We start from the raw sequence: 115,343 nt of genomic DNA, 5'->3' as shown, positions 1-115,343 counted from the left end.
GGCCGTCGAAACCGTTGTTGTTGGAGGCGAAGGGCACGTTGTGCCAGGCGGAGAAGCTTTCAAGCTGCACCCAGGACTGCCAGCCGCTGGTCATGCCGTACTTGCACGCGCCGGATTCCTTGATCTTGCGGGCGAGGTCGGCCACTTCAGGCCAGGTACGGGGGAAGTTTTCCGGGTCGCCGCCGGCCTTCTTCACGGCGTCCTTGTTGTAGTAGAGAACGGTGGTGGAGGCGTTGAAGGGCATGGCGATGAGCTTGCCGTCGCTCGTGGAGTAGTAGCTCGTCACGGAAGGCAGGAACTTGGACATGTCGAGCGGGGTGCCCGCGTTTTCCATGATTTCCCAGATGGGACGGATGGCACCCTTGGCGGCCATCATGCTGGCGGTGCCCACTTCGAAGATCTGGATGATGTTGGGGTGCTGTTTGGCGCGGAAGGCGGCGATGGCGGCCGTCATGGCTTCGTCGTAGTTGCCCTTGTACACGCCTTTGACTTCATACTTGTCCTGGGAGGCGTTGAAGTCGTTGATGATGTTGTCGGTGATTTCACCGAGTTCACCACCCATGCCATGCCAGAAGGTGATGGTGGTCTTGGCCTGCACGGGGGCGGCCAGAAGCATGAGACTGATGGCCATCAGGGCCACGGAACGGAACGAACGCATACGTTCTCCTGCCTTGCGGACGGGTATCGTCCGGTTGGGGTTCCCGGGGGAATCCCGGATGGGAAGGCCCGGAGTTCTGAAAAGAGCTCCGGGCAGGCTCCGGCCCGCTAGCCTCTTCCGAGTGCGGAGCGGCAGGCGGCCGGAAAATCGGTAATGATGCCGCTTGCGCCGTGGGCGACAAGTTCCCTGGCCTCGTCCATGTCGTTGACGGTCCAGACGTTGACGGCGAAGCCCGCATCGCGCAGCGCTTCAAGGTCTCCGGGGGCGAGGATGAGCCTGTCGGGATGATAGGCGTTCACGCCGAGGCGGCGGCAGAGCGCCACGGGATCATCCGGGCGCGTCGTCTCCACAAGCGCGCCCGTGGCCATTTCGGGACACAGGGTGCGACATTCTTCCAGATAACGGTGCTGGAAGGAGGAAATGATGATTTGATCCACCATGTCGAGGCGGCGGATCATCTCTAACACATCTTTTGTGACGGTATTATGACCGATGAGGTGTTCGTGGTTTTTTATTTCCACATTCACATACCAGTCGAGGCGCTTGGTGAGAAGAAGCGCTTCTTCCAGCGTGGGAATACGCAGTCCTTTAAAGGAAGCGAGCGTATCTGCGCCTATTTCTCCGGCGGCCACGCGGCCGAACTGGTCGCGTCCTTCATACCAGGAACCGGCATCCAGCCGGGAAAGTTCCTCCAGCGTGAAGTCGCATACGCGGTAGGAACTTCTGCCGGGGTACACTTCCTCGACGTTGGTGGTACGCACGAGCGTATCGTCGTGCACCACCACAAGTTTGTAGTCCCTGGTGTAGTTGACGTCGAGCTCCCAGAGATCTGCCCCGACGCTGTGGCCGAGTTCGGCAGAGGTGAGGGTGTTTTCCGGGGCGTGGCCTCTTGCGCCGCGGTGGGCGATGACAAGGGGCTGGGGAGCGCGGACATGCAGTTCAACGGTGCTTTTCATGGCAGATATCCCATTCCATGATGGTTTTCCCGCAGGCGGACTGTCTGAGGGAGCGCGGGCGTAATGCCCGCAAAACATGAGAGACGTAACCCGGAAATCCGAGGTGTTTTTTATGGCCGGATATGGGAAAAGGAATGTATTGTGCCGCAGAACTTATGTTTTCCTGTAATTATCTTAAAATATATCCTTTATCAAGCGCATTTTTTTTCTTGTGCGCGCACTTTTTCTTTTTTTATGGTCGGGCGCGTATATTGTGAAAAATCTCCATAATGTCGGCCGTGCAGTATCCTGGGAGGAGAGATGTGCCGCATGAATGCCGTAATGTGCATGTTGTGTGTTGTTCGTAAAATGGGAACAAGCAGCATCTTCTCGTGCCGCACAGGCGTGCCGCATTTTTATGCGGGGACGGGAATGTCCCGAAAAACGTTTTTTTCTGTGGGAAGAAGGCGACTCGGAACCTGTACGCGCGTGTCACGGTCCGGGAGCCGTGCCGCGTATTCGTGCAGTCTGTCGAAGGGCGGGAACTTCCGTGACGGCACGCGTTCGACGGAATGCGGGTACGACAGGGAAAGCGCCTCTGTCGGGAGTGAAGAGAAGGGAGAATGAGGGGGAACGCCGTTCCAGACCTGGGCCCGGCTTGCAGGCGCAGGCATACGGGAATTTCGCGTGTTGCTGAAGAAGTGCCCGGCACGGCGTATGCCGCGCCGGGCGGGGAGAGCCAGCGTTTTCTGCCCGATCTTCGGCGGGAAGGGCCGTCGATGAGGAAGCGTCTTCACGCCGCCTGCTTTTTGCCGGGGAACAGGTTTCAGGCTCCGGCCGCGACCTGCCTGGTCTGGGCCTGGCGGCGTTTCTGCATGCGGCGGACGATGCAGGAGAGGGTGAAGTTGATGATGAAGTAGATGAGCGCGGCAAAGCCGAAGATAACGGCCACCTGCGCGATGCCCACGGTCTGGCCCGTGTAGCGGGGCAGAAGCGCCAGGGCGTTTCGGGAACGGAACATGAGTTCCGCCACGGCCACCATGGAAAGGAAGGACGTATCCTTCACCACGGTGATGACCTGACTGAGCAGCGTGGGGACGATGTTCTGGAAGCACTGGGGCAGGATGATGTAGATGAGCGTCTGCACGAAGTCGAAGCCCTGGGAGGACGCGGCCTCGAACTGCCCCTTGGGAATGGAGTTCAGTCCGCCGCGGATGATTTCCGCAATGGTGGCGGAGGTGAAGAGCACGAAGGCGAAGGAGCAGCGCAGAAAGGCCGTGGGCAGGGGCGCGTACACATAGCAGATGAGCACCCACATGAGATTGGGCGTATTGCGGAAGATTTCGATATACACGCCCGCGAGTCTGCCGAGGATGAATTTGTCGTAGCTTCGCAGCAGCGCCAGAATAAGACCGAAGAAGATGCTGCATATCACGATGACGACGGAAAGCTCGATGACAAGCCCTGCGCCGCCCAGCAGATAGGAGAGTATCTCAGGCGTAAAGGTACGGGTAATGACCTCGATCACGACAGTTCTTCCTCTATTTTTCTGAGCTCTTCACCGGCATGGCTGTCCTTTTTCTTGAGTCTTTCCTCATAGCGCCGTCCCCAGGTGGAAAGGGGGAAGCACAGGAGAAAATACAGCACGCCGCATACCAGAAACGGCGGCCCGTAGATGCTGGCTCCGCTGGTGGCCCAGTCGTTGGTGCGGTTCATGAGGTCCGTGCCGCCGATGAGGGCGATGACGGAGGTGTTCTTGATGAGGTTCACCATCTGGTTGACCAGCGGAGGGAGTATGATTTTCACCGTCTGGGGGAGTATGACCCAGCGCATGGTCTGTACATAGGTGAATCCCTGGGAGGCTGCGGCTTCCGACTGGCCGCGCGGGATGGACTGTATGCCTGCGCGCACCACTTCGGCGATGTACGCGCCGTGATAGATGCCCACGGCGAAGATGCCCACGCTTACCTGTCCCATCATCACCCCGATATAGGGCAGGGCGAGGTAGAACACATAGGCCTGCAGCACCAGCGGCGTGTTCTGGATGGCTTCCACATAGGCCCGGGCCACGTTCCTCGGCAGAAGAAACTGCGAGGTGGACATGACGCCGAACACGACGCCCAGAGCCAGGGCCAGCGCCAGCGCTGCGATGGATACCATCACGGTCACGCCGAAGGCCTGAAGGAAAAGCTGCCAGTCGGCCAGAAAGACGAGCCAGCAGGAGGGAGACAGTATTTGCTCGATCACGGTTCAAACCTGTATTTGCGGCGCGGCTTACGCCGCGCCCTGAAGATGCCTATTTTTTAAAGGAGGGAGCGACGTTGTGCGCTGCGATGATTTTGTCGATGGTACCGTCGGAAAGCCACTTGGTGATGTTTTCTTCCACAAAGGCGGCAAGGCCCTTGTTGGAAAGCCTGGTGGCCACGCCGTATTCCTGCGGGGCGAAGCGGACGGTGGTGAGAATTTCCGTGCTCGGATCGAGGTAGCCGGAAAGGATGGAGCCGTCCACGCAGAAGGCCTGGACCTGACCGGCGTCGAGGGCGGCCTTGATGGAGGGATAGTCGGGGAAGGTCTGGATGTTGTCGGTGTCGGTCAGGGTGACGCCGTTTTCCCTGGCCGCGGCGATGAGCGCATCCTTGGAAGTGGAGCCTTCCGCCACGCCCACGAGCTTGCTTGCAAGGTCGGCATACCCCTTGATGCCGCCGTTTTTCTTCACCAGCAGGGAAACGGCGTCGGTGTAGTAGGCGGAGGAGAAGTTCCAGATGTTCTTGCGCTCGGGAGTGATGGTGAAGGTGGCGAGCACCATGTCGATGTCGCCGGTATCAAGAAGCTGTCCGCGTGTTTTGGCCGTCACGGCGGTGAAGGATACCTTGTCGGGCCTGATGCCCATGGCTTCGGCGAGTTTTCTGGCCAGATCCACTTCCAGGCCTGCATATTCGCCGGAAAGATCCTGCATACTGAATCCCGGCACGTCGGACTTCACGCCCACGCGAAGTTCCCCGCGTTTCACGATGGCCTGAACGTCGTCCGGCAGGGGGGCTGCGAAAGCTCCGGCGGACAGGCCCAGAACGGCGACGGCGGAAAGCAGGAACATGCCTATGCGGTGCAGTTTCTTCATTTCTTTCTTCTCCTTGATGCTTATGCCGAAAGGCGTTTTCAGAATATCTAGTGCAGAATCTTGCCGAGGAACTGTTTCGTTCTCTCGTGGGTGGGGCTGAGGAAGAAGTGTTCGGGCGTGCCTTCCTCGAGAATGGTACCGTCGTCCATGAAGATCACTCTGTCCGCCACCTCACGGGCAAAACCCATTTCATGGGTCACGATGACCATGGTGATGTTCTTTTCTCCGGCGAGCCTGACCATGACGTTCAGCACTTCCTGCACCGTCTCCGGGTCCAGTGCGGAGGTGGGTTCATCGAAAAGAATGATTTTCGTCTGGCTGCACAGCGCGCGGGCGATGGCTACGCGCTGCTGCTGACCGCCGGAAAGCGTGGCCGGGTAGGCGTGAGCCTTTTCCTCAAGGCCGACCACCTCGAGGTAGTGACGGGCGATGTCCTGTGCTTCGCTCTTCGACTTGCCGAAAAGTTTCACGGGCGCGAGGGTGAGGTTTCCCATTACCGTGAGGTGCGGGTAGAGATTGAACTGCTGAAACACCATGGACGAAGTGTTGCGCACAAGTTCAATGCGGTTTTTCCGGGTCAGTTCCACGTCGTCGATGAACACATGACCCGACGTGGGGATTTCAAGGCCGTTCATGCAGCGTACCGTGGTGGATTTGCCCGAACCGGAAGGGCCGATGATGACGAGTTTTTCCCCTTCCTTCACTTCCAGATTCACGCCTTTGAGTACTTCATGGGAGCCGAAGGATTTATGCACGTTGGAAAGCCTGATCACGTTTTTCTCCCTGGGAGCGGACAGGTAAACGTCGCGCAGCCCCTTGTTTTTCTTTGGCTTTTTTGAAAAGAAAAAAAGTTGTTCTTAACAATAATGTAAAAATATATCCACATGTCATTTTTTTGTCAATTATGTCTATTTCTTTTGTTATTCTCCTTAAATAAAGATATTATGAATGGTAAATTCTCTTTACTGCTATGTAATTCTTTGTTATTTTTGTAAAAAATGATGATATGCTACATAATATTATATCGTTGCGCATTATGATGAAAAGAGAGGTATTTTGGGGATATGGGTAGTATGGTTATTTTTTCAATAATTCAGTTTTGTTGAATAAAATGGAATGTGAGCGGCACTTTGACGGATCGGAAAACGAAGTTTTCCGCTGAGGAAAAAGCAATTAATAAAAAAAGAGAATTTTTTATCCGCTTGTGCCGGGATTTGTTTCCTCTCTCATATTGCAGAAAGTTGCTTTTTCCCCTCCGACGGCAGTTCCGGGGTATGCCGCCGACGAGGAAAACGAAGATAAACGGGCTTCTTCGGCATGGCCGTTTTCCGCATCAGGGAAAGAGGCTCTCAGAGTTGCCCGGCGGCGGGAGCGGTACCGGCAGCACGGGGCGTCGAAGGGCCGGAGAGATAGTTTTGGGGAAAATGCGTGCGGAAGGGGAGGCCGGCGGAGTATGAAAACGCCGGGGAGAGCAGACTCTCCCCGGCGTTCAGAGGAATAGGGCCGTATGGACGGCGAAGGGATGGAGATTTGCCGTGCCGGGATCAGAGGCCCAGCAGGCGTGCGGCGTTTTCACCGAGCAGCTTGTTTCTTACTTCCGGGCGGAAGCTCTCTCTGAACTCATGCACGCAGGAAAGGGGAATGAAGGGATAGGCGGACCCGAACAGCATACGGTCCTGCATATAGTAGTTGCCCGCACGGATGTAGTCGTCCTGACCGGGCAGATGAAAGAAATAGAGATCCGGGCAGAGGTAGATGTTTTTCTGATAGAAGCAGACGCCCAGGATTTCCTGTACGAAGGGCCAGCATCCATGTGCCGCGATGAAGTTCACTTCCGGGAAGTCTGCGGCCACCTTGCTGAGTCGCTGGGGATGGGAATAGGTTCTGTCCGGCCCCGCCCTGCCGCCTATCATGAGCACTACGGGGAGCCCGCAGGCCTCGCATTCGGCATACAGGGGATAGAGGCGGGCATCATCCACATAGCGCGGCTGCGCCATGGCTCCCGGTTCCAGCACCACGCCCTTGAGCGGCCCGTCCAGGCAGACGCGGCGGATTTCCGCAATACCCTGTTTCGGGTCCGAGGCGTCTATGCCGGCCAGGCCTGCGAATTTTCCCGGCCAGGTCTGCGTCAGACGGATGATGTCGTCGTTGGAGACATTGCCCTTTTTGTGGCCTATGCGTCCTGTGGCAACGCCCATGTCTATGCCGTTTTCCTCCATTTCCCGGAGCAGCAGTTCCATGGACTGCTGTCTGGACGATTCGGAGCGGCGCAGGCCGATATTGTCGGCATAGAAGTCCGCGGCGGCCTTGTCCGCATACATGCCGGTATGGAGGAAGCCCCCGAACGGAGGTCTCAGGCGGAAGTCGATGACCATGTCTGCTCCTTTTCGGCTGTGCCGTAGAGGATAGGAGGCGTTTAACCGGGGAAGCGTGTCCGGCTGCCGCAGGAAGGCGTCAGATGCCGCCGGGCTTGTGCCTTACGGAAAAGACGCATTCCGTGCGGACCCGTGCGCCGGATGATCCGGTATTTCCCGGCCGGAGTGTGTTATCTTCATGCTTCTGCGGTTCAGGCCTCGAGTCCGAGCAGCGCCGCCGCGTTGTGGTACATGAGGTCGGGCAGAACTTCCGGCTTGAACAGCGTACGGAAATTGTGCACGCATTCCAGCGGAAGGAAGGGATAGGCGGAGGCATAGAGAATACGCTTGCGCATATAGGTATGGGCCGCCGTCACATAGTCCTGCCAGCCTGGATGGTTGAAGATGTAGAGGTCCGGGCTCAGGTAGATGTTCTGCTGCACGAAGCATACGCCGAGCACGGCCTGTACCCAGGGCCAGCCTCCGTGGGAGACGATGAACTTCACCGTGGGGAAATCGGAAGCTATCTTATGAATGATGCGGGGGAAGCTGTAGTCCACGTTGGGCCCGGCGTTTCCCCCGAGCATGACCATGACGGGGATGTCGTATTTTTCGCACTCGGCATACAGGGGATAGAGCAGGGCGTCGTCGCCGTACATGGGCGGGCGCACCGCTCCCGGCTCCAGCACCACGCCTTTGAGCGGTCCGTCCACCACGGTTCTGTGGATTTCCCGCAGCGACCAGCGCCAGTCCAGAGGATTGAGACCGGCAAAGCCGAAAAAACGGCCGGGGTATGTTTCCGTGAGACGGATGACGTTGTCGTTGCTCATGCCTCCGGCAAAGTGCTCCACGCGGCCGGTGGCTACGCCGATGTCGATGCCGTTGTCGTCCATATCCTTAAGGAGCAGCTCCATGCTTTCTTCCGCGATGGAGGGGGCAAGCTCCCTGCCTATGTTGGAGGCGTAGCTTCTGCAGCGCTCCTTGTTGGTGTACATGCCGAGCTTGACGTAATCCCCGAAGGGGGGACGAAGGCGAAAATCAATGACCATGGGAAGCTGCCCTCCTGTATGGGGCGGCAAGGAAAAAGAAGGAAAAACGGCATGATGCCCCCGGCGGGCGTTCCTCATGGGGGAATCGTCGTGCCGCAGCCCTGCCCTGTCTGCCTAGCGGCAGAAATTGGCGCGGACACGCTTGTCATAGACGGGGGCGGGGAATTTTTCCCGTCCTGCCTCCATGACCTTGAGCAGCCACGCCATGTTGCGGCCGAGTACCTGCATGGTCTGTACGCCTTCCGTATCCTGAGAGAGGAATTCCTCGGGCTTCCAGCCGAAAACGATGTTCCAGTACTGGCTGTTCACGGTGATGAGATTGGAACAGTTGAGGTAGTTGCCGAGCTGCTGGGCCGTGTTGACGGCCCCGGCACGGCGACAAACGGCAATGGCTGTGGCGGGCTTGGGCCCCCAGCCTTCGAGATGTTCCGTGGCGTAGAGCAGACGGTCGAGGCAGGCCTTGAACGTGCCGGGAATGCCCATGTAGTGTACCGGGCAGCCGAGAATGAGTCCGTCGTATTCGGGCAGTTTGTCGATGATGTCGTTGACGATGTCGTTATGGATGCAGTGGTGGCCGTTGGTGCGGCATTTGCGGCAGTCGACGCAGCCGGCAACGGCTTTTGCGCCGATATGGATGATGTCCAGCCCGATGTTTTCCCTGGCGAGTTCCTCACCTACGAGGTTGATGGCGTGCCAGGTGACTCCCCTGGGATTCTGACTGCCGTTGAGAGCGAGAACCTTCATGATGAAATCCTTTGCAAAAAGGTGACACAAGAAGAAGCACAAGAGATGTAAAAGAATGTATAGAGTATATCTGCAGGTTATAACAAAGACTTTTTTTGTTGGTGTTGTATATGGAAAATAAATATGTATTATTCGATGCAATATTCCTTGATGAGCTCCATGACGGCGTTTGCCTGAGGGCTGAGGTAGGAATCGCTGAGGTAGGCCAGCACGGGCTGGAAGATGACATAGTGGTCGATGTCGCGTACGGGGAAAACGTCCTCCGCATAGCTGGGAATTTCGGTATTGGGAATGAGCGCCACGGCGGGCGTGGTGTAGAGAAGATTGATGAGCAGGGAAGGCAGCTGTGCGTCCAGCACCATCTGCGGTTTGAGGTGTTTTGCCTGAAAGGCGGCGACAATGGGGCGGAAGCCGTCGGCATTGGCCCAGCGCCGGGAAAAGAGCAGAGGATACTGCACGAGTTCCTCAAAGGTGACCTGTCCCTCGTGGGCAGGGGGAGGGAGCAGATTGGAGTACACGGCCACCATATGCTGCGGAGGCAGGTTGAAGGTGGTGTAGCAGTTGTAGGAAAGGTTGAGCCGGAGCACGGCGAGCTCTATGGAACGTTCCTGCAGATAGCGTTCTATGGTGGGGGAATCGGCCACCACCGTACGACAGGAAATGCGGGGATATTTTCGGATGAGATCCGGCACGATGCGCTGGAAATAGGACATGCAGTGCGCGCCTATGCCTATGCGTACTTCTCCGCTGAATTCCGAACCTATGTTGCGTATGCTTTCCGCCAGCCCCTCGATATGGCTGAGTATCTGCTGACTCTTATGGTAGAGCAGCTGTCCTTCCTTGGTAACCTTCCATTTTCCGTTGGCGCGGGAAATAAGCGAGCAGCCTACTTCCTCCTCCAGTTCCTTCAGTCGGAGGCTCAGCGGCGGCTGGCTTATGTTCAGGCGCTTTGCCGCCTTGCTTATCTGCCCTTCTTCCACAATGGTGCAGAAGTACAGCATGTCTTTGAGGTCCATGTTTTCTCCGGGGGCATGGTCATGAAATTTTCAGGAAGAGGCAGTTTCTTTTTCCGCGCAGACGGACGACTTCCACAGCTGTGCGGCCGGACCTTCCAGATTCATGAGTTGCCAGGTGTCTACGTGTCGTTCTTCTATGTGGGCGTCCCGTACCGGAGCCCACGCCCTGTTTTCCGGTGCGGCGCGATGCAGGCGAAGATGTTCTTCGGAATCGTAGAGTTCATAGAAGATGAACTCCCGGGCATCGTTCACGTTTCGCTGTATGCTGTGATAGAGAAGGCCGGCATGATGCGCGCAGGCCTTCTCGTATTCGACGAGCAGCACGGCGAAAGCGTCTTCCTGTCCCTGTTTTGCGCGCATGCGCGAGGTGATGGCGAAAGCCGGCATACGGGCCTCAGTTCATGTACTGGCCGCCGCACACGTCGAGGGTGCAGCCGGTGGTATAGGTGGCGTTATCCAGCATGAAGGCAATGGCTTCGGCGCATTCTTCGGCGGTACCCGTGCGTCCCATGGGGACTCTTTTCGCCGTGGCTTCCTTGTTGGGCAGCATGCGGGTGTCGATGGGGCCGGGAGCCACGCAGTTGACGCGTATGCCTTCTTCCGCAACTTCCCGGGCAAGTCCCTTGGTGAAAGCTATGATGCCCGCCTTGCTGGTGGCATAGGCGGTTTTCGCATGACCGGGCTGGCCGCCTGCAAGGGAAAAGCCGTTGCGTCCCGCAGTGGAACTGACGAGCACGATGGAACCGCCGCCCTGAAGGCGCAGTTCGGGCAGCACGGCTCTGCACAGCAGAAAAGTGCCGGTCAGGTTGTTGGTGAGTATGCGGTTCCAGAACTCCAGACTCATATCGGCCACGGAGGGCGCGGGAGTGGGGTTGACGGCGGCCGCGTGGACGAGTCCGCGCAGAGAGCCGAGGCTGCGCGCTTCTTCCACGAGACGGGCGCAGTCTTCCTCCCGGGAAACGTCGCACTGAATGAAGGTTCCGTTTATGAAGGCACGGTCTTCTTCGGAAGGTGCCGTACGGTTCCAGGTTCCGACTATGTGATAACGGGAAGAAAGCAGGCGTGCGGCGGCAAGTCCTATGCCGGTGGCGGAACCTGTGACGATGAGAACAGGCTTGTCCATGGAAGATGACTCCGTATGACTCAAAAAATGCTTCGGAACATGCCGTTCCGCCGGGGCCTTCCGAGGAAGGACCACCGACGGAACAGGGGATGACGAGGAAGAAGGCCTCACCGTTTCTTCGGACGGATATCCGACGTTCCGGCTACTTCAGGACTCCGATTTCTCTGTAGTATTTGGCTGCACCGGGATGCAGGGGCACCGTGGTCCGGCAGGCGACTTCGGGAGTCATGGTACCCCACAGGGGCACTGCCGTGGCGATATCCTGCCGGTGTTCCACAATGGCCTTGGTGATGCGGTAGGCCAGGTCTTCCGACATGTCCGCGTTGGCGATGATTTCGGTATGCGAAGTGAGGCCTCTCACGCCCTTCGCCTTGCCGTCATAGGCTTCGGGGGAAAATTCCGTAACGGTCATGCCGTATTCGTCGGCAATGTTTTTCACCACTTCGGGGTCCACGTCGAGGAAGCGGATGTTCACGGTGGACATGATATCCGTGTATTTGTAGGCGGGTTCTTCGCCGTGATACACGTCCACGTCGATGCGGCCGTCCTTCATCATGTCGATGGAGTCGGGAATGGAAAGGGGGAAGAGCTTCGCGCCGTTTTCCCTGAGCTTGTTCCAGCCTATGCCGTAGGCTTCAAATACCAGACGGGGCATCATTTCATTGTTGCCGCCGCTGGGATTGATGTTGATGCGTATGGGCAGCTTCTTGTCCCGGATATCCTCCATGGAGGTGATGCCCGAGGCCTCGGTGACGACGATGTGGGTATGCGCGCGGGTGTTCATGTTGACGAGCCCGGTGATGTTTTTCTGCGGGCTTTTGAACGGAGCCAGGCCTTTCAGAGCCATGACTCCGTTGTTGGACTGGATGACGCCGATCTGGCTCTGGTTGTTCTGCACACGGATGATGTTGGTGAGGCCGGCCGAGGGGAACATGGAATAATCGATGTCGGGGTTGTCCTGCATGATGGCGTTGCCCACGGCCCCCATGCCCACATAGAAGACGCCTCCCTGATTTCCCGCGGCGGCGTTGAGTTCAATCCTGTCTGCGGCGAACGCCGTTCCCGAGGCTAGGAAGGTAAGGGCTGCGCTTACGGCAAGGGCTTTGAACATGGTATGCATGGCGTACTCCTGGGATGAAGGTGAAAAGGAGAAACTGCGCGTTCAGGCGACCTGTGCGGCGGCCCTGCGCTTTTTCATGAACTGGAAGAAGATCACGGCCGCAGCCAGGGCGAGACCGATGACGTCGGTAAGCGTGCCGGGCATGACCATGCACAGACCGCCGCCGATGAGCATGAGTCTTTCCGGCAGACTGGCGGGAACGAGCAGGTATCCCTGCACTCCGCCTGCGAGAAGAACGACGCCGATGATGCTGGTGATGACGGCGACAACGATGGCCGGGGCCGAGCCCTGCGCCGCAAGTTCCGGCGCATAGATGAACATGAAGGGCACGATGAAGGCGATGGTGCCGAGCTTTGCGGCGGTGAATCCCGTCTTCATGGCCGGGGCCTCGGCGATGGCCGCACCGGCGAAGGCGGCCTGGCATACCGGGGGCGTGATGACGGAAAGAATGGCGAAGTAGAAGCAGAACATGTGCGCCACGATGGGCAGACATCCGGCCTTGATGAGGGCGGGAGCGCCGAGGGTGGCCACGATGATGTAGGCCGGAGCCGTAGGAACGCCCATGCCGAGCACGAGGCAGGTGAGCATGAGGCATACGCAGAGCAGAAAGAGGTTGTTGCCCGCAAAGGAGGTGATCACCGCCATGAGCTTGTAGCCCACGCCCGTGAGGGAAATGACTCCTATGATGATGCCTGCGCAGGCGCAGCAGCTGCCTATCATGAGCACGTTTTTTGCCGAAAGCTCCAGCGCCTCGCAGAAGCTGCGGAAGGAGAAGCGCGTTTCGGCGCTGAACAGCGCGATGAAGGGAACGGAGAGCGTGGCAGCGTTGGCGCAGAGGCTGACGCTTTTTCCCATGCACATGATGGTCACGAGAATGACGATGGGCAGAAGATAGTACAGCCTTCCGATCACGCGGGAGACGGGCGGCACAAGTTCCGCGTCGATATAGCCGAGGTTGGTGCGCACGGCTTCGAAGTGGATCATGCTCCACAGGGAAAGGTAGTACAAAATGGCGGGCAGCAGCGCGGCCTTGGCCACTTCGAGGTAGGGCACGCCTGCAAGGTCGGCCATGAGGAAGGCAGCCGCGCCCATGATGGGGGGCATGATCTGGCCGCCCGTAGATGCCACGGCTTCCACCGCGCCTGCAAAGTGAGGCTGATAGCCTACCTTTTTCATGAGCGGAATGGTGAAGATGCCCGTGCCGTACACGTTGGCCACGGCGGAACCGGAGAAGGTGCCGAACATGCCGGAGGCGAATATGGCCACCTTGGCGGGGCCGCCCTGGGATTTTTTCGTCAGCAGGCAGGCGATGTCCATGAAGATGTTGGTCATGCCGGAGCGTTCAAGAAAAGCCCCGAACATGATGAATCCGAAAATGGTACCCGTGGCTACGGAAGTGGGAATGCCGTACAGGCCTTCGTTGGAAAGATACATGCATTCCAGAATCATGTCGGACGTGATGGGCATGCGCTTGAGCGCCGAGGGGAGCATGTCGCCCCAGAATGCGTAGGCGAGAAACACGAGCGCGATGATGACCAGAGGCCAGCCCGTGGTTCTTCTCGTGACTTCCAGCGTCAGGACTATGGCGCAGACGCCGAGGAAAAAGGCCATCGGCGGCACTTCTTCGGCATAACGCATACGCATCATGATTTCCTCGCTGTGCAGGGTGATATACGCCGATATGGCGATGGCCAGCACGCAGAGGCAAAGATCCATCATGACGAAGAAGGCGGGTTCCTTTCTGCCCTCCGGGTACTTGAACGGGGGATAGAGGAGGAAGATGAGTACCATGACGAAGCCGAGGAAGTCGGCGCGCATGGTGGTGCCTTCCAGAACGCCGAAGGCGGTGAAGTAGATCTGGAACAGAGTAAACAGGATCGCTATGGCTGTTGCCAGAGGTTTGAGAGATGCTCTTGTCGGCATGAGTCCTCCCCATGAGTATCGATGGTCAGAAAATCCGCCTCATTTCAGAGGGTAAGGCAAACATACAATACAAGGGAAAAAATACGCTAATACCTTTATACTTTTTGTCATATATATTTTTAATATATGGACGGAAAAATAAGTCATCTCAACGCCATGAGGTGCCTGAAGCCTTGCGGCGCAACATGAGCGGGGCAGAGCCTTCCCGTGGAGAAGAAGCGTATTCCGGCGGGATGACGGCATATTTCAGGGGCGTTCCGCCCCGCGTATGTATATGCGCGCTATGGGGGTATATTAAAAAGAAAAAGTCCCGTGCGGGGCGGCCGGCAGAAGGTATGCGGCCATGGAAAGCAGCCCCGGACTTCCAGGAGGCATCTTTTCCCTGTCCTTCCCTGGTCGATGAGCGTATTCTTTGCGGCACAGGAAAATCGCGTTTCTGCCAGGAAAACGTGGAGAGCCTGCTTCCCGGTTCGAAGAATGCCTTTGCAGCGCGGACAAAACGGGTGACCTGCATGGGGGAGAATCATGCCTCTGACATTCAGTAACGATGCATTCCATGACCGTTTCGACTGGTACGCCTGGTCCGCGCCCGTGTACGAGGGGGCGGAAGCAGTGCTGAAGGAGCTGGCCGTCAGGAAGTTCAGGAATAAGCGGTTGAAGGGCGTCCGCGTGGTGGGGGCGGCACGGAATATGACGGGTGAAGAGCTCCGCCGTTATGAGGAAAAGCTCCGGTGCACCGCAGGTCTTTCCGCCCCATCTTCCGCGGACGTTTTTTTCCGTTCCCTGCGTATTCCCCACAGTGTAACCTTGTGCGAGCCTTTCATTCTGGATTTCGACGACGGCACGGCTCTGGAGTATCTCCCCGGAGAAGGGCTTTCCGCCCGCATAGGCTGGAACCGTATTCCTCCCACCTGCACGGAAGGGCTGAACCGCCCCAATTTTCGTCCCGAACGGCTTTTTACTCCATACCTTGCGGGGCAGAGTCTGCAACGGGTCCTCCTTGAGGAGAAATCTTCCATGACGCGGCGGTATGAATATTCCGGCGGAGGGCTGGAAAGCTCTCTGACAGAGGGCAACCTTGTACGCTGCGTGTTTCGTTTTTCCCGCCATGCGACGCTGACGGTGACATCGGAGGGGGGCGGCTGGTATGAGCTTGCGCTCTGCCGGGAGAACGGCGCGGATTCTTTGCCGTACCTGCAGTTCAGGGCGGCATCCCTTGGCGTGGAGCAGCCTCTTTTCTGCCACGGCGGAAGCGGGGATGAGCCGTGTTTTCTGGTATGCGCGGAAGACCCGGACGGTAGGTCGCCGGTTCCGGCTTTTTCCATGGATGAAGACGTGCTGGAGATGTACCTTCTGCCGTTTCTGGAACGTCGCTTCGAGTCAGCGCGGAACGCACGCGAAGCGTGGGAACCGAAGGGCTTTGATGTCTACGGCTGCAATGATTACAGCACAAGCGCCGTGCGGGCCATGCTTTCGGACATGCGCGTTGCCGTTTTTGCTCTGCGGGAGGGGAAAGACACGCCTCTTCGGAGCTGCCTGCTTGAGGCGGAGCGCCGGCGGGCCTCTCTTCACGGGGGCGGACATGAATCGGATGCGTTTTCGAAAGAGGACGTCCTTGCCGGAGCCGTGAATGTTTACGAGCGCTTCCTCACGCGCATGGAAGGTATGCTGAACGCTCTGCCCGACGATTGCCGCATCCGTATCATGGGATTGTGAAGAGGAAAATTTCAGCGGGAGAATATTGCCTGCAGCATGAAGAAGCTGGAAAAGAAAAGGGGTTATAAGTTCATCACTTATAACCCCTTGAAATATTGGAGCGGGCAACGGGATTTGAACCCGCAACCTTCAGCTTGGGAAGCTGACACTCTACCGTTGAGTTATGCCCGCAATATGAAAAAAGGCTTACTGGTGGTAAGCCTTCATTCTTTCGTGGAGCGGGAGACGGGATTTGAACCCGCGACTTCAACCTTGGCAAGGTTGCACTCTACCACTGAGTTACTCCCGCGTGGAGGCGACATCCAGATTCGAACTGGAGATCAAGGTTTTGCAGACCTATGCCTTACCACTTGGCTATGTCGCCACGAAATTTGTGCTGGAGCGGGAGACGGGATTTGAACCCGCGACTTCAACCTTGGCAAGGTTGCACTCTACCACTGAGTTACTCCCGCGTGGCGTGAAAGGATTTATAGGCGATTCGGCAGGCACTGTCAACAGGAAAAAAGGGAAGAATATGATTTTTTCCGTCATTCCCCGGGAAAGTCGTAGGTTCCAGGCTCGGAACGAGAGAACAGGGCCTCCCGAATCCGTCAGGGTAAGATCGGGATGCCGGTATGAATCTTGAGTATCTCTTTCGGAATGTCCGGGGTGGAAGGTCTGCTGTCTGTGGCCTGAGGCTCTCCCCGTGTACGATAGGGCCAAAGGCCGTCCGTCTCCCCCTGTGCCGGACCGCCGTTTTTCTCCTCCGCAGGGCTCTCCGGGGGAGAAGCGGGGAACTCCTCTGGGAACGTTCTTGTCTGCTTCCGGTGTGAAGCCGGGACGGTCGGCAGAAAGAGACTCGGCGCGTCGATCATCTCTGTTCTGCGCGGCGTGGAGACCTGTTTCGTGCGCCTTGCGTGGCGAGTCCGGCGTTTTTGCTGAAAAGGCGTTTCTCCCGCAGCAGATGGCGGTTCCGGGCCGCTCCGGGAAGGAAGAGGACTTTTCCGTCTCCCTTTGAAATACCTTGCCGGTCGGGAATCGCCTTTCTGCACATCTGGGGAAGGGCGCACATGCTGTCTGTACAGCCTGCCATGCGGACAAGGGGAACGGGAAGCCCCACTGAGGAGAACACCGGTCTGTTATGCCGGAGGTGCGGACAGGGCCAGCCGTCGGCTTTCGGCAAGGAAAGGGAGGCATGGGCTGTCTGCCCGAGTTTTTTTCCTGCCCGGAGAACAGTCCCACAAGCCCTCCGCCTGTTCCGCCCATACGGACGGCGCAGATGAACCGTGTCCGACCTTCCGGCCGAAGCGCGGAAGAAAAAAAGGGCTCCGGCACAGCGCACGGAGCCCGGAAAAGCCTTACGACCTTTGTCGGTTAATCCTTTTTGGCTTCTTCTTCCTCGCGCTGCTTCTTTTCCTCTTCCTCGCGCAGGGCGCGGCGCAGCACCTTGCCCACCAGAGACTTGGGCAGTTCCTCACGGAATTCGAACATGCGGGGAACCTTGTAGGAAGCGAGCTTGGAGCGGCAGAAGGCTGCCAGTTCCGACACGGTGATTTTTTCGCCTTCCTTGGGCACGATGTATGCCTTGAGGGTTTCACCGCGGGATTTGTGGGGCACGCACAGGGAAACGGCTTCCTTGATTTTGGGATATTCGTGCAGCACTTCGTCGATTTCGCGGGGGAAGACGTTGTAGCCGCCCACGATGGCCATGTCCTTCTTGCGATCGACGATGAAGTAGTAGCCGTCGTTGTCGCGATAGGCGATGTCGCCGGTATGCAGCCAGCCGCCCGCGAGGGTGGAGGCCGTTTCCTCGGGCTGGTTCCAGTAGCCCTTCATGACCTGCGGGCCGCGCACCACGAGTTCGCCGCATTCGTTGTCGCCGAGTTCCTTTTCTCCGGTTTCCAGATCGACGATGCGTACTTCCGTTTCCGGGATGGGCAGGCCGATGGAACCGATTTTCTGGAGCCCGTACACAGGGTTGGCGATGACCACGGGGGAGGCTTCCGTAAGGCCGAGGCCTTCGGTGATGTTGGCGTGGGTGATGTCCTGGAACTGTTTCAGGCTGGCCTGCGGGAAGGGGGAAGAGCCGGAAATGCACAGTTGTATGCAGGTGAGGTCATACTGGGCGATGTCCTTCTGCTGCATGAGGGAGATGTAGACGGAGGGCGCGCCCACGAAGAAGGTGGGGCGATGCTTTTTGATGAGTTCCAGCACGTCGTGGGGGGCGTAGCGCGGCACCGGCATGGTGGAGGCGGCAAGCACGGTGGGAAGCACGATGTTGCCCATGAGCCCGAAGACGTGGAAGAAGGGCATGATGCTGAGGAAGCTGTGGGAGGAGGTGGAGGCATCGCAGTGCAGCAGGGCCAGAAGCTGCTGTATCTGGGCGGAAAGGTTGCCGTGGGTGAGCATGGCGCCCTTGGCGAAGCCGGTGGTGCCGCCGGTGTACTGGAGCAGGGCCAGAGCGTCGGCGGGATTCTTGGGTTCCTCGCTGTAGCGGCGGCCCGTTTTGAACATGGATTTCCACGAAACCACGGCATGGCCGTCGAAGCGGACCTCGGGCAGATTGCCCTGCCGTTTGGCCTGCAGAGGCTGGAGCAGGTTCAGGGGGAAGGCCAGCGCGTCCGCAATGCGGGTGACCACGCAGGTCTGTACGCCGAGACGCGCGCGCAGAGGCTCTATTTTGGACCAGAACAGATCGAGGGTGACGAGTATCTTGGGTTTGGAGTCGCTGAAGTGATGGGTCAGTTCCTTTTCCATGTACAGGGGATTGGTCATGACCACGGTGGCGCCGGCCTTGAGCGCGCCCCAGAAGGCGATGATGGTCTGGGGGAGGTTGGGCAGCATGATGGCCACACGGTCGCCGCTGTTGAGTCCGTGCCCGCGCAGGGCGGCGGCGAAGGTTTCGGCCTTGTCCTTCAGTTCTTTGTAGGAAAGGGTGAGATTCTGGAAGATGACGGCCTTGCGGTCGCCGAAGTTGGCGGCGGCATCGTCGAGATAGGACTGGAGGGAACGGGGAGTGATGTCGATGTGGGCGTCGGCGCCCTCGGGGAGATGGGGCAGCCATGCGGGGATAGGATCAGCCATGAAACGTGTCCGTGTTTTTATAGAGGTATGTACCGGGCTCCTGTCTGGGGGGATGCCCGTAAGGCCGCGACGCGCGCCGCAGGGCGGTGAGCGCGTGGAAACAAGTACTCCAAACGGGAGTCATTCTATCGGCAGAGGCGTGTTCTGTCACGCACAAAGTGACGGGAAAGGCGCGTAAAAAAAGGGTTCCCGTTCAGGGAACCCTTGTGAAGAAAAAGCTTGTCCGCCTTCAGAACGTATTTCAGGCGTTCAGCGCGCGGGCCACGGCGGGCATGTGCCAGTCCACTCCCAGCGTGCAGGAGGTGAGCTTGAGCGTGGGCGCGCTCTGATGGCGCTTGAATTCCGCCATGGCCACCTTGTGCACCACGCTGCGCACCACATCGTCGGCCACTCCGGGAACCACCAGCGTTTCCGGGTTGCCGCCGTTTTCCAGAAGTTCGCGCAGAACCGCGTCCAGCACTTCATAGGGCGGGAGATTGTCCTCGTCCACCTGACCGGCGTGCAGTTCGGCCGAAGGAGCCTTGGTGAACACGTTTGCCGGGATGATTTCCGCACCGCGCATGTCGTTGTAGAAGCGGGCCACCTTGTACACGTCGGTCTTGTAGATGTCGCCTATGGGTTCCAGCGCGCCCACGGTGTCGCCGTACAGGGTGCAGTAGCCCACCGCGTTTTCCGACTTGTTGCCCGTGCCGAGCACGGCGCGGCCCAGACGGTTGGCAAAGGCCATGAGAAGCGCTCCGCGTATGCGGGGCTGGACGTTGTCGGCCGTAAGGTCGTTTTCCACGGCGGGGAGACCGGCGAAAATGGGGGAAAGCACGGAGTCGAAGGCGTCCATCATGGGCGTGATGGGGGCCGTCACGGCCTGAATGCCGAGGTTCTTCGCCAGCGTTTCGGCATCGCTTTCACTGTGGTCGGAGCTCCAGCGCGAAGGCATGAGCACGCCGAGCACGCGTTCCGGCCCCAGGGCTTCCGTGGCGATGCAGGCCACGAGAGCGGAATCCATGCCGCCGGAAAGGCCGATGACCACGCCCGAGAGTCCGCACTTCTGCACATAGTCGCGCACGCCGACCACGCAGGCGCCGAACAGGGCTTCCGGTCCTTCGGGGGCTTCCTGCACGGTTTCGGGAGCGGCTCCGCCCAGAATGGGCAGGGCGGAGGCGGAAACGGCCCGGGATTCCAGCTCCACGGCGACGGCCGCTTCCTCAAAGGCGGAGGCGCGGGCCACGGCTTCGCCCGAAGCGTCGAGCACGAAGCTGCGGCCGGAGTAGATGAGGCTGTCCGTGGCTCCGCACTGATGCACGGCCAGTACGGGCAGCTTCCAGAGTCCGGCAAGGGCGGCGCAGTGCATTTCGTTCTTTTCCTGATTTTCCGGCAGGAAAAGTTCGGAAGAAGTGAAGAGCACCGCGTCCACGGAAGCGGCTCCGCGGGAACTCTTCAGAAGACCGAGGGCCTCCTGATGCGCCCAGGCGGGTTCGCTTTCGGGAAGATACAGAGAAGGTCCGTCCGGGATGCGGATGATGCCGTTGGCCTGACGGGAAAGGGCGATGAGCCGCCCTTCGGAGAGCAGAACATACAGGGGCACTTCCGCCCCGGTGAGGGAAATGAGCATGTCCGGCCCGTGTTCCAGCATGGCGGCCAGTTCATGGGCGGCGTCGCGGCAGCGGCGGTAGAAGCCGCCGATATGCTTCAGCGATTCCCACGGAACGCCCGCCAGGGCATAGGCCGGGGGAATGCAGAGCGTGCGCTTTCCTGCCGGAGCGGGAGAAAGCTCCGCCGCCTTCATGGCCATGTCGGCCAGTTTGCGTGCGTTGCCGTGAACGTCGCCGGGAATGGGGTTGTGCTGAAGAAGAATGATGTGCATGGGTCAACCTCGGTAGCGGCTCGTAACGGCTAGTTGTGCAGAACGTCCTGCATGGTGTACAGGCGGCCGGGCTTCTGGGAAACGATCCAGCGGGCCGCGCGCAGGGCACCGTTGGCGAAGTTCTCCCGGGAATGGGCCTGATGGGTGATTTCGATGCGTTCTCCCGGGCCCATGTAGTACACGGTGTGCACGCCCACAACATCGCCGCCGCGCAGAGACTGTATGCCTATTTCCGCATGTTTGCGCGGTTCGCGCACGTCGAAGCGGTTGGTGTTGATGTCCGCACGGGTCAGCCCCTTTGCCTTGAGCAGCGGGTCGGCCAGAAGCAGGGCGGTACCGCTCGGCGCGTCCTTTTTCTTGTTGTGGTGGATTTCCATCATTTCCACGTCGTAGGCTTCGCCGAGCAGTTCGGTGAGGCGGGGCAGGATGTCCATGATGACGTTGATGCCCACGCTCATGTTGGCGGAACGGAAGAGGAGGCTCTTTTCCGCCAGCGCATCCAGTTCGGCGAGCTGTTCATCGGAAAAGCCCGTGGTGCCGATGATGACGGGGTTGCCGTGCGCTGCGCAGGCGCGGGCCGTGACCATGCTGGATTCGGGGGAGGTGAAGTCGATGACGACGGCCCCGGGACAAGCGGGCAGTACCGTGGAGATATCGCCGGAAACCGGCGTGCCGGAAGCCTTGAAGCCTTGAAGCCTGTCTTCGGCTTCGGGGCGTTCCAGCACGGCGGCCAGGGTAAGATCGTCCGCCTCCGACACGAGGCGCGCGATGGTGGAACCCATGCGGCCCGCCGCACCCATGACAATGATGGAAAGTGCCATATGACTTCTCCAGGTCTTGAAGGATGATGCTCTGCAAATAATCATAAAAAAATCTGCACGGGAGCGCAACGTATGCGGGTTAATTCACATCAAAGCGGATACGGCGGGAATACGGCAATGAAGGGAAGGCAAAAAACGCCGGAAAAGGCGCGTAAGACAAGGACTCTCTTGCAACGATGCGGCGCCGCGGGGCGGGCGCTTACCTTGCGGCGGACGTTTCTTTTCTCCTTCGGGGCAGCCTGTTATGCCCGTGCCGGCACGCATGAGGCAGGCTGTACGTTGTTATGGGAAACGGTCCGGTGAAAAGAAGGCATTCTCAGCCGGTTGTTCTGGAAACGCCCGCCCCAAAGGTCAGCTTGCTCCTTTATGGTGGGGCTCGGGCGTGGTGCTGTTTCTTCTGCGGGCCGGGCGATGAGCGTTCCCGGCAGGTCGGAGCGCGTTTTTTGAGAAGAGGAACCGGTACGGAGCGGAGTGGTGCAGGGAGAAAGGAAGGCTCCGGGCAGGCTGCGGTACGAAAAAGCCCCGCCGCATCCTTGAAGGAAACGGCGGGGCGTGATGCCTGTATCAGGCACGCGTGTTACGCGTTGCCTTCCACGATGTTCACGGCGATGCGGGAGATTTCCAGCTCTTCATCGGTGGGAATGACGGCCACCTTCACGCGGGAACCTTCCTTGCTGATGAAGTGGGGTTCGCCGCTGCGGATCTTGTTCACTTCCGCATCGAGTTCGATGCCGAATTCTTCGAGGTTTTCCAGAATCTTGGCACGCACGGGAGCGGCGTTTTCGCCGATGCCGCCGGCAAAGGCGATGAGGTCCACATGACCGAGGGCGGCCATGTAGGCGCCGATGTACTTCTTCACGGAGTAGCACTGCGTGTTGAAGGTGAGGATGCAGTCGGCATCGCCCGCAGCCACGCCGGCTTCGATGTCGCGGCTGTCGCTCTTGCCGCACATGCCGAGGAAGCCGGACTTCTTGTTCATGAGGGTGTCGATTTCATCGCAGCTCAGGCCTTCGTTCTTCATGAGGAAGGGCACGATGGCGGGGTCGATGTCACCGCAGCGGGTACCCATGACGAGACCCTGCAGCGGGGTGAGGCCCATGCTGGTATCCACGCACTTGCCCGCACGCACGGCGGAAACGGAACTGCCGTTGCCGAGATGGCAGACGATGACATTCACCTCGGAAGGCTTCTTGCCGAGCAGGGCGGCGCCGGCCTTGGACACATAGCGGTGGGACGTACCGTGGAAGCCGTAGCGGCGGATGCGGTACTTGGCGGCAAGTTCCTTGGGCAGGGCGTAGGTGTAGGCGTAATCGGGCATGGTGGCATGGAAGCCGGTGTCGAACACGGCCACGTTGGGCACGCCGGGGAACAGCTTTTCCATGGCTTCAATGCCGGTGAGGTTGGCCGGGTTGTGCAGCGGGCCGAGGGGGATGTAGTCGCGGATGACCTGCTTCACTTCTTCGGTGACCAGGGCTTCCTGATAGTCGGGGCCGCCCATGAGCACGCGATGGCCGATGACCACGATTTCCTTCGGGTCGTCGATGACGCCGCCGAGTTCGCGTTTCATGAGCACTTCCGCCACCTTGGCCATACCGGCGGCATGGGTGTCGTAGTTGCCGGGATATTCGAACTTTTCCGTCTCGCCGTTTTCATGGAAGCGCTTGTGGGTGAGCATGCTGTCGGCGGAGCCGATGCGTTCCACAAGGCCCTGGCAGAGGCGGCGTTCGGTTTCCTTTTCCAGAACCTGGTACTTGAAGGAAGAGCTGCCGCCGTTGATGACGAGAATTTTCTTGACCATTAGTTGAGCCCCTTTTCGGCCTGAGCCTGGATTGCGGTGATGGCGACGGTGTTCACGATGTCGGGAACGGAGCAACCGCGCGAAAGGTCGTTGACGGGCTTGCGCAGGCCCTGAAGCACGGGGCCGATGGCCACGGCGTTGGCCGAGCGCTGCACGGCTTTGTAAAGGTTGTTGCCGGTGTTGATGTCGGGCACGATGAAGACGCTGGCGCGTCCGGCCACGGGATCGCCGGGAAGCTTGGTTTTGGCGGTGGCGGCATCCACGGCGGCGTCGTACTGGATGGGACCGGTGATGAGCATTTCAGGAGCCTTTTCCCTGGCGAGGCGGGTGGCTTCCTTCACCTTGTCCACGGTGGGACCCTTGCCGGAATTGCCGGTGGAGTAGGAGAGCATGGCCACACGGGGTTCCAGGCCGAAGGCGGCGGCGGTTTCCGCGGTGGTCACGGCGATGGTGGCGAGCTGTTCGGGATCGGGATCGAGGTTGATGGCGCAGTCGCCGTAGGTGTTCACGCGGTCCTTGAGGCAGACGAAGAAGGCGCTGGACACGATGGAGGCCGTGGGCTTGGTCTTGATGAATTCAAGGGCGGGGCGCACGGTGTGGGCGGTGGTGTTCACCGCGCCGGAAACCATGCCGTCGGCCTTTTCCTTGTAGATCATCATGGTGCCGTAGTAAGTGTTGTCGGCCATCTTTTCGCGGGCCTGCTCGATGGTCACGCCCTTCTTGGCGCGGAGCTGTGCATAGGTTTCCGCAAAGTCTTCGAAGTCGGGGGAGTTCACCGGATCGATGATTTCCGCGCCTTCCACGCTCACGCCGAGTTCCGCAGCGCGGGCATGAATCTTTTCGGGGTTGCCCAGAAGAATGATGGAAGCCACCTTGCGTTCGATGAGGATGGCGGCGGCGTTGATGAGTCTGTCTTCCTCGCCTTCGGGCAGCACGATGCGCATGAGGTGCTTCTGCGCCTTTTCGATGAGACCGAATTCAAACAGGCGGGGAGTGATGTGGCCTTCGCACTTGTCGAGAATGGAGGCAAAGGCGGCGGCCTTGCTGCTCACGGGGAAGGAGAAGGCGGCGGCAACGGCCTTTTCGTCTTCTTCGCTCATGCCGGAAAGGAACACGCCGAGCACATCCACGCACTTTTCCTTCATGCCGCACTGGAAGGCGAGGATGGTGGCCGTCACTTCAGCGACGGAGGCGCCTTCGCCGGAGAGGGCAAGCACCACGGGAGCGCCCATGTTGGCGGCCACGCAGGCGTTCAGGGAAGCTTCCAGCGCGGGGCTGTTGCCGGCAAAGTCCGTACCTTCGCAGAGCACGAAGTCGGCATCGGCGGAAGCCTTTTTCCATGCGGCGAGAATGTCGTCGATGAGGGCGTTGCCCTTGCCGCCGTTGATGTGTTCAAGCGCGGTGGCGAGGCAGGGAACGGGGCGGAACAGAACAGGGGCCTTGGCGGAACCTTTGATAAGATCCATCAGCCCGGCGACGGCTTCAGCCTTGCCGGACTTCGCCGCGAGGGCGGTGACGAAAAGCGTGCGTGCCATGGGGCAACTCCTTAAAAATAGAGAATCTTCAGCCGGGAAAGAAAACCTTTAAGGGAAGAGAACGTCTGCTAAGTGTAATATGCTGGGGAATGGAGTCAAGAGCCGTACCCCGCCCCGGAGGCGGAGCGCCGGGAAAAGAATTGCTGCAACATGGTATGATGTAAGGAGAAATGCTGTTCCGAGAAAAATTGATTGAGCGCTCAACTTGGTTTTTTCGGGAGAGAAAAGAACGCTCTTTTCCGGCGGCGGAACGGCAAAGCCGTCGTCAACGGCGTTTTTTCCGCTGCTTTTTCCTCAGGCAACACGTCTTTTCCGGGACTGCTGCCGGGGAAGGTTCCCGAAAAAGCCGGGAAAGGGGGCAGGGAATCACGGCCGGACATGCTCCGGCGGCGGCCGAAGCGGTGCACGGCGGAATCCTCCCTGTTTTCTTCGGCGCGGCGAAGCAGAAGAGGGGAAAAGGGGGAAGACATCGGGAAGGAACCGGGAGGGGACGGCTCAGGGCGGGAATGGCCTCATCGTTTTTCGGGCATTTTCGGCGTACGGAGGCAGCGTATGTTCCGCATGTTGCGGAAGAAAGAAGAAAAGCCCCGCAAAGCTGAACCTGCGGGGCCTTGAATGGCGAAGCGGATGGGACTTGAACCCACGACCTCCGGCGTGACAGGCCGGCGTTCTAACCAACTGAACTACCGCTCCAGATATGGAGTGGGGGAAAAACCCTTTTAAATAAAAATGGCGAAGCGGATGGGACTTGAACCCACGACCTCCGGCGTGACAGGCCGGCGTTCTAACCAACTGAACTACCGCTCCGTTTTCGCATGGTGGGCAGTACAGGACTTGAACCTGTGACCCCCGCCGTGTGAAGGCGATGCTCTACCAACTGAGCTAACTGCCCATGCGCAGGTATGTGTTTAGGGAAAATGTTCCCTTCTGTCAACAGAGATTCCTCAGGTTTTCCGGGGCGGAGGGAAGACTTTTTCTCAACGGAGCAGAAACGCCGCTTTTTTTTCGGGAAAGAACGAAGAACGCCGTCTTTTCCGTCCTGCGGAGAGTAAAAGAAAAGCCCCGCAAACTGAGCTTGCGGGGCCTTGAATGGCGAAGCGGATGGGACTTGAACCCACGACCTCCGGCGTGACAGGCCGGCGTTCTAACCAACTGAACTACCGCTCCAAATATGGAGTGGGGGAAAACCCTTTTAAACAAAAGTGGCGAAGCGGATGGGACTTGAACCCACGACCTCCGGCGTGACAGGCCGGCGTTCTAACCAACTGAACTACCGCTCCACTTTTCGCATGGTGGGCAGTACAGGACTTGAACCTGTGACCCCCGCCGTGTGAAGGCGATGCTCTACCAACTGAGCTAACTGCCCATGCGCAGGTATGTGTTTAGGGAAAATGCCCCCTTCTGTCAACAGAAAAAACGGGATTTGCGCGATTTTTTTTTGAAAGGTGTATGTAACCTGTTTATTTTGTTCGTTTTACCGGAAATCAGGATTTTTCCTGATACAGACCGCGTTTTTTCAGTTCTATTTCCACGCAGGCCAGCGCCGCCGGGGTGACGCCGGAAATGCGCCCTGCCTGCCCCAGCGTGAGGGGGCGTATGGCGTTCAGCTTTTCCTGTATTTCGCGGGAAAGCCCCGCAATGCCGGTGTAGTCCATGTCGGCAGGCAGACGTACGGACTCCTGCCTTGCGGCGCGGCGCACCAGTTCATCCTGAAGTTCCAGATAACCGGAGTAGCGGAGTATGGTTTCCGCCTCCTGCACTATGCCCTCGGGCGCGTCGGCCAGTTCCGGCAGGAAGACGGAAAGGCGGCGCAGGGGAAGCTGCGGACGGCGGCCGAGATCGGCCAGCGTGACGGCCTGGCTGGGGCAGGGTTCGCCGAGCCCGGCAAAGGCGGCCTGCGTGGCGGAGTCGGGCGTGAGGCGCACGGAGGAAAGCCGGCCGAGAAGACCGTGCAGCGCCTCCTGCCTTTCGCGGAACACCTGCCACTGATGGTCGCCCACGAGGCCGATGTCGCGGCCGCGGGGGGTGAGGCGTTCATCGGCGTTGTCTTCGCGCAGGAGCAGGCGGTATTCCGCGCGGGAAGTGAACATGCGGAAGGGTTCGTTGGTGCCCTTGGTGACCAGCTCGTCGGCCAGCACGGCCATGTAGGCTTCGCTGCGGGCGGGCAGGAAGGGGGCCTTGCCCGTGATTTTGGCGTCGATGTTGAGCGCGGCCCAGAGGCCCTGGGCGGCGGCTTCCTCGTAACCGGAGGTACCGTTGATCTGCCCGGCCAGCCACAGGCCGTCCACCTTGCGGGTTTCAAAGGTGGGGCGGAGCTGCACGGGGTTCACATAGTCGTATTCGATGGCGTAGCCGGGTCGCACGATTTTCGCCTCTTCCAGCCCGCGTATGGAATTCACCATCTTTTCCTGAATATCCAGGGGCAGGCTGGTGGAAATGCCGTTGGCATAGTATTCCTGCCTGTCGAGCCCTTCCGGCTCGATGAAGACGTGATGGCGGTCGCGTTCGGGGAAGCGCGCCACCTTGTCTTCCACGGAGGGGCAGTAACGTGCGCCCACGCCGGTGATGACGCCGGTGAACAGGGGCGAGCGGTCCATGCCGGAACGGATGATGTCGTGGGTGCGTTCGTTGGTCCAGCTGATGTAGCAGGGCACCTGCGGCAGCACGGGGCCGGGGCCGCTGAAACTGAAGCCCTGGGGCGGAGTATCGCCGTACTGGGCTTCCAGCACGTCGAAGTTGATGGAACTTGCCAGAAGGCGCGGCGTGGTGCCGGTTTTCAGGCGGCCCAGGGTGAGCCCCAGCGCACGCAGGGAATCGGAAAGCTGCATGGCCGCAGAATCGCCGAATCTTCCCGCGCTGTAGTGTACGAGGCCCACATGCACCAGGCCCTGAAGGAAGGTGCCCGTGGTGAGAAGAACGTGGTCGGCGGAAAATTCCTTGCCGAGCTGCGTACGCACGCCGCGCACGGTACCGTTTTCCGCCACGATTTCCGTTACCATGTCCTGCCAGATGGTGAGCCCTTCCTGAGCGAAAAGGTCGCGTTTTGCCGCCGCAAGGTAGGTTTCGCGGTCGATCTGCGCGCGTCGGGCGCGCACGGCCGGACCCTTGCTTGCATTCAGAATGCGGAACTGTATGCCCGCCTCATCGGCCCATTTGCCCATGCAGCCGCCGAGGGCGTCGATTTCGCGCACCAGGTGCCCCTTGGCCAGCCCGCCGATGGCGGGATTGCAGGAAAGGTGACCTATGCGGTCCACATTGCTGGTGATGACCAGAACGTCATGGCCCAGACGGGCGAGGGCCATGGCTGCTTCACAGCCGGCATGACCGGCCCCGACGACGATGCAGGAATAATGTGTCATTGGCTTACGGACTTGGTTGAAGGCTGGAACAAAGAAAGGTTGAGGAGGCCGCCCCGGCGGCAGGGCGGAAAAGCGGGGTTCTTCCGTACCGTCCCTGAAGGCGCGGAAGGCGGAACATCTCCGGCGTGCCGTGGGGAAAAAGGCCTTTCTGCCCCGGGGAAGGGGGATGTTGCCGGGATGCTCCGCACCGAAAAGAGGCGGCATTCCGGCCGGAGTGAGGGAGCGCGGCTCCCCCTGCGCTCCGCACGTTTCCGCCCTTCGGTACGCCATGAGGCCGCGCGACCGGAAAATCCGGGGGCGGCGGCCTCATGGAACGCGGATATGCCCGCGATGCTCAGTTTTCGTAGAAGGAACGCAGGGTCTGGCTTCTCACCGGATGGCGGAGCTTGCGCAGCGCCTTGGCTTCGATCTGACGGATACGTTCACGGGTGACGTTGAAGAGCTTGCCCACTTCCTCGAGGGTGTGGTCGGACTTTTCGCCGATGCCGAAGCGCTTGCGCAGCACCTGTTCCTCGCGGGGGGTGAGGTCGGCCAGCACGGAGGCGATCTGTTCGGAAAGCTTGGTGTTCACCACCTCTTCGGCGGGGGCCACGGCCTTCTTGTCCTCGATGAAATCGCCGAGGCTCGAATCTTCCTCGTCGCCGATGGGCGTTTCCAGGGAAATGGGTTCCTTGGCGATTTTGAGCACCTTCTTCACCTTGTCCACAGGGTAGTCCATGCGGTCGGCGATCTCCTCGGGGGTGGGGTCGCGGCCGAGCTCCTGCACCAGATAGCGCGAGGTGCGGATGAGCTTGTTGATGGTCTCTATCATGTGCACGGGGATGCGGATGGTGCGGGCCTGATCGGCGATGGCGCGGGTAATGGCCTGCCTGATCCACCAGGTGGCGTAGGTGGAGAACTTGTAGCCGCGCTGGTACTCGAACTTGTCCACAGCCTTCATGAGGCCGATGTTGCCTTCCTGAATGAGGTCGAGGAACTGCAGGCCCCTGTTGGTGTACTTCTTGGCGATGGAGACCACAAGGCGCAGATTGGAACGGATGAGTTCCTGCTTGGCGCGCATGGAAGCCACCATGCCGCGGCGGATGCGCCAGAGCACTTCCTCAAGGTCGTCCACATCGTGGCAGCACTTTTCGCGCAGACGCTGGAGGCTTTCGATCTTGCCCACGATGAGTTCCTTGTAGGAAAACATCTTGTCCACGCTCATGTCCAGTTCCGCGGCCACGTCCTGCATGGAGCGGGTGCGGTTGTCCAGAGCCTCGAACAGGGCCTGAAGTTCTTCCTGCGTCTTGCCCGTGGTGGCCACATAGGCGTCGAGTTCGCGCTGGTAGTTCTTCATCTGACGGACGTAGTCCTCCACGGTTTCCACGATGCGGTCGATGAGCGTCTTTTCCAGCTTGATTTCGCGCAGACGGTCCACCACTTCCTCCTTGTACTGGAGGATTTCCTTCTGCGTGGCGGTCACGCGGCGTTCCAGGGTGCAGCAGGCGTCGAGCTTCTGATAGATCTTGTGCTTTTTCTTGTAGATGGCCTTGATCTCGTCGAGGAGCAGAATGACGCGCTGGCGCTGGTTCATTTCATCTTCGGTGGGGTCGTCTTCCTCAATGGTCTTGACCACATCCTTGAGCTTGATGCGGTTCTGCTTGAGGTCTTCGCCCACGTTGATGAGTTCCTCCACGGCCACGGGCACTTCCACCAGGGCGTAGAGCACGTCCTGTTCGCCGGTTTCTATCTTCTTGGCGATGACGACCTCGCCGTCGCGGTCGAGCAGCGGCACCGCGCCCATTTCGCGCAGGTACATGCGCACGGGGTCGGTGTTCCGGGCCGCGAAGTCGCCGGAATCGTCGGAGCTGAGGTCGAGGGGAAATTCCAGGGAACCGTCGTCCGTTTCATCGAACACGATGTCCACGGGATCGTTTTCCGCGTCGGCATGGTTGACGACGATGGACTTGCCTTCCTTTTCCGTATCCACGATGGCGATGTCCATCTGATCGAACATCGCTATGATTTCTTCGAAATTCTCGGGCGTGCTCATCTCCGCGGGGACAGATTTGCTGACTTCCTCGAAGGTGAGGTAGCCGGCAGATTTGCCCTTGGCGATAAGAGCCTTGACCTGCTGGATTTCTTTAAGATTATTGGTCACTACGCCTCCCTCGCGCTTCAAGAAGCGCGCGCATGTATTCCCGTTGTGCTTCCCGGCTGGCCGTGCCCTGGCGAAGGGCCGCCACGACGGAAGCCATATGCGATGTCTTCTGCAAATTATTCAGCATCCGCTGAATGGCGATAAGCTCGCCTTCCTCATTGTCGAGCGGCGGGGCTTCTTCGCCCCGGCATCGGATCCAGAAATTCTTTTCCTTCGGGTCGAGTTCGTCGAAGGCCTGTTCGGAACCGTAACGGGCCAGCTTTTCCCAGAGCCTGAGCGCCCAGGGAGCCTCCAGCGCAAGGTCGGCCCCGGCGGCCTGAAGGTCGGGCAGGCGGTGCGGGTAGCGCACCGCAAAGGTCATGATTTCCCTGTCGCGGGAAATGGCGTGCGGCGTCGCGGACTTCTGCATCTGAAACGAGGCGGCCTTTTTCTTTTCCAGCACGCCCCCGCGCAGCTCCGCCTCCGAAAGGCCGAGCCCTGTGGCGAGTTCCTGGGCGAAGCGGTGGAAAAGCTCGGGCATTTCCACCTGGGAAAGAAAGCGTCTCACCCATTCCACGGCCTCGCGGGGGGCCATGCTCCGCAGTACCGACAGGCAGAAGGAAAGCCCGTCCTGCGCGTGGGCGCGCAGCTCTTCCACGGCTTCGGCCCCGTAGGAACGGAGCATACTGTCGATGTCGTTGTCGCCGGGGAAGAGGATGACCCTGCAGGAAAGCCCGCGCGAAAGCAGCATCTCGCAGGAACGGAAGGCGGCCTTGCGGCCTGCGCCGTCGCCGTCGAACATGAGTTCAAGATGCGAGCTGAAGCCCGAGAGCCTCTTGATCTGTTCCGGCGTGAGCGCCGTGCCGAGCACGCCCACGGCCTGCGTGTAGCCGTACTGATGCAGGGTGATGACGTCCATGTACCCTTCGGTGAGGATGATGTTCTTCTTCACCGCAATGGAGGGCCGTGCCTGAAACAGGCCGAAGAGGTGCTCCCCTTTCTTATAGATGGGCGAATCGCTGCTGTTGATGTATTTGGCGTCGTCCTCTCTGGCGAGCGAGGGGATGATGCGCCCGCCGAAGGCGATGGCCTGACCGGAAAGGCTGCGTATGGGGAACATGAGCCGGCTGCGGAAGCGGTCGAAGGTGCGCCCGCCCTGACTTCTGGAAAGCAGCCCGCATTCCACGGCCGCCTCCGGGGAAAAGCCCGCGCGGCGCAGCGTGTCGGTAAGATCCTGCCAGGAATCCGTGCTCCAGCCCAGCCCGAATTTTTCCTGAAGCTCCGGCGAAATGCCTCTTTCCGCCACATAGTCGCGGCATACGGCCGCACCGGCGGAAGAAAGGTTGCTGTGAAAGTGCGCGGCGGCAAGCTCGTGCATCTTCAGCATGTCGCGCTTCTGGGAACGCTCCTGCCTTGCGCCGGGATTCGGGCGGTAGGATTCGAGCCTGACGCCCGCCTCTTCGGCAAGGGCGGCCAGAGTTTCCTTGAAGTCCAGACCGTTCAGACGGCCGTAGAAGTCGAAGATGTCGCCGGAGGCCTGGCAGCCGAAGCAGTAGAACGTGCCCTGTTCCTCGTTGATGGAGAAGGAGGGCTTGGTTTCCTGATGGAACGGGCAGGGCGCGACGAGACGGGAGCCTACGGAACGCAGCTCCACATAACGCCTCGCCATGTCGGCAAGGCTCACGCGCGATTTTATCGCCTGTATCACATCGCTGTTTTTCATGTTCTATGCCAGCATCCTAACGGAACAGTACCTGCGTCATGCCGTCGCCGCCCTGATCTTCCGGGGCGGTGTGGTAGGATTCCACGCCGGGGAAGGTCCGCAGAAGTTCGTGCACGGCCTTGCGCAGCGCGCCCGTGCCCCGGCCGTGAACGATTTCCACGCCTTCCACGCCGGAAAGCAGGGAACGGTCGAGGAACTGCTCAAGTTCCGCCAAAGCTAAATCAGCACGCTTGCCCCTCAAGTCAAGGCGCAGGAACGAAACAGGGCGGGAAACTTTCGTCGTCACGGAAGCCTTCGGCCCCGCGGCCGCTCCTGAAACGGGCTGAAGATCGGAAAGCGGGGCCCACATGGTCACGCCGTTCAGGTCTATCTTGCCCTTGCCGTTCTTTTCGTCGACTTCGCGCAGTACGGCCTTCTTGTTCCACATGCGGTGCAGCACCTCGCCGCCCACGCGGAAAAGGGAAGGATCGGCCGCAGGCTTTTCCTCCTCCATATCTCTGGCGGAACGGGCGAGATCCGCGCGCAGGCGGGACATTTCCTTCTGCGCCTGTTTGGCCGTGGCCTTGCCGCTCTTGTAGTCGCGCATGAGCTCCTGCGACATGCGGCGCACTTCCTCGTCGAGTCTCTGGCGCTCCTTCTCCAGCTTCTGCTGCAGAGATTCGCGTCTGTCGCGCAGGCGGCGTTCCTCGTCCTTCAGGCGGGAGAGCTCTTCCTCCCTCTGCCGGGCGAGTTCGTTGAGTCGTTCCATTACCGCGCTTGCGTCGTCGCCGTCCATGAGCAGGTAATGTTCCGCACGGCGGAGCACCGACTCCGGCAGGCCGTGTTCGCGCGCCACATCCAGCGCCTGGCTTGCGCCCACCTGATCGTAGGCGAGGTGGAAGAGCGGCTTCTTGGTGGAAGGATCGAAGATGACCGAGGCCGCGCGCACGCCGTCGTGGGTGAGCGCGTAGCTCTTGAGCGCGGGAAAGTGCGTGGCCGTCACCGTGTAGGCGCCCTTTTCCAGAATGCCGTCCAGCACGGCCTGGGCCAGAGCCGCGCCCTGCGAAGGGTCGGTGCCGGAACCGAATTCGTCGAGCAGCACCAGCGCGCGCCCGTCCAGATGCTCCCAGATGGAGGAAAGGTGCCGGATCTGCCCGGTGAAGGTGGAAACATGGTCGTCCAGGCTCTGTTCGTCGCCGATGAAGGCGTACACGTTTTTCCAGAAGGGCAGGGTGGAACCTCCCTCCACGGGAACGGGCAGCCCGGCGAGCGTCATGAGCGTGATGAGCCCGAGCGTCTTCAGCGCCACCGTCTTGCCGCCGGCGTTGCCGCCGCTGATGACGAGCACGCGGTCGCCTTCACGGAGAATGAGGTCGGCAGGTTCGATGCGGCGCGGGCCGGTGTAGTTTCTGTCGGCGGCATGGCGGGCGGCTTCCAGCACGAGAAGCGGATGACGCGCGCCGGAAAGACGCAGCAGCGCTCCTTCCTCCAGCGGCACGCAGGTGCCGGAAAGCGCGGCGCCGAGAGCGCACTTGGCCTGGCACAGGTCCACCTGCACGAGCAGATTCCACGCGGATTCCACCATGGGCATTTCCTGCGTGATGAGGTCGGCGATCATGCGCAGCACCTTGCGCTCTTCCTCGCGTTCCTCCTGCTTGAGCTGCTGCAGGCGGTTGTTCTGCTCCACCAGGAACATGGGTTCGAAATACAGCGTTTCGCCCGTGTTGGAATAATCGTGGATGATGCCCTGCACCCGGCCCTTGAAGTTCGCCTTGAGAGGCAGAACGTAGCGGTCGGAGGAGAGCGTCATGTAATCGTCCTGCAGGTAGCGGCCGATATTGTATTTTTCCGCGAATTCCTTCACACGGCGCAGGCAGTTCTGATGAATGCCCCGCAGCTCGCTCCGCACCAGAAGAAGCCCGGGAGAGCTTTCATCCTTAAGGTAGCCGTCGTCCCCCACGCAGCGCGTGAGTGCGGAAAGGGTGAGTTCGGGCAGGGGGAAGCCGCAGGCGAGAACGTCCAGAAGCGGACGGCGTTCGGCCCCGGCATGGATGCTCTGGGCCGCGCGGCGGGCGAGGGTGAGGGTTTCCTTCAGCGCCCACAGGCCGTCCATGTCGAAGAGAGCCTCGGCATGGGAACGCACATGGGCGAGCAGGCCGGAAATATCGGGGAAGGCAACGGGAGAAAACTCGCCCTCGGCCAGCCAGGAGCGCGTTTCATCATAAAGGTGCTGACTTTCGCGCACCTTTTCCTCGTTGTCCATGGGGCGCAAGGCAAGAGCGGCTTCCTTTCCCGCCTCGGAAAGGCAGAAGTCGGAAAGCCGTTCAAGCACGCGGGGAAATTCCAGAGCGTGAAGTGTTCTTCCGTCCATAGATCAGCCGGCCTGCTGCAGGCGCGCCTTCACCGCGGCGCTCACGGCCTTGCCGTCCACACGGCCTTTGTATTCCGCCATGATGGCGCTGATGGCGCGGCCCATGTTCTTCATGCCGCCGTCAAGCAGGGGGGCCACCGTTTTTTCCACCACTTCGGCAAGTTCCTCTTCCGAAAGCTGGGCGGGCAGGTAGGCCTGAAGCACGGCGACTTCCGCGGCTTCCTTTTCGGCAAGGTCGGCGCGTCCGGCGGCATTGTACTGCTCGATGGAGTCCTGCCGCTGCTTGACCTCGCGCAGAAGCACGTTCATGTAGTCGTCATCTTCCAGGGGGCGCATGAGCTCCACCTGGCGGTTCTTGGCCGCCGTCTTCAAAAGGCGCAGCGTGCCGAGCTTCACCTGATCCTTGGCCTTGTAGGCCTGGATGTAATCCTTGTCTATCTGTTCAGCGATACTCATAGCGTCTTCTTCATCCGCCGCCGGGGAAGCGGCGTCCTTTTCTGGGGGAGGGCTTCCTCCCTGAAATGGCAAAAGAGCCGGAAATCAGCCTGATGAAAGGTCCAATTTCCGGCTCCTGAAACCGGTCTGCATACGGTTCAGAACCCATGCGAACCGTTGTCGTCGAAGATTACCCCATGTTGACCTTGCGCATCTTCTTCATGAGGCGCTTACGGGCAGCGGCCTTCTTCTTCTTGCGCATGACGCTGGGCTTTTCGTAGTGCTGGCGCTTCTTCATTTCAGAAAGAACGCCGGCCTTTTCCACCTGCTTCTTGAAGCGACGCAGAGCGATGTCGAAATTGTAATCGTCTTCGTTGAGAAAAACTCCGGGCACAGAAATCACCCCCTTTCAGCGAATCTCTTGTTCCGTCCGATCCGCCAGTTCTCAGGGAGTGAACCGAAGGGAAAAACGGAAAATGTGGACCCTGCTCACGCCGTGAGCGCGAAAACGACACCGGCTCTCGGGGCAGGGAGAGAGAAAAACTAAAACAGATTGCAACAAAAAGCAAGCCCCCGGGGTGCCGTACTCCGGGGAAACCTGCAAAAAAAAGGAAAAATGTTGCGGACGCGGCCGCCGGGAACCATGTACGGCGCCTTCAAGCGCTGTTCAGGCCGCCCCGCCCGAAGGCTTGCACGGCCTGAAACGTGCCCGAACGGCGCTCCCGCAGGAAGTGAGTTCCGAAGAGAACAGGCTTCTGCGGGCGCGCGGACTTTTGCACAGGCGCGTTGTCGCGCGTTTTCTCAGTGTTCCTTGTGCCCGCCGTTCTTCGCGTCCCTGATGGCGCGGGCGAACACCAGCGTCAGCCCGATGCCGAGGATGAGAAGCACCGAATAGAGCACGCCGAAGAAGATGGCGTAGTCGGGCTGCCACAGGGGCAGATCCCAGGGGAAGGGGCCATGTCCATTTTCACCATGAATAAGCATGAAGACTCCTTGAACGGCTGGCGGCCTGACTCCCGAGGGCCGGGGCATGGCCGTTCGACTACTGTATCTGCTTTTTCAGATTAATGCCAGCCCTGAATTTCACGACCTTGCCGGCGGGAATGGTGATGGCTTCGCCCGTGCGGGGGTTGTGGCCCTTGCGTTCCTTGCGTTCTTCCACCACCAGGGAACCGAAGCCCGGCAGGGAAAGCTTGCCGTCGGCGGCGAGGGCTTCCTGAATGGCTTCGAGCAGAGCGTTCAGAGACTGCTCGGCGCTGCTTTTGCTGATGGCGGCCTGTTCGGCGATTTTGGCGATAAGTTCGGCCTTGGTCATAAACTGCTCCTTTCTGCCTGTGGCAGAGGTGAAAGGGAAGAGGGGGGCGCGGTTTTCTCTTTGGTACACATTTCCCGCCCATCGTCAAGAGAGGCGGGGCGCTCTCCCGTGATTTTTTTTAATGAAAAAGTGCTTCCGCAAGCTGCTGGAACTGCTCCACGGCAAGGCTTTCCGGCCTCCGGGCCGGGTCGATGCCGAGCTTTTCCAGCGCTTCCATGGAGAACCTGTCCGGCAGGGCGCGGCGCAGTATGCCCTGCAACTGCTTTCTTCTCTGCTGGAAGCATATCTTGATGAGTCGCGAGAGTTCTTCCGGGTGGGCGGGCCTTTTTTCCGGGGGCAGGGGGTCGAACACCACCACGGCGGAATCCACCTTTGGGGGAGGGGAAAAGGCCGCAGGGCCGATGACGAAGCCCTTTCTTGTCACGGCAAAGCTCTGCACCCATACGCTGAGCGCGCCGTAATCCCTGCTTCCGGGCCGGGCAAGCAGCCTGTCGCCCACTTCCTTCTGTATCATGAACACGGCCCGGGCCATGTCGGGCACGCGGCTTACGATGTCCCACATGAGGGGGGAAGCCACGTTGTAGGGAAGGTTGCCCGCAATTTTCCACGGTCCTTCCAGACTTTCCCACGGGTAGGCGAGGGCGTCGCCCGCCACCACTTCCAGCCCCGGCAGGGGCCGGGCGGCGTGTTCGGCGGCGTAGTGATCGTCCTTTTCCAGAAGAAGAAGCCTCCGCCAGGGCAGGGGGCGCAGAAGCGCCGTCAGCGCGCCGGGGCCGGGGCCGATTTCCATGACGTTGTCGCCTTCCTCCACGCGCAGAAGGTCCACGATGCGCTGCACCACGCGTTCGTCGCGCAGAAAGTGCTGCCCCAGGCTCTTTTTTGCCCGGGCGGCGGTGAAAAGGTTGATATCGCTCATAGCTGTTTCTTTTTTAAGTCGAGGTCTCTTGTTTGCGGCAGTCCGGTCAAGGTCGCTCCGGGAAAGCGGCGCGCATGAGGGCGGGCGTTTTTCTTCCCCGGGCCTGCCCTCTCCTGTTCTTCCGGTCTGAGCGCAGAAGATGCGGCCGGAGGCGCTTTCCGCCCCGGGCTTCCCTTTTTTCGCTACATGGAATCGTAATGCTTGAAGCGCATGGTGAAACCGGCTCTGCCCTGCGTGGCGGAACGCAGCGCCGTGGAGAAGCCGAACAGGCGGCGCATGGGGGCCATGCCCGAAAGGTAGCGCATACCGCCTCTCTCGCCAAGTTCCTCTATCTTGCCGCCGCAGTTCTGGAACAGGCTTATGGATGCGCCGAGGGCCTCTTCCGGGGCGATGATTTCCACGTTCATGATGGGTTCGAGCACCGTGGCGCGGGCCTTTTCCATGGCGTCGCGCACGGCCATGGAAGCGGCCATGCGGCAGCCTGCGGCGGTTGCCCCGTCCTTGCGTATGGCCGTGACGGTAATATTCACGTCCTGCACGGGGTAGCCCGTCTGCGGGCCGGAAAGCAGGCTGTCGGAAATGCCCTGCAGCACTTCGTCCACCAGGGCTTTGGGCAGGGCCTCCTTCGCGTCGGCGGGATGGGCCAGCGCGGGCGCAAGTTCCACCCTGTTGCCTGCGTCGCGCCCGGCCGGGGCCATGGTGAGCACCACTTCGCCGAAGTGATGCACCGTGCCGAGTTCGCGGTCGAACATGCCGTGCCCTTCGCCGGAAACGCGCACCGTTTCGCGGGCCACCACCTGCGGCTGCCCGGCGCGCGGGCTGATGCCGTATTCGCGGCGCATACGTTCGAGAACGACATCAAGGTGCAGCTCGCCCATGCCGGAAATGATGCGGTCGCCGGAATCCTCGTCCTGCGTCACGCCGAGGGTGGGGTCTTCCGCGCTGTAGCGGGCCAGAGCCTCGTCCAGCGTCTTGCCTTCGTCCGCATTGCGCGGCTCAAGAGCCATGGAGATCACCGGACGCACGCTTTCGAGGTTCTCCAGCAGCATGTCGAGTCCCGGCGCGGCGATGGTGTCGCCCGTGCGGGCGGCGCGCAGGCCGAGCACGGCCACGATGTCGCCGGAAGAGGCTTCGGCAATCTGCTCCTGCTGGTCCGCGTCCATGCGGAACATGCGGGAAACGCGTTCCTCCTTGTTCTGCGCGGTGTTGCGCACCACGTCGCCTTCTTTGAGCGTGCCGGAATAGAGCCTCACGAGGGAGGTCTTGCGTCCGCCTTCCATGAGTACCTTGAACACCAGGGCGCAGAAGGGGGCCTTCGGGCCTATGTCGAGTACCTTTTCCTCCGTGCCGTCCACGGAAGTGCCGTGCGGAGCGGGGACGTCCAGCGGGGAGGGCAGGTAGCGGCCCACGGCGTCGAGCAGGGGCTGCACGCCCGCATTCTTCAGCGCGGAACCGGCGAGAACCGGGGTTACTCTGCGCGCAAGCGTCGCGCGCTTCAGGGCCGCGTGTATGTCTTCTTCCGAGAAGTTTTCCTCAAGGTAGAGCTCCATGAAGGCATCGTCGTTCTCCCCCAGCGTTTCCAGCGTCTTTTCCCGCCAGAGCAGGGCGAAGTCCCTTTCCTCTCCCTCCAGGGGCAGCTCTTCCATGGTCCTGCCCTGGCTGTCTTCATCGAAGACGAGCTTTTTCAGCGCAATGACGTCGGCCACGGCATGAAATTCCGGCCCTTCGCCCAGCGGAACGGTCACGGCCGCGGGAGTGGCTCCCAGCCTTTCGTGCAGGGCGTCCACCACGGCGGAGAAATTCGCGCCCACTCTGTCCATCTTGTTCACAAAGGCGATCTTGGGCACGCCGAAGGATTCCGACTGCCGCCATACCGTTTCCGACTGAGGTTCCACGCCGCCCACGGCGCAGAACACGCCCACCGCGCCGTCGAGCACGCGCAGGGAGCGTTCCACCTCGATGGTGAAGTCCACATGCCCGGGGGTGTCGATGAGGTTGAGCGTCCAGTCCTTCCAGCGGCAGGTGGAGGCCGCGGCCGCGATGGTGATGCCGCGTTCCTGTTCTTCAGGCATGAAGTCCATGGTGGCCGTGCCGTCGTGTACTTCGCCCATGCGGTGTATTTTCCGCGTGTAGAAGAGAATGCGTTCGCTGAGCGTGGTCTTGCCCGCGTCGATATGGGCGATGATGCCGATGTTGCGAAGTTGTTTCATAGTGTCCTGACTCATGACAGGTTCTCCTGGACCAGACGGGCGCAAAGGGTGACGGTGCGGAAAAATTCGGGTTCGGGGCCGGGCCAGCAGGCCTCCATGCCCGGCCCCGCCGTCAGCGGGGCGGCAGGGGAAACGTCGAAGGGCTCAGGCGCGAATACGGCGCGTATGCCCGGGGCGGGCGCATCGAGAATGTCGGCGTCGGGGTGCAGCCAGCGGAGGCGTTTTTCCGTTTCTGCGGCGGAAGGCGTGTCTCCTTTTTTATATAAGGAAAGGATTCTCGGCGCCGCCTTGTCGCGGTACGCGGCCGTGCCGTCTGCGGCGGCCTTGTGCATGAGGTCCTTCATGGCCTCATCCGGTCCTTCCGGCCCGGGGAAGAACAGGATTCTTCCGTCGGGGGAAACGGCGCGCAGATCCTCGTACAGGGAGGCGAGACCCTCGGCATCCAGCACGAAGGAATCCTCAAGTCCGGCCAGTTCCAGCGCCGTGATCACGGCAGGGGCGAAGGGCGCGGAAGAAACGGTGAGGATGCGCGGCACGCCCGCCATGATCGCGGGGACCGCGGCGGCAAGAAAGCGTGCGGGCGAGGCGAAGCCCGGCCCCGTCACGGCAAGCGTCCATGCGGCGGGGCGCACGTCTTCCCGGCGGGAAAAGCCTGCGCGCGGGCAGTCGACGCGGTATGCGCCGTCGCCGTCCTTCATGCCCCGGCGGTGGAAGGCGAAGGCCATGGAGGTTTTCAGAAGCGCCCGCAGGGGGGCGGGGGTATTTTCATAGGCCTGTGCGTAAAGATCATCGTCCGGGCGGAAGGCTTCCAGCCAGGCGGGAATATCGAAAATGGGACTCATGCAGTTCTCCCTTTCCTTCTTGGGTACGTTTCTCCCGCCCGCGCGTCAAATGAAATGTTGCATACCGTACATGGCTTCCCGCAGAAGGAGCGGGCGGAGAGCTCTTTTTAAGGAAGGCGCGGCGTTTTCCGGCGGGAAGAGACGGATACCTGCCCCCCGGCGGCGGATCTTTCCCTCCGGTCGGAGAAAGGCGCGGGCTTTTCCTCCGGGCCCTCCCCGGAGAGGGGAAATTTCCGACGGCGGCAAGGGGCTTTTCCCCCTGCGGCTGGGGCGGCGGATGCAAGGAAATACGTTGCGTTTTGGCCGGAACGGCTCTATCTTGTGTCGGATGTTCCATGCCAATCGGAGGCTCACATGCAAAAAATTCGTGTCCTGACCACGGCGGCGCTCGCCCTTGTCACTTTTTTGGCCGGCGGGGGCGTGATGAAGGCCGTCAGCGCGGAAAACGACTACGAGTCCCTGCGCCGCTTCAGTCAGATACTGGACATGGTGGAGCAGTACTACGTCAACGACGTTTCCCAGAAGGAACTTCTGGAAGGCGCGCTCAAGGGGATGCTCCAGAACCTTGATCCGCACTCCACGTTGATGACGGAAAAGGAATTTCAGGAAATGCAGGAAAACACCAGCGGCGAATTCTTCGGCGTCGGTGTGGAAATAACCATGGAAAACGGTCAGGTCATGGTGGTGAGCCCCATCGAGGACACCCCCGGCTACAAGGCCGGTCTGCGCGCGGGCGACTCCATCATCGCGGTGGACGGCCAGTACACCATGGAAATGTCGCTGACCGAAGTGGTTTCCAAAATGCGCGGCAAGCGCGGCACCACGGTGGAACTTCAGGTACTGCACAAGAATGCCTCCCGTCCCGTGACCATGAAGATCAGGCGCGACGCCATTCCCCTCATCAGCGTGAAGTCGCGCGAGCTTGAGCCGGGCTACTGGTGGATACGCCTCACGCGTTTCAGCGGACATACCGCGCAGGAACTTGGCGACGCGCTCTCCGCAGCCAGGAAGAAGGGCGAGATGAAGGGCATTGTGCTCGATCTGCGCAACAACCCCGGCGGTCTTCTGGATCAGAGCGTGGAAGTGGCCGACCTCTTCCTTAAAGACGGCGTCATCGTGTCCATGCGCGGGCGCGACGCATCTTCCGAACGCACCTTCAAGGCGCATCCTCAGGCGGAGGACGTGACCTGCCCCATGGTGGTGCTGGTCAATTCCGGTTCCGCTTCGGCTTCGGAAATCGTGGCCGGCGCGCTGCGCGACCAGAAGCGGGCGCTCATTCTGGGCGAACGTACCTTCGGCAAGGGGTCGGTGCAGAACCTCATTCCCCTGGCGGACGGCACGGGGCTCAAACTTACCGTGGCCCGCTACTATACGCCTTCCGGCAAGTCCATACAGGCCGAAGGCATTTCTCCCGACTTTGAAGTGGCATGGGAAGCTCCGCGCGAGGACACCGGTCCTTCCTTCTCCCTGCGCGAAAAGGATCTGCGCGGCCATCTTGAGCAGAAGGACGGAGAAAAGGAAGAAAAGCAGGAAGAAAAGGTGGGCGATGCGGAAGACGTGGGCGCCATGCTCGACCGCGACAATCAGCTCCGGCTCGCCCTGCAGTTCGTCAGAACCCTGCCCGTGGTGAAGGCCCTGCAGAACTGATTTCCGGTAAAGGCGGCTCCGCCCTCCGGCAGGGGCCGCAACGCGCTTCCCCCGCGCCGGGCAGATATTTCATAACCAGAGGGAGCTTTTTGGCGCCCCGCAACGCAGGACGGAGGAATCCCATGATTCAGCAAACCCTTTCCATCATCAAGCCCGACGCCGTGGCCCGCAACCTTCAGGGCGAAATTCTCGCCATGATTCAGAAAAGCGGCCTGCGTATCATTGCCATGAAGATGATCCGCCTCACCCGCGCCCAGGCGGAAGCCTTCTATGAGGTGCATAAGGAGCGCCCCTTCTACGGCGAGCTCGTGGAATACATGATTTCCGGCCCCGTGGTCTGCTCCGTGCTGGAAGGGGAGGACGCCATCGCCTCCTACCGTGCGCTCATGGGGGCCACCAATCCCGCGAACGCTGCGGAAGGCACCATCCGCAGGCTCTATGCCCAGAGCGTGCAGGCCAACGCCGTGCACGGCTCCGACGCTCCCGAAACCGCCGCCCGGGAAGTCGCCTTCTTCTTCAGCCGGACGGAAATCGTGGGCTGAACCATGAAAAGCATCGGTTGCATAGGCTGCGGCAACATGGGCGGCGGCGTGCTGAAAGGCCTGGTCGCGCATGAGCAGTTCGAGCTTTTCGGGCACGACCACACCCGCGCCAAGGTGGAATCCATAGGCCCGGAAGGCCGCGTCGCCTGGATGGAAAGCCCGCTTGAGCTTGCGCGCCGCTGCGACGTGATCATTCTTGCCGTCAAGCCCTATCAGATGGAAGCCATGCTGGAAGAGATACGCCCCGCGCTCGATTCCTCCAAGGTGGTGGTTTCCCTTGCGGCCGCCTTTTCTCAGGCAAGGCTGAAGAAGGGCGTGGAAGGCCGCTGCCCCGTGGTGCGCTGTATGCCCAACCTGCCCGTCATCGTGGGCAGAGGCGTGTTCGCCCTGTGCTTCGACGATGAAGCGCTGGATGATCCGCGCAGAAAAGAGCTGCTTGCGCTCTTTCAGCTCATGGGCATGGCGCTTGCCCTGCCCGAGGCGCAGTTCCCGGCCTTTTCCTCTCTGGTGGGCTGCGGCCCGGCCTTCGTGCTGCTCTTCATGGAAGGGCTGCTCAATGCGGGCATCACCATGGGCCTGAAGGCTCCCGTGTCCCGCGAGCTCATCGCGGCCATGGTGGAAGGTACGGCACGCCTCGCGCTGGAAAGCGGGGAAAGTTTTGCGGATCTTCGCGTCCGCGTATGCTCTCCTTCCGGCACCACCATACGCGGCGTGAACCACATGGAACGCTGCGCCGTGCCCGGCCATGTGACCGACGCCGTGCTGGAAGCTTTGAAGCGCGACAGGGAAATGGCCGCTTCAGACTAGCACGGTCTTCTTTCAGACTGTCTTTGCGCGCACGGCGTTCTTTCGCCGTGCGCGTTTTCCGCTCCGGGGCCGGAAATTCTTTCTCCGGCAGCGCCGGAAAGCTGCCCGGCACTCCCCTCCAGCAAGGATGCCGCGGCAAAACAGGCAGGCTTTCAACACTTCCTTCCTGCCGGAAGGTATTCCCGTTCCGGGAAGTTTTCGGAGGTACCCCATGCAGATGCCCGACAGAAGAATGTTCTTCCAGATCAACTGGGGCCTCGTTTTTCTCACCATGCTGCTTTTTGCCGTGGGCATGGTGAACCTTTATTCCGCAAGCGGCTCCCGCATCGAGGGGGGCTTCGTGCTTTCTCCCTTCTACCAGCGTCAGCTCGTGTGGGGGCTCATCGGCCTTTTCGTCATGGTGACGTGCATGCTCATCGACTACCGGCGTATCGAGAGGCTGGCCGTGCCGTGCTACGTCGTCGTGCTTTTTCTGCTGCTGCTCGTACCCATCGTGGGCAAAACGGTGTACGGCGCCAAGCGCTGGATCGACCTCGGCGTCATGAATCTCCAGCCCAGCGAGCTGGCCAAGTTCGCCGTGCTCATGATGGGCGCGAAGGCTCTCTGCCGCGACGGGGAATCTCTGGGCTGGAAAAGGCTCGCCCAGGTGCTTTCCATAGGCCTTGTGCCCTTTCTCTTCATCGCCAAGCAGCCGGACCTCGGTTCCGGGCTTACCGTGCTCGTGCTGCTCGGCGGCATGGTGCTCTTTCACGGGGTGAAGTGGCGCGTTCTGCGCGTGTGCCTGCTGGTCATTCCTCTGGTCATGCCCCTCGGCTGGTTCGTGCTGCACGATTACCAGCAGGAGCGCATCCTCACCTTCCTTGATCCCACGCGCGACCCGCGCGGCGCAGGCTACCACATCATACAGTCGCAGATCGCCATAGGCTCGGGGGAAATGTTCGGCAAGGGCTTTCTGGCGGGCACGCAGAGCCAGCTGCGCTTTCTGCCGGAAAAGCATACCGACTTCGCCATCGCCGTGCTCGGCGAGGAATGGGGCTTTGCGGGCTGCATGGCCCTCGTCACGCTGTTCTGCCTTTTCCTCATGGCCATGTACAGCACCGTGCGCGATGCCAAGGACCGCTTCGGTTCCACGCTGGCGGCAGGCATATTCTTCTATTTCTTCTGGCAGATCATCGTGAACATAGGCATGGTGGTGGGGCTCATGCCCGTGGTGGGCATGCCGCTGCCCTTCATCAGCTACGGCGGCACGGCCCTTGTGGTCAACTGCGCGCTCGTGGGCATAGTGCTCAGCATTTCCATGCGCAGATTCGTGTTCAAGAGCTGAACGCTCTTTGCGCGGAATACTTCGGCGGCCTTTCCTGCGGGAGAGGCCGTTTTTTTTGGTTAAAAGAAAAACAGCCAGGCTGGGGGGGCCGAAAACGTATCGTTATGCGTATGTTATAAACACTCCTTTTGATTTGCTGAGAAGGAGGTGCGGTCTGGCAACTGCGCCCACAAGCAAATCAAAAGGAGGTCACAATGGGTGACACAAAGAAGTTAGCGCATACGCAATGGAACTGCAAATATCACATAGTCTTTGCACCAAAATATCGCCGACAGGTTTTCTATGGAGAGAAGAAAAGGGCCATAGGAGAAATATTGCGGAAATTATGTGAGTGGAAGGGCGTGAGCATGGTAGAAGCAGAATGTTGTCCCGACCATATCCATATGTTGCTAGAGATACCGCCCAAGATGAGTGTATCGGCGTTTGCCGGATATTTGAAGGGGAAGGGCTGCCGGATGATATATGAGAGTTCCGGGAACTGAAGTTCAAACATCACAATCGGGAATTGGGGTGCCGTGATAACTATGTCGACACGGTGGGTAGGAATAGGGCAAAGATAGCCGGGTATATCAGGAGTCAACTGAATGAGGACAGGCTCGGCGGGCAGTTGAACATCCCGTATGCCCGTTTACGGGCCTCCGGCAACAGAAATGCAGATGTCAGACCGTACATGCGCCTCTGCCGCGAGGGATCGGCGAGGGAATGTGCCCTTTGGCATGCAGGGCCCGAGCAGGGCAGAGAGCTTTCCGAACGTAATGCGGGCAGTCTTCTCCTGCGGAATGTCGGTTTTTTCCGGCATCTCCGGCAGACTTGCTGCACAAAAAGGCCAAAGGCAGGCGCAGCGCCCTTTAATTAAAAGGGGAATTTTTGCATGCACAGACGCGGCGGAGCAGGGCTCGGCCCGGAGAGCAGCAGGGAAGAATGCGGAAAACGGGCGGCGATCTGCCCGAAAAAGGGGAGATGCAACGCTGCAGATTCTTTGTATTTCAAAACTACGAGCGCCTCACGCTCCTCTTTACGCGCCGGTCTGCATTGCACGGGGCGGCACGGAACAGGGCGTTTTCGAAGAAGCAGAGCGCGGAAAAGACGTTTTTTTGAGTGTGAAAAAAAGTCCGAGCAGATTTTTATTTATTTTTTCCCGGAAGGAGCGGCGGGGAAAAGAGAAAGGAAAAGCCGCTTTCCGGCGTTTTTTGGGCGCCCGAACGCGCGGCCGGAAACAAAAGAAAGAGCCTTTCCAGTATGATATGCCATAGTGGGCACCGTTGTCATTTTTTGTGCAAAGTGGCCCCGGAACCGCTTTATTTGTTGGAGAAAAAGTCTTCCGGCTTTGACAAAGAATGAAAAACGGAGTACCTAAAAACATGATTCTACTCCCAATAATTCAGGAGCGCAGAACTTTGGGGGCTTAGAATGTACATCGGCAAGTGGCCCCTTTTTACAGCTTCGGTTGGAGGTTCTCGGAATGATCAATATCGACATCACCCTCCTGATTCAGGTGGTGAATTTTCTGGTCGCGCTTGCGATCATCAATTACCTGATCATTCGCCCGGTGCGTGGGGCCATGGCCCGCCGCCGCGCGCAGAATGACGTGCTGAGAGGCGACGCCGATACCCTTGAGGGCGAGGCCGGCCTTAAACTGGACGGGTACAACGCCCGCATCGCGAAGGCCCGCGCGGACGTGTCCGCCCTTCGCAAGAGCATGAAGGCCGCCGCGGACGAGGCGGCCCAGGCCAGGCTGAACGAAGCCGGCGACAAGGCCCGCTCTCTCCATCTCGCCGCCGCCGACCGCATCCGCGAAGAAAGCGCGGAAGCCCGGCGCGAGCTTGACGGAAGAGTGGGCGATTTCGTTCAGGTGGCCCTGAAGTCCATGCTTGGATAGTCATCGCAGCAAGGAGAACGGCGTGCAAAAAATCTATGGTATGACGGCGGCCTGCGCTCTGGTTCTGGTATCGTGCCAGATCGCGTCCGCAAGCGAGGGGCATTCCCTTCCCTGGGGCGATTTTCTTCTCCGCGTGATCAACGGCGCCATATTTGTGGGCATCATCTGGTACGCGGCGGGCAAGCTCATCAAAAAGTTCTTCACGGACCGCCGTGAAGGGATCGTCCGTGAAATGGACGATCTGGCAAAGCGCAAGGCCGAGGCGGAAGCGAATCTGGCGGAAGTGGAACGCCGTATCGCCGATGTGGAAGCCGAATGCGCGAAGCTTCTCGAAGAAGGCCGCGCCCAGGCGGAACGCATCAAGGCTTCCATTCTTGCCGAAGCCGAGAAGCAGGCGGCCCACATCGTGGAGCAGGCCGCTCTCGGAGCGGAGCAGGAAGGCAAGGCCGAGCTTGAAGCCATTCGCGCCCGCATGGCGGAAACCATCGTGGCGGAAGTGAAAAAGAGCCTTCTCGACCGGCTGGATGCCAAGACGCATCAGAAACTGATCGACAAATCGTTGACCAAGGTGGTGCTGCAGTGATCGGCAATGTCGTGTCCCGTCGTTATGCCGCGGCGCTCTTTTCCCTGGGGAAAGAGGCGGGCATGGCGGAATTGGAACGCTATGGAGCGTCTCTGAGTGCATTGGGCGAGGCGGTGGAAAAGACTCCCCGGCTGGCGGAAGCCTTCCGCAACCCCGTCCTCTCCACGGAAGAGAAGAAGAAAGTGGCGCTGTCCCTGCTGGATGTGGCGGGCGGCGGCGCTGTGGAACAGCGTTTTTGCGCGCTTCTGGCCGATAAGGGCCGGTTGCCGCTGCTCCCCGCCATTGCGGCGGATTTTTCGGCCATGCTGGATGAGGCCCGCGGCATTTCACGCGGCGTCGTCACCACGGCCGTGGAGCTGGATGAAGAGCGCAGAAACAGCATCAGAACGAAGTTGGAATCGCAGACAGAGCGCAAGCTTGAGCTTGACTACGTCGTGGATCCGTCCATCATCGGGGGCGTCGTCTTCCGCGTGGGGGACAAGGTGTACGACGCAAGCCTGCGCGCGCAGCTCGACAACCTCAGGGAATCCATCAAGAGGGGTGAGTAGGCCATGCACATCAAGGCTGAAGAGATCGGAAAGATCATCGAGGAGCAGATCCGCAACTACGACCAGCACGTGGAAATGAGCGAGACTGGCACCGTCATGTACGTGGGCGACGGCATCGCCCGCGTGTACGGCGTGCGGAATGCCATGTCCATGGAACTGCTGGAGTTTCCCGGCGGGCTCATGGGCATGGTGCTCAACCTCGAAGAAGACAACGTCGGCGTCGCGCTTCTCGGTGACGACACCGACATCAAGGAAGGCGACCCCGTCAGGCGCACCGGCCGGATTTTCTCCGTGCCCGTCGGCCCTGCCGTGGCAGGTCGCGTGCTGAACCCCCTGGGCCAGCCTCTGGACGGCCTGGGACCGGTGGAAAGCACGGAAATCCGTCCCGTGGAGCTCAAGGCTCCCGGCATCATGCAGCGCAAGAGCGTTCACGAACCCATGGTCACGGGCATCAAGGCCATCGACGCCATCACGCCCATCGGCCGCGGCCAGCGTGAACTCATCATCGGCGACCGCCAGGTGGGCAAGACCGCCATCTGCGTGGACGCCATCCTCGCCCAGAAGGGCACGGGCGTGCACTGCTTCTACGTGGCCATCGGCCAGAAGAAGTCCACCGTGGCTCTGGTGGCGGAAACCCTGCGTCAGCACGGCGCCATGGAATACACCACCATCGTGTCCGCCTCCGCCTCGGAATCCGCGCCTCTGCAGTACATCGCCGCGTATTCCGGCTGCACCATGGCCGAATACTACCGCGACAACGGCGAGCACGCCCTCATCATCTACGACGACCTTTCCAAGCAGGCCGTGGCCTATCGCCAGATGTCCCTGCTGCTCCGTCGTCCTCCGGGACGTGAAGCCTTCCCCGGCGACGTGTTCTACCTGCATTCCCGTCTGCTGGAACGCGCTGCGAAGCTCAGCGACGAACTCGGCGCGGGTTCTCTGACGGCTCTGCCCGTCATCGAAACGCAGGCCGGCGACGTGTCCGCCTACATTCCCACCAACGTGATTTCCATCACCGACGGTCAGGTCTTCCTGGAAACGAACCTGTTCAACGCCGGTATCCGCCCGGCCATCAACGTGGGCATCTCCGTTTCCCGCGTGGGTGGCGCCGCGCAGATCAAGGCCATGAAGCAGGTGGCCGGTTCTCTGCGTCTGGACCTTGCCCATTACCGCGAAATGGCGGCCTTCGCCCAGTTCGGCTCCGACCTGGACAAGGACACCAAGGCCATTCTCGATCGCGGCGCCCGCATGACGGAGCTGCTCAAGCAGCCTCAGTATCATCCCATGCCCACGGAAGAGCAGGTGGCCTCCATCTTCGCCGCTTCCCGCGGTTTCCTGGATGACATCGAGGTGAAGGACGTGCTTCCCTTCGAAGCCGGCCTTCTGGAAATGCTTCGCACCGAGAAGCCCGATATCCTCGCCGATATCCGCGATCGCAAGAAGCTGGATGATGATCTCGAAGCCCGTCTTTCCGCGGCCATCAAAGAGTTCAAGGTATCCTTCAAGGCGCGGGGGTAACTCATGCCTTCGTTGAAAGATGTAAAACTCCAGATAGCTGGCGTCGGCAAGACCAAGCAGATCACGAGGGCCATGGGAATGGTCGCCTCGGCGAAGCTGCGCGGCGCCCAGAACCGCATCGAACGGTTCCGCCCCTACGCGGAAAAGTTCGGCGAGATGCTGGGTGATCTTGCCGCCAGAACGGAAGATGCGGCCCATCCGCTGCTTCAGGTTCACAAGAAGATCTCTTCGGCGGTGATCGTTCTGCTCACCTCCGACAGAGGGCTTTGCGGGGGCTTCAACGTCAATCTGATATCGACGGCGCTCGAACTGGCCCGCACCCGGGCCGAGGCGGGGCTTGCCGTCAGGTTCATCTGCGTGGGCCGCAAGGGCCGCGACGCGATACGCAAGACCGGGTACGAAACCATCGAATCGTACGGCGACGCCATGGGTTCCTTCGACTTCCGTCTGGCGGCCCGTCTCGGCGCGAAGGTGTCGCAGCTTTATGAAAGCGGCGAGGCCGATGAAGTGTACCTTGTGTACAGCGAGTTCGCGGGCATGACCCGCCAGATCCCCACGACCATGGAGCTGCTGCCCGTGACCTCCTCCGCGGGCAAGGACAGCGGGGATGAGGTCGGCGCGGCTGCGGAATGCCTGTATGAACCCGAAGTGGGGACTCTGCTTGCGGAACTGCTGCCCCGCTATGTGAATGTTCAGATCTATCGCGGACTTCTCGACAACTCCGCCAGCGAGAACGCAGCGCGCATGGCCTCCATGGACAACGCCACGCGCAACTGCGACGAACTGACCAATTCTCTGACGCTTCTTTACAACAAGACCCGTCAGGCTGCCATCACCAACGAACTCATCGATATCGTTGGCGGCGCAAATGCGCAGCAAAGCCAGTAGGAGCACTAGGGCATGACAGCAAACAAAGGCCATATTGTACAGGTCATCGGCGCTGTTGTGGACGTGGCTTTCCCCGAGGGAAAGCTGCCGAACATCCTCAACGCGCTTGAGATCAATAATGTCAACAACCCCAACGCCACGGACCTCGTCTGCGAAGTCGCCCAGCATCTGGGCAACAACGTGGTGCGTACCATCGCCATGGACAGCACCGACGGTCTGGTCCGCGGCATGGAAGTGGTCGATACCGGCAAGCCCATCATGACGCCTGTGGGCAAGGCCGCCATCGGCCGCATCCTGAACGTGGTGGGCAAGCCCGTGGACGGTCTCGGACCCATCGAGACGGACAAGTACTTCCCCATCCACCGTCCCGCTCCCGCCTTCACCGACCTGAACACCAAGGTGGAGCTGCTGGAAACCGGCATCAAGGTCGTGGACCTGCTCATTCCCTTCCCCAAGGGCGGCAAGATCGGCCTCTTCGGCGGCGCCGGCGTGGGCAAGACGGTTATCCTCATGGAGATGATCAACAACATCGCCAAGCAGCACGGCGGCAACTCCGTGTTCGCCGGCGTGGGTGAACGTACCCGTGAAGGTAACGACCTCTACGGCGAACTCAAGGAAGCCGGGGTTCTGGAGCGTGCCGTGCTTGTCTACGGCCAGATGAACGAGCCCCCGGGAGCCCGTGCCCGCGTGGCCCTCACCGCCCTTGCCTGCGCCGAGTACTTCCGTGATGAAGAACATCAGGACGTGCTGCTCTTCATCGACAACATCTTCCGCTTCACGCAGGCGGGTTCCGAAGTGTCCGCCCTTCTGGGCCGTATGCCTTCGGCCGTGGGTTATCAGCCCACCCTGGGCACCGACCTCGGCGGTCTGCAGGAACGCATCACCTCCACCTCCGCAGGTTCCATCACCTCCGTGCAGGCCGTGTACGTTCCCGCCGACGACCTTACCGACCCGGCTCCCGCCACCACCTTCGCCCACCTGGACGGCACGCTGGTGCTCAACCGTTCCATCGCCGAACTGGGTATCTACCCGGCCGTGGACCCGCTTGACTCCACCTCCCGCATCCTCGACCCGAACGTGGTCGGCACGGAACACTATTCCGTGGCCCGCCGTGTTCAGCAGGTGCTGCAGAAGTACAAGGACCTTCAGGACATCATCGCCATCCTCGGTATGGACGAACTGTCCGACGAGGACAAGATGACCGTGGCCCGCGCCCGCCGCATCCAGCGCTTCCTTTCCCAGCCCTTCCATGTGGCGGAAGTGTTCTCCGGCATTCCCGGCGTGTATGTGAAACTGGAAGATACCATCAAGGGCTTCAAGGGGCTGCTTGAAGGCGAATACGACTATCTCTCCGAGACGGACGTGTTCAACGTGGGCAGCATCGACATGGCCATTGAAAAGTACAACAAGCGTCAGCAGGCATAAGAGGAGACCGTCATGGAAGGTCTTCGTCTTGATATCGTCACTCCCGACAAGGTCGTGCTTCAGGAAGAAGTGGACTATGTGGGCGCAAGCGGCGTAGACGGCGAATTCGGCGTCATGCCCGATCATGCGGCCATGCTTTCCGCCCTGAAGATCGGTGATCTCTACTACCGTAAGGGAGGCGTCACCGGCTGGGTTTTCGTATCCGGCGGCTTTGCTCAGATCGCGGACAACAAGGTGACCATTCTCGCGGAAGCCGCGGAACTGGCCTCCGACATCGACGTGGACCGGGCGGAGCAGGCCAGGGCCCGCGCGGAAGCGCGCCTTGCCGATCCGAAGCCCGACACGGACGTGCACCGCGCCGAGCTGGCCCTCACGAGGGCCATCGAACGCCTCCGCGTCGCCAGACGCTAGGCGGGCCGCTTCGGCGTCCTGTTGCCGAAACGCTGATGCTTTACGCATGATGGGGGGCATCCCGAAAGGGGTGCCCCTTTTGCGTGGGCGGCTTTTGCGCTCCTTCCTTTGTCCGGCTGACGGACGGAAAGCCTTTCGGAAGAAAGCCTCTTTTCATACCGGGGCAACACGCATTCTTCGTTCCTTGCTCTCCCGTCAGCGCGTGCCGGGCACAACTTCGTGGGCTTCTGCGCCTGTCGTGCCGCGGAGGCTGCCTTCTTTTCCTCATGTTTTTTCTGTGCCGTGCTGGCGTATTGCCGCGCAGGCAGAGCTTTTTTCTTCCCTGCGCGCCAGGGCGGTTCCGGTTCTGCCGGGCCGGGGGGAGGGGGCCCGCCCCGTCATGGCAACGCTTTTTTCCGCGTCGGGGATTTTTGCATGTTTCCTCCGGCGGCGTGCGGGGCCGCGGGGAGGAGCGGCGTCAGTCCGGCCGGGAAGGAGAAAAGATTCTCTGCCGCACCGCGGTGCGGAAGGGAAAAGAGCGGCGGAAGAAGTCATGCTCCTCTGTCCTGCGGGAGGAGAGATGCGCTGCGATGTTTTTTGATTCTTTTTCCGCATCTTGCTTGCGAAGGGACACATGCTCGTGTACAGCTAAGGAAAGCTGCCGCATTTGTGAAAAATGCGTCTTGCGCGCGCCGTGCATTGCCGGGCGGCCCGTGTATCTGGAAAACGGCGAAGACAACCTCGGGGAGCTTCATGCGCAGAGTTTTCTTGTTGCTGGCGGCGATGGCCGTAACCATGTTTTCCTTTTCCGTTGCCGAAGCGGCCCGGGTACCGGACGTGGTTTCGGTGGACATGCAGTACCTTATTTCGGAATCCCAGCCCGGCAAGCAGGCCGAAGCGCATCTCAAGAAGGTGCGCGAGGTGCTTCAGAAGGGCTTCGACAAGCTGCGCGACGCCCATAAAAAGGATTCCGAGGAGGAACGGAACAAGGTCTATGCCCAGGGGCTTGCCGTGCTGAACCGTCAGATGGAAGTGGAACGCCAGGCCGCCATGCGCGTGGTGCACGAGGTCGTGGTGGAGGAAGTGGAAAAGTGGCGCAAGAAGAACGGCGTGTCCCTGGTCATTGCGCGGAGCATGGTGGTTGCCGGAGACTGGAGCAAGGCCGACTACACCAAAACCATTCTTACCCAGGTGAACAGGCGCAAGGTGAAATTCGCCGACCTGCCCACCGTGACCATTAAAGAAGAAGGCAAGTCCGAAGGCCGGAAGGGCAGGCGCTAGACGCTTTTCCCTTTCCCCGTTCCGGGCATTCGCGTTTTTGCCGGGCGGCCGTGCAGGTCGCAGCGGCACGCAACAGAGCATTGTCAACCAGTGAGGAACATCATGTCTGAAGAGCAGAAAATCGGTCTTCATGTGGAATCGGCCGCCATCCGTACTTCCTACGCCAATTCCTTCCAGGCACGCTATGCGGAAGGGGAAATTTTTCTGAACTGCGGGGTGAGCCGCATGGAGCCTTCTACCGATGCCTCTCTGGCCGGAAATCTGGTGGTGGAAATGCAGGACCGCATCGCCATGACGCCGCACAGCGCCAAGCGCCTTGTGGCCACGCTCATCCGTACCCTTCAGGAATATGAAGGCCGTTTCGGTCCCATTGATGCCCCGGCCCCCGCAGAGCCGAAGAACGAAGCCTGATCTGCGGCGCGGGCGTTTGCGTCTTTCTTTTCCGCCTCCTTCCCGGGCGTCGTTTTGCCTTGCCGGGAAGGGGGCTTTTTTATGCCGGATACGCCTGCCGGAAAAGAATCCTCTGGGGTGAGAACATCGGGAGGATAAAGCGGTGCAGGGAGCAGAGAAGCCCGTCGCCGCCTGCGTGGAGGCGGCAGAGCGGGGAAGGGCCGTGCGCCCTGTCTGAAACGACGCAGGGCGCACGGGCCGGGAAACGCCGGGCGGAAACGGCGCAGGCAGCCCGTACTCTGCCCGAAGCCCGGCGGGGCGGCATCAGGGGCGCTGCGGCGGCATTTGCTGCATTCCGCCTGGAGGAGCCTTCCCGCCGTTTTTTTTCTGCGGAGGTTCCGTATCGGGTTTTCTCCGTACCTCTGCCGTACCGCATTCTTCTGCTGCAAGCAGGGGAACTGCTTTTTGTTACACTGGCGTCTTCTTTCTTCATAAAGAAATCATCACACCTTCACAGGATCGAAACAGGTCTCGGCCATAGTGGCCGCAATGGAAAACAACCTGTGGAGGATGTTATGAAAATCACCTCGATCATGCCGCTGTTCCTCGGCATGGCGCTTTTCTCGGCCACGGCGCAGGCTGCGCCCGCCATCTATCCCGTCGATACCGCCCGTTTCCTGGGCGGCGCGAAGTTCGACTTCAAGGTGGAGTTCGACAGGGAACTGAAAGAGGCCGACGCCAGCGTGCTCATCAACGGCAAAAGCGTGGCCGACGTGTTCGGCACGAAGCCGGAATTCATTAAAAACGAGGAAGGCAAGGGTTCGGCCATCCTGCTGCGCAACGTGACCCTGAAGCCCGGCAAGTACACCGTCACCGCGAAGGACGGCAAGGAAGAAGCCCGGGCGAAGTGGGACGTGTACGGCACGCCGGAAAAGGCCGAGGCGAAAAACGTCATTCTGCTCATTGCCGACGGTTTGAGCATGGGCCACAGAACCGGCGCGCGTCTGCTCTCCAAGGGCGTGACCAACGGCATGTACAACGGTTATCTTTCCATGGATACGCTGCCCTACACCGGTATGCTCGGCACCTGCAGCGTGGATTCCATTGCGGCGGACTCCGCCAACACCGCTTCCGCCTACATGACGGGCCACAAGTCCAGCGTGAACGCCATCGGCGTGTATGCCGACCGTACCAAGGACCCCTTCGACGATCCCCGTCAGGAAACCATCGCTGAAATTCTGCGCCGTAAGACCAACAAGTCCATCGGTATCGTTTCCGACGCCGAAATAGAAGACGCCACCCCCGCCGCCGTGGTTTCCCACACGCGCAAGCGTTCCGAAAAGGCGGCCATCGTGGGCATGTTCGCCGACATCCGCCCCGAAGTGCTCATCGGCGGCGGTTCCGCCTACTTCCTGCCCCGCACGGTTCCCGGTTCCAAGCGCAAGGATGAAAAGGACTATGTGGAAGATTTCCGCAAGGCGGGCTACAGCCTTGCCACCACGCGCACGGAACTTCTGAAGGTCATGGAAAAAACGCCCGACCGTCTGCTCGGCCTCTTCCATACCGGCAACCTCGACGGCGCTCTGGACAGAAAGCAGCTCAAGAAGGGCACCGTGTCCAAGTTCCCCGATCAGCCCGACCTCACGGATTCCATGGACGCCGCCCTCAAGGTGCTTTCCAAGAATCCCAACGGGTTCTTCCTCATGCTGGAAGCCGGCCTCGTGGACAAGTACACCCATCCGCTCGACTGGGAACGCGCCATTTACGATACCATCATGTTCGATAAGGTGGTGGCCAAGGCTCAGGCCTTCTGCGATGCCAACCCCGATACGCTCCTCATCGTTACCGGCGACCACACCCATGCCCTCAGCATCATCGGTACCGTGGACGACAACCTTCCCGGCGAACTCATGCGCGACAAGGTGGGCATCTACGCGGCCGCGGGCTATCCCAACTACAAGGATGCCGACGGCGACGGCTACCCCGACGATGTGAACGTGTCCAAGCGCCTTGCCGCCTTCATCGGCAACTACCCCGACCATTACGAAACCTACCGCCCCAAGATCGACGGTCCCTTCGTGCCCGCGGTCAAGGATGAGAACGGCCACTACATCGCGAACGCCGCCTACAAGGACATTCCCGGAGCGCAGTTCGTGCCCGGCAACCTGCCCCGCACGGAATCCACCGGCGTACATGCCATCGACGACCTCGTGGTGGGGGCGAGAGGCCCGAACGCCGACCAGATTCACGGCTTCATGAACAGCACGGAAATCTTCCGCATCATGGCCGAAGCCATGGCTCTCGGCAAGTGATGACGGCGGGAAAGGGGGAATGCGCCCCCTTTCCATGAACAGCAAGGCGCCCTGAATATTCGGGGCGCCTTTTGCCGGAAGGGCGTCCGCTGACTGACGCCCGCACCCCTTCCTGAACTTTTTTCCTGTGAGAAGCGACATGAAAACCTGGCTGATTCTTCTGCTCTGCCTTGTGCTCGGAGCGCAGAGCGCGTGGGCGGAGACGGAAAAACGCCTGAATTTCGACGAACTCTACAGCGGGGGCGGGGCGCTCGGCCTGCGCTTTTCCGACAAGGTGCTTTCCTTTGAAGGCAGCCGCGTCACCATACGCGGCTTCATGGCTCCGCCTCTGAAGGCGGATGCGGATTTCTTCGTGCTCACCCGCGAACCCGTGGCTCTCTGCCCGTTCTGCTCCTCCGATTCGGACTGGCCGGACAATATTCTGGTGGTCTACCTCTCCGAAAAGCAGCGTTTTGTGCAGAACAACGCCGTCATCGAGGTGGAAGGCGAGCTGGAAGTCGGTTCCTGGACGGATGAACATACCGGCTTCGTGAGCCAGATGCGCCTGAGAAACGCCACCTTCCATACGTTGTGAGGAAGTTATGGACAACGCCCTTTACCTCAAGAACATCCGCTACAGCGTGCAGGACGGCGCGGGTATGCGCCGCGTGCTGGACATACCGGAGCTTTCCCTTCCCGGCGGCACGCTGGCGGGCATTTACGGCGACTCCGGTTCGGGCAAGACCTCGCTGCTCAACATTCTCTGCGGTCTCATCCTGCCCGACGAGTGCACGGGCAGGGAAATCCGCTGGGGAAAGGATGAGCTCTGCGCCATGCCCGAGGGCGCGCGCGATGCCTGGCGCGGGCGGCACGTAGGCATGATTTTTCAGGACTTTCAGCTTTTTCCCCAGCTCTCCGCCATGGAAAACGTGCTTCTGCCCGCCACGTTCCGCCGTTTTTCTCTTTCCGATGAGCTGCGCGGGCGGGCGCGGGACCTGCTCCGTCGGCTCGGCATACGCAATCTCGATGCGGAAGCGGGCGTTTTTTCCCGGGGGGAACAGCAGCGTGTGGCCATGGCGCGCGCCGTGCTGTTTCGTCCCTCGGTGCTTCTTGCGGACGAACCTACGGCCAGCCTGGACCGCAGCAACGCGCAGCTCGTCACCGACGAACTGGTGGATCTGGCCCGTTCGGAAGGCTGCACCCTCCTTGTGGTCACCCACGAGCAGATTCTGCACGGCAGAATGGACGTGCGTTTCCGCCTGGAACGGGGGCGTCTTCTCTCCGGGCTGGATGACGATCTGAAGGTAAAATAGTTCTGTCGGAGTGTGGTCGGAGCAAGACCTGCATCCGGCCGTCGGCCGGGGCAGCCTCGCCGGAGAATGCGTTTTCCGTCATCGTTTCAGGAGTTTTCATGAATCCTTTTCTTTTCCTGCGCGGCGAGTTCCGCCGTTCCTGGGGCGGCGCGCTGGCGCTTGCCCTGGTGCTGGCCTTTGCCGGAAGTCTCAGCCCCGCCGTTTCCATGATGGAGCGGGCCATACGCTCCGGCATGGCCGAATCCGCCGATGCCTTCGATCTGCTGGTGGGGGCCAAAGGCAGCGCCGTGGATCTGGTGCTCGGCGCGGTGTACCTCAGGCCGGAAGCGCTTTCCCTTCTGCCGGAAGGCACGCTGGAGGAGGTAAAGGCCCGCGGCGGCGTGCGCTGGGCCGCGCCGCTTGCCTTCGGGGACCGCTGGCGCGACTGCCCCATTGCGGGAACCTCTTCCGAGCTGGTCAATCTGGGCGGCAAACGGCCCCTTGCCTCCGGCCGCATGTTTCTTACCCCCGAAGAGGCCGTGGTGGGGGCGGGCGTTCCCCTGAAGGAAGGCGACACCTTCGCTCCGAGTCACGGCAGCGTGGCCGAAGCCGCGCTGGACGGGGAGGGGGCATCCTCCCATGCCCACGACCATCTGTTCCGTGTGGTGGGCAGAATGCCCGCCACCGGCACCCCGTGGGACAGGGCCATCGTCGTTCCCATAGAGGCGCTCTGGAACATGCACGGCGCAGGAGCGGGCCGCTCTTCCGTGGTGGTGGTCAAGCCCGTCACCGTGGCGGATGCCTACCGTCTGCGCGCCTCCCTGAACGGGCGCGACACGCAGGCCGTGTTTTCCGGCGAGGTGCTCACCCGGCTTTTCAGCACGCTGGAAGACATGCACAACGTCATGCTCATGCTCACCTTTGCCGCGCAGGCCGCCGCCCTTGCCGCGGCGCTGGTCTCGGGCTTCTTTGCCGTGGCCATGCGCGTGAAGTCTCTGGCGCTTCTGCGCGCGCTGGGGGCCTCCCACGCGTTTCTCGCCCTGAGCGTGTGGCTCATGGTGGCCGGTATTCTGTTTGCGGGCTGCCTGCTCGGTCTCGGTCTCGGCTGCGCCATGGCTTCCGCCGCCGCCATGTGGATACAGGCGGAAACCGGGGTGGCGCTTACCGTGGCGCTTTCCGCAAAGGAATGCCTTGCCGCGCTTGCGGCCTTCGGCTGCGGCTGCGTGGCCGCAGCGCTTCCCGCATATTTCGCCTGCCGCCGTACCGCCGGCGAACTGCTGCGTTCGGCGTAAAGGGGAAAAGGGGCGCGCCGTGCCGCCGTCCTGCGAAGGCACGGTAAAAGAAAAGGGGGCGCGGGCCCCCTTTTCCGTTGCAGGATGACGGCGTTTTTTGCCTAATAGAGTTCTATTTCCTCAAGGTCGTCCGGCACGTAGATGCCGCCGCGGAACACGGAGGCGGCCTCCTCGGTGTAGCGTTCCCTGCGCGTGCCGAGGGTGGCGCTGTCTTCCGTATGCCAGAGCACGAGGTTCTTCACCCTCTGTCTGCGGGCCAGGAGCGCGGCCTCGCGCACGGTGCCGTGCCCTATGGCGTGGGGGCGGAATCGCTTTGCATCGCTCTCAAGGCAGAAGGCTTCGTGGAAAAGCCAGTCCGCGCCTTCCAGATAGTGGGCGCAGGCCATGCTGCAGGGTTCGTCGCCGGTGCAGACGATGCGCTGGCCGTCCGGGTTCTGCATGTGGAAGCCGTACTGTTCCGCCTTGCGGGAATGGGTGTTGAAAAAGGTCACCGTATGTCCGGCAATGGTGCGCTGTTCCCCGTCCTTCACGGGCATGAAGCGTATGCTGGTGCCCACGGGGGAGAACTGCTTTTCGCTCAGGGTGAACTGGCAGATGGAACGCAGCTTCTCCGCAAGGCGCGCATGGCAGTGTATGCGGAAGATGTCGTTTCGTTTTTCCCGGAGAAAAAGGGAGGAGACCATACGAACGAGCCAGATGACGCCGAGAGAATGGTCGATGTGCTCGTGGGTGACGAAAACGTCGGTCAGTTCCGTGAGGGGAATGCCCGCCCTGTCGAGCTGGACGAGAATGCCGTTGCCGCCCCCGCCGTCCACCAGAAGGCCGCCCTGCGGCCCCTGAAGCAGAAAACAGGTATTGTAGTAATGCAGGGTGTTGGCCGCGCCCGTACCAAGAACGATGAGCTTTTTCATGTTCTCCTCCTCGTCTTGCCTGTATCACACCATACGGAGCGGGGGCTTCTGCGTCAAGCGGAGGCAAAAGGGCTTTTTTCGTCTTTTCCGTACGTTGCGCGCCGCGGACGGAATATCTCCGTTCCCTTCCGGCCGCAGAGGGAAGCGCGGGGAAATTGGGCTTGACATTTACGCCCGACGCGGGAAAACATACCATTTTCTGTCTGCTTTCGGCGGGAGGCGTGCGGCCTGCCGCCCTGCAAGAATATCATGGCGCATCGTCGCGCCCGGAGGAAGCCTCATGGCTGAATATAAGAAAACGCTGAATCTGCCCGTCACCGGGTTCCCCATGAAGGCGAATCTGGTCCAGAAGGAACCGGAAACGCTGAAGTTCTGGGAAGAAAACCATGTGTTCCAGCTCATGCAGGACGCTTCCGGCTCGCGCGGCGAGTTCGTGCTGCACGACGGCCCGCCCTATGCCAACGGCCACATCCATCTGGGCACGGCCCTGAACAAGATCCTCAAGGACATGATCATCAAGTCCCGCAACCTCATGGGCTGGAAGACCGGCTACATCCCCGGCTGGGACTGCCACGGTCTGCCCATCGAGCACAACGTGGAGCTTGAGCTCGGCGAGAAGAAGAAGGATCTGCCTCCGCACGTCATCCGCAAGCGCTGCCGCCAGTACGCGCAGAAGTTCCTCGACATTCAGCGCAAGGAATTCAAGCGCCTCGGCGTGCTGGGCGACTGGGAACATCCCTACATGTCCATGGACCCGGCCTATGAAGCCGTGACCGCCGCCGAACTTGCCACCTTCGTGGAACGCGGGGGCGTGGTGCGCAGCAAGAAGCCCATCTACTGGTGCTGCCACTGCAAGACGGCCCTTGCCGAAGCGGAAGTGGAATACCGCGATCTTTCCTCGCCTTCCATCTATGTGCGCTTCCCCCTGCCGGACCCGAAGCTTGCGGAAGTCATCCCCGGGGCCGACGTTTCCCGCGCCTACATCGTCATCTGGACGACCACGCCCTGGACGCTGCCGAGCAACCTCGCCGTGTGCGTGCACCCCGAGCTGCGCTACGCCCTCGTGGAAGTGGAAGGCAGCCAGTACATTCTGGCTTCCGAACTGGTGGAAAGCTGCGCCAAAACCTTCGGCTGGAGCGATTACCGCCTTGTAGGCGAAACCACGGGCGACAGGCTGGAGAAGCTTGAGGCCCGTCATCCCTTCCTCGACCGTCCTTCTCTCGTCATCAACGGCACCCACGTCACGCTGGACGCGGGCACGGGCTGCGTGCACACCGCTCCCGGCCACGGCCGCGAGGACTACGAAGTGGGCATGAAGTACGGGCTCGACGTGTATTCCCCGCTGGACGACGAAGGGCGCTTCCTGCCCACCGTGGAATTCTTCGCGGGGATGCAGGTGTTCGAAGCCAACCCCGCCGTCATCGCCAAGGTGGAGGAACTCGGTCATCTGCTGGCCAGAAAGGATATTTCCCACTCCTATCCCTGCTGCTGGCGCTGCAAGGAACCCGTCATTTTCCGTGCCACCACCCAGTGGTTCATCGGCATGGAACCCAACAACCTGCGCGGCAAGGCGCTGGACGCCATTCAGAACAAGGTGCGCTGGATTCCTTCCTGGGGTCAGGGCCGCATCTACAACATGGTGGAATCGCGTCCCGACTGGTGCATTTCCCGTCAGCGCATGTGGGGCGTGCCCATTCTCGCCCTCATCTGCAAGGACTGCGGCGAAGTGTGGAACGACCCGGCCTGGATGCGTGAGATAGCCTCCCGCTTCGCCTCCCATCCCACCGGCTGCGACTACTGGTACGAACACGGCGTGGAAGACATCGTTCCCGAAGGTCTGGTCTGCCCCCATTGCGGCGGAAAGCACTGGGAGAAGGAAGACGACATCCTCGACGTGTGGTTCGACTCCGGCACCAGCTTTGCCGCCGTCATGGAACAGCGCCCCGAAGGCAAAGTTCCCGCCGATCTGTACCTTGAAGGTTCGGATCAGCACCGCGGCTGGTTCCACAGCTCCCTGCTCGTTTCCGTGGGCACGCGCGACATCGCTCCCTACAAGGCCGTGCTCACCCACGGTTATGTGGTGGACGGTACGGGCCGCAAGATGTCCAAGTCCATCGGCAACGTGGTGGCCCCGCAGGAAGTCATCGACAAGTACGGTGCGGAACTTCTGCGTCTGTGGGTGGCTTCCGTGGATTACCGCGAGGATATCCGCTATTCCGAAGAAATCATGAAGCGCCTTGTGGATGCCTACCGCCGCATCCGCAACACCTGCCGCTACCTGCTGGGCAGCATTCACGATCTCACCCCCGCCGACCTCGTGCCCTTCGCGAGCATGAAGCCGCTGGACCGCTATGCCCTGAGCCTGGTGGCCGCCTTCCACGAAAGCGCGGAAACCGCCTATCAGGAATACGAATTCCACAAGGTGTTCCAGGGCCTGCACGGCCTTTGCGCCACCGACCTTTCGGCCTTCTATCTCGACGTGCTGAAGGATCGCCTCTATTCCTCTCTGCCGGACAGCGCGGAGCGCCGTTCCGCCCAGAGCGCGCTGTATCAGATGCTGCTCATCATGCTGCGCGACATGGCTCCCATCATGAGCTTCACCGCGGAAGAGGTGTTCCGTCACATTCCCGAGGCGCTGAAGCCCGTGGACGGCGAAGGCCAGCCCGTGATCTCGGTGTTCGCTCTGCCGCAGAAGGACGTTTCCATGTACCGCCTCTCCGACGACGAGCGCGGCGCGTGGGAAATGGTCATGGACATCCGTGCGGGCGTCACCCGCGCCATCGAGCCTCTGCGCAAGGACGGCGTCATCGGTCATGCGCTGGATACCCATGTGACGCTGTATGTGGACGACAAGCTCCGTTCCGCCATTGCCGACAGCGGCGCCGACATGCGTTCCGTGTGCATCGTCTCCCAGCTCGACATCGCATCCTTCAAGGATGCCCCCGTGGACGCGCTTTCCACCGCTCAGCTCGACGAATGCCCCGGCCTTGCCGTGCGCGTGAAGAAGGCGGGCGGAGAAAAGTGCGAACGCTGCTGGATGTACTCCGAGGAACTGGGTACCGATCCTGCCCATCCCACCCTGTGCCCCCGCTGCGCTGCCGTGATGCGGGAGCTTGAAGCGAAGCAGGGCGGGGAAGCGTAGTGAAGGCAGCGAAGCGTTACGGCCTAGTCGCCCTGGTGGCGCTCATCTGGCTTGTGCTGGATCAGCTCGCCAAGGCGGCCGTCACGGCCGGCATACCGCCGGGCCGGGGCTTTCCCGTCATCGACGGGTGCTTCAACATCGTGCATGTGCTGAACCGGGGCGCGGCCTTCGGCTTTCTGAACAATGAGGATACGAGCTGGCAGTTCTGGCTCTTCCTCGGGGCCGCCGTCGTGGTGGGGGGCGTCATCGTCCATATCGTGCGTACCACGCCCCCCAGCCGAATGCTTTTCTTCGGCCTGGGCAGCATACTCGGCGGCGCGGCGGGCAACCTGGTGGACAGGGTGCGCTTCCGCGCGGTGACGGACTTTCTGGACGTGTACTGGGGCGCATGGCACTGGCCGGCCTTCAACGTGGCCGACATCGCCATCTGCCTCGGGGTGGTTGCCGCAGGCTTCGTGCTTCTGCGGCAGAGCCCTGAAGAGGGGAAACACTAGCCATGCTCATTACCGACCTCAGCAGCGAACAGCTTCTCATGCTCATCGTGCCCGCCCTGCCGAACATGTGGGCGCTGAAGCACGCCATGTATCACGATTTTCCCACGCCTCAGGAAAAGTACCGCTGGATGATGGCCTGCGTGTTCATTCCCTGCCTCGGCGGCATTGCCTACTATTTCGTGGGCAGAAAGCACGCCAGCAGGGAAAAGGTGGACATACGCGCCAGAATCGAGGCGGAGCGCGCCCGCGCGGCGGAGGAAAAGGCAAAGGCCGAGGAAGCGCCTTCCGCGCCGTCTGCATCCTCCCCCGTGGAGAAAGCGCCCGAGGCGGCCGAAAGCGCTCCCGTGAGGGAGGCTCCCCGTCCTTCCGGCGGAGACTGGTCGTTCGGCTGTCCCGACGAGGAAAAAAAGCCGCAGGCGTGAAAAATTCCCGCTTCCGGGCCGTTTTTTCGGGAGAAGTTCTTCCCCCGGCGGCACGGAGCGTTCGTGCAACGGGATCGGGCACGGCCCGCATCCTCACCATTCAGGAGAAAAGGTTATGGATCTTATGAAATGGGGCCGCAACCTTGCCCTATTGTCCCTGCCTCTCATGCTTACGGCCTGCGTCACCAGCAGCGAACACAACGCGCTTCAGGCTCAGGTCAACCAGATGAACCGTCAGATGAGCAGCAGCCAGACCAATCAGGCCGACAGCTGGTCCCAGCTCATGGAACTGCGCCAGGAAGTGGCGGAACTGCGCGGTCAGCTCGATACCATCAATTACGCTCTGCAGAGAGCGGGCGGCGCGCAGAAGCTGGCCGATACCGTGGCCCTGCACGACCGCGCCCTGCGCCTTGCGGAAAGCCAGATGGCCCTCGACCTTCAGCTTACCCCCGATCCTTCCGCTCAGGGTATGCCCGGAGTCGCTGCCGGCATGATGCCCGGGGTCGCTGCCGGCGTCGGCATGGGCGATGCCTCCGCGCAGAACGCCATGCAGCCTGCTCCTGCGGCTCCCGTCGCCCCCGCCGCGCAGCCTCAGAACAACGTGGATATGGCGCAGGCTCTGTACGACAACGGTATGCAGGCCTTCAACAACCGCCAGTACGAGGCCGCTCTGCGCTCCTTCAGCGATTTCACCAAAACCTATTCCAAGAACAAGCTGGTTTCCAACGCCTGGTTCTGGCAGGGGGAATGCCAGTATCAGATGAAGAACTACGCCGAAGCCGCGCTGGCCTACGAAAACGTGATTTCCGGCTACCCCAACAGCGTCAAGGCTCCCGCTTCCTACCTGAAGCAGGGCATGTCCTTCCTCCAGCTCAATAAGAAGTCCGCCGCCAAGCAGCGCCTTACCGAACTGACGCGCAAATACCCCAAGGCCCCCGAAACCGCGCGCGCCAAGCAGGTCATCAAGCAGAACAAGCTGTAAGATTCCGGCTCGGCCTTTGTCCGGCCCGCCCGCCGTTCCCCGGCAGGCGGGCTTTTCGTATCCTGCGGCAGGAAAGGCAGGCGCCGCCCCGTACCCCGCCGGGGGGGATCATCTCCCTCCCCATGACCGGCAGGGCGCAAGGCAAAGGTTCTCCTCCGGCTTGCGGTTGTTCCGCGGCGCTTTGGAGGGGATTGCGCAGATGTTTTGCAGGCCTTCCGCCGCTTCTGCGGCATGGCCGTGGAGCGGAAGGCCTGCCCCCTCCGCCGTCTGCCGGCCGGGAAGGACAGGGCGCGCAAAGGCCTGCCTGGCCCCGTTCCGGCTGCCATTCCGGCGTGAGCGTGTCCTGCCGGACCCGCCGACGCTGGCCGACCGTTTCCCGGCACGGCCGGGAAACGGTCGGCCAGAGGAAGAGATTTCAAGAGGGAAGGGGGATGCGCTATGCCATTGCCTTATCCTGCCCCGCCTGTGCATGACTTTTTTCAACGCGTGCCCATCGTTCGATGGTGAAGGCACAGAACACCGGCAACGCCTCATGCCGCTTTCGCCTGCGAAGGTCAGACCTTCCTCCACGCAATGCTCGTTTCTTGGTGGCGAAGGAGAGCGTGTTTTCCGCGCAGGATGCGGCCCTTCCTTGCGCAGGGCGCACCTTTTCTCAATGCGTTTTGCCCCCGCCCGCTGAGGGCGGCCCTGTTTCACGCGAGATCTTCCGGTGTGAGGAGGAACGCTTTGTTGCAACGCTCCGGGCGGGCCGCAAGGGCCGCGCAGGCGGAATGCACTTCCGCCGTAAGAGTGACCGAAGCGTACATGTCCCGCCCTCTGTACAGCGTGTCCCGGGAGACGCACCTTTGCGCCGCACGGCGCTGGCATGGCTATGTCTTTGCGTTGCACAGGTTCCAGAACGGTCGTGCCTTCGCGCCGCACGGGCGAAGGCGGCGGCGCTTGGCAAGCGTGAAAGAATCAGCTATGATATCCTGTTTTTCAAGGTATGTCATTTTTTTCTTCATTACTATCAGGATTCGATATGCCGGATACCATAAAAAACGAAGAGGAGCTGCACGTCACGGCTCCTGAAGATTCCCTTCCTCCCTGCTCGCTGGAAGAACTTCCCGACATCATGCGCGAGGCCTGCGCCCGCGCAGGCTGGACGCGCCTCATGCCCGTGCAGGCGCATACGCTTCCCTATCTCATGGCCGGGCGCGACATCATGGTGCAGTCGCGCACGGGCAGCGGCAAGACCGGCGCGTACCTTCTGCCGCTTCTTTCCCTGCTGAACCCGGAGGAAAAAAAGCCCCAGGCGCTCATCCTTGCCCCCACGCGCGAGCTGGCGAGTCAGGTGGAACATGAGGCCGCCGTGCTTCTGGAAGGCACGGGGCTTTCCGCAGCCGCCCTTTACGGCGGCGTGGGGTACGGCCGTCAGCTTGAGGCGCTCCGTTCCGGCGTGCAGCTCATTGTGGGTACTCCCGGTCGCGTGCTCGACCATCTTCTGCGCCGCACCCTGTCGCTGGATGCTTTGCGCGCCCTTGTTTTCGACGAGGCCGACCGGATGCTCTCCATCGGCTTCTACCCCGACATGAAGGAAATCCAGCGCTATCTGCCGAAAAGGCCGCTGCTTTCCACGCTCTTTTCCGCCACCTATCCCCAGCACGTTCTGAATCTCGCCGGGGAATTTCTGCGCGATCCGCAGATGCTCAGCCTCTCCCAGGGGCAGGTGCATGTGGCCACCATTCAGCACCTGTATGTGGAATGCGGCCGCATGGACAAGGACCGCACCCTGGTGCGCCTCATGGAAACGGAAAACCCCACCTCGGCCATCATTTTCTGCAACACCAAGTCCAACGTGCATTACGTCACCGCCGTGCTCAAGGGCTTCGGCTACAATGCCGACGAGCTTTCAGCCGACCTTTCGCAGAACAGGCGCGAGGAAGTGCTTTCCCGCCTGCGCGAGGGCAGGGTGCGCCTTCTCGTGGCTACGGACGTGGCGGCCCGGGGCATAGACATTCCGGCGCTTTCCCATGTGTTTCTCTATGAACCGCCGGAAGACAGGGAATCCTACATCCACCGTGCGGGCCGTACCGGCCGCGCGGGGGCTGCGGGTACGGTGATTTCCCTGGTGGACATCATGGAGAAGATGGAGCTTCAGCGCATCGCCTCCTTCTACCGCATCGACATCACGCCCCTGCCCAATCCCACCGATGAGGATGTGGCCCTTGCCGCCGGACGCAGGGAAACCGCGCTTCTGGATGCGCGCCGCCGCGCCTGCACCGGCCTTCAGCTGGAAAGGGCGCGCCGCTACCTCCCTCTGGTGAAGGAAATGGCCCGCGGCGAGGATGAGGATCAGCTTCTTCTGCTGGCGCTTTTGCTCGATGCGGACTATCAGCGCAGCCTCGGCATGGAACAGTCTCTGCCGAAGGCCCGTGCGGAAAAGGATGCCGAGTCTCCCCGCCGCAGACGCAGGGAAAAGAGCGAAGCTTCCTCCGGGGAAGAGGGCGGAGAGAAGTCCCGTTCCTCCCGCCGCCGTTCCCGCCGCAGGGACAAGGCGGAAGAGGGCGCTCCCGCTCAGGAGCAGATGCCGGAAGAATCCGTGAACGAAGCCACCCCCGAGGCGCAGCCTGCGCCGGAAGGCGAGGGCCGTCGCCGCAGACCGCGCCGTCGTTCCCGCCGCCGTTCTTCTCAGGAAGGGGAGAGCGCCGCAGGCGAAGCCCCCGCGCAGGCGGAAGCCGAGTAGCGTCGTGCGTGTTCCCGGCATGGTGGTGGACCCGCAGGCCGGCAATGCCGACCCGCAGGCTCTGGCGGCTACCTTTGAGGCGCTGCTTGCGGATGCGGACTTTTCCACCTTTCTCAAACTTCTCGGCACAGGGCGTCTGGCCTTTTCCGCCAGGCGCGCTCTGCGCCCCGTGTTTTCGGCGCTCTGCGTCGGCCTGTGGCGGCTGGCTCTGAAAAGGGCCGTGCCGGACAATGAGGAGGCGGCCTACACGCTCTACCTCGATTCGCTCTGGCCCAGGCTGAAGGACGCCGACGCCTACATGGTTCTGGTGCGCGACATCGCCCGCTTCCTGCCCGAAAGCGGGGCGGACGATTTCACTCCCACGGCGCGCGAGATGTTTTCCCGCGCCGGGCGCGAACCGGATCAGGCGAAGCTGGTGGGCATGGCGCTCTTTTTGCGCCGCCTGTACGATTATTTCTTCAACCACATCATATAATTCAGGAATCACTATGCCTCAGTACGGCGACCTTGTCATTCTGGCCTCTCCCCGCGGAAAGCGGCACATCTACCGCATCGAACAGGGGCAGGATCTGCACACGCAGGACGGCGTCATGCGCGCCTGCGACGTGGTGGAGGCCGAATTCGGCACGGAAGTACGCACGGCCAAGGGCGTGCCCTTCCGCCTTCAGAAGCCGCAGCTTCACGATCTCGTCATGGGCATCAAGCGTCAGACGCAGATCATGTATCCCAAGGATATGGGACTCATCTGCTTCAAGCTCGGGGTGGGCAACGGCCGCACCATTCTTGAGGCGGGTTCCGGTTCCGGCGGTTTCACGCTGGCGCTTTCGTGGTTTTCCGGGCCGGAAGGCCATGTGCACAGCTTCGAGGCGCGCGAGGAGTTCCACAAGCTGGCCAAGCGCAACCTGGAATGGGCGGGCGTGGGCAAAAACGTCACGCTGCACCTGCGCGATATTGCGAACGGCTTCGGCGTGGACGACCCGGACTGCCTGAACGGCAAAAAGGGCGACGCGCTCTTTCTCGACGTGCGCACCCCCTGGGAGTACCTCGACGCCGCGCGCGAGGCCCTTGTGCCCGGCGCTCCCATCGCCTTCCTTCTGCCCACGGTGGAGCAGGTTTCCCAGCTCATCACGGCGCTGGAAATCGGCCCCTTTGAGGAAACGGAAGTGTGCGAGGTGCTGGTGCGTCCCTGGAAGGTCGTCCCCGGCCGTCTGCGTCCTGCGGACCGCATGAGCGCGCATACCGCCTTTCTGGTGTTTACGCGCATTCAGGAAAGAAGCGCCGACTGGGATGCCCTCATCCCTCTGGGCACGCGCGAACGCAAGCAGGAGGCGGCCCGTCAGGCCCGCCTTGCCGCCGCGCGCGGAGAAGACCCGGAAAGCGTGGAATACGACGTTTAGCCCCTTCCGCCGGGAGGGGCCAAAGGCCCGGGGCGCGCGTTCCGAGGGAGTTTTCTCCGAAGCGTCGCCCCGGCTTTTGTCCTGTGTCTTCCGGCCCCGCCTGCCGCGTTTTTCGGGAAAACGGGCCGGGCGCCGGCCCGTTCAGGGGCTTTTCGGAAGAAAGAGAAATTTCAAGCCAACCGTTCCCGGGGCCGTGCGCCCACCATCATGCCATGAACATCACCATTCAGAATCTTTCCAAGTCTTACGGCGGCCGCGACATTTTCAACGATTTCTCGCTGGACATCGTGGACGGCATGCGCCTTTGCGTATGCGGCCCCAACGGCACGGGCAAATCCACGCTTCTGCGTATGCTGGCGGGCGTGACCGCGCCCGACGGCGGGCGCGTCATCATTCCGCGCGAGTGCCGCGTGGGCTATGTGGAACAGATGCTGGACGAGAACACGCTGGATGTGCCGCTTCTGGAATGGGTGCAGGCTGCTCTGCCCGACTGGGGCGATTTCTGGCAGGAATGGGAAAAGGCGCAGCAGAGCGGGGACGCGGCGGCCATGAACCGCCTCATGGCGCGGCAGCACGATCTGGAAACGCGCTACGGCTACAATCCCGAGCAGCGCGCCCAGACGGTGCTTTCCGGCCTCGGTTTCGTGAAGGACAAGTGGAAGCTCCCCATAAGGCAGCTTTCCGGCGGCTGGCGCGAAAGGGCGAAGCTTGCGCGCGTGCTCACCGCCGGGGCGGACGTGCTCTTTCTCGACGAACCTACCAACCACCTCGACCTTGAGGCCGTGGAATGGCTGGAAGAATTTCTCATGGACTTCAAGGGCGTGCTGGTTTTCGTGGCCCACGACCGTGTGTTCATGGACCATGTGGGCACGCATGTGCTCTATCTCGGCGCGTCGAAGCCCATCTTCCGCAAGTGCAACTATTCCAAATTCCTGGAGCTTCAGGAGGAGATAGAGGAACAGCGCGAGCGCGAGGCGAAGCAGATAGCCGACGAAATCGCCCATAAGATGGATTTCGTGCGCCGCTTCAAGGCCAAGGCCACCAAGGCGCGGCAGGCGGGGTCCCGCCAGAAGCAGGCCAGGAAGCTGGAAAAGGAACTGGAGCAGTACAGGCCGGAACCGAAGAGAAAGGAGCTTTCCTTCAAGTGGCCCGAGGCCGCGCCTTCGGAAAAGGTGGTGCTCGCCGCCTCCGAGCTGGCCTTTCATTTTCCCGACGGCACCACGCTCTGGCCGCCGCTCACCTTCTCCCTGTTCCGGGGGCAGAGAATAGGCCTTGTGGGGCACAACGGCTGCGGCAAGTCCACGCTGCTCAAGATTCTGGCGGGCAGGCTCGCCCGCACGGGCGGCAGCTTCACCATGGGGTCTTCCACGCGCATGGGCTACTACAGCCAGCAGCAGGCCGAAACGCTGGATCTCGGCGGTACGGTGCTCGGGGAAATGCGCCGTCTTTCCGATCCGCACACCACGGAAGAGGAGCTCATGAGCGTGCTCGGCCTCTTCATGCTGGGGCAGGGCTATTTCGACAGGAACGTGGATTCGCTCTCCGGCGGTGAGAGAAGCCGCCTTGCGCTGGCGCTGCTGTTCCTTCGCCGCTGCAACTTTCTGGTGCTCGACGAACCGACCAACCACCTCGACCTGGAAAGCCGCGACGCGCTGGTGGAGGCTCTGGAAGCCTTCGACGGCACGCTTCTCGTTGTGGCCCACGACAGGCACCTGCTTACCGAGGCCGTGGATGAGATATGGGCCGTGGACGATACGGGCATCACGGTGTACAAGGAAGGCTTCGCCGAGTACGACGCGGCCCGCCGCGCCGCGCGCACGCAGGTGAAGCAGGCTGCGGAAGAGGCCCGCGCCGCAGCTCCGGGCAAGGCGGTTCCGGGGCTTTCCCGCGAGGACCTGAAGCGCATCAAGCGCGAACAGGCCGAGCAGAGAAACGCCCTGTACAAGAAGCTCAAGCCGCTTCAGGCAAAATATGCGGACAGGGAAAAGGCGCTGGAAGAGGTGCTTGCCCGCCATGACGAGGTGGAAAAGCTCCTTGCCGATCCTTCCGTGTACGCCGACGGGGCGAAGGCCACGAGCCTGCTCAAGGAATTCCACGATCTGGAGGAACGCTCCGAAAAGGGCCTTGAGGAACTCGGCGTGCTGGAAGCCGAGATAGCGGAACTCGAGGCGCAGCGCGCCGCCCTTTCGCTGGACGGCGGCGAGTAGGTTTTCCGGCGGAAAAGAAAGCGGCGCATTGTCATCATTCTGCCCCAGTTCTGTGTCATGCTGGGACGGTTCGTGAGAATGGCGCCGCTTCACTGATTTTTTTCTGGAAATTTTTTCAGGAAAGGTAGACTATCGTGCTGGACGCAGATGTCGGTCCGCAAGCCGTTTCTCTTTTTTTTGTGGAGCAGCCGTGATCGATCGGAAGTATTTGCAGTGCCATTTTTTCAGATCGCAGACCGAGGAAAGGGACATGCACAGGAAAAAGCCGCAGGGGGGGAGGTTGTACCGCATCGGGGAAGCAGCCCGGGCGCTGAACCTTCAGACCAGCGTGCTTCGTTTCTGGGAAGGCGAGTTCCCCGCACTCCGGCCCGTGCGTACGCCCAAAGGGCAGCGCCTGTACACGGAAAGCGACATGGAACTTCTGCGTAAGATCCGTTCCCTGCTTCACGAACAGGGCATGACCATCGAAGGCGCGCGCCGTGTGCTTTCCGGGCAGGCCATGCCCGCCCTTGCCGAGGCTCTTTCCTCCGGTCCCTCCTCGCTCGCCGGGGCCGACGAGGCCCTTTTGCGGGACATCGTGCGTTCTCTTACGGACATACGCGCCCTGCTCACCTCCAACCCGTCCAAGGAGAATCGCTCATGATACTTTCGCCCTCGCTTCTCTCCGCCGACTGCGGAAACCTGGCACAAACTCTGCGGGAACTGGAACAGGCCGGAGTGAAGTGGGTCCACTGGGACGTGATGGACGGGCACTTCGTGCCCAACATGACGTTCGGTCAACATGTCATCAAAGGCCTGCGCCCGGCGTCGGGTCTTTTTTTTGACGTGCACCTCATGATAGAGCAGCCCGAACGCTACCTTGCCGACTTCAAGGCGGCGGGCGCGGACATGCTCGTGGTTCATGCCGAATCCACCGGGCATCTTCAGCGCACTCTTGCGGAAATACGCCGCCTGGGGATGAAGGCGGGCGTGGCCCTCAATCCCGCCACGCCGCTCTGCGTGCTGGACTATGTTCTGGACGATGTGGACATGGTTCTTGTCATGAGCGTGAACCCCGGTTTCGGGGGTCAGAAATTTCTGCCCGCCACGTTCCGCAAGGTGGCGGAACTGCGGGCGAAACTCAACGCGGCCGGCCGGAGCGACTGCCTTGTGCAGGTCGACGGCGGCGTGAATCTGGAAAACACGAAAGCCCTGACCGAAGCCGGGGCGGACGTGCTTGTTTCCGGTTCCGCCTTTTTCGGCCATCCTCCCTTCAGCGAACGCTATGCCGCGTTCATGGCCGCCGCCGGCTGCTGAAAATTTTTCCGTACTATCCCTAAGGAGACAGCTTTTATGCCTACTCGCGCAGAACTTGCCAATGCCATCCGCGCCCTTTCCATCGACGCCATTGAAAAAGCCAGGTCCGGCCACCCGGGTGCCCCCATGGGTATGGCCGACATGGCGGAATCTCTGTGGCGCGGCTTTCTGAAGCATAATCCTGCCGACCCCGCGTGGCCCAACCGCGACCGTTTCGTGCTTTCCAACGGCCACGCCTCCATGCTGCTTTATTCCCTGCTGCACCTCACCGGTTACGACCTTTCCATGGACGATATCCGCGCTTTCCGTCAGCTCGGCGCGAAAACCCCGGGCCACCCGGAAAAGGGCGTCACTCCCGGCGTGGAAGTCACCACCGGACCTCTCGGTCAGGGCATCGCCACGGCGGTGGGCATGGCCCTTGCCGAACGCATGATGGCCCGTGAATTCAACCGCGAAGGCTTCCCCGTCATGGATCACTACACTTGGGTGTTCCTCGGCGACGGCTGCCTCATGGAAGGCCTTTCTCAGGAAGCCTGTTCCCTGGCGGGCACCTGGAAGCTCGGCCGCCTCATCGCGCTTTACGACGACAACGACATTTCCATCGACGGCGAGGTGAAGGGCTGGTTCACCGACGATACGCCCGCCCGTTTCGAAGCTCTGGGCTGGCATGTGGTGCGCGGCGTGGACGGCCATGACGGCGAAGCTCTGGACATGGCCATCCGCGAAGCCATGGCCGTTACGGACAGGCCCTCCCTCATCTGCTGCAAGACGGTCATCGGACGTTTCGCACCCACCAAGGCGGGCACCGCCTCCTGCCACGGCGCGCCCCTCGGCCCCGAAGAAGCCGCCGCTGCCCGCGCCGCCATGGGCTGGAGCGCGGAACCCTTCACCGTGCCGGAAGACATCCGCGCCGCGTGGGATGCGCGTGAAAAGGGCGCGGCAGCCCAGAAGGCATGGGAAGACATGTTCGCCGCCTATGAAAAGGCCTATCCCGAACTCGCTTCCGAATTCCGCCGCCGCATGAAGGGCGAACTGCCCGCGGCCTGGCCCGCGCCCGTGCGGCCGTGGAAGCCGCCGCTGCCGAAGAAAAGGCCGTCGCCACCCGTGTGGCGGGCAAGAACGCGCTGAACATCATCGCTCCCGCGCTGCCGGAACTCGTGGGCGGCTCGGCCGACCTCAGCGGTTCCGTAGGCACGGAGTTCAAGGGCGCGAAGTCCCTTGACGTGTGCGACTACTCGGGCAACTACATTCATTACGGCGTGCGCGAGTTCGGCATGGGCGCGGTGATGAACGGCATGGAGCTGCACGGCGGCTTCATTCCCTATGCGGGAACCTTCTTCGTGTTCTCCGATTACGCCAAGAGCGTCATCCGTTCCGCCGCCATCATGAAGCGCCGCGTCATCTGGGTGCTCACCCACGATTCCATCGGTGTGGGCGAAGACGGCCCCACCCATCAGCCCGTGGAGCAGATCGCCGCGCTGCGCATGACTCCCGGGATGCAGGTGTGGCGTCCGTGCGACAGTCTGGAAGCCGCCGTTGCCTGGACGGCGGCCGTGGAATACAAGAACGGCCCCGTGTGCCTCATCATGAGCCGCCAGGGCCTGCCGCAGCAGAAGGGCGCCGCCTCCCGCGAGGAAGGCATCCGTCGCGGCGGTTATGTTTTGAAGGACTGCGAGGGGCAGCCGGAACTTATCTACATTGCCACGGGTTCCGAAGTGCAGCTCGCCGTTCAGGCTGCGGAGGCTCTTGAGGCTCAGGGCCGCCGCGTGCGCGTGGTGTCCATGCCCTGCTGCGAAGTGTTCGACAGGCAGGATGCCGCCTACCGTGAAGCCGTTCTTCCCTCCGCCGTCCGCGCCCGTGTGGCCGTGGAAGCTCAGAGCGCCGCATGGTGGTGGAAGTATGTGGGGCTTGACGGTCGTGTCGTTGGTATGGGAACATTTGGGGCTTCCGCTCCCGCGGGTAAACTGTTCCCCCATTTTGGCTTCACAGCGGAAAACATCGCGCAGCAGGGGCTCGACCTGCTGTAAGGAAAGGAGATCGCATTATGAAAGCACTGACCATGAATGATGTGGACATGAAGGGCAAGCGCGTCGTCATGCGCGTGGACGTGAATGTCCCCATCCACGACGGCGTCATCACCAGCGACAAGCGCATCCGCGCCGTGCTGCCCACCATCAGGAAGGCTCTTGACGCGGGCGCGGGCGTCATCCTGCTCGCCCATCTCGGCCGCCCCACCGAAGGCGTGTTTGAAGAGCAGTTCTCTCTGCGCCCCGTGGCCGCCCACATGGGCAAGCTCCTCGGCATGGAAGTGGGCTTCTGCGCCGATCCGCTGAACGGCGTGGAATGCAGGCCCGGCGAAGTGGTGCTGTGCGAAAACGTGCGCTTCTTCAAGGGCGAGAAGAAGAACAATGAAGAACTGGCCGCCAAGTACGCCGCCATGGGCGACATCTACGTCATGGACGCCTTCGGCGCCGCCCATCGCGCCCAGGCCTCCACGGAAGGCGCGCTTCGCAAGGCCGCCGTGGCCGTGGCCGGTCCTCTGATGTTCGCGGAAATGGAAGCCGCCACCAAGCTGCTCGACAATCCCGAACGTCCTCTCTACGCCATCATCGGCGGTTCCAAGGTGTCCACCAAGCTCACCGTGCTGGAAAACCTGCTCAAGCATGTGGACGGCCTCATCGTGGGCGGCGGCATCGCCAACACCTTCCTGGAAGCCGCGGGCTGCAATATGGGTTCCTCCCTCGTGGAAAAGGACCTCATTCCCGAAGCCAAGCGCCTCATCGAAATGGCCAGGGAACGCAACGTCATTCTGCCCCTGCCCACCGATGTGGTGGTGGCTCCCAGCTTTGAACGCGCTTCCGAAGCCGTGACCAAGAAGGTGTCCGAACTCTCCGCCGAAGACTGCGCCTTCGACATCGGCGAAGAAACCGCCAGGGAATACGCCCGCCTTCTGGCCGACGCCCGCACCATCGTGTGGAACGGCCCCGTGGGCGCCTTTGAAACCGTGCCCTTCGACAAGGGCAGCCGTGCTCTGGCCGACATTCTGGCCGACTGCAACGCCTACACCCTGGTGTGCGGCGGCGATACCGTGGCTGCCGTGGAATCCTTCGGCGTTGCCTCCAAGATGGGCTACCTCTCCACCGGCGGCGGCGCGTTCCTGGAAGTGCTGGAAGGCAAGACCCTGCCCGCCGTGGCCGCCCTTGCCGACGCCGCTTCCAAGTAAGCGATTTTGCCTTATATGAAAAAAGCCGCCTTCGGGCGGCTTTTTTTGTGCCCGGGGCCGTATGTTCCGGGCAGAATTTTTTGTGCGGCAGGGGAAACGCATGCTTTTTCAGGCGCTTCGGGCAAATGTGCCTCCTCGGCCGGAAAGCGCCTTTTGCGGGCGGCATTGGGCCATTCTGCCGGTGTTTTCCTGCCTTCCGGCAGAGCCTTTTTTCTGGATGGAGAGCCCCGTTCACGGACGTTTGCGGGCATCCCGGGGCGGGGAATGCCGGAGTATCTTCCGGCACGGAACCGCAGGTTCCAGGCAGGCAGGAACCTGCGCCACAGAAAAGGAAAGCCCGCCTGAAGGGAAGGCTCCGGGCGGGCAGAAATGCCGGTGCGAAGCGCGGGGCTGCCGCAAAATTATGACGAAAATGTGAAGTTTTTTTATACTATTATCTTGCATTTTATAAAATAGTTAGCTAGATTTATTTAACTTTAAATTGCTATAACTTTAATAATATTTAAAAAAATAATCTAAAAGATGGGGGATTTTGATGAAAAGTATCAAGTTTTTTTTATTTTATGTGGGAATAGTATTTATTTTAAGTGGATGTGGAACATCAAATAAAACAACTATTTCAAGTTCTGCAGATTTAAAAGAATATAATTATGCAACATTAACTAATGTAATGATGTATAAAAGTTCGCCAGTTCTTATGGAACTTTCTGTGCGAATATATGATGCTTTGTCAGAAACTAGACTAAAAGTAATTGGAGATAAAGAAATAAGTGAACTATCTGAAAATGATAAAATGGAATTATTACTTGTTCAATATGCTGCACATCAAAATATAAATGAATCTGTTGTGAGTATTAATTTTGTTGAATATTTATCAGGAAAACCAGTAGCTTCTTTCAGAGGAGCTTTTGGTATGGGAATAACTTTGGAGCAAGATATGGATATTGCTATAAAAAATGCATTAAACCAAATGAAAGAATATTTTTAGAAGAGGGCAGTTTTACTAAGCGTAGTATAATATTTTAAAGAAAATGGAAAAGCAAAAAAGGAAGGGATCTCGCCCCTTCCTTTTTTACGGATTATTTCTTTTCCACAATGAACAGCGTGATGTAGTCGTTTCTGCTGGTCTGCACAAGGAAGCGTTCCACCACGCGCAGGGGAGAGGCTTCGCCCTCCAGCACGGCGGGCGGCGTGGTATCGGTATCAAGCAGAAGAAAGCGCGTTTCGGGCACGGCGTCGAGGCTGGTGATGAGCGTGGTATCCTTGCCGATTTCCCATTCTTCCGTAGGGCCGAAGCCGTCGAAGGAATAGCAGGGCAGCTCCTGCACGCGGGGCAGGCTGCGAAGCTCTTCCAGCGAACAGGTGGGCGGCGTTTTCTGCACCACCGGGCGGGCGGAACCCATGCGGAAGGCGCAGAGCACCACGCACAGCACGAGCATACAGGAAACGGGTACGAGGCGCGCGGGTCTTTTCAGACCGAAGAGCCCGATGGCGAGGCAGAGCAGGGCAAAGAGCAGCGCCCAGAGAAGATAGGCCCTGTGGTTCCATCCCACAAAGAGGCAAAGCCCCACGGCTGCCGCCGTACCGAGGCCGAGATGCACGGTGACGAGCCGTTTTTCCCACAGGCCGAGCGTGCCCTTTTTCAGCTCTTCCGCCCAGTGCCGCAGCATGGCGGCGCACAGCAGCGCCAGGGGCACCATGGCGGGCATGAGGTAGCGTTCCTTCTTTTCCGGCACGAGGGAAAGAAACAGCAGGGAGAAAAGGAACCAGAGAAGCAGGAATTTGTTTTTCTCCCAGTGTTCCCTGTCGAGGCGGCGGCAGGCAAGGGAGGCCACGGCGGGCAGCGCCCATGCTCCGGCAAAGGCGGGGAAGGAAAGGTAGAAGAAGAAGGAGGCCAGGTGCCGGGTGCTCCAGGCCGCCACTTCGCCTTTGGCCACTTCCGCAGCCACATGGGGCACGGCGAAGTACACATAGGCATACCAGAGCGAACCGAGCAGCGTGCCGCCGAAGAGAATGACGGCAAGGCGCTTCCACGGCACGGGCCTTCTGCAGAGAAGAAGCGCGGCAAGGAAGGGCAGCAGCATGGTGTAGAGCTGCACCGGGCCCTTGCTGAGGATGGAGGCCGCCATGAGAAGCACCCCGGCGACCAGCGAGGCTTTCCCCTGCCGCATGAGGCAGAGCAGCGCGCCCGCCATGAACACCACGGAATAGATGTCCCAGGAATTGGTGGTGCCGAGCTTCAGGGTGAGCAGCATGGAGGAGAGGGCAAGGCCTGCGTAGAGGGCTTCCTTTCTTTCTCCGAAAAGGGTTTTGTGCAGATCGAAGGCGAACACTCCGAGCAGCGCCGAAACAAGAATCACGGGCAGGTGCAGGGCCGTCATGGAAGGCGCGGGGTCAAGCAGAAATACGGGCGCCGTGAGCCATACGGGCAGGGGCGGCTTGTTCAGGCGTATCTCGGTGTAGAGGTGGGGGATGAGCCAGTCGCCGTCGAGCGCCATGGACTGGGCGGAAATGAGGTTGCGCGCCTCCATGATGCCCGTGCCGTACACATATACGAGGGGCAGCAGCACGGCGACTCCGAAAAGATAGAGGAATATGCGGATGGCCGCATCGGGAACGGGGAGGGAATCGTCTTTCGCTGGAACCCGGGCCGTTTTTTCCTCCGTGTGTTCCTCTCGTGCGGGGGCGTCGGCGCGAGCGTCGCGTATGCCTATCATGATGTTGCGCGCATAGGCGCAGAGCCCGAGGGCCTGGCCGAGAATGAGCACGATATCGAGCCGTATCAGACCGTAGAGGCAGATGAGCACGGAACCTGTCAGGCTGATGACCCAGAAGCCCATGGGCAGTACGGAAACGTGGCGGGAACGGCTGTACCACCACTGATACACGAAGCGCAGGGTGAAGAGCGCCTGCGCCGCGCAGCCGAAGAGAAGCAGCGGCAGGGGAATGTCGGGGTTGCCGAACAGCGTTTTCGCCATGTCCGCGCCCCCGGCCATGAGGCTCAATGCGGCCGCAGGCGGCATGAGCGCGACGATGCCGCGCAGCCACGGCGCGGTTTTCTGCCAGATGCCGTTGGCCTTGAGGTTCCAGATATAGATGTAATAGGAAAGAAACTGCCCGAGAATGATGGCGAAGTCTTCCCTCAGCCAGCCGTAGAGCATGAGCAGGCAGGAACCGCAGATGCTGAATACCCAGAACAGGGAAGGCGATATGATTTTTTTCGCCTTTTCGGTTTTTATCCACTGATGGAGCATACGCAGGGAAAAAAAGCCCTGAGCGAGCAGTCCCACGCCTGTGACGAGCAGGTATTCTTTCATGGCATGTCCTTGCGTGCGCGCTTCCGGCAGGGAGCCTGCGGGGCCCGTGCGGCGCGCCTGGGGAAAAAGCGGGCCTCGCGTCGCCCGGCATGGCTGCCGGAAGCGGACGGGAGGCCGCGTTCGTGCAAAAGTTTTCTGTGGGCGGGGGGCGGGAGGCAGGGCCGGCCGCGCCGTTGCGCGGAAAAGGGCTGCCTTCGTCCGCCGCCGCGTCATTCTCTGCCGGTGTCGCTTCCGGCGAGGTTGTCGGCCTTCACCTTGTAGTCGATATGCCGTTTCTGCATCCAGCGTACGGCAAAGCAGTCCATGAGGGGCGAGATGAGCCTGTTCCACAGGTGGAACTTGGAAACGCCCGCCACGCGCGGAAAATGCGACACGTCCACCTGCTTCACCCTGCCGCCCTCCATCTGCACCAGAGCGGCGAAGAAGCGGTGCATACCCTTGAAGAAGGGCAGGCGTCGGGCCATGTCGGTATGCATGACCTTGAGCGGGCAGCCGGTGTCGCGCGCGCCGTCCTTCACCATCATGCGGCGGAAGCCGTTGGCCACGCGGGACTGGAATTTCTTGAAGGCCGTGTCCTTTCTTTTCGCGCGCACGCCGGTGACGAGTTCGTATTCGTCGAGATAGGGCGTGAGCAGGTCGAGTTCCTCGGGAGCGGTCTGAAGGTCGGCGTCGATATAGGCCACATACGGGGAAAGGGCCTTGTCCATGCCCGCCTTGATGGCGGCGCTCAGGCCGCAGTTGCGGGAAAATTCAAGGAAGAAGAAGTGCTCGTGTTCCCTGCACGCCTCGCGGATGAGCTCGCCGCTGTTGTCGGTGGAGCCGTCGTTGATGAACAGCACGCAGGAGTGCTTCTTCGCCGCGGGCAGGTAGGCGGCGAGGCGTGCGGAAAGAGCGCGCATGTTGTCTTCTTCGTTGTAGACGGGAACAAGTATGGTCAGTTCATACCGGGCGGTCTGATTGAACGGGCTGTTCATGGTGTATCTTCCGGCGGACGCCGAGTTGAGGCTCTGGGCCGCAAAGGCTCATCGCGTGGGGTTGAGAGGGGAATCGTACCACGAGGCGAAGCGCCGTATGCCTTCCGCAAGGGGCGTTTCGGGGCGGAACCCGGTGAGATTGCGAAGCTTCGTCGTATCGGCGAAGGTCTGGTACACGTCGCCCTTCTGCATGGGCAGCATGTGGAGCTCGGCCTCTTTGCCCAGAGCATGTTCCAGTGTGCGGATAAAGTCCATAAGTTTCATGGGGTGCCCGCAGCCCACGTTGAAGATGTCGGTGGGCACGTCGCCTTCCGGCGCGTGGTCCATGAGGCGCATCACCGCTTCCACGATGTCGTCGATGTAGGTGAAATCGCGCGAGAGATTGCCGTTGTTGAACACGTTGATGGGCTTTCCGGCAAGAATGGACCTGGCAAAGAGCGAGGGGGCCATGTCCGGTCTGCCCCAGGGGCCGTACACGGTGAAGAAGCGCAGCCCCGTGGAGGGAATGCGGTAAAGGTGCGCGTAGACGTGGGCGATGAGTTCGTCGCAGCGTTTGGTGGCCGCGTAGACGGAAACCGGCGTATTCACCGGGTCGTCTTCATGGAAGGGCGTTTTTTCGTTGCCGCCGTACACGGAGCTGGAGGAGGCGTAGAGCAGGTGCCGCACCGGGTGGCGGCGGCAGCATTCCAGCAGATTCACGAGACCGAGCACGTTGCTCTGCACATAGGCGCGCGGGTTTTCCAGCGAATAGCGCACCCCTGCCTGCCCCGCGAGGTTGACCGCCATGTCGAAATGATGGCGGCGGAACAGCTCTTCAAGGCCGTCTTCGTCTTCCAGGCGCATCTTTACGAAGTGGAAGGCGGGGTTGCCGCCCGTGATTTCCACGCCGCAGGGGGCGTCCTCCTCAAGACCGAGCCGGGCCAGCCGGGCCTTCTTGAGCTGCGGGGAATAATAGTCGTTGATTTCGTCGATGCCCGTGATTTCATGCCCCTCGCTCAGGAGCCGTTTTGCCAGAGAAAATCCGATGAAGCCCGCCGCGCCGGTAATGAGTATATGCATGTCAGCCTCGTTTTCCAAAAGGAGCGCGCTTCACGGCGGTGCCGGAAGGCGCGAAAAAGCCTGAAACGGCCGTTCAGCCTATGCGGTACAGGGTGAAGCCCGCGTTTTTCGTCTCTTCCGGCAGATAGATGTTGCGCCCGTCGAAAAGGGCGCGGCCCTGCATGTTCTGCGTAAGCATCCGCCAGTCGGGCCTGCGGAATTCCTCCCACTCCGTCACAAGGGCGAGGGCTTCCGCGCCGAGGGCGGCCTCGTACATGTCGCGGGCGAAGAACACCGTATCGCCGAGCAGCCCGCGGGCCTTGTCCATGGCCACGGGGTCGAAGACGCGCACGCGGCAGCCCGCGTCGAGAAGGGCGCGGATGAGCGTGAGCGAAGGAGCCTCGCGCATGTCGTCGGTACCGGGTTTGAAGGCAAGGCCCCATACGGCCATGGTTCTGCCTTCGAGCCGTCCCCCGAAGTGGCGGGAAATTTTTTCAAAGAGCACCTTTTTCTGCGCTTCGTTCACCTTTTCCACGGCTTCAAGCACGGAAAGGGAGCGTCCGTGCCGTGCGGCCGTGGCAATGAGCGCCTTCACGTCCTTGGGGAAGCAGGAACCGCCGTAGCCGCAGCCCGCCTGAAGGAAGCTTGCGCCGATGCGCCTGTCCCTGCCTATGCCCGCGCGCACCATGTCCACATCGGCGCCCACCTTCTCGCAGAGGTTGGCGATGTCGTTCATGAAGGAAATGCGCGTGGCCAGCATGGCGTTGGCCGTGTACTTGGTCAGTTCCGAGGATGCCCTGTCCATGAACAGCAGCTTTTCCTCCACGTTCAGGAAGGGGCGGTAGAGGTCGGCCATCACGGCGCGGGCTCTTTTGCTTTCCGCCCCGACGATGACGCGGTCCGGCTCCGTGAAGTCGCTCACGGCATGGCCTTCCTTGAGAAATTCCGGGTTGGAAACCACGTCCACGCGGAAATGTTCGCCGCGCCGCGCGAGTTCCCCGGCAAGAATGCGTTCCACCTCCGCCGAAGTGCCCACCGGCACGGTGGACTTGACCACCACCACGACGTCGCCCGACAGCATCTGCCCCAGGGAATGCGCGGCGTTGCAGACATAGCGGATATCCGCGCTGCCGTCCTCGCCCTCGGGCGTGCCCACGGCGATGAAGGCCGCGTCGACCCCGTCGAGGGTTTCGGCAAGGGAGGCGGAAAAGTGCAGCCTGCCTTCTGCGGCGTTGCGGTGGATAATTTCGGGGAGGCCGGGTTCATAGATGGGGCAGTCGCCCGCGCACAGACGGGCAATCTTGGCCTCGTCCGTATCCATGCACCACACGTCGTGTCCCGCATCGGAAAAACAGGCGGCGGTGACAAGCCCCACATAGCCGGAACCGATCACGCTTATCTTCATGAACTTTCCTCTGTTTCCTTTCTCCTGCGGGGCACGGACTCCGGTCCGTGCGGGGGAAAGGGGATATGGGCGAAAGGGCCTGAAGGCGGCCCGGAAAGGCGCACGCGCTTCCCCGGTCCGGGGCGGAGAGGCCGCCGTGCGGGGCGGCCGCAGGTGCGCATACGCCATGCAAAACACGAGCCGGCCGCTTTTCGGCACAAAGCGGCCGGCCGGGGAATATTTTTTCTCACCACCATGAATAATGGCGGAAAAACACAACTGTCAATGCCTGTTACAGTCCGTTACCGTTGTCTTCGGCGTGCATTCTGCCGCACGCGGGGCGGAGAAAGGAGCTTTTTCCGCCGCTCTCATGCCTGCGACCTGTTCTTTAGCGCGGGAAGAAGGGGGAAACCATGATATTTGCCCGTTTCCTGCGGAAAAGGCCCGTGAACACCTTCCTCCCCGGCAGGAAGACCAGGCCGCCCTGCGGGAGGCGCGCTTCGCGGAGAGGCTTTTCGTTGTGCGCAGCACCTCAGTCTTTCAGGCTTTCCTTCAGCGCCTCGGCCACCAGCGCGCCCGAGGCGAAGGCCCAGTGTATGTTGTAGCCGCCCAGAAGCCCGGCGACATCCACCACCTCTCCGCAGAAGAAGAGCCCGGGCACGACAAGGCTTTCCATGCGGCGGGAAAGGGAGGAGAACGAGATTCCGCCCGCAGCGGCTTCCGCCTTCTTCAATCCTTCCGTTCCCGCGGGAACGATGCGGAAGCCGTGCACCGCCTCCGCAAGGCGCAGCCTGTCTTTGCGGGAAAGTTCCGCGGCCTTGCGGCGGCCGGTCTCTTCGGGGCAGAGCGCGTCTGCAAGGCGTGCGGGAAGGTGGCGGGCCAGAATGTTGCGGGCCAGCATCTTTCCGTATTCTCTGGCATCGAGAAGCTCCATGACGGGAAGCTCGGGCAGAAAATCGATACGAAGCTCGTCGCCCTCCCTCCACCGGCAGGAGGCCACCAGAGCGGCCGGGCCGCTTATGCCCCTGTGGGTGAAGAGCATGGGGCGTATGCCCTCGGGGTCGGTCCAGAGTTCCTGTCCGTCGCGCAGGATGGTTATCCTTACGTTGAGGCTTATGCCCTCAAGTCCGGCAAGGGGCCAGTGCTGCGGCATGACGAAGGGCGTGAGCACGGCCCGGAAGGGAATGAGCCTGTGGCCCCAGCGTTCGGCGCTTTTCGCCACGGCCGCGCCGGCTCCCACGGCGGGGAAGGCCGGGGAACCCGTGGCCACCACAAGGCGCCTTGCCGTCACCGGTTCGTTTCCGGCCATGAGGGAGAAGAGGCCGCTTTTTTCCCTGCTTCTGCCGAAGGCGGGATTCTGGGAAGAGGAGGGCGGAGCAATCTCCCGCGCCGTGCGCCCGAGGTAGAAGTCCACCCCCGCGTCGTCGCACTGCATGGCAAGGCGTTCCGCCACAAGGCAGGCCGGGCGCAGGCCGAAGATCTGCCCGAAATCCCGTTCCTCGAAGGGCAGGGAAAGCTCGCGCATAATATCCAGCGCCTTTTCGCAGGGAAAGAGGCGCAGCACGGCGCGCACCCGTTCGGGGTGTTCGGAAACGTAGCGGTTTTCCGCAATGATGCGGTTGGTGATGTTGCCGCGCCCCCCGCCCGCCAGGGAGAGTTTGGCCCCCGGGTCTTCGTGACTGTCGATGAGGGCGACGCGCAGATGCGCGCGGGCGGCGTTTCTGGCGCAGAGCAGACCGGCGGGGCCTGCCCCTATGATGGCGGCGTCGTAACAGATCATGGTGCCTCCGTGCGCGTGAAGAAGGTTTCGCCCGCGCGGGCGCTGTTGCAGGAATGCGGCTCAGCTTCTGCCGGCGGCGCGTTCTTCGCGCAGGGCCGTGACGAGGGCCACGGCCTTGATGCCGAGAAGTTCGCCGGTGAAGCCGAGTTTTTCTTCCGTGGTGGCCTTGAAGGCCACATGGTCGAGGGGCAGGTCGAGCAGGCGGGCCACGTTGCGGCGTATGGCGTCGGCGCGGGGGGCCAGCTTCGGCTTCTGGGCCACGACGGTGAGATCGGCATGGACGAGGCGCACGCCCGCTTCTGCGGCGAGAGTGAGCACATGGTCGAGCATGACGGACGAGGCGATGTTCTCAAAGGCCGGGTCGCTGTCGGGGAAGAGCCTGCCTATGTCGCCCCCGGCAAAACATCCGAGAACGGCGTCCATGAGGGCGTGCAGCAGCACGTCGCCGTCGGAATGGGCGCGGATGAGGTATTCCCCGCCTATTTCCACCCCGCCGAGCATGAGGGGACGGTTGCCGCCGTAGGCGTGTACGTCGTAGCCGTAGCCGCAGCAGGGCAGGGGCATGGACGGGGGCGTGAGCAGGGCGAGATCGCGGGGGTGGGTGATCTTCACGTTGGTTTCCTCTCCTTCCACCACGCGCACGGTTTTGCCGCAGTACTCCATGAGCGAGGCGTCGTCGGTCACGGTCCGGCCTTCCTCTTCGGCGCGGGCATGGGCGGTGCGGAGTTCTTCGGTAAAGAAGGCCTGGGGCGTCTGCACGGCGCGGAGAGTTTCGCGCGGGGGCGTGCGGGTGATGCGTCCGTTTTCGTCGGTTTCCTTGATGGTGTCGGTCACGGCAAGGCCGGGAACGGCTCCGGCCGTACCTTCCTCATCCAGGGCAAGGGCGAGCCGCGTCACGAGGGCCGTGCTTACGAAAGGACGCGCGCCGTCGTGCACGAGCACCTTTTCACAGCTTTCCGGCAGGGCGTCGAGGCCGTGGCGTACCGAGTCCTGCCGTCTGTCGCCGCCTGCGGCGAAGCGGAAGGGCACGCCGCAGGAATGCCCGGCATTGAGCCTGAGCGCCTCGTTTTTCGCTTCTTCCAGCCGTTCTTCGGGGAAGACGAACACAAGTCCGTGCACCAGAGGCGAAGCGGCCATGGCCATGGCCGAACTCCACCAGAGCGGCGCGCCCCTGTAGGGCAGAAACTGTTTCGCCTCGCCGCCCGTGGCCTTTGCCATGCGTGTTCCCTGCCCTGCGGCAAGGATGACGCCCCAGCATTCCCGTTGCATGGTTCCTCCCGGATAGCGCCGCGCCGGAATGAAAGCTCCCTTTCCGCGCGGAGAAAAGGGCCAGAAAAGGCTTGTCCGCAGGGAGATTCCCTTCGGAAAAGCATAAAAAAACGCCCGGAGCGCCGTGGCCCGGAAGGCCTGCGGCGTGCCGGACATACGGCATGGGGAGGGAGCTTGCGCCCCCTCCCCATAAGAAGGAGTCAGACTGTAAGCCGGGTTTTGTACCGCCCCGGAGGGCGGCGGCTGTCATTCCTCTAGAGACGCGGTTACCCGCGCCTTCAAGCAACCTACCCGGAAACCATGAGCCGGGCCGGCCGGTTTCCCTATTTGGTCTTGCTTCGGATGGGGCTTGCCTGGCCTGACGTGTCGCCACGCCAGCCGGTGAGCTCTTACCTCACCGTTTCACCCTTACCGTCCCGGAGAACGGCGGTCTGCTTTCTGTTGCGCTTGCCAGCGGTCACCCGCTCTGGCTGTTAGCCAGCATCCTGCCCTGCGAAGCCCGGACTTTCCTCCCCGGACCGTGAGGTCCGCGGCGACAGCCCGTCCGACTCCATGATGTTTTCCCCTCGGGGAACGTATTATTCCGCGTTTTCCTCAACACGGGGCTGAGGCTTGGGCGCGTCGGGGTCCTGATAGTCGTGGGCCCAGTACATGAGGCGCTGGCAGTTGGGGCAGCTCATGATGTGATTGCCGCGCTGCAGGTCGATGAACACCTGCGGAGGAATGGCGATGTGGCAGCCGGAGCACACGCCCGCTTCCACGGAGACGATGACGGGGTGGCGCAGACGGTTGCGGATGAATTCATAGCGGCTGAGCACGGGCGGGGAAATGAGGGCGCTCACTTCCGCGCGCTGAACTTCCAGAGCTTCCAGCTTCGTGCGGCATTCGGCGAGGCGCTTTTCCAGGTTTTCGCGCTGGCTTTCCAGTTCGGCCTTGAGCTCGTTCCAGGTTTCTTCCACGGAATGGAGATTGCTTTCCTGCAGGGAACGTTCCTCCTGCAGGGCCATGCGCTCTTCCTCGCGGGTCTGATTCTGGCGTTCCATGGTGTCCATTTCACGGATCATGGCCTGATATTCGCGGTCGTTTTCCACCTGCATGAGCTTGTTCTTGCTGTTCACGAGGCGGGATTCATCGTCCTGAATGTCGGCGTCGAGACGCTTCTGCTGTTCCTGGATATGCTGGAGCTTGTCCAGAATCCAGTTGCGCTGGGCATCCTGGGAATTGAAGCGCTTCTGCAGGGTTTCCACTTCCATGGGCGCGGCTTCGAGCTCGGCGTTGACGGCGTGAATGCCGTCGTCCACATGCTGGAGAGCCACAAGCTGGCGGATCTGGTCGATATAGAGGCTCACGACAGTACCTCCGGTACTTCAGAAAGAAAGGTCATGGGCAGGAAAGGGTCCCTGCCCGGCAAAAATGTCACGTTCACGCCTTCAAGCTTCTTCTGCAGAAGAAGCGCGAAACGGCGCGTCATTTCTTCTTCCAGGGAAAAATGCCCCACATCGAGCAGCGCCATGGGGCAGAAATCCGGGCTGCCTCCGCTCTGGCGGGAATGCAGCGCAAGGGCATCGTGATACTTCACGTCGCCCGTGATGAATACGTCCGCCCCTGCGGCGGCCGCCTCCTCCATGAGAGAGGAACCGGAACCCGTGCACACGGCCACGCGCCGGATGAGGCGCGAAGCGTCTCCCGTAAGCCGGGCGACGGAGCACATGCGCTCCAGAGGCAGGTGCCTTTTCAGGGCAAGGCACAGCCCGCCGAGGCTCATGGGTTCGGGCAGATCCCCGGCGCAGCCGAAGCCGCCCTCCGCAACCGTGCCGTCCGGCGCGGTGAACACGCCCGTCTTCTCCAGAATCACGCGGCCGGTAAGGCCGAGTTCATCGGCAATCCAGGCGCCGGGTCCCGTGGGGTTGGCATCCAGCGTGGTGTGGCTCGCATAGAGGGGCACGTCGTGGCTGTACAGGATGCGGAGAGCCTCGGTATAGCCGTTGCGCCTGTCGGTGAAGGCGGGACGCATGGCAAGCGGGTGATGCGTGAGCACCATGTCCGCCCCGGCGTCCACGGCGGCCTGAAGCTGTTCCGGCATGGGGTCGAGGCATACGGCAAGGTGCCGTATGACTTCGCGGCCCGAAGCCACCTGCACGCCGGAATGGTCCCACTCTGCCATAAGCGAAAGCGGGGCCGTCTGTTCGATGATCCTGATGAGTTCGCTTTGAAGCATGGTACAAGCCTTTCCTGCGTGATGAGGACATGAATATGTCGGGGAATTTATATTTCTAGGGAAAGTTCAAGGCTTCGTCAAGTTCTTCCCGCAGGGGGGCGGGGGAACCTTCCGGCGGAAGGGGGCGGCACGGCGCTCTTCCCGAGGGCCGCGCCCGGGCAGGACGGAGGGCGGCTTGAAAAGGCGCTTCTTCCGGCGTAAGGTGCCCCTCGCGGCCGGGGGATGCGCCCTGCCGCAAGGATGCTCCCATCGTCCGCGTTTCCGCCTCTTCCGCCTTTGGGGAGGGAAGTTTTCCGGCGGAGCGCCATCCATGCAGGAAGGAAAAATCATGCCGTTCTTCATTTATGTTACCGATGTGTTCTGCCCCTGGTGCTTCGGCTTTGCCCCCGTCATGCAAAAGCTCGTCGCCCGGCATGGTTTTCCCGTGCGCGTTCTCTGCGGCAATCTGGTGGATGAACCGTCCGACACGTCCACCATGGGCACGCCGCGCCTCAGGGCCTTTTTCCGGCGCCTTTCCGATACCACGGGCCGCACCCTCGGCGAGGGCTTCTTCCGCCTGCTGGAAGAGGGGCGGGGAGTCACCATGGATTCCTCCCGTTCCGCGCTTCTGATGGCCGCGCTCAAGAAGCTCGCCCCCGGCCATGCCATGGAACAGATGGAAGCCTTCCAGGAAGCCTTCTACAAGGACGGACTGGACGTGCTCTCCCCTGCCGATCAGGCGAAGGTGGCCGCACGCTGGGGTGTGGAAGAAAAGGATCTGGAAGCCATGCTCTCTTCCGACAGGGCAAAGGAGGCCGCCGCGCGCGACATGGCCGAGGCCGAGGAGATTCTCGGCGACTTCGTGGTTTATCCCACGCTTTTCGTGAAGACCGACGACGGCGAACTTCATGCCGTGGCCCGGGGCTACGCTCCCTTCGAGGAGGTGGAGGACAAAATCGAGGCCGCGCTTTCCTGCGGCGCGTCGCTTTCCGAAGCTTCCGCAAACGCCTGCGGCATGGACGGTTCCTGCTGCCGCTGAGGGGACTTTTACCCGTGCCCCGGAGAAACGCCGTTTTTTTCCGCCTGCGTCCCTTTTCTTCGTCCTGCGCCGCCCGGCCCCTTCCGGGACAAAGCAGGGGGCTTGAAGGGGACTCCCGCATGAGTTAGCATACCTGAACAGGCTGATTTAACATTAAATCGCACTGTCGAACGCGGGGCGCGCCCCGTGTTCGTGCGGAACGCACGTTTTTCGCGTTCCGGGCGACGCACTTCGTCCGGCATTCTCCCCGCAAGCCCGCCGCCCCGTCAGATACGGCCTTGTGCGCGGGCGTTTTTCGCGCAGAGGTCTCCGCTCAGTTGCCGGGTCGTGTTCCGGCCGGGTTTTCCGAGCATTCACCGTTCTTCCGCGTGCTCCGCTTCGGGCGCGCGGGGGCAGCTCTTTTCCGGGCCTTTTTCGTTTTCCCGGAAGGGGCGGAAAAAAGGATGCCCCCATGCTGACCACACGCGATATGTTCACCGGGCTTCCCATGATCACGGCTGCGGCCTTTTTCATGCAGACGCTCGACGGCACCATTCTGAACACGGCCCTGCCTTCCATAGCCGAGGCCATGCACCGTTCCCCGTTTTCCATGCAGCTTGCCGTCATAAGCTATACGCTTACCGTGGCGCTGCTCATTCCCCTGAGCGGCTGGCTGGCCGACACCTTCGGCACGAGGCGCGTGTTTCTTTCCTCCGTGGTGCTGTTCACGGCAGGTTCCGTGCTCTGCGCCATGTCGGGTTCCCTGCCGTTTCTCGTGGCCGCCCGCGTGGTGCAGGGCGTGGGCGGGGCCATGATGGTGCCCGTTTCCCGCCTTACCCTCATGCGCGCCTACTCGCGGGAAGACTTCGTGAAGGTGTTCAACTTCATCACCATTCCCGGTCTGGTGGGGCCGGTGGCGGGGCCCATCATCGGCGGCTGGCTCGTCACCTATGCCTCGTGGCACTGGATATTCCTCATCAATCTTCCTCTGGGGATTCTGGGACTTCTGTACGCGCTGCGCGTGTTTCCCGATTTCAGACAGCCGCGCGGCCGTTTCGATCTTCCGGGCTTTCTGCTCATCGGCCTTTCCGTGCTCGCCCTTACGGCGGGCGTGGAACTGACCGGCGGCAGAACGGCTTCCGGGCTTCCGGCCCTTGCGCTCATGGGCGCGGGTTTTCTTGCCGGCGCAATCTACGTTCTTCATGCGCGCCGCTTTCCCTCGCCCCTCATCAATCTGAAGGTGTTCGCCACGCGCACCTTCGCCGTGGGCATCACGGGCAACATGGTGGCGCGCCTCGGCATCGGCAGCATTCCCTTCCTCGTGCCGCTCATGCTTCAGGTGGGGCTCTGCTATTCCGCCGACGTGGCGGGGCTCATCATGCTCGCTCCGGCCGTGGGCTCCATCATGACCAAGACCGTGGTGCTGCGCCTGCTCAAGCGCTTCGGGTACCGCCATGTGCTGCTTTTCCTCACCCTTGCCATTGCGGGCATCTTCATGCTCATGGCCTTGCAGCAGCCGGGCTGGCCGCTTTCCCTTCTTGTGGTGCAGCTTTTTGTTCAGGGGATGCTCATGTCGGGGCAGTTCACATCCATGAACACCATCACCCTGGGCGATCTTCCGTCCGAACACGCAAGCGACGGCAACAGCCTGCTTTCCGTGTCGCAGAACCTCTGCATCAGTTTCGGGGTGGCCATAAGCACGGCGCTGCTGCGTCTCTTCTCCGGTTCCGGCGAGCTGCATGCCCTGCACGCCACCTTCATTGCCGTGGGACTCATGACCGCCGCTTCCGCCTTCGTGTTCATGCTGCTCAAGCCGCAGGACGGCGACCATCTTCTGGGAAGAGGCGGAGCGGGGAAAAAGGATTCCTGAAATCCGCTACTTCTGCGCCGGGCAGGGATTGCGGACAAAACGGCGTTCCACCCTGCCGACCAGCATGTCCCGGGAAAAATGCGTGACGAGGTAGCTCAGACGCCGGTCTCCGGGAGAATCGGACATCCGGGCGAGAAAACGCTGCTTCGCTTCTTCCGCCCTGGGGGAACCGGCAAGCAGCAGCGCCAGCAGATATTCGTCGGATTCGGTGCGGCCTTTGCGTTCGCACAGCTTGGCCACATTCATGTAGCAGAGGCGGCAGGCCTCCTCTTCCATGCCGGTGGCTTCGTCGATCATGCACTTTTTCAGCTGATGCGCGGGCGAATCCGGGTGCAGCTCTGCCAGGGCATGCACATCCGGCCTTGAGGAATAGGGGTCTCCGAGAGCGCCGTAGGCCGAAATACGCAGCTCAAGCAGTTTTTCATCTTCAGGATGCAGGGCTATTTCGCGGTTGAGGGCGTCGATGGCGACGCACATGCGTTCCTGATGCCCGAAGGCCTGATGCACAAGCTGTTCCAGCTGTTCCATGTCGGCCGCAGGAGAGGAGAGAGGGCAGAAGGTGAGGAAGGCAAGGGCCAGCGCGGACAGGGCTTTTTTCATGAGGGCTGCTCCTCGGGGGCACGGTTTTTCGCAGGAACTGACGGAGAAAAGCGTGTGCCGCCCATGGGAAGGATGCGAACGATGTGTTCCGTGTATCAGTTTTTTTCATGGCTGAACAGAGACAGCCGGGGCGTCCGGCCGGGCCGTACCTTTGCCCTCCGGTTCGGGGCGGCGTGTTTGCCTTTTTCCGCTTGATGCAGGCAAAGCGTTCATAGTACGCTGAAGGTCGCGCCCGCACAGCGTCGGGCGCAGGTGCCAACAGAAAGGATGCAGGATGAAGAAGAAGCTTACCGTGGCCCGCGCCGTGGAGGCGGCGGGCATACTTTTTGAACTGAATACCAGAGAGAGCGGCGTCATGGCCATGGCGCAGAAAGCGGGACTGCCCTGCGGCACGGCGGAGGAAAAGAGCCGCCTCATGCTGGAATGGCGCGCCTATGTACATGCCGCCGTGCTTTACGGACTCATGGTGCAGGCCCCCAACGTGGTGGTGGTGGAATACCTGCGCGTCACGCAGGACATGCTGGGCCGTCTGGGCTACAGCCCGGAAGAGGCCTCGGATTTTGTGGACGGGGCCTTCCGTTCCTATGTGGACCCCATGGTCAGAACGCAGACGCAGGAGTGTCCGGCCGTGTTCTTCCGCCGTCTGCTGGACAGGAGCGTGGAGGATGTACCGCAGAATACGGCGGCCATGGTGTCCGCCGTCATGGCCATGATCATGTCGGCCATACTGGACAAGCTGGAGCAGTACGAGTTCGGTGTGGACTGAGGGCGCAGTGTTTTTCGTGCCGGGCGGCGGGTCGCAGGACTCGCCGCTTTCTGGTTTAAAAGTCAGGCTGGGGTGCCATGGGATGCGCGCTTTTTCGGCGGGCGTGCGGAAAAGAGTCTTGCTCCGTGCCGTTTTCCGAGGCCGCGCCGCCGGGGCGGGGGGAGCCGCGGCAGGGAAGGTGCAGACGCTCCTTCCCTGCCGGGATGGGGGCGCTTTGCCGCGCTGAGTGCGGGAAGCACGGGACATGGCGGAATACGGTCTCAGGGAATTCTCTGCCCGCGGAGAATTCCGCCTGCGGAAGTTCAGGGAAGCATCTGTTCCGGGGGGCGGGAATTTTCCCCCGGCATGTTTGCCGGAAAGGGAACATGCGGCGAAGGTGCCCCGGGAACAGAAAGGCCGCCCTTTCGGGCGGCCTCTGGTATGGTTCATGCGCGGCGGTGGGAGAAGGCCGTCGCGTATGGCCGACGCTTATTCATAGCGGGGGCGTCTCGTCAGCTTCTTGCCGAGCCAGGCCTTCAGCGAGCAGATGACCACGAAGAAGGTGGGGATGAAGAAGATGCCGAGCGCCGTGGCGCACACGGTTCCCCAGAACACGGCCGTACCCACGGCGTGCTGGCTGGCCGCGCCGGCGCCCGAGGCGGACATCATGGGAAGCACGCCGAGACCGAAGGCCAGGGAGGTCATGAGGATGGGGCGCAGACGCAGGCGGCAGGCTTCCACCGTGGCGTCGAGGAGGCTGCGGCCTTCCTCCATGAGGTTTCGTGCGAATTCCACGATAAGAATGGCGTTCTTGGACGAGAGGCCCATGACGGCCAGAATACCTACCTGGAAGTACACGTCGTTGGTCAGGCCCTTGAAGTAGGTGCCGAGCACCGCGCCCAGAATACCGAGGGGGATGACGAGCAGCACGGCGAAGGGGATGGACCAGCTTTCGTACAGGGCGGCGAGGGCCAGGAACACCACGAGCACGGAGAGCGCGTACAGCATGGTGGTCTGGGAACCGGCCATTTTTTCCTGATAGGAAAGACCCGTCCATTCCATGCCGAAGTCCTTGCCGAGCTTTCTCACTTCCTCTTCCATGATGGCCATGGCGATACCGGAGGCGACGCCGGGCACGGGTTCGCCCTGATATTCAAGGGCGGGCATGGCGTTGTAGCGCTGGAGAACGGCGGGGCCGAAGGTCCAGTTCGTGGAATACACGGCGTTGAAGGGCACCATTTCGCCGTATTCGTTGCGGAAATGGATGCGGTTCAGGCTTTCGGGGTTGCGGCGCACGGAGGCGTCGCCCTGCACGTACACCTTCTTCACGCGTTCGTTGTGCACGAAGTCGTTGACGTAGGTGCCGCCCAGCATGGTGGAGACGTCGGTGTTCACGCTGGAGAGGGCAAGGCCCATGCTGGTGGCCTTGGCGTTGTCCAGATTGATGTTGAACTGGGTGATGTCGTCCATGCCCGTGGGGCGGATGTAGGCGATGTTCGGGTTGGCGAAGGCCGCGCCCATGAGCTGCTTGCCCGCTTCCACCAGTTTTTCGTGGCCCACGCCGCCTCTGTCCTGCAGTTCCATGGTGAAACCGTTGGTCATGCCGAGGGCGATGATGGCCGGGGGAATGGCGGCGATGAGCTGACCGTCGAGAATGCCCGCGAACTTCTGGCGGATGCGGGCGGCCACGGAAGCGGCGTCCTGCCCGGGCCTGGTGCGTTCCGCGTAGTCCTTGAGCTTCACGAAGCCCATGCCGGTGTTTTCCGCCACGCCGCCCATGCCGTAACCGGCCACGAACATGAAGGATTCGACGTTTTCCTTTTCATCGTTGAGGATGTAGTCGGCCACTTTTTCAAACTGCGTTCTGGTCTGTTCCAGCGTGGCGTTGGGGGGCATCTGGAGCATGGTCATGACGGCGCCCTGGTCTTCCGAAGGCAGGAAGGAGGTGGGCAGCTGCCTGTACACGAGGCCGAGGCCCGCAACGAGCAGCGCATAGATGATCATGAGCCTGCCGCCGCGCTGCACGAGGCTGTACACGCCGCCCGCATAGCGGTGCTGGTTCTTGGTGAACATGCGGTTGAACCAGCCGAAGAAACCGTGCTGCGCGCCCTGGCTGTGGGGCTTGAGCAGGCTTGCGCACAGCGAGGGGGTAAGAATGAGGGCCACGAGCACGGACAGAGTCATGGCCGACACGATGGTGACGGAGAACTGCCGGTAGATCACGCCCGTGGAACCGCTCATGAAGGCCATGGGCAAGAACACGGCGGACAGCACCACGCCGATGCCGATCAGCGAGGAGCTGATCTGATCCATGGATTTTTCCGTGGCGGTGACGGGGTCGAGGTGTTCTTCCTCAATCACGCGCTCCACGTTTTCCACGACCACGATGGCGTCGTCCACGAGCAGACCGATGGCGAGCACCATGGCGAACAGCGTCAGGGTGTTGATGCTGTAGCCGAAGGCGAGCAGCACGCCCATGGTGCCGAGCAGAACGACGGGCACGGCGATGGTGGGAATGATGGTGGCGCGGAAACTCTGCAGGAACAGCCACATCACGAGGAACACGAGGATGATGGCTTCCACCAGCGTCTTCACCACTTCATGGATGGAGGCGATGACGGGGGGCGTGGTGTCGAAGGCCAGTTCGTAGGCCATGCCGTCGGGGAAGTAGTGCGAGAGTTCCTCGATCTTGGCCTTTACGAGGTTGGCGGTTTCAAGACCGTTGGCGCCGGGGGCGAGGGTGATGCCTATGCCCGAGGCGGGGTGCTTGTTGTAGTAGCTGGTGATGCCGTCCATTTCCGTGCCCATGGTCACGCGGGCCACGTCGCGGATGAACACTCTCTGGCCGTCTTCGGTCACCTTCAGAAGCACGTTCTCGAATTCTTCGGCATTGCGCAGGAGGCTCTGGGCCTTGATGATGACGTTGAGCGCCTGGTCGTTCCTGCCGCCGATCATGTTCGCGCCGAGCTGGCCGGCGGTGACTTCCATGTTCTGGGCGGAAATGGCGTTGCGTATGTCGGAGGGGGTGAGCTTGTACTTGGTCAGCTTGTCCGGGTCGAGCCAGATGCGCATGACGTACTTGCCGCCGAATACCTGCACGGTACCCACGCCCTGGGTACGGCTGATTTCGTCCTTGATGTTGGTGCTGATGTAGTCGGCAAGGTCGATGTTCTCCTGACTGTCGTCGGGGGAGAACAGGGCGATGACCATGAACATGTTGTCGTTGCCCTTGGACACGGACACGCCGTAGCTCTGCACGGCGGTGGGCAGCTGCGACTGCACCTGCTGCACCTTGTTCTGCACCTGCATGTGGGCGACGTCGGGGTCGGTGCCCACCTCGAAGGTGAGGGTGATGGTGGACATGCCCGAGGAGTCGGACTTGGACTGCATGTAGATCAGGTTGTCGATACCGGTCATGTTCTGTTCGATGACCTGCGTGACGGTCTGGTCCACGGTGGTGGGGGAAGCGCCCGAGTAACGGGTGTAGATGCGTATGGAAGGCGACGCCACTTCCGGGTACTGCGATATGGGCATGGTGAAGATGGCCAGCACACCGAAAAGCATGGTGACGATGGCCAGCACCCATGCGAAGATGGGGTGATGGATGAAAAAGCGGGAAAGCATTATTCAGCGCCTCCGGATTCCTGCTCGGCCTTCATCTGCTCTTCGGAAATTTCCTGCACCTTCATGCCGCTGCGCACGTTGTGGACGCCGTTGAGCACGATTTTCTCGCCGAGTTCGAGGCCGTCGGTCACATACCAGTCGTTGCCGATGGCGTGACTTACGGTGATGAAGCGGCGTTCGGCGACGCCGTCCTTGTTGACCACATAGACGTAGGGCTTGCCCTTGAGGTCGCGCAGCACGGCCTTCTGCGGGGCGAGAATGGCGTTCGTGTCTTCGCCGAGCACGACGCTCACGCGCACGAACAGGCCGGGCAGGAGCGAACCGTCGGGGTTGGGAAATTCCGCGCGCAGGGTGATGGTGTTGGTGGTCTGGTCCACGTTCACGCCCGTGAAGTTGAGGTGCCCGGCCGCAGGGTAGTACTCGCCGTCGTGCATGGTGAGCAGGGCCTTGATGTGGGAGGGGTCGGCGCTCTTCATGCCGCCGCGTTCGTCGAACTGCTTCTTGAGGGAGTAGAGGTCGTCGGAAGACTGGGAGACTTCCACATACACGGGGTCGGTCTGGTAGATGGTGGCAAGCGGCGAAGCCTGGCTTGCGGTGAGCAGGGCGCCCACGGTGTAGTTGCTGAGGGTGATGCGGCCGCTGATGGGGGCGCGCACCTCGGTGCGGCGGTAGTTGATCTCCGCCGAATCCACGGCCGCCTTGCAGGCCTGCACGGAAGCCTGGGCCTGGCGCAGGGTGGCCTTCACGTCGTCGTAGTCCTGCTGACTCACGGATTTGGTCTTGAGCATACTGGCGGTACGGCGTTCGCGCAGTTTCGTCACGGCAAGATTGGCTTCGGCGCTTGCGAGGTCGGCGCGGGCCTTGTCGAGCGCGGCCTTGTAGGTATCGGGTTCGATGCGGTAAAGCACGTCGCCTTCCTTGACCATGGAACCTTCGGTGAAGCAGCGTTCCTTAAGAATGCCGCCCACTTCGGGGCGCACCTCGGCCCAGCGGTAGGAGCTGGTGCGGCCCGTGAGTTCGCGCTGGATGTCCACCTTGTGCGGAGTCAGTTCCACACAGGTCACGCGGGTGACGCGGGCCTGGGGAGCCGCGGATTCCTTTTTGGACACGAGGCCGCTCAGCTGGTCGCAGCCGGCAAGAAGGAGGGGGAGCGCCAGCAGAGCAGGCGCAAGGGTACGAAATCTGGCCATTATGATATGCTCCTTGAGTACGGATGGAGTTGGTGAGGGTTATTCCTGCCAGCCGCCGCCGAGGGCGAGGCACACTTCGGCAATGCTGACGAGATGACTGGCGTGGGCCGCCGCCAGAGACTGCTGGGCGGTGAAGAGATTGCTTTCCGCGGTGAGCAGGTCGAGGTAGGAGGCGAAGCCGTTGTCGTAGCGGGTGCGCGCGTGCATGACGGCGCGGGAAAGATAGTCCACCTGGCGGGTGAGGGCGCCCACGGAGTTGGCGTATTCGGTCTGGGAAACGAGCGCGTCGCGCACGTCCTTGAAGGCGTTCTGCACCGTAAGCTCATAGGTGGCCACTGCGGCTTTTTTGGCAGCTTCGGCGCTGTCCACGGTGCGCTTGATGGTCCAGAAGTTCAGAGGCAGGCTGATGCTTCCGCCGAGGTTCGCGTACTGGTTGGAGCTTCTGAGCAGTTCGTTGAGCTCGAGACTTGCGCCGCCGAGAAGGCCCGTGAGGGAGAAGGAGGGGAAGAACGAGGCCCGCGCCGTGCCGATGTCGTAGTTGGCGGCCTGAAGGTTGGCTTCGGCCTGACGGATGTCGGGGCGCTGTTCCAGAAGCTGGGAGGGCAGGCCCGAAGGCAGCACGGGGGTCTTGTTCAGAGACTTCATGAGGGAGGACTTGGCCGTGATGCCGTCCTTCTTCATGATTTCCGCAGGGGAGCGGCCGAGCAGCACGGCAAGGGAGGTTTCGGCCGCATTCTTGGCGATTCTGGCCGTGGCCAGAGCGTTGCGGGCCGTTTCCACGTTGGCGCGTATGCTCAGGATGTCGAGGTCGCTGATCTGGCCGTTGTCGAAGCGGTTCTGGTAAATGGTCAGGGAATCTTCACGGTTCTTCAGAACATCCCGCGCGATTTCCTCCTGCCAGGTGTAGGCGCTCAGCCAGAAGTAGGACTCCACCGTGCTTGCGGCCACGGTGAGGATCACGTTGTCGCGCGCGGCTTCCGTGGCCACCAGGCTGGAGCGGGCCGATTCGGCGGCGTTCCAGTATTTGCCCCAGAAATCCAGCGTCCAGCTTGCGGAAAGGGCGCCGGAGAAGGTGTGCGTGTTCTTTCCGTTGTTCTGCATCGCAATGGGGGAGGTGGAGGAGCGCGCCATGGTACGCGAACCCTCCGCAGAGGCTGCGGGTACGGGCAGAAGCGCGTCGCGGGCGATGCCGAGTCCCGCCTGGGCCTGGTCCACATTGGCCATGGCCTGGTCGATGTTCCTGTTGTTTTTAAGCGCTTCTTCCACCAGAGCGTTCAGGGTGTCGTCATGGAAGCGTTCCCACCACTTCGTCTGGAGAGCCTGTGACTGCGACGCTTCCCACGTCTGGGGAATGTCCATTTCCGGGCGCTGGTAGTCGGGCGCAAGGCTGCACCCCGAAAGAAGCAGCACGACGGCCGGGGCAAGAAGCGACAACATTTTGATCATAAAGATGCTCCTGTATCCTTTATGATAATAAAGTGTTGAAATTACAAAAAATAAAATCATGAAGCCGTGCGGCGCCGTCGGAGGTCTGGCCTTGGGCGGAACCGTTTTTGCGGCCGGGTATCATCATTATGTCGTGTGGACATACCGTATATTTCTTGTTATAAAAAATCAAGAAACATCAAGATTTTGATACAAAAAGAAACTTATGTTTCCAGGAAGGAGGAAACATGAACTGGATCATAGAACAACTGCGCGCCTTCGTCACGGCGGCGGAAAAAGGTTCCTTTTCCGCCGCCGGCCGCGCCATGGGCAGGGCGCAGTCGGTGGTGAGCACCCATATCGCCATGCTGGAGGACAGCCTCGGTGTGGAACTTTTCGACCGTTCTTCCCGTTCTCCCATTCTTACGGAGGCGGGCAAGGCGCTCCTGCCCGAGGCATACGCCGTGCTCAGGCAGAGCCATCGTTTCGATTCCTGCGCCGTGGCCCAGTACAGCGGCGACGCGGTACGGCTCAACGCGGTCATCAGTCACGGCGTACCTTTTCAGGGCATATCGGAAGGCATAGCGTCGCTTGCGGAGAATTATCCCTTTCTGCGGGGCAGTTTTCACATCGTCTCGCTCGACGAGGTGTGGAATCAGGTCAGCGAGGGCACGGCGCACATAGGGCTGGTGCTGGGCCATCTTCCCGAAATCAAGAAGAACTGCGAAATGATGTGCCTCGGGCAGATGCGTTACTGTCTGGTGGCTTCCTGCAATTCCGTCCTGGGGCAGAAGAAGCATGTGAGCGTGGACGATCTTGCCCAGTGCCGGCAGATCGTGTTCAGCGGGTCCCGTGCCCAGCGCTACCTGCTCAATTCCCAGTACTGGGAGGTGAACGACGTGCTCGTCGCCATGTACTGGGCGTCCCTCGGCATCGGCTGGACGGCCGTACCTCTGGGACTGGCCAAACGTATCATCAGCGATTCCTCCATGAAGAACCTCGTTATTCTGGACATGGATACCATGGCCCTCGCCACCCACAACATCTATCTCATCTGGAACAACTCCTTCAGCCGCCGCGATGTGCTGGAGAGTCTGTGCCGCAACCTGAAGGATTACTATCAGCGGGCTTTCGAGCAGGATGACAAAATGTTCTGATGCCCGGTTCACTTCGTCCGCATGTTTCCCGGTTTTCCTGCCGTTTCCGCAGGGAAGCCGGGATTTTTCATGCCCGTTCGTCCGTCCGGCACGTTTCGTCTTGCCGCACGGGCGTGTTCGTCAGGGGCGGGAGGGGACGGAAAAACGCCGCCGTTGTTTCCGCCGGGGGAGGGCAGGCCTTCCGGCGCTTCATCGCAACCATGTCTTCCTTAAATTAAGCAGCCGCTTTCACGGGGGACTCCGTGGGGAGAATCGGTGCGCTTTCGCATCGCCCGGCGTGGGGCATCGGGGGAGGGCGTCTCCAGATTGCCTCTTTACGTGGTAAGAACGCGCCTCTATCCCCCGGTTTTTCGTGAGCGGAAAGGTTTTCCGGGGCGTTCTGCGCCGTCTGCGCCGCCAGTGGTATACCATTCCGCGGAAGACGCGATTTTTTACGGCCTGTGCGGAACGGCATAGGCGCGCGGCATGCCGCCTCCGATAACAGGGCGGGAACATGCATTTTTTCCTTCCGGTACGGAAAAAAGGCGGAAAAGTGCAGGGGAAGAGGCTGCGGCGCAAACCTGTTCCTGCCGCCGGGGCATGGCGTGAAAAGCGGCGTATGCAGGGGGATGCGGCCTCCGTACAGGGAAAAAACAGGATTTTTTTTCTTCGCCGGGAGCGCTGCGGCCGGAAAAAAAACTCCCGACACGACGGCGTTGTGCCCCGTGTTTTGCCGCTGTTTTTTTATCACCTCATTTTTATTGATGTTTTTTTATATTTCCCGCTCCGGGAAACGCAGATTCCGCTTTGCGGGAACGGGTATACCAGACTTGTTTTTCCCTTTTCCTGTCCGTGTTTTTCACGCACTTTTTATGCATGAAAAATAATTCAATGATTACATAAAGATAAAATATAATATCTTTATAATTTACAAGGCTCTTAGTAAAATATATAGGTTTGTTGATAATAATGGAAAAACGGCTTAAAAAGGAGAACGGAAGCCATGCTGTTCCATGATTTTTCCATGCTGGTTCAGGACGTGGTGGTCAGTGCTCCGTGCGGCGTCCAGATGCTTGCCCGCCGCGTGGGAAAAACCTATCCGACCCTCATGCGGGAGGTGAATCCCTACGACAAGGGGGCGAAACTCGGGGCGGATACGCTCCTGAACATCATGCTGGTGAGCCGCGACGTCAGGCCGCTGGAATACATGGCGCAGCTTATGGGGCTGCGCCTGGAGAGGATGCCGGGAAAGGAGGAAGGGGAATGACTCAGCGTCGCGCCACGCGGCGGGCCGTCACATAGTAGCGGTCCCAGTAGTCGACGGAGAGCGATTCGATGCGCACGCGGGCCCGGGGCTTCGGACTGTGTACGAAGCTGTTCTGCCCGATGTAGATGCCGGTATGGTAGCCGGAGCGCGGAATCTTGAACACGACGATGTCCCCGGGGCGGAGATTGCCGCGCTTGATGCGCTGCCCTGCGGAGGCCTGGTCGCGGCTGATGCGCGGAACGCTGATGCCGTTGCTGGCGCAGGCCCAGTACACGAGGCCGGAGCAGTCGAAGCCGCGGGAGGGGGAGGTTCCGCCGGACACATAGGGGCGGCCGAGCTGGCTTTTCGCACTGGCGGCTATGGCCGCGCCGCTTCCGCTGACCGCGCGGGTCTGCGTGTAGGCGGGACGGTAGGTCTGTTTGCCGCAGCCCGTCGCAAGGGTGGCCACGGCCGCACACAAGAACAGAAGAAACACTCGCCGGAACAGGGAAAAGGCGCGAATCGTCATCATGGCAATGGCAAACCTGCCGAAGTTGAAAGGGTACTTTGTTCTTTTTAGGCCATACGAAGAAAAGTTGCAAGTCGGATTGCAAGACGGAGGTACAGGGCGGCGTTTCGGGCGTTTTTTCCGGCCCACGGGATGCACCGCTGCCGTCATGTTGCCGATTCGGGACGAGCGATATTCTATAACATTGAAATGTATTATTTTTTATTGTGTTTTCCTTGACGTGCAGTATCAAAAATGGAATACACTGAGACCGGTGTTTTTGTATCATTTCCTTATGAAAGCGACAGGGGTACCGGAGAGAAAAACAGGTTTTCAGAAAAGCAAGGAGGTTTTTATGGTATCGGAACTTTCCACACTCATTCATAATCTGGTGCTTGATAACCCGGTGCCTGCCAAAGATCTGGCAAAGGCCATAGGCAAGCCCTATTCCACGCTTCTGCGTGAAGTGAATCCGTACGATACGGGCGCGAAGCTGGGCGCGGAAACGCTGTTGCAGATCATGTTGCAGACGGGAGATACCAAGCCGCTGGAATATATGGCGGGCAAACTCGGCTATTCTCTGGTGTCGAGCAGGGCGGAGGCCCCGCACGTCACGCCCGGCGCGTTTCAGGCCCAGCCTTCGGGCGCGCAGATGGGGGTGCCCATGATGGAAGGCGGACAGAGCGGGGAGCTCGAGCGCAGAGTCTGATCCGGCACCGCCTCAGAAAACGGATGCAGAGGGAACAGGGCCGCGGCCTGCACATTCCGCCGTGAAGGCAGAGAATGCGGCCGGCGAAGGAATCGTTCGCAGAATGCGCCCGGAGCGGAGGAACCGGTGGGGGGATATGCCGCCTGGTGTCATGCGGTTTTCGCAGGTTCCCTTCCGCAACGTGGGAAGGCGCATGTTTCACGGAACCTTTTCAGGCGGATACAACAAACCTTTTCTATCGACGGCCCGGGCGTATGTCCTGCGCTCAGGTTTCGGGTAACGGCGGCACGGTCCGCTGAAGAACGCCTGAGGGAGAGCCGTCACGAGGCTGCGGTCGTCCGTTTCTTGCAGAACGCAGAGAGGACCGCGGCGGCGTTGACGGGAGCCCGGGGCGGCAGAACCGTGTTTATGCTGCAAGAGCGGGCGCGCATATGCGCCGCGACACGGGAGCCGTAACGACCGCAGAGGCCGGAGCTTTCACAGAGGAAATGCCTTGAAACGCGCCATGGCGGCGCGAAGGAAGAACGGGGACGAGGGCGGAAGGAGAGCCGCCGTCGTCCCCGTTTCTTTTCCGCGCAGGCGGCGGAACGGGAAAACGGGGTTCTGCACAGGGCGCTTTCTGGCTGAGGGCACACGGCATGGGGCATTCCGCAGCGGCGCCAGTCACCGCGGCGTGTTTCCTGTCTGCGGGTACGGCAGGCCCGGCGGCGTGCATGAGGAGAATGGGACCCTGAAAACCAGTCGTACAGAATTCGTGCCTGTGCGTCGGCCGTGCCGGGCGGGGAAGAAGACGGGCGCAGAGGGGCGGAGGGAACACTCCCGCATGTCTCAGGCGGCGGGGGAGGTTTCATCGTGCCTGACACGGTATTTTTCTGTTCAGGCACGGCGGGAATCGTTGTCGGAAAGGGCGTCCGTGCTTTTTTTGCGGCGCGGTCATATGCCGTTTTTGCCGGCGGGCATACGCAGCCGGAGCACAAAAGCCGTAAGGCCGCCGAGACCGGACGCTCCTCAGAGGGAATACTCCCTGCCCGGACAGATGCAAAAAGAACGGGGAAGAACACGGCAGAGCATTGCGGCCGCCGAAGATGCGCAGCGGAGCATAAAACAAAAGGGCGCAAGTGACTTGCGCCCTTTTGGGAACCGGACACCCGGCAACAACCGTTACCGTTGCTTCCTTTCGGACCTGGCGGGGTTGGCGGCGCGACCGCCGTCCGGTTCCCTGAAATCGTTGTCGGAAAAATACCCTATCCGGGCAGAGCGCTTTTGTCAAGTTCCGCCCCGGAAGGCGCCGCTTCCCGACGGAAAACGGGAGGGAAAAAGAAACGGGGGCGGGGGGGGCTTCCGGCCTTTTTCCGGGTATTTGCCGCGGCAGAAACAGGCCGTTTTTTTCGCCTGCGACCATATTCCTGCGGCGGAGCAGAGCCTTTTCATGATGAGGCAGCCTTCTTCTCGGGTGTCTTTTTTGTGATAACTGTCTGTAAAGAAAAGCAAAAATATTCGTCTTCGGAAAAAATGAAAAAAGAGGCGGAAAAATGCTTGCCAAAGCCCTGCCTTTTTTATAGAAGAACTGCTGTGCCCAGGTGGTGGAATTGGTAGACACACTATCTTGAGGTGGTAGCGCCGAATGGCGTGGGAGTTCGAGTCTCCCCCTGGGCACCAGTCAGCATGTAAGGGCCGCGAAATTCTTTTCGCGGCCCTTTTGCTTTACCCCGCCCTCTGGCCCCGCCCTCCCCCGGCGGGGCTTTTTTTTCTGCGTCGGGAAAGAGCGATGGAGGCAAAACGGTCTGCATCTGGCGGGATGCGGAGGACGCCGGAAAAATTTTTCCGGGAGAAAACTGCCCGCCGAAAGCTGCCTCAAGGGAAGTTTTTTCCGGGGAAAAAGAGCAATGAACGGAAGATATCCGTTAATATCAAAATATGTTTCCATGGCATAATGCGGAAATATGCCGGCGCGTGTTCTTCTGCTCTTGTGTGCCGATGTGACGCATGTTTATGGCGCGATATTGTTTTTTGTCGCAAGAGTGAAATAATCAGTGATAACCATTCAATATTTTTATTCTATAAAAATTAAATGCGATATCGGATGAAATACCATGCGACGTTCGTGCCGGATACGGCATGTTTGAAGAGCCGCGATGGCCGGGAAAGCAGAAGCGGTGCGTAAGCCTCTGCTGCTGGGAGGAACTGACCGGAAACATACGAACTTTTTTCATGTACACCGGGCATGTCTTCCGAAGCACGCATGGTGAACCGGTATGCGTGGGGAACGCTGCGTAACTACGGCCTGACTTCAGCAGAGCACGCTTGAGCCGATTTCGTCGACCCGGGGCAAGAAACAGAAAACTGCAGGCCGGATGCGTTGTCGGCGGAGGGGCGGGGCCTGATGGAGCCGGGAAACAACGGCCTCCGTACTTTGCTCCAGAGAAGCTTTTTTGGTGTCCGGCGGAAATGGGGCGTTGACAAAGGCATGGTTTTTCAACAACATGATCATACTCTAATGAAATATGCTAACCGGGCCGCAAGGCCGTCTTTTTTCAACTAGGAGAAGGGAAGGCATGACAAGAGAACAGGAACTTGAGATCGCCAACTATCAGGACGCGTGGTCGAAACTGTACCTGCACCTTGCCTCTGCGGCGGACAGGGAATTCGGCATCGACGGCGAACCGCTGCTGCGCGCCGCCGTGCGCCAGTTCGGCATCGACCGCGGACTCGCCCAGCGCGAGAAGCACAGGAAGGCGGGGCTCAAGCTCAACATGGAAAACCTTTTCGGTCACGGCGATCTGCCCGGCGACCCGCGTTTCCGCCGCAACAAGATCAGGCTCACCTCGCAGGAACGCTTTTCCGAAACGCTGGTCTGCCCCATTGCCGAGATGTGGCGCAGCATGGACGGGCTGCGCCTCGGCAGGCTGTACTGCGAGGAATTTCATCACGCCAAGTTCGGCGCCTACGCCCCCCATTCCCAGACGAATCTGAGTCAGACCCTCACGCAGGATGATTCGTTCTGCCGTTTCTCCGTGTATCTGCGTCCCGGCAACCTGACGCCGGAGGAAAGAAAGGAAGCCTTTGCCGAGTTCGACCCCGACTTCGATCCCGCAAAGGTGCAGCCTCTGGAACCCGTGTCGGCCCATGACGGCTTCACCATGCTCTGCGTGCGCATCATCCAGAACATCGTCGTCGTCATGCTCGACGCCTACGGCGAAAAGGGCGAAGCGTGTATGCGCGGCGCCCTGCGCGACTTTGCCGAGGATTTCGCCTCCCACCTCAAGGCCCGCGCCGCCGCGCTGAACCGGCCCTTCGACCGCAGCTTCGCGCTGGCCAATACGCCGCTCGACTTCGCTCCCGACGGTCCGGGGGCGGCCATCTGGGCCTGTTACGACGACCCTCGTCCGAGAAAGCTTTTTGAAGAGGAATTCTACCGCGCCTTCGGGGTGCCCTTCGAAGCGTAGTTTTCCGCAGACGCCTGCGGGAGATGTGCGCTCCCGCCGCTCTGCTGCCCCGTGCCCGTGGTGGTGCCGCCGTAGCTGCCCTGAATGAGATTGTTGTAGTTCTGCAGGGCCTGAAGCGCCTGATTCTGCGTGTAGTTGTAGCGGTCGATATCGGCGTTGATTTTCTGCTGATTGTAGTCGTCCATGGCGGCCCCGGCCTCGCCCAGCGCCGCCGCGTCGGTATAGGCCTGATTGGCGAGCTGCTGCCCCGTCTGCGCGGCCACCACCTGCTGACCTGTGCCCGTGTTGTAAAGCTGGCCCGCCTGCGCGGCGGCATCGGCCCGTTTGTCCCACAGGGCGGAATACATTTCGCTTGCGAGATTGTTCGCCGCATCGGCCGAGGCCGCCTCGTGCGCGCCGGAACCGTAGCGCCCCGCACGGTTGAAATTCCCTTCAAGGCTGGCCTGAGCCTGCGAATTCGCGCGGTTGAACAGCTCGTCCACATAGGGATTGTCTTCCTGCGAAAGCTCATTCAGCGTATTCAGACCCTGATTGTTCGCAAGCGCCTGCCCGGTGGTGATGCTGTTCATGGCGTTGGAACCGTTGTCGATGAGGGAACTGCCGTTCTGCGCCCTGTCCGCCTGCATCTGAAGGGCGTTCTGCGTCCACTCCGACTGATCGGCCACCGTCTGCCCCGGGTAGTAATCGGGCGCCATGCCGCCGTTATGGTACAGCTTCTGCGCCTCTTCAAACACTTCCTTCAGATAGGGCTGCTGCCCTTCCCACGGATCGGCCTTCTGCACCGTGGTGGTGCTGCCGCCTCCCTTTCCTCCTCCCATGGAGCCTCCTTTTTCATGATTGATGCGGCAGGGAGAACCTGAACCGCCCCGGCGGGATGCCCGCAATGCGTTCCGGCCTCCTGCCGCGTTGCCTGCCGCGCCTCCCCGGCCGTGCGCGCCTACAGCGCCGCGTACTCCGCGGGCACGGTATCGCGCGTGTACAGGGTGAGAAGCGCATCGGCGTTGTGCCCGGTGGCGAAGTTGAACACCGCTCCGGGCAGAACGGTGATATCCATGGCTCCCACCCTGTGGATGAAGCGTATGGCCGCCTGATTGTACAGCGGCGTGACGCCGTAACAGCGGTCCAGAAGGTGCCGCCCCTCCTCATCGCGGGCATGGAGCACCGAAGAGAGCGCATAGCGCCCGAAGGCCTGGGTCACGCTCATGCCGCCCGCCGTGCGCCGTGCGCCCTGGGGCAGGGTGGCGAAATGGCATTTTGCCGTTGCGCCCTCCTGATCGGTAAGCCAGAACAGCCCGCACGCCTCGCCGCGGAAAAGGATGATCCACGGATGCACGTTTTCCGAACGCGCCCAGGCGGCAAAGGCGCGCTCATTCATGGGCGGCACGTTGTAAAAGGTGGCCGTGTCGCGGCCCGACTCCTTCAGCCTGCGCCAGAAGAGCATGAATTCCCTGTCCGAAAGGTCGCTTCTGTACATGCGGGAAAACTCGCCCATATCACCCCCCGAGGCCGAAAAGGTCGAGCATGGAACCTGCGCGAAGCGGGGTAAAGCCCATCTTCAGGCCGGACATATCGGCGCTCATGCCCGCCCCGGAAGTTCCGGCCCCGTTCCCCGCCATGGTCGGCAGGGGAAGGTCCGTCACGCCCTCCGCCATGCGGGAGGCTGCATCCACGTTGCTCCCCTGCAGCATGGCCGCCGTGTCCGCAGCCTGCGTGCCTGCGGGAAAGGCCAGCTCACGCCCTGCGCCCGGCATGACGGAGGCGTTGAACACGCCTTCGCTCCCGCCTGCGCCGCTGCCGAAAAGGCCGAGCAGCCCGCCGAGCTTTGCCGCGTCCAGCCCCGCATCCTCACGGGGAAAGGAAACGCTCCCTCCCCGGGGTATGCCCCCCGCCGCCCCCTGCGAAACCGCCACGCGCATGGCGGGGGCGGACGTGTTGGGAGAAACCTGCCTCACATACAGTCCTGCCATGATATCCTCCTGTGTTCTGCACATGCCGTTGCCCGGAAGGCCGGGCTTCGCCGGAGAAAAGCGCCTGCTTCATGCGCCTTGCGCAACACGCCTTCCTGCCGGAAGGTTCATTCCTGCGGCATTTCCGGCCCAGAGCGGCCGGGGCCCTTTTCCCGCAAGCCGTGCAGGCGAAGAGCGCGCCGCCCCATGCGGCCTCATGCTCCGCTCTCCGCATCGCCGCCTTCGCTTCCTGTGCCGATGAGCGCCCAGCCGAAGGCGCATTCGCCCGGCGCGGCGGCAAAACGGAAGGTCATGCTCTCGCGCGTCATCTCGGAAAGCCACCACACGGCCCGGGCCGCCGCCTCGTCCAGCGGAACAAGCAGCGCGAGCCGCCCGGCCCGGCAACGTCCGTCCCTGATGGTAAGGGAAGTTTCTCCTGCGGCACAGACGGCGCGGCCCGTATTGGCCGTGTCGCCCCTGAGCGCCGCGTTCACCCCCACGGCAAGGGCCAGCATCTGCGCCGGGGTGGACGCAGGCACCTGCGGAACGAAATTGGCCATATTCCCTCCTTGAAAGGCTTTTCTTCTCCATGGCACGCCGGCGCGGCGCGGCACAGCGGCAGTACCGCGGAAGGGAGGAACAAAAGAAGTACCGGCGGGGAAAGAAAACAAGAGCGGGAGGGGAAAAGGGGGAGACCTCGGGAGAGGGGCGGCAGGAAGAGGGGAGTATCGTCAGGAATATGGATTCTGAAGCTTCTGGAGCGGAGCGCCGCGGGAGGAGACATGGGCGGCACGGAAAAGGGAGAACGGCGGGGGCCCGGCGTGCGGCCCCCTGCCCCGGCGCGGCGGAAAAAATGCCGGGCACGAAAAAAGGGCGACGCGCCCTTCACGCATCGCCCTGCCCAGGCTTGTTCCGCGGCGGGCCGCCTTTTTCTCTTATACACATCTAGATGCGTGTCAGAGGCAGGCCCTGGAGAAACCGGGTCTTTTTGTCCCGCTGACCCTCTGCCCCCGTTACTAGAATCATGTTTTAAACTCTGCACACTACGGGCCCAGGCTTGTTCCGCGGCGGGCCGCCTCCTGCGGGGACGCGCCCGCCCTCCCGGAGCATCCCCCGCGGCCTGCGCATTCGAGCCGCGCCTCAGTCAAAAAGGCCCAGTATCCCTCCAGCACCGTATCCGCCACCGGGCTTGCGACAAGCGCCCTGCCCACGCCGCGCATCACGGGGGTGAGCGCCATCTTTGCCATGCCCGCTCCGGTCAGCATCAGGGGTATGTCCGCAACAGCTCCCTGCGACACGGAGGCTATGTTCCGTTCCATGTCCGTTTCCGCCTCGGGAAGGCCCATGACATCGGCCCAGGCCTTTCCCGGGTTCGTCAGGCCGACATCACGGCCGAGCATATTCCCGAAGACGTCGACGGGCCGGTTCAGAAGCGTATCCGTCAGAGAACCGAAACCTTCCAGCACATTGCGTACCCCAAGGCCCAGCCCGCGCCCGGCCTCTCCGGCCAGCGCCACGCCGCCGGAAATGTCGGGGATGGGCTCGCCGTTCTCATCCACCGCCCATGAACGGTCGTCTGCAAAAGACGATGAAGGCTCCCGGCCCTGCGCCGCACCGGGAGAAAAAGCCATGGCTCCGCCGCCCAACCCCACAACGCTCCGTCGGTTCCTCTTGACTCCTTGTAAAAGTACACCTAACGTCATTTCTACACTCGGTTGCGGCGCGACAACAGAAATTGGCAGCGGCTGTATACCAGGCATGGACTTCGTTCCTTGAAGATTCCTGGAGATGAAGGGTTTGCCGCCTTCCACGCCGTAACCGAGTTTTTTCATTCGTTCATTTGAAGGATTGAAGACTGTTTTAAGAATAATATTATGATGCTTATCCAAAAAAAATGGTGAAAATATGGGGTCAACGTCATACGGCACAAGTGTACCGTATAGAGCCTGATGCCTTTCCTTTGCGGGTTGCTTCCAGTTTTTTTACCAGAGTTCCCTGTTTTGCATCTAAAAGTTCTGTGAGAGCATCGAGGGTTCTTTCCGCACTCCACCCTTGTTTTTCGGCCCTTGAATAGGCAGGATGCGTCAAAGCATAAACAGAATTTTTTGCCTCTGGATACTGTTTCTGAACTTGGGCAAATATCTCATCCTCAAATGTTCCTGCCGGAATCTTCATCTGTTTTCCTTGGATACCGCCTTTAAAAACTTGGCAGGAAAATCCGGTAATACCGCACCTTCCGCCTCTTCCGGCCTCACGGCTTCCACTCCGGCAAGAAGTCCCAACAGTCCCCCGATTTTTCTCACATCCATATATCGCTCCCTGTTTTTCCTCGTATTTTCCGCGAGCTCTGCGGCCCCTCGCCCGAAAGAAAGAAACGTCGGTGGAAGTCGCCCTCCCGGCATCCCCTCCTTTCTTCTTCCCCGCGCTTTTGCCTCCTCCGCCCTCCCGGGGCATCCCGCGCGGCCTGCGCGCTCTTCCCCGCGCGCCCGCTCTGTGCGCCCGGGCCTGCCGCCCCCTGAGGCAGAAGGCAACCTGTTTCTCCCGCCCGCACCTTCCCTCCCCACCGCCAGGCGGCCCCTCCCCGCCTTCCCCACGGCCCCATGCCTCCCCACGCCGCGTTCACGGCGTCCTCACATCCCTCCTTCCTGCTCGACGAGCGCTTCCACGCCCACGGCATGGCTCCAGTTCTCCCCGGCGGGAATCCGCACCCGCGCGGCCAGGTACACGGTGGAAAGGTGCTGGTAGCACACCCCGTCACGCTGCTGCCTTGCGTATGCGCCGAATCTGCGCGCATCCATCTCCCTCGTACGATACACGGGCAGGGCCTCGGCCGCGCCGCTGTCCACCAGAGGGCGCAGGCCGTGCACCATCATTCTGTCCCCGCCGTGTTCCGCCGTGTCGATGACGGCCTCCATCGTCGGGCCGTTGAAGCCCGCAAGTTCATGCGCTGCGGTAAAGCACGACACCACGCTGAGTTCCCCGCTCTTGAACACGGCAAGGTCGAGTGAGGAAAAGGGAAGCGCGTCCAGCGTGCCGAAGGCGTCCAGATCTTCCAGCGTCATGCCGCCGCGCGAATAGTCCTGAAACAGCATTTCGGTATCCGTCTCGCCGCAGGACCAGCGGTCGAGCATGTAGTTGTACACAAGCAGCCTGTCGTGTACGCCGGGCGGCGCGTCCGGCGTGGCGAAGCTCCACAGGGCGATGTGATGTCTGTTGTCGTGCACGCCGCGCACGTCGCCCATCCTTTCCGGCGAAAGGGTGTTGAAGAACCATTCGTCCACCCGCTCCACGCCTATGGCCTTCACGCTCACGCCGTCGGTCATGCGCCAGCCGTCTTCCGAAAGGAACACGCACGCGCCGCCGCATACCACGGGAGAATACGGAGCCGCACAGCCGTGTTCCCTGTCCACGGTGTCGAACTGGAAGATGTAGGGCGTGCCCACATAGGTGGCCCGCTGTATGGCCCGCTCCAGAAAGACAAGCCCGTCCACGCCGCCTACGCCGCCCACCACGGCCTGCACCTGCCCGCCTACGGGAAACACCTGAATGTCGGACTGGATGTACTGCGCATCGTTGCTGCCCGGTTCCGGCCACTCGTCCGGCCTGTCCAGCCCCGACCAGCGTATGGCGTTTCTCCTCTCCGAAAGCCGCCCCAGCACCAGAAAGTCGCGTATCACGCCGAGAACCTCGCCCTCAGGCGCGCCTTCCACGGCCGCGAAATCCTGCGCCGTCCCCGCAACCGTGCTTTTCAGCAGCGTGGAGCCGAAGAGCGCGTACACCGCATCGCCGTATTCGGCAAAGGCTCGCACAGGAATCGCCGTTTCCCCCGCGTATTTCCGCACCCAGGAAGCGCCTTCCAGCGTATAAAGCCCCTCCTGCGTGGCCGCGAAGGCAATGTTCGTGCCGTACAGGTCGCGCCGCGCATACGCCGCCTTCACCTGCGAAGGCAGAGCATCGAACTTCAGTTCCGCCACGGAAGACATGGGCCGGTACCCCCGCGCGGAGGGAATGACGTTCCGCGCCTCCGGGGCCTGCGTGCCGTTCAGAAGCGCGGCGTCCGGTTCCCACGGCCCGAAATCGAGCCTTGTTTTCGTCATTGCCACTGTACCACCTCCACCCATGCCGCATCGCCGGGCCGGGGAATCTCCCTCCACGGCGCAGAGGGCGCGCCCTGCGCCTGCGTCCAGCTTCCATCCTCATGCTGCGCCGGCGTCCAGCCCCATCCCTTGTATTCCGCCAAAAACGCCGCTCCCGCCGCGCCCGTACCCGGGCCGGGTTCGATGCAGCGCACACGAAGAAAAACGATGCTCTGCCCCGTATCCGCCGAAAGGCCGGAAAGAGGCGTCGTCCGCACCCGGACAAAGGAAAAAGCCTCCCCGCCCGCACCCTGCCCCGAGCCCGCAAGGGGCCGCACACGCAAAAGCGCAAACGTCTGCCCGCTTTCCGCTTCTCCTGCGCCGTAAAAAGGCCGCACGCGCAGAAGGGGAAGAAGCCCGCCTGCAAGCGCGGCATCCTCACGCACATCCTCGCGGATACGCAGGGCAAAAAACGCCCCGCCCGAGACGACGTCGCCCCCGGCAGGAAACACACAGCGCACGCGAAGGGATTCCTCCGCCTGACCGGAACGCGCCGAAAGGCCGGAAAGAGACGCCGTGCGTACCCGAAGAGAGGAAAGAAGCGCTCCGCTCTCCCCTCCGGCCGACGCCGTGAAGAAAAACACCCGCAGAAGCGCAAGCGCCTGCCCGCTCTGCGCCGCGCCTGCGCCGGCAAAGGGACGCCTGCGCAGAAACGACGCCGTCGCCCCGCTTTTCGCCGCATCCGTGCGGACGCCCGTACGGACGCGCAGGGCGGAAAACGACTGTCCGCTTTTGCCCGAACCGGGAAGCGCGATGACCTTCTTCCGTACCGGGGCAAGCGACTGCCCGCTTTTGCAGGGTTCCGAAAGCGTGAGGGCGTATTCGCCCGCCGTGGTCCATACGGAACTGTCCAGCGACCACGGCAGCTCATCCAGCGTTCCCCAGGTATCGAGCCGCTCCAGCGTCTGCGGCGGAGCCTTTGTCGCCTTGAAGGAACCCGCCATGGCCTAGTCCATGGTCAGCGTGAGGCCGTTTGCGTTGATGCGGTAGATATCTCCCTTGAGCAGCTCCTTGGGATCGGTGATGCTCCCGTACCACACAAGGTTTCCGCTTGTGGCCGCGTCGAACAGCCCCCAGGCCACCGCCGTGCCCCAGGAGGCCGTGGCCGTGGGAAACTCTATGGCTGCGCTGTTCTTCATGCTGCCGTTTGAAGGATTGCCGAAGGTCACCTGCCTGCGCGCATACGCGCCGCCCGACACTTCCGTGCCGCCCCCCGTTTCCCCGGGAGTCGCGGTAAAAAGCGCAAGGTAATAGGGCCCTTCGTTCTTGAACAGGGTCAGCAGCTTGTCTTCTCCGTGATTGGTCAGGCTCATGCTATATCCTCCTTGCCGGGCGCATGGTGATGTTGGCCGTGAACCGCGCCCGCTGTTCACAGGACTCCGCCTTCTGCCTTGCGGCGGAATAGTACTGCGTCCACATCTCAAGGGGCGCGCTCCCCCGCGTGAACGGCCCGCTTTCCACCAGCGCGCCGTAAAGGTACAGATCGGGAAACATGAGAAGCACCGCATTGTCCGGCTGCTTCTCGCCGAGCGGCTCTATTTCCGCATAATAGGTGAGGTAAAGCCTGCCCGGCCCGTCCGGCGCAGGCAGAAGAAACAGGTCGCGCCCGATGATGGTGTATTCGCGCACTCTGCCCGCCTCCCGCCTCTGCCCGTAGGTGTCCGGCGGAAGGTAGCGCAGATTCTCCGTGCGGCCGCCTTCGTCCATGAAGGTAAGGTCGCGCATTTCCAGAAACACGTCCCAGTTGCCCGCCTGCCTGCGCCACGGCAGAGGAACCGCGCTCTGCATGGCCTGCACCTCCGCTTCCGCCCGCCGCTCCATGAGCCGGAGCCGGAGCTCCCGGTTCATGCGCCGCTCCGCAAGGGCGATGAAGGTGGGTATTCTGTCCGTCATGTCGTCGCGGCCGAGGTAGTCGGCCACGGCTTCGCAAAGCCCCGTGTAGCTGGTAAGATCGGCCATATCAGTCCCCTCCAAAGAAACTTCCGAGCAGCCCGCCCAGGGCCATGTCCCGCCCGGGCGTGGCAAAAAGCTCCCTGCCGACGCCGCGAGTCACAGGCGAGGCGGCCATCTTCGCCATGGCCCCGCCGCCCAGGATCATGGGAACGGCTTCCGCAGCACCTCCTTCCAGAAACGCCATTCTCTTTTCCAGATCCGTTTCAGGAACAGGAAGCCCCATCGCGTCGGCAAGCTCTTTGCCGGGGTTGCCAAGCCCAATATCGTATCCGAAAAGCCGCCCCACGGCGTTGACGGGCTGATTCAAAAACGTATCTGAAACATCGCCCAGGCCTTCCAGCACGTTGCGCGTGCCGAGGCCAAGGCCGCGCGTTATCTCATCCTGCCACGAAGAAGCACCGCCTGCATTCTTCTGAGCAGCCTGCGCTTCGCCGGGATAAAGTAGCGCAGCACCTGTCCCGGTAAGAAGGGCAGCTCCATTGACAAGTGGATCCTGAAAGTTTATTTTTTTATCAGATTCGACAGCAGAAAGCTGACGCTGCGTAAACGAGCCGTCTTCGGCGGCATAGTTAGATGGGACATTGCGCCTCCCCGAATCTGAACTCCCCAACTTGTTGGGGAGTTTTTCTGTTTTGGGGTCATACACAGTCCATATGCCCGCCCTGCCTCCGTCTTCAGGCTCAAGAATACCCAGATAGGTTGTGTTCCCATGCGGTACAACAATACCTGTCGGGTGTCCTTCTTTTGTCGTAACAAACCTTCGTCTGGTGCTTGTGGTAATGCTGTTCAGCATATCGCCAACTTCATCAGGCGTTTTTTTATGTTTTTGTTTCGGCTTGTCGATCCGTGAGTTCTTGACATGCGCGACATCTTCGGCGGTCATGACATGTTCAGGTTTCGTATATTCAGGATTTCTTTTCTGCAGCTCACCAAGATCATCTTCTGAAAAGCGGCCAAGAAGACCACCTCTTATGTTGCCTGTCCTTATCTGCTCTACAATATCGGCTACGCCTTTCCCATTCCATGGGCGCGCCGCTTCCGCCTCATCCGGCGTTACGGCTGTCGCTCCGGTCATAAGTCCCAGAATCCCGCCAAGCTTCTTCACGTCCATCCTCATACTCTCTCCAGCGTCGTGCGGAAGGCGCGGTTGTCCGGGTCGTTCAGAAATTTCCGCATGGCCTCCGGGTCGTTCAGAATGTCCAGCCCCTGCGCGGCCGCGATATCCGCCACCGCCACGGGGATGGAGGCCACGCGCCGGAAGGTGGGCGCTTTCTGAAAGCCGCATTTCTGCGCGTTCTGCGCTTCTTTGTTCTGCCTTATGATGTCCGTCACGTCCTGAAGGCGGGAAAGAACGCCCTCCTCCGTCACATAATCCCACACGCCGCCCGCACCGCCCAGGCACGCGCCGCGCACCCCCTGCGAAAGTTCAAGCATCACTTCACCTCTTTTTTCCCCGAGTCTAGCAGGGCAAGGGCCCGCGGCACAGGAAGGGCGTCTCCGGGCGTCTTTGCCGCATCCCTTCCGGCCGCAGACCACGCTGCACGACGAAGCCCCCAGCCCGCGCGGCAACTGCCGCAGGAGCCGGCCGGGATAAAAACACATGCTCTCTTCCCTGTCCCTGCGGCCGAGGCAGTCGCGGCCCGCGTTTTCGCCCCCCCCTCCGGCAAGGGAACCTTCCTCAAGGCTCCGTTTACAAAGGTATATGGCGAGGGAACGCCCCTCCGCCCGGAGCGTCTTCCTTTTTCGGGCCCGCCGACGACGGGAACAGCCCTCGAAAAACTCCGGCGAAAACAAAAACGCCGGGCAGAACGCCCGGCGCACATGCTCCGCAGAAAAAACGCCCGCAGGGACGTTTGCTTTCTTCGCCTCTCCCGCCGCATCCGCCGGGCCGCCTGCGCTTTCCCCGGGAAAAACACGTCCCGCCTGCACAGCGCATCCCCTTGGAAAACACGTCCATATCGGAAAGACGAAAGTCACGAAAAACAACCATGAGAAAGGCCGTCAGCCGGAAGGCCCCGCCGCCAAAGAGCATCGAAACGGCTTCCGCAGCCCCGCCTTCCAGAAACGCCATTCTCTTTTCCAGATCCGTTTCAGGAACAGGAAGGCCGAAAAAGTCCGATATCGTCTTCCCCGGATCGGAAAGGCCCGGCGTCGCCCCGCCGCCCAGGCCTTCCAGCACATTGCGCGTGCCGAGGCCGAGGCCGCGCGTTATCTCATCCATGACGTTCCGCCACGGTGCACCGTCACCGGATTCACCCTTCTGCGCCGCCTGCGCCTCGCCCGGGGCAAGGGCGGCGGTTCCTGCTCCTCCCATAGCCCATGGGAACGCCTTATAAATATTCGGATCGTCAGGATTGAATGTGCCGCGATTCTGGACGGACTTGATCTGGTTCGGCTCTTTTACCATCCAATAACCTTTATCAGGCACATGGACGTAGTCCAGATCCTGAACCGGCAGGCCAGCACGCCGTGCCGCGCGTTTTTCCGGCAACCCATACGTTCCTTTCAGATAGACATCCATCTGATGAGGGCCATACGGCGCAGGCTTTTCGGCAAAATAAAAGCCCTCACCATAAGCGCCCAGACTGTTTATCTTGTCTGTGGAAAAAGTATCAAAAACGGCGTCTGTATTGTGGTGAACGACAAGAGGTCGGCCTTCACCATCAACGACTTTGGAAGAGCGCTTGACATCGTCAAGCTTTTGCCCCAAAATCAATCGTGAGGCTTGGGGTGCGCTGCCGTTGGCAGTCTTGAACGCATCTTCGAGCCTCTTTTTATTTTCCACCTCATGCAGATAAAGTCCCTGCCTGTCTTTACCTGTTTTTACAACAAC

At 61.2% G+C, this 115,343-nt stretch carries 97 protein-coding genes, 11 tRNA genes, 2 other RNA genes and 2 pseudogenes (2 of these 112 cut by a window edge); 42 read left to right on the top strand and 70 right to left on the bottom strand.

Translation table 11 applies throughout. The features are described 5' to 3' along the window. From ugpB to CZ345_RS12355, 14 genes are all read right to left on the bottom strand, one after another. Positions 1-658: the start of a sn-glycerol-3-phosphate ABC transporter substrate-binding protein UgpB gene (ugpB, locus tag CZ345_RS12420; protein WP_077073430.1), read on the bottom strand. Its footprint begins 659 nt before the window's first position; the window shows 658 of its 1,317 coding nt (coding positions 1-658); the start codon lies at positions 656-658; its stop codon lies beyond the left edge, outside the window. Positions 659-765: 107 nt separating this feature from the next. Continuing rightward, positions 766-1,614, bottom strand: a complete 849-nt coding sequence (locus CZ345_RS12415) for a glycerophosphodiester phosphodiesterase (RefSeq protein ID WP_077073429.1) — start codon at positions 1,612-1,614, stop codon at positions 766-768. An 805-nt stretch (positions 1,615-2,419) separates the two neighbouring features. Then, complete coding sequence (locus CZ345_RS12410; RefSeq protein ID WP_077073428.1) at positions 2,420-3,121, bottom strand: amino acid ABC transporter permease; 702 nt, start codon at positions 3,119-3,121, stop codon at positions 2,420-2,422. Next, a complete protein-coding gene (locus tag CZ345_RS12405; protein ID WP_077073427.1) occupies positions 3,118-3,840 on the bottom strand; it encodes an amino acid ABC transporter permease in 723 nt (240 codons plus the stop codon). Before CZ345_RS12405 ends, CZ345_RS12410 begins: the two co-directional genes overlap by 4 nt. Positions 3,841-3,889: 49 nt before the next feature. Beyond that, on the bottom strand, positions 3,890-4,711 hold the full coding sequence (locus CZ345_RS12400) for a transporter substrate-binding domain-containing protein (RefSeq protein WP_077073426.1): 822 nt from the start codon (positions 4,709-4,711) through the stop codon (positions 3,890-3,892). A 47-nt stretch (positions 4,712-4,758) separates the two neighbouring features. Beyond that, the gene (locus tag CZ345_RS12395) at positions 4,759-5,484 is read right to left on the bottom strand and encodes an amino acid ABC transporter ATP-binding protein (protein WP_077073425.1); all 726 of its coding nucleotides are present in this window, start codon (positions 5,482-5,484) and stop codon (positions 4,759-4,761) included. Positions 5,485-6,255: 771 nt separating this feature from the next. After that, the gene (locus CZ345_RS12390; protein ID WP_077073424.1) at positions 6,256-7,086 is read right to left on the bottom strand and encodes an amidohydrolase family protein; all 831 of its coding nucleotides are present in this window, start codon (positions 7,084-7,086) and stop codon (positions 6,256-6,258) included. Between the two features lie 191 nt (positions 7,087-7,277). Beyond that, on the bottom strand, positions 7,278-8,114 hold the full coding sequence (locus tag CZ345_RS12385) for an amidohydrolase family protein (RefSeq protein ID WP_077073423.1): 837 nt from the start codon (positions 8,112-8,114) through the stop codon (positions 7,278-7,280). Positions 8,115-8,228: 114 nt separating this feature from the next. Then, positions 8,229-8,858, bottom strand: a complete 630-nt coding sequence (locus CZ345_RS12380; protein WP_077073422.1) for a flavodoxin family protein — start codon at positions 8,856-8,858, stop codon at positions 8,229-8,231. 128 nt (positions 8,859-8,986) lie between these two features. Next, complete coding sequence (locus CZ345_RS12375; RefSeq protein ID WP_077073421.1) at positions 8,987-9,874, bottom strand: LysR family transcriptional regulator; 888 nt, start codon at positions 9,872-9,874, stop codon at positions 8,987-8,989. 30 nt (positions 9,875-9,904) lie between these two features. Next, entirely contained in the window at positions 9,905-10,261 is a 357-nt protein-coding gene (locus CZ345_RS12370) for a putative quinol monooxygenase (RefSeq protein ID WP_077073420.1), read from the bottom strand. 7 nt (positions 10,262-10,268) lie between these two features. Beyond that, positions 10,269-10,997 (bottom strand): SDR family NAD(P)-dependent oxidoreductase, encoded by a 729-nt coding sequence (locus tag CZ345_RS12365; protein WP_077073419.1) that lies wholly within the window; start codon positions 10,995-10,997, stop codon positions 10,269-10,271. A gap of 142 nt (positions 10,998-11,139) precedes the next feature. Beyond that, positions 11,140-12,117: a TAXI family TRAP transporter solute-binding subunit gene (locus CZ345_RS12360; protein WP_077073418.1), complete on the bottom strand. Its 978-nt coding sequence runs from the start codon at positions 12,115-12,117 to the stop codon at positions 11,140-11,142. Positions 12,118-12,159: 42 nt separating this feature from the next. Next, positions 12,160-14,040 (bottom strand): TRAP transporter permease, encoded by a 1,881-nt coding sequence (locus CZ345_RS12355; RefSeq protein ID WP_077073417.1) that lies wholly within the window; start codon positions 14,038-14,040, stop codon positions 12,160-12,162. A gap of 11 nt (positions 14,041-14,051) precedes the next feature. Between CZ345_RS12355 and CZ345_RS16720 the strand changes: the two genes are divergently transcribed. Both CZ345_RS16720 and CZ345_RS12350 read left to right on the top strand, forming a co-directional pair. Further along, a complete protein-coding gene (locus CZ345_RS16720) occupies positions 14,052-14,585 on the top strand; it encodes a hypothetical protein (protein ID WP_144277349.1) in 534 nt (177 codons plus the stop codon). Next, positions 14,566-15,756: a hypothetical protein gene (locus tag CZ345_RS12350; RefSeq protein WP_077073416.1), complete on the top strand. Its 1,191-nt coding sequence runs from the start codon at positions 14,566-14,568 to the stop codon at positions 15,754-15,756. The genes CZ345_RS16720 and CZ345_RS12350 overlap by 20 nt, the downstream gene beginning before the upstream one ends. A gap of 96 nt (positions 15,757-15,852) precedes the next feature. On the opposite strand, the gene CZ345_RS12345 is transcribed toward CZ345_RS12350, so the two are convergent. The 26 genes from CZ345_RS12345 to CZ345_RS12205 form a co-directional block, all read right to left on the bottom strand. Next, positions 15,853-15,927 (bottom strand) — tRNA-Gly (locus CZ345_RS12345). 43 nt (positions 15,928-15,970) lie between these two features. After that, a tRNA-Gly gene (locus CZ345_RS12340) sits at positions 15,971-16,045 on the bottom strand. Between the two features lies 1 nt (position 16,046). Then, positions 16,047-16,120, bottom strand: a tRNA-Cys gene (locus CZ345_RS12335). A gap of 13 nt (positions 16,121-16,133) precedes the next feature. Then, positions 16,134-16,208 (bottom strand) — tRNA-Gly (locus CZ345_RS12330). A gap of 901 nt (positions 16,209-17,109) precedes the next feature. Next, positions 17,110-18,819, bottom strand: coding sequence for a long-chain-fatty-acid--CoA ligase (locus tag CZ345_RS12315; RefSeq protein ID WP_077073413.1), 1,710 nt, complete (start codon positions 18,817-18,819; stop codon positions 17,110-17,112). 241 nt (positions 18,820-19,060) lie between these two features. Continuing rightward, the gene (gene nadE, locus CZ345_RS12310; protein ID WP_077073412.1) at positions 19,061-20,680 is read right to left on the bottom strand and encodes an NAD(+) synthase; all 1,620 of its coding nucleotides are present in this window, start codon (positions 20,678-20,680) and stop codon (positions 19,061-19,063) included. Between the two features lie 29 nt (positions 20,681-20,709). Next, the gene (gene dapB / locus CZ345_RS12305) at positions 20,710-21,501 is read right to left on the bottom strand and encodes a 4-hydroxy-tetrahydrodipicolinate reductase (protein ID WP_077073411.1); all 792 of its coding nucleotides are present in this window, start codon (positions 21,499-21,501) and stop codon (positions 20,710-20,712) included. 577 nt (positions 21,502-22,078) lie between these two features. Further along, the gene (locus CZ345_RS12300; RefSeq protein ID WP_077073410.1) at positions 22,079-23,299 is read right to left on the bottom strand and encodes an acetate/propionate family kinase; all 1,221 of its coding nucleotides are present in this window, start codon (positions 23,297-23,299) and stop codon (positions 22,079-22,081) included. After that, the gene (gene pta / locus CZ345_RS12295) at positions 23,299-24,765 is read right to left on the bottom strand and encodes a phosphate acetyltransferase (protein WP_420538683.1); all 1,467 of its coding nucleotides are present in this window, start codon (positions 24,763-24,765) and stop codon (positions 23,299-23,301) included. Before pta ends, CZ345_RS12300 begins: the two co-directional genes overlap by 1 nt. Positions 24,766-25,450: 685 nt before the next feature. Continuing rightward, positions 25,451-25,527: transfer RNA gene (locus CZ345_RS12285), tRNA-Asp, on the bottom strand. Between the two features lie 37 nt (positions 25,528-25,564). Further along, positions 25,565-25,641, bottom strand: a tRNA-Asp gene (locus CZ345_RS12280). Positions 25,642-25,650: 9 nt separating this feature from the next. Then, positions 25,651-25,726: transfer RNA gene (locus CZ345_RS12275), tRNA-Val, on the bottom strand. 198 nt (positions 25,727-25,924) lie between these two features. Beyond that, positions 25,925-26,001, bottom strand: a tRNA-Asp gene (locus tag CZ345_RS12270). 36 nt (positions 26,002-26,037) lie between these two features. After that, positions 26,038-26,114 (bottom strand) — tRNA-Asp (locus CZ345_RS12265). 10 nt (positions 26,115-26,124) lie between these two features. Further along, positions 26,125-26,200 (bottom strand) — tRNA-Val (locus CZ345_RS12260). A 118-nt stretch (positions 26,201-26,318) separates the two neighbouring features. Then, positions 26,319-28,193 (bottom strand): tRNA uridine-5-carboxymethylaminomethyl(34) synthesis enzyme MnmG, encoded by a 1,875-nt coding sequence (mnmG, locus tag CZ345_RS12255; protein WP_077074094.1) that lies wholly within the window; start codon positions 28,191-28,193, stop codon positions 26,319-26,321. A 334-nt stretch (positions 28,194-28,527) separates the two neighbouring features. Continuing rightward, positions 28,528-30,333: an RNA polymerase sigma factor RpoD gene (rpoD, locus tag CZ345_RS12250; RefSeq protein ID WP_077073407.1), complete on the bottom strand. Its 1,806-nt coding sequence runs from the start codon at positions 30,331-30,333 to the stop codon at positions 28,528-28,530. Beyond that, positions 30,323-32,035, bottom strand: coding sequence for a DNA primase (dnaG, locus tag CZ345_RS12245; protein ID WP_077073406.1), 1,713 nt, complete (start codon positions 32,033-32,035; stop codon positions 30,323-30,325). Before dnaG ends, rpoD begins: the two co-directional genes overlap by 11 nt. Positions 32,036-32,051: 16 nt before the next feature. Then, positions 32,052-34,385 (bottom strand): endonuclease MutS2, encoded by a 2,334-nt coding sequence (locus CZ345_RS12240; RefSeq protein WP_077073405.1) that lies wholly within the window; start codon positions 34,383-34,385, stop codon positions 32,052-32,054. Positions 34,386-34,388: 3 nt separating this feature from the next. Next, complete coding sequence (locus tag CZ345_RS12235) at positions 34,389-34,841, bottom strand: GatB/YqeY domain-containing protein (protein ID WP_077073404.1); 453 nt, start codon at positions 34,839-34,841, stop codon at positions 34,389-34,391. A gap of 169 nt (positions 34,842-35,010) precedes the next feature. Beyond that, positions 35,011-35,214 (bottom strand): 30S ribosomal protein S21, encoded by a 204-nt coding sequence (rpsU, locus tag CZ345_RS12230; protein WP_077074093.1) that lies wholly within the window; start codon positions 35,212-35,214, stop codon positions 35,011-35,013. A 407-nt stretch (positions 35,215-35,621) separates the two neighbouring features. Beyond that, entirely contained in the window at positions 35,622-35,804 is a 183-nt protein-coding gene (locus tag CZ345_RS12225; protein ID WP_077073403.1) for a hypothetical protein, read from the bottom strand. A 58-nt stretch (positions 35,805-35,862) separates the two neighbouring features. After that, on the bottom strand, positions 35,863-36,135 hold the full coding sequence (locus CZ345_RS12220) for an HU family DNA-binding protein (RefSeq protein WP_077073402.1): 273 nt from the start codon (positions 36,133-36,135) through the stop codon (positions 35,863-35,865). 118 nt (positions 36,136-36,253) lie between these two features. Beyond that, positions 36,254-37,051, bottom strand: a complete 798-nt coding sequence (gene rsmA, locus CZ345_RS12215; protein WP_077073401.1) for a 16S rRNA (adenine(1518)-N(6)/adenine(1519)-N(6))-dimethyltransferase RsmA — start codon at positions 37,049-37,051, stop codon at positions 36,254-36,256. 182 nt (positions 37,052-37,233) lie between these two features. After that, positions 37,234-39,276, bottom strand: coding sequence for an elongation factor G (fusA, locus tag CZ345_RS12210; protein WP_077073400.1), 2,043 nt, complete (start codon positions 39,274-39,276; stop codon positions 37,234-37,236). Next, entirely contained in the window at positions 39,273-40,103 is an 831-nt protein-coding gene (locus CZ345_RS12205; protein WP_077073399.1) for a hypothetical protein, read from the bottom strand. Before CZ345_RS12205 ends, fusA begins: the two co-directional genes overlap by 4 nt. Before the next feature lie 363 nt (positions 40,104-40,466). Here CZ345_RS12205 and CZ345_RS12200 point away from each other — a divergent pair, with 363 nt between their 5' ends. The 19 genes and pseudogenes from CZ345_RS12200 (at position 40,467) to CZ345_RS12110 (ending at position 58,200) form a co-directional block, all read left to right on the top strand. Further along, positions 40,467-41,750, top strand: a complete 1,284-nt coding sequence (locus CZ345_RS12200; RefSeq protein ID WP_077074092.1) for a S41 family peptidase — start codon at positions 40,467-40,469, stop codon at positions 41,748-41,750. A 122-nt stretch (positions 41,751-41,872) separates the two neighbouring features. After that, complete coding sequence (gene ndk, locus CZ345_RS12195) at positions 41,873-42,292, top strand: nucleoside-diphosphate kinase (RefSeq protein ID WP_077073398.1); 420 nt, start codon at positions 41,873-41,875, stop codon at positions 42,290-42,292. A 3-nt stretch (positions 42,293-42,295) separates the two neighbouring features. Continuing rightward, on the top strand, positions 42,296-43,099 hold the full coding sequence (gene proC, locus CZ345_RS12190) for a pyrroline-5-carboxylate reductase (RefSeq protein WP_077073397.1): 804 nt from the start codon (positions 42,296-42,298) through the stop codon (positions 43,097-43,099). Between the two features lie 211 nt (positions 43,100-43,310). Continuing rightward, positions 43,311-44,423, top strand: coding sequence for a rod shape-determining protein RodA (gene rodA / locus CZ345_RS12185; protein WP_077074091.1), 1,113 nt, complete (start codon positions 43,311-43,313; stop codon positions 44,421-44,423). A 194-nt stretch (positions 44,424-44,617) separates the two neighbouring features. Further along, a pseudogene (gene tnpA, locus CZ345_RS12180) lies at positions 44,618-45,039 on the top strand (IS200/IS605 family transposase); the annotation flags it as partial. Positions 45,040-45,139: 100 nt separating this feature from the next. After that, positions 45,140-45,676, top strand: a complete 537-nt coding sequence (locus CZ345_RS17100) for a hypothetical protein (RefSeq protein WP_162274962.1) — start codon at positions 45,140-45,142, stop codon at positions 45,674-45,676. Positions 45,677-45,885: 209 nt separating this feature from the next. Next, positions 45,886-46,302, top strand: coding sequence for an ATP synthase F0 subunit B (locus CZ345_RS12175; protein WP_077073396.1), 417 nt, complete (start codon positions 45,886-45,888; stop codon positions 46,300-46,302). Between the two features lie 22 nt (positions 46,303-46,324). Further along, positions 46,325-46,885, top strand: a complete 561-nt coding sequence (locus CZ345_RS12170; protein WP_239446685.1) for a F0F1 ATP synthase subunit B family protein — start codon at positions 46,325-46,327, stop codon at positions 46,883-46,885. Next, on the top strand, positions 46,882-47,433 hold the full coding sequence (gene atpH, locus CZ345_RS12165; RefSeq protein ID WP_077073394.1) for an ATP synthase F1 subunit delta: 552 nt from the start codon (positions 46,882-46,884) through the stop codon (positions 47,431-47,433). The genes CZ345_RS12170 and atpH overlap by 4 nt, the downstream gene beginning before the upstream one ends. A gap of 3 nt (positions 47,434-47,436) precedes the next feature. Then, positions 47,437-48,951, top strand: a complete 1,515-nt coding sequence (atpA, locus tag CZ345_RS12160; RefSeq protein WP_077073393.1) for a F0F1 ATP synthase subunit alpha — start codon at positions 47,437-47,439, stop codon at positions 48,949-48,951. A 3-nt stretch (positions 48,952-48,954) separates the two neighbouring features. After that, positions 48,955-49,839, top strand: a complete 885-nt coding sequence (locus CZ345_RS12155) for a F0F1 ATP synthase subunit gamma (protein ID WP_077073392.1) — start codon at positions 48,955-48,957, stop codon at positions 49,837-49,839. Between the two features lie 12 nt (positions 49,840-49,851). Next, positions 49,852-51,264, top strand: a complete 1,413-nt coding sequence (gene atpD, locus CZ345_RS12150) for a F0F1 ATP synthase subunit beta (protein WP_077073391.1) — start codon at positions 49,852-49,854, stop codon at positions 51,262-51,264. Positions 51,265-51,276: 12 nt separating this feature from the next. Next, a complete protein-coding gene (locus tag CZ345_RS12145; RefSeq protein WP_077073390.1) occupies positions 51,277-51,675 on the top strand; it encodes a F0F1 ATP synthase subunit epsilon in 399 nt (132 codons plus the stop codon). A 732-nt stretch (positions 51,676-52,407) separates the two neighbouring features. Continuing rightward, positions 52,408-52,935 (top strand): OmpH/Skp family outer membrane protein, encoded by a 528-nt coding sequence (locus CZ345_RS17095; protein WP_162274975.1) that lies wholly within the window; start codon positions 52,408-52,410, stop codon positions 52,933-52,935. Between the two features lie 102 nt (positions 52,936-53,037). Continuing rightward, positions 53,038-53,346 (top strand): DUF3467 domain-containing protein, encoded by a 309-nt coding sequence (locus CZ345_RS12130; RefSeq protein ID WP_077073387.1) that lies wholly within the window; start codon positions 53,038-53,040, stop codon positions 53,344-53,346. Positions 53,347-53,900: 554 nt separating this feature from the next. Further along, on the top strand, positions 53,901-55,637 hold the full coding sequence (locus CZ345_RS12125; RefSeq protein ID WP_077073386.1) for an alkaline phosphatase: 1,737 nt from the start codon (positions 53,901-53,903) through the stop codon (positions 55,635-55,637). Between the two features lie 139 nt (positions 55,638-55,776). Then, the gene (locus tag CZ345_RS12120; RefSeq protein ID WP_077073385.1) at positions 55,777-56,211 is read left to right on the top strand and encodes a hypothetical protein; all 435 of its coding nucleotides are present in this window, start codon (positions 55,777-55,779) and stop codon (positions 56,209-56,211) included. A 7-nt stretch (positions 56,212-56,218) separates the two neighbouring features. Then, positions 56,219-56,929 (top strand): ABC transporter ATP-binding protein, encoded by a 711-nt coding sequence (locus tag CZ345_RS12115; protein ID WP_077073384.1) that lies wholly within the window; start codon positions 56,219-56,221, stop codon positions 56,927-56,929. 98 nt (positions 56,930-57,027) lie between these two features. Then, positions 57,028-58,200, top strand: a complete 1,173-nt coding sequence (locus CZ345_RS12110) for an ABC transporter permease family protein (protein WP_077073383.1) — start codon at positions 57,028-57,030, stop codon at positions 58,198-58,200. 101 nt (positions 58,201-58,301) lie between these two features. Here CZ345_RS12110 and CZ345_RS12105 read toward each other — a convergent pair whose 3' ends face one another. Next, positions 58,302-59,111, bottom strand: coding sequence for an MBL fold metallo-hydrolase (locus CZ345_RS12105; RefSeq protein ID WP_077073382.1), 810 nt, complete (start codon positions 59,109-59,111; stop codon positions 58,302-58,304). A 280-nt stretch (positions 59,112-59,391) separates the two neighbouring features. Between CZ345_RS12105 and ileS the strand changes: the two genes are divergently transcribed. From ileS to CZ345_RS16715, 13 genes and pseudogenes are all read left to right on the top strand, one after another. Next, on the top strand, positions 59,392-62,253 hold the full coding sequence (gene ileS, locus CZ345_RS12100; RefSeq protein ID WP_077073381.1) for an isoleucine--tRNA ligase: 2,862 nt from the start codon (positions 59,392-59,394) through the stop codon (positions 62,251-62,253). After that, a complete protein-coding gene (gene lspA, locus CZ345_RS12095) occupies positions 62,253-62,747 on the top strand; it encodes a signal peptidase II (protein ID WP_077073380.1) in 495 nt (164 codons plus the stop codon). Before ileS ends, lspA begins: the two co-directional genes overlap by 1 nt. Before the next feature lie 2 nt (positions 62,748-62,749). Beyond that, positions 62,750-63,169 (top strand): PLD nuclease N-terminal domain-containing protein, encoded by a 420-nt coding sequence (locus CZ345_RS12090; RefSeq protein WP_077073379.1) that lies wholly within the window; start codon positions 62,750-62,752, stop codon positions 63,167-63,169. Positions 63,170-63,284: 115 nt separating this feature from the next. Beyond that, on the top strand, positions 63,285-64,151 hold the full coding sequence (gene ybgF / locus CZ345_RS12085) for a tol-pal system protein YbgF (RefSeq protein ID WP_083717413.1): 867 nt from the start codon (positions 63,285-63,287) through the stop codon (positions 64,149-64,151). Between the two features lie 1,021 nt (positions 64,152-65,172). Beyond that, on the top strand, positions 65,173-66,876 hold the full coding sequence (locus CZ345_RS12080) for a DEAD/DEAH box helicase (RefSeq protein WP_077073378.1): 1,704 nt from the start codon (positions 65,173-65,175) through the stop codon (positions 66,874-66,876). A 4-nt stretch (positions 66,877-66,880) separates the two neighbouring features. Next, entirely contained in the window at positions 66,881-67,351 is a 471-nt protein-coding gene (locus CZ345_RS12075) for a hypothetical protein (RefSeq protein ID WP_144277347.1), read from the top strand. 13 nt (positions 67,352-67,364) lie between these two features. Further along, positions 67,365-68,273 (top strand): tRNA (adenine-N1)-methyltransferase, encoded by a 909-nt coding sequence (locus tag CZ345_RS12070; RefSeq protein ID WP_077073376.1) that lies wholly within the window; start codon positions 67,365-67,367, stop codon positions 68,271-68,273. A gap of 212 nt (positions 68,274-68,485) precedes the next feature. Further along, positions 68,486-70,480 carry an ABC-F family ATP-binding cassette domain-containing protein gene (locus tag CZ345_RS12065; protein WP_077074089.1) on the top strand — a complete coding sequence of 665 codons (1,995 nt, stop codon included), beginning with the start codon at positions 68,486-68,488 and terminating at the stop codon, positions 70,478-70,480. Between the two features lie 250 nt (positions 70,481-70,730). Beyond that, complete coding sequence (locus CZ345_RS12060; RefSeq protein ID WP_077073375.1) at positions 70,731-71,123, top strand: MerR family transcriptional regulator; 393 nt, start codon at positions 70,731-70,733, stop codon at positions 71,121-71,123. Then, the gene (rpe, locus tag CZ345_RS12055; protein ID WP_077073374.1) at positions 71,120-71,776 is read left to right on the top strand and encodes a ribulose-phosphate 3-epimerase; all 657 of its coding nucleotides are present in this window, start codon (positions 71,120-71,122) and stop codon (positions 71,774-71,776) included. Before CZ345_RS12060 ends, rpe begins: the two co-directional genes overlap by 4 nt. A 36-nt stretch (positions 71,777-71,812) precedes the next feature. Further along, positions 71,813-73,803: pseudogene (gene tkt / locus CZ345_RS12050) on the top strand (transketolase). 17 nt (positions 73,804-73,820) lie between these two features. Further along, a complete protein-coding gene (locus CZ345_RS12045) occupies positions 73,821-74,999 on the top strand; it encodes a phosphoglycerate kinase (RefSeq protein WP_077073373.1) in 1,179 nt (392 codons plus the stop codon). A 535-nt stretch (positions 75,000-75,534) separates the two neighbouring features. Further along, on the top strand, positions 75,535-75,987 hold the full coding sequence (locus tag CZ345_RS16715; RefSeq protein WP_144277346.1) for a hypothetical protein: 453 nt from the start codon (positions 75,535-75,537) through the stop codon (positions 75,985-75,987). A 91-nt stretch (positions 75,988-76,078) separates the two neighbouring features. Here the strand turns inward: CZ345_RS16715 and CZ345_RS12030 are convergent, their stop codons facing one another. The 9 genes from CZ345_RS12030 to CZ345_RS11990 form a co-directional block, all read right to left on the bottom strand. Then, entirely contained in the window at positions 76,079-78,316 is a 2,238-nt protein-coding gene (locus tag CZ345_RS12030) for a lipid-A-disaccharide synthase N-terminal domain-containing protein (RefSeq protein ID WP_077073370.1), read from the bottom strand. A gap of 209 nt (positions 78,317-78,525) precedes the next feature. Continuing rightward, a complete protein-coding gene (locus CZ345_RS12025) occupies positions 78,526-79,290 on the bottom strand; it encodes a glycosyltransferase family 2 protein (protein WP_077073369.1) in 765 nt (254 codons plus the stop codon). A gap of 48 nt (positions 79,291-79,338) precedes the next feature. Further along, positions 79,339-80,349 (bottom strand): NAD-dependent epimerase/dehydratase family protein, encoded by a 1,011-nt coding sequence (locus CZ345_RS12020; protein WP_077073368.1) that lies wholly within the window; start codon positions 80,347-80,349, stop codon positions 79,339-79,341. 73 nt (positions 80,350-80,422) lie between these two features. Further along, positions 80,423-81,733: a UDP-glucose dehydrogenase family protein gene (locus CZ345_RS12015; RefSeq protein ID WP_077074088.1), complete on the bottom strand. Its 1,311-nt coding sequence runs from the start codon at positions 81,731-81,733 to the stop codon at positions 80,423-80,425. A gap of 511 nt (positions 81,734-82,244) precedes the next feature. Then, positions 82,245-83,492: a BaiN/RdsA family NAD(P)/FAD-dependent oxidoreductase gene (locus CZ345_RS12010; RefSeq protein ID WP_077073367.1), complete on the bottom strand. Its 1,248-nt coding sequence runs from the start codon at positions 83,490-83,492 to the stop codon at positions 82,245-82,247. Between the two features lie 60 nt (positions 83,493-83,552). Beyond that, positions 83,553-84,761 (bottom strand): 2-C-methyl-D-erythritol 4-phosphate cytidylyltransferase, encoded by a 1,209-nt coding sequence (gene ispD, locus CZ345_RS12005; RefSeq protein ID WP_077074087.1) that lies wholly within the window; start codon positions 84,759-84,761, stop codon positions 83,553-83,555. Positions 84,762-84,953: 192 nt separating this feature from the next. Continuing rightward, positions 84,954-85,313, bottom strand: an RNA gene (gene rnpB / locus CZ345_RS12000) — RNase P RNA component class A. Between the two features lie 26 nt (positions 85,314-85,339). Then, positions 85,340-86,110: a zinc ribbon domain-containing protein gene (locus tag CZ345_RS11995; protein ID WP_077073366.1), complete on the bottom strand. Its 771-nt coding sequence runs from the start codon at positions 86,108-86,110 to the stop codon at positions 85,340-85,342. Continuing rightward, complete coding sequence (locus CZ345_RS11990; protein WP_077073365.1) at positions 86,107-86,979, bottom strand: Nif3-like dinuclear metal center hexameric protein; 873 nt, start codon at positions 86,977-86,979, stop codon at positions 86,107-86,109. Before CZ345_RS11990 ends, CZ345_RS11995 begins: the two co-directional genes overlap by 4 nt. Before the next feature lie 328 nt (positions 86,980-87,307). On the opposite strand from CZ345_RS11990, the gene CZ345_RS11980 reads away from it, so the two are divergent. Both CZ345_RS11980 and CZ345_RS11975 read left to right on the top strand, forming a co-directional pair. Next, entirely contained in the window at positions 87,308-87,997 is a 690-nt protein-coding gene (locus CZ345_RS11980; protein WP_077074086.1) for a DsbA family protein, read from the top strand. Between the two features lie 451 nt (positions 87,998-88,448). Continuing rightward, positions 88,449-89,846, top strand: coding sequence for a DHA2 family efflux MFS transporter permease subunit (locus tag CZ345_RS11975; RefSeq protein WP_077073363.1), 1,398 nt, complete (start codon positions 88,449-88,451; stop codon positions 89,844-89,846). Positions 89,847-89,852: 6 nt separating this feature from the next. Here CZ345_RS11975 and CZ345_RS11970 read toward each other — a convergent pair whose 3' ends face one another. Further along, on the bottom strand, positions 89,853-90,446 hold the full coding sequence (locus CZ345_RS11970; protein WP_077073362.1) for a hypothetical protein: 594 nt from the start codon (positions 90,444-90,446) through the stop codon (positions 89,853-89,855). 274 nt (positions 90,447-90,720) lie between these two features. Here CZ345_RS11970 and CZ345_RS11965 point away from each other — a divergent pair, with 274 nt between their 5' ends. Further along, positions 90,721-91,212: a hypothetical protein gene (locus CZ345_RS11965; protein ID WP_077073361.1), complete on the top strand. Its 492-nt coding sequence runs from the start codon at positions 90,721-90,723 to the stop codon at positions 91,210-91,212. Positions 91,213-91,680: 468 nt separating this feature from the next. Here CZ345_RS11965 and CZ345_RS11955 read toward each other — a convergent pair whose 3' ends face one another. From CZ345_RS11955 to CZ345_RS11945, 3 genes are read right to left on the bottom strand one after another with little or no spacing between them, the layout of a single operon-like run. Further along, positions 91,681-94,815, bottom strand: a complete 3,135-nt coding sequence (locus tag CZ345_RS11955) for an efflux RND transporter permease subunit (RefSeq protein WP_077073359.1) — start codon at positions 94,813-94,815, stop codon at positions 91,681-91,683. After that, positions 94,815-96,005: an efflux RND transporter periplasmic adaptor subunit gene (locus CZ345_RS11950; protein ID WP_077073358.1), complete on the bottom strand. Its 1,191-nt coding sequence runs from the start codon at positions 96,003-96,005 to the stop codon at positions 94,815-94,817. Before CZ345_RS11950 ends, CZ345_RS11955 begins: the two co-directional genes overlap by 1 nt. Positions 96,006-96,044: 39 nt before the next feature. After that, complete coding sequence (locus tag CZ345_RS11945; RefSeq protein ID WP_162274974.1) at positions 96,045-97,451, bottom strand: efflux transporter outer membrane subunit; 1,407 nt, start codon at positions 97,449-97,451, stop codon at positions 96,045-96,047. Between the two features lie 227 nt (positions 97,452-97,678). Here CZ345_RS11945 and CZ345_RS11940 point away from each other — a divergent pair, with 227 nt between their 5' ends. Together CZ345_RS11940 and CZ345_RS11925 are read left to right on the top strand one after the other, a co-directional pair. Continuing rightward, positions 97,679-98,587, top strand: coding sequence for a LysR family transcriptional regulator (locus CZ345_RS11940; RefSeq protein ID WP_077073357.1), 909 nt, complete (start codon positions 97,679-97,681; stop codon positions 98,585-98,587). Positions 98,588-99,569: 982 nt separating this feature from the next. Continuing rightward, entirely contained in the window at positions 99,570-99,833 is a 264-nt protein-coding gene (locus CZ345_RS11925) for a phage regulatory CII family protein (protein WP_077073354.1), read from the top strand. A gap of 1 nt (position 99,834) precedes the next feature. Here CZ345_RS11925 and CZ345_RS11920 read toward each other — a convergent pair whose 3' ends face one another. Beyond that, positions 99,835-100,344, bottom strand: a complete 510-nt coding sequence (locus CZ345_RS11920; RefSeq protein ID WP_162274973.1) for a C40 family peptidase — start codon at positions 100,342-100,344, stop codon at positions 99,835-99,837. Between the two features lie 331 nt (positions 100,345-100,675). Here CZ345_RS11920 and CZ345_RS17460 point away from each other — a divergent pair, with 331 nt between their 5' ends. Next, entirely contained in the window at positions 100,676-101,029 is a 354-nt protein-coding gene (locus CZ345_RS17460; RefSeq protein WP_077073353.1) for a phage regulatory CII family protein, read from the top strand. Positions 101,030-102,157: 1,128 nt separating this feature from the next. Here the strand turns inward: CZ345_RS17460 and ffs are convergent. Then, positions 102,158-102,253, bottom strand: an RNA gene (gene ffs, locus CZ345_RS11910) — signal recognition particle sRNA small type. 350 nt (positions 102,254-102,603) lie between these two features. On the opposite strand from ffs, the gene CZ345_RS11900 reads away from it, so the two are divergent. Together CZ345_RS11900 and CZ345_RS11895 are read left to right on the top strand one after the other, a co-directional pair. Further along, a tRNA-Leu gene (locus CZ345_RS11900) sits at positions 102,604-102,688 on the top strand. Positions 102,689-103,584: 896 nt separating this feature from the next. Beyond that, positions 103,585-104,475 carry an L-2-amino-thiazoline-4-carboxylic acid hydrolase gene (locus tag CZ345_RS11895; RefSeq protein ID WP_077073351.1) on the top strand — a complete coding sequence of 297 codons (891 nt, stop codon included), beginning with the start codon at positions 103,585-103,587 and terminating at the stop codon, positions 104,473-104,475. Here CZ345_RS11895 and CZ345_RS11890 read toward each other — a convergent pair. The 14 genes from CZ345_RS11890 to CZ345_RS11825 all read right to left on the bottom strand — a co-directional run. Then, positions 104,442-105,293 carry a hypothetical protein gene (locus CZ345_RS11890; RefSeq protein ID WP_077073350.1) on the bottom strand — a complete coding sequence of 284 codons (852 nt, stop codon included), beginning with the start codon at positions 105,291-105,293 and terminating at the stop codon, positions 104,442-104,444. The genes CZ345_RS11895 and CZ345_RS11890 overlap by 34 nt on opposite strands. 119 nt (positions 105,294-105,412) lie before the next feature. Further along, on the bottom strand, positions 105,413-105,967 hold the full coding sequence (locus tag CZ345_RS11885; RefSeq protein WP_077073349.1) for a hypothetical protein: 555 nt from the start codon (positions 105,965-105,967) through the stop codon (positions 105,413-105,415). Between the two features lies 1 nt (position 105,968). Next, positions 105,969-106,442, bottom strand: a complete 474-nt coding sequence (locus CZ345_RS11880) for a hypothetical protein (RefSeq protein WP_077073348.1) — start codon at positions 106,440-106,442, stop codon at positions 105,969-105,971. 194 nt (positions 106,443-106,636) lie between these two features. Further along, positions 106,637-106,981, bottom strand: a complete 345-nt coding sequence (locus CZ345_RS11875) for a hypothetical protein (RefSeq protein WP_077073347.1) — start codon at positions 106,979-106,981, stop codon at positions 106,637-106,639. 483 nt (positions 106,982-107,464) lie between these two features. Then, positions 107,465-108,052 (bottom strand): hypothetical protein, encoded by a 588-nt coding sequence (locus CZ345_RS16710; protein WP_144277345.1) that lies wholly within the window; start codon positions 108,050-108,052, stop codon positions 107,465-107,467. A gap of 286 nt (positions 108,053-108,338) precedes the next feature. After that, entirely contained in the window at positions 108,339-108,596 is a 258-nt protein-coding gene (locus CZ345_RS11865) for a hypothetical protein (RefSeq protein ID WP_077073345.1), read from the bottom strand. Further along, complete coding sequence (locus CZ345_RS16910) at positions 108,593-108,730, bottom strand: hypothetical protein (RefSeq protein WP_154674813.1); 138 nt, start codon at positions 108,728-108,730, stop codon at positions 108,593-108,595. Before CZ345_RS16910 ends, CZ345_RS11865 begins: the two co-directional genes overlap by 4 nt. A gap of 321 nt (positions 108,731-109,051) precedes the next feature. Further along, entirely contained in the window at positions 109,052-110,524 is a 1,473-nt protein-coding gene (locus CZ345_RS11855) for a hypothetical protein (RefSeq protein WP_144277344.1), read from the bottom strand. Next, on the bottom strand, positions 110,515-111,501 hold the full coding sequence (locus tag CZ345_RS11850) for a hypothetical protein (protein ID WP_077073342.1): 987 nt from the start codon (positions 111,499-111,501) through the stop codon (positions 110,515-110,517). The genes CZ345_RS11855 and CZ345_RS11850 overlap by 10 nt, the downstream gene beginning before the upstream one ends. Before the next feature lie 3 nt (positions 111,502-111,504). Then, on the bottom strand, positions 111,505-111,870 hold the full coding sequence (locus tag CZ345_RS11845) for a phage tail fiber protein (protein ID WP_077073341.1): 366 nt from the start codon (positions 111,868-111,870) through the stop codon (positions 111,505-111,507). Between the two features lies 1 nt (position 111,871). Continuing rightward, positions 111,872-112,516: a phage adaptor protein gene (locus CZ345_RS11840; RefSeq protein WP_077073340.1), complete on the bottom strand. Its 645-nt coding sequence runs from the start codon at positions 112,514-112,516 to the stop codon at positions 111,872-111,874. A gap of 1 nt (position 112,517) precedes the next feature. Further along, complete coding sequence (locus CZ345_RS11835) at positions 112,518-113,627, bottom strand: hypothetical protein (protein ID WP_077073339.1); 1,110 nt, start codon at positions 113,625-113,627, stop codon at positions 112,518-112,520. Beyond that, complete coding sequence (locus CZ345_RS11830; RefSeq protein WP_077073338.1) at positions 113,624-113,944, bottom strand: hypothetical protein; 321 nt, start codon at positions 113,942-113,944, stop codon at positions 113,624-113,626. The genes CZ345_RS11835 and CZ345_RS11830 overlap by 4 nt, the downstream gene beginning before the upstream one ends. 256 nt (positions 113,945-114,200) lie before the next feature. Beyond that, positions 114,201-115,343, bottom strand: the 3' portion of a protein-coding gene (locus CZ345_RS11825) for an LPD3 domain-containing protein (protein WP_077073337.1). The gene runs 537 nt beyond the window's last position; only the last 1,143 of its 1,680 coding nucleotides appear in the window; its start codon lies off the right edge, out of view — the gene reads right to left on this strand; the stop codon is at positions 114,201-114,203.

Origin of the sequence: Mailhella massiliensis (assembly GCF_900155525.1) — a bacterium.
In the GTDB taxonomy this organism is placed as follows: domain Bacteria; phylum Desulfobacterota; class Desulfovibrionia; order Desulfovibrionales; family Desulfovibrionaceae; genus Mailhella; species Mailhella massiliensis.
This window is presented reverse-complemented; position numbering and strand designations above follow the sequence as displayed.

Excerpts from the sequence above, each read along its gene's own strand:
- CZ345_RS12220 (WP_077073402.1), bottom strand. The coding sequence starts at position 36,135 with ATGACCAAGGCCGAACTTATCGCCAAAATCGCCGAACAGGCCGCCATC.
- CZ345_RS11940 (WP_077073357.1), top strand. The coding sequence starts at position 97,679 with ATGAACTGGATCATAGAACAACTGCGCGCCTTCGTCACGGCGGCGGAA.
- CZ345_RS11895 (WP_077073351.1), top strand. The coding sequence starts at position 103,585 with ATGACAAGAGAACAGGAACTTGAGATCGCCAACTATCAGGACGCGTGG.
- CZ345_RS11920 (WP_162274973.1), bottom strand. The coding sequence starts at position 100,344 with ATGATGACGATTCGCGCCTTTTCCCTGTTCCGGCGAGTGTTTCTTCTG.
- CZ345_RS11965 (WP_077073361.1), top strand. The coding sequence starts at position 90,721 with ATGAAGAAGAAGCTTACCGTGGCCCGCGCCGTGGAGGCGGCGGGCATA.
- mnmG (WP_077074094.1), bottom strand. The coding sequence starts at position 28,193 with ATGACACATTATTCCTGCATCGTCGTCGGGGCCGGTCATGCCGGCTGT.
- CZ345_RS16715 (WP_144277346.1), top strand. The coding sequence starts at position 75,535 with ATGAAAAGTATCAAGTTTTTTTTATTTTATGTGGGAATAGTATTTATT.
- CZ345_RS12020 (WP_077073368.1), bottom strand. The coding sequence starts at position 80,349 with ATGCATATACTCATTACCGGCGCGGCGGGCTTCATCGGATTTTCTCTG.
- CZ345_RS12125 (WP_077073386.1), top strand. The coding sequence starts at position 53,901 with ATGAAAATCACCTCGATCATGCCGCTGTTCCTCGGCATGGCGCTTTTC.
- CZ345_RS11890 (WP_077073350.1), bottom strand. The coding sequence starts at position 105,293 with ATGGGAGGAGGAAAGGGAGGCGGCAGCACCACCACGGTGCAGAAGGCC.
- rodA (WP_077074091.1), top strand. The coding sequence starts at position 43,311 with ATGCAGATGCCCGACAGAAGAATGTTCTTCCAGATCAACTGGGGCCTC.
- CZ345_RS17460 (WP_077073353.1), top strand. The coding sequence starts at position 100,676 with ATGGTATCGGAACTTTCCACACTCATTCATAATCTGGTGCTTGATAAC.
- CZ345_RS16720 (WP_144277349.1), top strand. The coding sequence starts at position 14,052 with ATGAGTATCGATGGTCAGAAAATCCGCCTCATTTCAGAGGGTAAGGCA.
- CZ345_RS12045 (WP_077073373.1), top strand. The coding sequence starts at position 73,821 with ATGAAAGCACTGACCATGAATGATGTGGACATGAAGGGCAAGCGCGTC.
- CZ345_RS11885 (WP_077073349.1), bottom strand. The coding sequence starts at position 105,967 with ATGGGCGAGTTTTCCCGCATGTACAGAAGCGACCTTTCGGACAGGGAA.
- CZ345_RS12060 (WP_077073375.1), top strand. The coding sequence starts at position 70,731 with ATGCACAGGAAAAAGCCGCAGGGGGGGAGGTTGTACCGCATCGGGGAA.
- CZ345_RS12115 (WP_077073384.1), top strand. The coding sequence starts at position 56,219 with ATGGACAACGCCCTTTACCTCAAGAACATCCGCTACAGCGTGCAGGAC.
- CZ345_RS12070 (WP_077073376.1), top strand. The coding sequence starts at position 67,365 with ATGCCTCAGTACGGCGACCTTGTCATTCTGGCCTCTCCCCGCGGAAAG.
- CZ345_RS12015 (WP_077074088.1), bottom strand. The coding sequence starts at position 81,733 with ATGAAGATAAGCGTGATCGGTTCCGGCTATGTGGGGCTTGTCACCGCC.
- CZ345_RS12385 (WP_077073423.1), bottom strand. The coding sequence starts at position 8,114 with ATGGTCATTGATTTTCGCCTTCGTCCCCCCTTCGGGGATTACGTCAAG.
- CZ345_RS12365 (WP_077073419.1), bottom strand. The coding sequence starts at position 10,997 with ATGGACAAGCCTGTTCTCATCGTCACAGGTTCCGCCACCGGCATAGGA.
- CZ345_RS12390 (WP_077073424.1), bottom strand. The coding sequence starts at position 7,086 with ATGGTCATCGACTTCCGCCTGAGACCTCCGTTCGGGGGCTTCCTCCAT.
- CZ345_RS12030 (WP_077073370.1), bottom strand. The coding sequence starts at position 78,316 with ATGAAAGAATACCTGCTCGTCACAGGCGTGGGACTGCTCGCTCAGGGC.
- CZ345_RS12370 (WP_077073420.1), bottom strand. The coding sequence starts at position 10,261 with ATGCCGGCTTTCGCCATCACCTCGCGCATGCGCGCAAAACAGGGACAG.
- CZ345_RS11945 (WP_162274974.1), bottom strand. The coding sequence starts at position 97,451 with ATGATCAAAATGTTGTCGCTTCTTGCCCCGGCCGTCGTGCTGCTTCTT.
- CZ345_RS11830 (WP_077073338.1), bottom strand. The coding sequence starts at position 113,944 with ATGCTTGAACTTTCGCAGGGGGTGCGCGGCGCGTGCCTGGGCGGTGCG.
- CZ345_RS11980 (WP_077074086.1), top strand. The coding sequence starts at position 87,308 with ATGCCGTTCTTCATTTATGTTACCGATGTGTTCTGCCCCTGGTGCTTC.
- proC (WP_077073397.1), top strand. The coding sequence starts at position 42,296 with ATGAAAAGCATCGGTTGCATAGGCTGCGGCAACATGGGCGGCGGCGTG.
- CZ345_RS12080 (WP_077073378.1), top strand. The coding sequence starts at position 65,173 with ATGCCGGATACCATAAAAAACGAAGAGGAGCTGCACGTCACGGCTCCT.
- ileS (WP_077073381.1), top strand. The coding sequence starts at position 59,392 with ATGGCTGAATATAAGAAAACGCTGAATCTGCCCGTCACCGGGTTCCCC.
- atpD (WP_077073391.1), top strand. The coding sequence starts at position 49,852 with ATGACAGCAAACAAAGGCCATATTGTACAGGTCATCGGCGCTGTTGTG.
- CZ345_RS12240 (WP_077073405.1), bottom strand. The coding sequence starts at position 34,385 with ATGGACGGAAGAACACTTCACGCTCTGGAATTTCCCCGCGTGCTTGAA.
- CZ345_RS12350 (WP_077073416.1), top strand. The coding sequence starts at position 14,566 with ATGCCTCTGACATTCAGTAACGATGCATTCCATGACCGTTTCGACTGG.
- CZ345_RS12155 (WP_077073392.1), top strand. The coding sequence starts at position 48,955 with ATGCCTTCGTTGAAAGATGTAAAACTCCAGATAGCTGGCGTCGGCAAG.
- CZ345_RS12130 (WP_077073387.1), top strand. The coding sequence starts at position 53,038 with ATGTCTGAAGAGCAGAAAATCGGTCTTCATGTGGAATCGGCCGCCATC.
- ispD (WP_077074087.1), bottom strand. The coding sequence starts at position 84,761 with ATGCAACGGGAATGCTGGGGCGTCATCCTTGCCGCAGGGCAGGGAACA.
- atpA (WP_077073393.1), top strand. The coding sequence starts at position 47,437 with ATGCACATCAAGGCTGAAGAGATCGGAAAGATCATCGAGGAGCAGATC.
- CZ345_RS17100 (WP_162274962.1), top strand. The coding sequence starts at position 45,140 with ATGCAGGGCCCGAGCAGGGCAGAGAGCTTTCCGAACGTAATGCGGGCA.
- CZ345_RS12120 (WP_077073385.1), top strand. The coding sequence starts at position 55,777 with ATGAAAACCTGGCTGATTCTTCTGCTCTGCCTTGTGCTCGGAGCGCAG.
- CZ345_RS12300 (WP_077073410.1), bottom strand. The coding sequence starts at position 23,299 with ATGGTCAAGAAAATTCTCGTCATCAACGGCGGCAGCTCTTCCTTCAAG.
- dapB (WP_077073411.1), bottom strand. The coding sequence starts at position 21,501 with ATGGCACTTTCCATCATTGTCATGGGTGCGGCGGGCCGCATGGGTTCC.
- CZ345_RS16710 (WP_144277345.1), bottom strand. The coding sequence starts at position 108,052 with ATGGCTTTTTCTCCCGGTGCGGCGCAGGGCCGGGAGCCTTCATCGTCT.
- CZ345_RS11955 (WP_077073359.1), bottom strand. The coding sequence starts at position 94,815 with ATGCTTTCCCGCTTTTTCATCCATCACCCCATCTTCGCATGGGTGCTG.
- pta (WP_420538683.1), bottom strand. The coding sequence starts at position 24,765 with ATGGATCTTATCAAAGGTTCCGCCAAGGCCCCTGTTCTGTTCCGCCCC.
- CZ345_RS11950 (WP_077073358.1), bottom strand. The coding sequence starts at position 96,005 with ATGGCCAGATTTCGTACCCTTGCGCCTGCTCTGCTGGCGCTCCCCCTC.
- CZ345_RS12315 (WP_077073413.1), bottom strand. The coding sequence starts at position 18,819 with ATGGCTGATCCTATCCCCGCATGGCTGCCCCATCTCCCCGAGGGCGCC.
- CZ345_RS12400 (WP_077073426.1), bottom strand. The coding sequence starts at position 4,711 with ATGAAGAAACTGCACCGCATAGGCATGTTCCTGCTTTCCGCCGTCGCC.
- CZ345_RS12355 (WP_077073417.1), bottom strand. The coding sequence starts at position 14,040 with ATGCCGACAAGAGCATCTCTCAAACCTCTGGCAACAGCCATAGCGATC.
- rpe (WP_077073374.1), top strand. The coding sequence starts at position 71,120 with ATGATACTTTCGCCCTCGCTTCTCTCCGCCGACTGCGGAAACCTGGCA.
- CZ345_RS11850 (WP_077073342.1), bottom strand. The coding sequence starts at position 111,501 with ATGGCGGGTTCCTTCAAGGCGACAAAGGCTCCGCCGCAGACGCTGGAG.
- CZ345_RS12380 (WP_077073422.1), bottom strand. The coding sequence starts at position 8,858 with ATGAAGGTTCTCGCTCTCAACGGCAGTCAGAATCCCAGGGGAGTCACC.
- CZ345_RS12225 (WP_077073403.1), bottom strand. The coding sequence starts at position 35,804 with ATGCTTATTCATGGTGAAAATGGACATGGCCCCTTCCCCTGGGATCTG.
- CZ345_RS11990 (WP_077073365.1), bottom strand. The coding sequence starts at position 86,979 with ATGCTTCAAAGCGAACTCATCAGGATCATCGAACAGACGGCCCCGCTT.
- CZ345_RS11835 (WP_077073339.1), bottom strand. The coding sequence starts at position 113,627 with ATGAGGATGGACGTGAAGAAGCTTGGCGGGATTCTGGGACTTATGACC.
- CZ345_RS11875 (WP_077073347.1), bottom strand. The coding sequence starts at position 106,981 with ATGGCCAATTTCGTTCCGCAGGTGCCTGCGTCCACCCCGGCGCAGATG.
- CZ345_RS12090 (WP_077073379.1), top strand. The coding sequence starts at position 62,750 with ATGCTCATTACCGACCTCAGCAGCGAACAGCTTCTCATGCTCATCGTG.
- CZ345_RS12105 (WP_077073382.1), bottom strand. The coding sequence starts at position 59,111 with ATGAAAAAGCTCATCGTTCTTGGTACGGGCGCGGCCAACACCCTGCAT.
- CZ345_RS11925 (WP_077073354.1), top strand. The coding sequence starts at position 99,570 with ATGCTGTTCCATGATTTTTCCATGCTGGTTCAGGACGTGGTGGTCAGT.
- rsmA (WP_077073401.1), bottom strand. The coding sequence starts at position 37,051 with ATGAGCGATATCAACCTTTTCACCGCCGCCCGGGCAAAAAAGAGCCTG.
- CZ345_RS12235 (WP_077073404.1), bottom strand. The coding sequence starts at position 34,841 with ATGAGTATCGCTGAACAGATAGACAAGGATTACATCCAGGCCTACAAG.
- CZ345_RS11970 (WP_077073362.1), bottom strand. The coding sequence starts at position 90,446 with ATGAAAAAAGCCCTGTCCGCGCTGGCCCTTGCCTTCCTCACCTTCTGC.
- CZ345_RS12110 (WP_077073383.1), top strand. The coding sequence starts at position 57,028 with ATGAATCCTTTTCTTTTCCTGCGCGGCGAGTTCCGCCGTTCCTGGGGC.
- CZ345_RS12010 (WP_077073367.1), bottom strand. The coding sequence starts at position 83,492 with ATGATCTGTTACGACGCCGCCATCATAGGGGCAGGCCCCGCCGGTCTG.
- CZ345_RS12145 (WP_077073390.1), top strand. The coding sequence starts at position 51,277 with ATGGAAGGTCTTCGTCTTGATATCGTCACTCCCGACAAGGTCGTGCTT.
- ybgF (WP_083717413.1), top strand. The coding sequence starts at position 63,285 with ATGGATCTTATGAAATGGGGCCGCAACCTTGCCCTATTGTCCCTGCCT.
- CZ345_RS12415 (WP_077073429.1), bottom strand. The coding sequence starts at position 1,614 with ATGAAAAGCACCGTTGAACTGCATGTCCGCGCTCCCCAGCCCCTTGTC.
- CZ345_RS12360 (WP_077073418.1), bottom strand. The coding sequence starts at position 12,117 with ATGCATACCATGTTCAAAGCCCTTGCCGTAAGCGCAGCCCTTACCTTC.
- nadE (WP_077073412.1), bottom strand. The coding sequence starts at position 20,680 with ATGCACATCATTCTTCTTCAGCACAACCCCATTCCCGGCGACGTTCAC.
- CZ345_RS12375 (WP_077073421.1), bottom strand. The coding sequence starts at position 9,874 with ATGGACCTCAAAGACATGCTGTACTTCTGCACCATTGTGGAAGAAGGG.
- fusA (WP_077073400.1), bottom strand. The coding sequence starts at position 39,276 with ATGAGTCAGGACACTATGAAACAACTTCGCAACATCGGCATCATCGCC.
- CZ345_RS17095 (WP_162274975.1), top strand. The coding sequence starts at position 52,408 with ATGCGCAGAGTTTTCTTGTTGCTGGCGGCGATGGCCGTAACCATGTTT.
- CZ345_RS12065 (WP_077074089.1), top strand. The coding sequence starts at position 68,486 with ATGAACATCACCATTCAGAATCTTTCCAAGTCTTACGGCGGCCGCGAC.
- CZ345_RS12025 (WP_077073369.1), bottom strand. The coding sequence starts at position 79,290 with ATGAACAGCCCGTTCAATCAGACCGCCCGGTATGAACTGACCATACTT.
- CZ345_RS12175 (WP_077073396.1), top strand. The coding sequence starts at position 45,886 with ATGATCAATATCGACATCACCCTCCTGATTCAGGTGGTGAATTTTCTG.
- CZ345_RS11840 (WP_077073340.1), bottom strand. The coding sequence starts at position 112,516 with ATGGCCGATCTTACCAGCTACACGGGGCTTTGCGAAGCCGTGGCCGAC.
- CZ345_RS12205 (WP_077073399.1), bottom strand. The coding sequence starts at position 40,103 with ATGAGTCCCATTTTCGATATTCCCGCCTGGCTGGAAGCCTTCCGCCCG.
- CZ345_RS11880 (WP_077073348.1), bottom strand. The coding sequence starts at position 106,442 with ATGGCAGGACTGTATGTGAGGCAGGTTTCTCCCAACACGTCCGCCCCC.
- ndk (WP_077073398.1), top strand. The coding sequence starts at position 41,873 with ATGATTCAGCAAACCCTTTCCATCATCAAGCCCGACGCCGTGGCCCGC.
- dnaG (WP_077073406.1), bottom strand. The coding sequence starts at position 32,035 with ATGAAAAACAGCGATGTGATACAGGCGATAAAATCGCGCGTGAGCCTT.
- CZ345_RS16910 (WP_154674813.1), bottom strand. The coding sequence starts at position 108,730 with ATGGATGTGAGAAAAATCGGGGGACTGTTGGGACTTCTTGCCGGAGTG.
- CZ345_RS11845 (WP_077073341.1), bottom strand. The coding sequence starts at position 111,870 with ATGAGCCTGACCAATCACGGAGAAGACAAGCTGCTGACCCTGTTCAAG.
- CZ345_RS11865 (WP_077073345.1), bottom strand. The coding sequence starts at position 108,596 with ATGAAGATTCCGGCAGGAACATTTGAGGATGAGATATTTGCCCAAGTT.
- CZ345_RS11975 (WP_077073363.1), top strand. The coding sequence starts at position 88,449 with ATGCTGACCACACGCGATATGTTCACCGGGCTTCCCATGATCACGGCT.